Below are 113,467 nucleotides of genomic sequence, written 5' to 3'. Positions count from 1 at the left end.
CTGCTGCTGGAGAAAAACGATCATGAGGTCATTGAGTTGGCCAAAGAAGGAGAAGCAAAGGACCATCAATATCCGGGGTTAATATCGAAATGGAAAACGTTCAGATACCTAGCCTATAGGAACCTTTCATTACGTGAACAACAGTATATGCTGGCGAAGGAATTTTTGTTTCAAGGAGATTTTTCCTATTACGAAGACTTAAAAGAATTAACCTCAGAAAATAAAGAGGATTTCTATAGACACTTAAAACAAGAACTAAAGTCAGCCAAAAGCTGGCAGGCGAGAAGTATGTTTCTAAAATTGATAGATGAAGAAAATGACCTGGAAGAATTATTATTATTTGTTAAAAGCAATCCCAGATATATTGAAGAATACGCACATAAATTAATTGAGCATGATAAAGAAAAGGTCGATGAAGTTTATAAGGGTTATATACGGGATGCTGCAAGTTCTTCTTCCAATCGGAAAGCTTACCAAAAGGTGTGTCAAAAATTAATAAATTATAAGAGAATTGCAGGCAAGCCGAAACAAGTAGAGTTGATAGATGAGTTAATGGATCTATATAGAAGAAGGCCGGCTTTTCTAAGCGAATTAGGGAAGATAAAATAAACCTGTCGGCAATACTGTGTTTAGGGGCTCAGTTTTTCATATAAGTAAGACGGTTAAAATATAAAAAATAGAGGGGAACAATGAACCAGGATGCAGGAGGGTTGTTCTTTCAGCAAGGAAGGAGGATTCACCATGGCCAAAAAGAAGAATGCTGATGTCTGGGCTGAAGCTAAGAAGCATTGCAGGATAAATTCAGCTGATATTCAAATGGCGAAAGAACTCGGGATGTCACCGAAGAGTTTGATAAAGAATATCCCTTCAAAGAGTCAGAAGTGGAAAGCTCCAGTGAAGGTCTGGATCAGTGAATTATATGAAGAGAAGTTTGGCCGGATTATTGAAGGTAAGACTGCGCGGATAGACAGTAGTGAAAAGTCTGTAAACAGAAAGAAAATTGACGCCTCTATAAACGATGAGGAGCTGCCGTTTTAATGGACAATCGTATAGAAAAGCTATCCCAAAAAGATATAAAGGCCATCCTAAGGGCCGCAGATTCGATTATTGCACAGGGAGGAAGGTCTCTTCTTTCCAAAATCTTAAAAGGTTCAAAAGATAAGAAAGTGCTCCAGCTGGAATTGGATACCTGTCCAATGTACGGGTATTTCAAGTCGGAGAAACTTGATGACATCATGAAGAAAGTGGACTGGATGATCGATCATGACTTCCTTGACGTCGAATATTTCGGAAAACTCCCGATGATTGTGTATACAGAGCGGGGCTGGCAGATTGAATCTGATCAGTATGCAGATGAACTGATCGATGAATGGAGAGAGTGGGTAAAAGAGGGGGAGCCAGTACCGGACATGACCTATCTTAAAGACCGGGACCGAGGGATGATTCTTTTGATGCTTAAAAAAATCAAGGAATCGGGTGATCGGGCGTTCCTCCCTTTTTTAGAAGCATGGGAGAAAGTAGATTATAAAAAGGTTCGGGCTGAAATCAAGGAAGTGATTCATGCGATGGAGCAGCAGGAAGGAATTGACGGACAAGCTTCACAAGAAAGGGAGGTACTCCTTAAAGAAGCGTTGGAAGGTTCGGCGCCTGAGGACTTAAGATTGAAATGCTGGGAGTGCGGCGAGCGGTTCATGTTTACTGTCGGAGAGCGGAAGTTTTATAAGCAGAAGGGATTCTCACTGCCAAAGAGGTGTGAAGATTGCAGAAGGTCGGATGGTCGGGCTGGATGGTACTTATAAAAAGAATACATGACAAAAGAAAAGGATACTCTTCAATTATTTGAGGAGTATCCTTTTATGTGTTTTTCATTCTCGGAAAGCCTCCCCACACAATTTGCCTCCCCCTACATATTTTCTGCAAAAATTCAGGGTAGAATCCTATAGGGTACGAGGTATTTGTTTGAAACGAGGAAAAAGCGTAAATAACACCATCAAAGGAGATGATTTTATGATGAACGGCGGAGGTATGGGTGGAGGATTTTTCGGAACAGGTTTTCTGTTTGTACTTATTGTTATTGCCATTATAGCCATTTTCATTTGGATGATGAGGTCTAATCCAAAAAATGAGTCTCACCATTCTAATCAAAATAGTAACCAGGCATTGAATGTGTTAAAAGAGAGGCTCGCAAAGGGAGATATTACGGAAGAAGAATATGATCGTCTGAAAAGAAAGCTGGATCAATAGAGGATTGATATCGGCGAATAGTAAGGAGACTCATCGATGAATAAGAAAATAATTGGAACTGTTTTAATTGCAATCCTTTTGGTCATTGGAGTAGTGGTTTATCTTAATTCCCCTTGGAACCAAAGCGGAAGCGGGTCATTACCTGAGGGAGTTAAAAATGGTGGTAAGAGTATATTGGAGGTCGGCGCCCAGGAAAAAGGGGACCGGGATGTAAAGACATTCAATTTAACCGCCCAGGAAAAAGAATGGAAAATCAGTGATGGGAAATCGGTAAACGCCTGGACCTATAATGGAACAGTGCCAGGGGAGCCGATCACGGTTACAGAAGGTGATTATGTAAAAGTGAATCTGAAGAACGAGCTTGATGTACCGGTCACGATTCACTGGCATGGTGTCCTCTTGCCGAACAAGATGGATGGAGTTCCCGGACTGACTCAAGATGCGGTGCAGCCTGGAGAAAGTTTCACCTATGAGTTTATTGCAAATGATGCCGGTACTTACTGGTATCATTCTCATCAACAAAGCTCAAAACAGGTGGATAAAGGCTTGTATGGCCCGTTGGTCATTGAAGAAAAAGAAAAAGAGTATGAAAAAGATGAATTTTTCATTCTTGATGAATGGGCAGTAGATCAGGAAAAACGTGATTTATCCAATATGGGGGGAATGATGAAGGGTGCGATGTCCGGTGACGGGGAAGCGGATACGAAACAAATGTATGACACGTTCACAGTGAATGGAAAATCAGCTGATGCCATTGAGCCCCTTAAGATGGAAAAAGGTGAAAAAGCAAGATTGCGATTCGTCAATGCGGGTTACCAGGTGCACAAGTTAGTGTTCCCCGAAGGTTCCATGCGTGTAATTGCCAGTGACGGAGAAAAAGTTGTGTCAGAAGGGAATACCTCCAATGTACTGGAAATTGCACCGGGTGAACGATTTGATGTAGAGTTTACCAAACTGAACGAAGAAACGATGTTCATCGGCCAGGAACAGAATGTAAAAAATGCAGAAGACATGGTGATTCCAATTGTATCAGGGAATAATGCCTCCAAAGACAAAGCAGTGCTGGCTTCCGGAAAAGGTGTCTCCAAAGGGATATCGTATGGAAGTGAAAACACCATATTCAAAGAAACACCTACCCCTGATGTAAATTACACGATGGACTTAAGCATGGGGATGGATATGGGAGAAGGCATGTCATTTCAAATCAATGATAAAACCTTTCCCGATACGCCGCCGATAGAAGTAAATGAAGGAGACATAGTGAAGGTTACATTGAAAAATACAGGCAGGATGAATCATCCTATGCATTTGCATGGTCACCGGTTTCAAGTCAACTCAAAAAACGGGGAAGAATTCGACCAGCCAATCGTGAAGGACCTCATCCATGTGAAACCGGGAGAAGAATACGTTATCTATTTCAAGGCGGAGAACCCGGGAGAGTGGCTGTTCCACTGCCACGATAACAATCATGCCGACAGGGGAATGGTGACGATCGTTGATTATGATGGGGTATATTCACCGTTTGAATTAGATGGGGAAAACGGTAATCAACCTAATTAAAAGCATACGCATCGTTTTGTCTGCGTGTAAACAATGGTTTGGTCCTTGAAGATGACGCATACGCGCATTGGAATAAGTAAGCCAAATGGCGGCTTTATTTTGGTTTTCTTATCATTCCTGATCAAATGCCTGGCTGCAGAGACTGGTTTCTTCTTATGATAAAGATTATTCGACATGAAGGGCATAATTTACAGCGGGAAGGGCGCAATTATTTTTACGAAGGGCATAATAAAAAAATATGGGGTGTAATTAATCAATTGAAAGGCACTATTCCCTTGATGAAGGGTGCAATTAGCCCCGACTGCCTTCTCCATAGCCTTTCTACAGTCTGTGATGGCCGGCTGCAAGGACCGTTTGCCGGTTTTCATGGATATTCAGTGAAGTTCTAACCTGATTTGTTATAAGTTTTATAGCAAAAAGGAGATGTCCTAATGGATATCTCCTTTAAATTTGATGAATTTTTTTACCTGGATAACGTAATGTGATTGATATACTCTTCTGCACTCTCCCTCACCTGATCTTCACCCAGCATCCGCACCCCTTGAAGCACGAAAGAAGGGAGGAAGCGCATCCCTGTCAAATTGGCCGTTGCCTGGAAAGGCTTTGTGAGTTCGCTCATACTGTAGTGGTTGTACCCTCCTGCCTGATAGGCTGCTTCGGGCCCGCCTGTTGAAATGGCCAGCATGAAATCCTTCCCGTGCAGTTTTGTCCCCTCGGAACCGTATGCCCAGCCATATGTGAGTACGGCGTCCTGCCATTCTTTTAATAGTGAAGGGCTGCTGTACCAGTAGAAAGGGAATTGGAAGACGATTCTGTCATGAGCGAGGAGAAGCGCCTGTTCCCTTTCGACATCGATATGCTTATGGGGATATTCTTCGTATAAATCGTGAACAGTGATGTCCGGTTCCTCTGATAATCTTTGTTTCCAGGTTTTGTTTATCCTGGATTCGTTGATATTCGGATGTGCGACGATGACGAGTGTTTTCATTGTGATTTTTCCTCCTGTCCATACACCACTTCTGCGTTAGTGCGGTCTATATGCATGTCATAAATGGCTTCGGCGATATTTTCTGCTGAAAAATAGGTGTCTTCCTGTACAAATCCGTTGATGGTCAAGGTTCCTGCGTATACTCCCTTTGGGCTGAGTTCCTGATTCAGGCTGTATGCGAGATTCCGCAGGGCCGCTTTCCCAACAGAAAGGGAAGCATATTCTGCATATGGATTCAGTGCAAGGCCGCCCCCTGTAAGGAGGATGGAGCCTGCGCGCGCTTCTAAGTCAGGCAGGACTTCCTGCACGGCAGTAAGCGCTCCTGCCGTGTTGACTTTGAAATCATATACGAAGTCTTCCGGACTGATCGTTGTCGGGTTTCCGGGTTTGATCGAAGCCGCATTGTAGAGAAGGACATCGATTGTTTCTCCAAATGCTGCTCTTACTGAACGCAGCGCCTTCCGCAGTGAGGCAGGAGATGAAACGTCTCCTTGAAAACCTTTCGCATTGATCTTCTGCGAAGCCAGATTCTGTTCCAGTTTTTCCAACGATTCCTGAGTGCGTGAAATCAGGGCGACGTTAAATCCTTTCGCTCCGAATGTTTTTGCAGCCTGAAAGCTGATTCCTTTACCTGCTCCGATGATGACGATGGTTTTCTTCATATTTGTTTCCTCCTGATTAGAATGATATTTGTATATGCAAATGATAGAGTAAAAAAATAAGCGGATATGGTCAGTCGTTTTATTTGTATGTGCAAATGATAGAATGAAAAAGACGGTGAGAAGAGGTTGTTTGTATATGCAAATGAATAGGTAAAAAAGAGCTCTTCATGCAATCACTCTTCTTTTTCCAGCTTGTTGCTTGCCTCGTGCAGCATTCTGCTTAAGTTAAGGCTGAAATCTCTTCCCAATGTTTCGGAATAATCATCGAATAGTTCCTTGATTGAAACGCGGAACTGTCTGTACATTTCTTCTCCTTCTTGTGTCAGGGAGATAAACGTCTGTTTTCCAGACATCTTTCTTGAGACGAGTTGTTTCTTTTCGAGCTTATCGATGAAGCGGGTGCTGGTCGAAGGAGCAATCGACAGTTTCCGGCACAGCTCTTTCTGAGTGATTTCCGGATGGAAGTGAACGACCATGATCATATAAAAATAGGAAGGGGCCAGCTCACCGGCATCAAGGAACTTTTCAGCCAGTTTAGTAATATTGCGCGCAAAGCGGCTGGCGGTAAAATATAGACAATGGATAAGGACTTCTTCCTCTTCGTTTTTCAAGACCTTCACCTCTTTCATTTGCATATACAAATTAACATGGATCAAAATACATTGTCAACATGGAAGGTTGATTCCTTCCTCAAGTCTCTACACAAAAACGAGTTTTGAAACTATATAGGGGGAATCAGCCTCCTCCCTGTGGTATGTAGTAGAGAGGTGATTTCCATGTTTAAGAGATATTTACGCTTTAATATAAAATTATTTCCTCTATATCTGGGATTGGCATTCATGTTGATGATAGCCATCTTTTTCGGCGAGGATGGCGGTAAGTTTCTGGAAGAGGCGGCAATCGCCATCGTACAGCTCAGCTTCATTGTCCTTATTCCTAATATTGTTTATATGTTTCGGCATAGGAGGGAATCAGGAAGTTTGATAGGACTGTTGGGGATGATTCCCGTCATTCCGGTTCCGTTTGTCCTGATCGCTATTCTGTTAAAAGTCTTGTATGTATAGATGAAGTGCGGGGACAGTTCTCTTCCTTTGTACTTCATAAGGAAATCTGATAATCTGCTTTCATATAAGAATCAGGAAATTGTATAAAAGGAGGTTGGCAAATGAAAGATCCCATCATTATTGTCGGAGCAGGACTGAGCGGACTCAGGGCGGCTTCCCTGCTTATAGCAAAAGGAATCCCATGCCGGGTTTTGGAAGCACGCGGCCGCATCGGGGGCAGGGTATTGAGTGAACCCGCAGGTAACGGTCCTGACGCGGGCATGTATGACCTGGGCCCGACTTGGTTCTGGCCGGAGCATGAGACTTATATTAAGAATTTGATTAGTGAACTGGGCATACCGGTGTTTGAACAGCATACGGAAGGAGCCCTGCTGTTCGAACAAACGGAAAGTCAACCTGCAGAGCGGCATGTGCTGCCCGCTGGTGCTGTTGAAAAATCAATGCGGATCGAAGGGGGAGTGCGGACGCTCATAGAAGCCGTGGCAGAGACCCTTCCTGAGGGAACTGTCGAATTGCATTCATCAGTGAAGGCCGTTCAAATGAGTGAGGAAGGGACTGTTGAGCTTGAAGTGGAGCAGCCTGTTGGAGAGAAGAAGATCCGTGCAGCCGCCGTCATCCTGGCCCTGCCCCCGCGGATAGCAGCCGGGAAGATTGAGTTCTCACCCCCGCTCCCCCGGGATCTTTCAGCCAGCCTGCTGGAAAAACCGACGTGGATGGGCGGTCATGCAAAGGTTGTGGCTGTGTATGACCGGCCATTCTGGCGCAAAGAAGGTTTATCAGGACAGGCCATGAGCTGGGCAGGCCCCCTTCAGGAAATCCATGATGCCTCGCTTCCTTCAGGGAATGGTGCACTCTTCGGTTTCTTTGGGATTCCAGCGGAGACACGCAGGGAACTAGGGAAGGACAGGACGCTCCAGCTTGTTCTTAACCAGCTGAAACGGCTATTCGGTCCGGCTGCGGAAAAACCGATCGCATTGTTATATAAAGATTGGTCCGCTGAGCCGCTGACCGCTGTTGAGGAAGATGCCGAACGGATGGCGGCCTTTCCGGCATACGGTCCCCCGGTGAATGCGGGGATCTGGGAGAAGAAACTATTATTTGCCGGGACAGAAACCTCCCTGGAACACGGCGGGCATCTTGAAGGGGCACTTCGTTCAGCAGAGCGTGCTGTAAAGGAAATAAGGTAGTTGGAATAAATACAAGGGCCTGAACGCAGGAGCATCATCCACGTTCAGGCCCTGCTTTTATGGCGCGGCTCAGAAATGACGAGTGGAACCGGCAAGCTGTTCCAGCCGGTGCACCTTCCGGCTTAATCTATAGACCGTACGATCAAGCTCATGAATCTGTTTTTCCAGCATTTCCAACCGGTAGGAGCAGACATTTGCGGAGTATTGCCTCGGCATGAGAGGGACGGCTGGTAAGTATCTTGAATACATTATTCTAATCACCTCGCTTGGTTAAAAGGGGCTTTCTTAAAGGGTATTCACAGTATGGGAGAAGAGTATGGGCACAAAGGGAAAATCACGTTCACAAAATCTTCAACTTAAATCGTTGACATTCTATAAAATACCAAATAAAATACCTGTAGGGGTATAAGGAGAACAGAAAAAATTCCCCGCTTAATGAAGGCTAATGAAACTAATCAAAATAAAAGGAGAGATCCATGATGAATCAAAACGTAACGGTTTACTCGACAAATACTTGTCCTTACTGCACCATGATGAAAAACTTCCTGAGCGGTCAGGGGATTCCATTTAAAGAAGTGAATGTTCAGGAAGACCCTGTGGCAGTAAGGAAACTAGTCGAAACGACTGGGCAGATGGGTGTGCCGCAGACTGAAGTGAACGGACAGTGGGTACTGGGCTTCGATCCTAATAAAGTAATGGAACTGTTGAATAAGTAAATTTTTTTATAAATAAATATACCGTAGGGGGTAAAGTGATGGCTGTGAAAAAATGGACGGCTGCAGATGTGACTGAAAAGATTTTGAATAAAGAAAACCTCTTTATACTGGATGTCCGCAATGTCAGTGACTTCGAGGATTGGAAAATTGAAGGAGAAAACTTCGATTATTTGAATGTACCTTATTTCGAGCTGCTTGATGGTGTGGAAGAAATCAAGGCGAAGCTCCCATCCGGCCGTGAGATCCTGATTGTGTGTGCGAAAGAAGGGTCTTCGATGCTGGTGGCTGATATGCTTGATGAAGAGGGAATCGATACAGCCTACCTCAGCGGCGGGATGAAATCCTGGAGCGAGCATCTGCACCAGACGAAGGTCTATGAAGATGAAAAGATCAAGGTCTATCAATTTGTCCGGGTCGGAAAAGGCTGCTTATCGTATATGGTCGTTTCCGATGACGAAGCACTGATTATAGATCCGGCGAGATTTGTAGATCAGTATATGGAAGCTGCAAAGGCTGAGGGTGCGAATATCACCCATATCGTGGACTCACACCTGCACGCCGACCATATTTCAGGCGGGAAGGAACTTGCCGATGCAACAGGCGGATCCTATTACTTGATGAAGAGTGAAGGAGCGGTCTTCGATTTCAACCCATTCGAAGATCATGAGAAAATCGTGTTCAAGGACATCGAACTTGAAGTACTCGCCGTGAAGACACCGGGCCATACGCCAGGGAGTGTATCGTTCTTCGTGAATAAGAAACTATTATTCTCCGGCGATACAATCTTTGTCAGCGGGCTCGGCCGACCCGATCTCGGAAACAAGGTCAGGGAATGGGCGAATGACCTGTACAACACGGTCTACACAAAAGTGTCCGAGATTGCGGATGATGTCATCGTCCTTCCATCCCACTATGCAGACTTCGATACGGAACTGAATGAAGACGGATATATCGGCGACACATTAGGGAATATCAGGACGCGAAATGAGAAGATGTTCACCGCTTCCCGGGAAGCATTCCTTGATGACGTGGAGAAATCCGCAAGTTCAGTCAAACCGCCAAACTTCGAAGAAATCATCATGATCAACCGCGGAGTGCAGGATGCTGATCGTGCGCGGAAGCAGGAGCTTGAAATCGGTCCGAACCGCTGTGCGGTTCACCATACGGATTGATTTGGTTGAAAGGAAGAAGGGTGTCCGTGGGATGCCCTTCTTTTTTTTGGGTAAAGATTATTCGACACGAAGGGCGCAATTATTGGCGGGAAGGGCGCAATTTTTTTTATGAAAGGCACAATAAAAAAATAAGGGGTGCAATTAATCAAATGAGAGGTAGAATTCCATCGACGAAAGGCACAATTATCTGCAAGTGCCTTCTCCATCGCCTTATGACCGACGTGTGAGGGCCGGTTTTAAAGGCCGGCTGCCGGTTTTTCATGATTCACCGCTCTTACCGCACCCCCGACAACCCCCGATTAATAAAATGATGCAGTATCCCCGCCATCTCCCCGGGTGTTTTATCCATTCCGTTTTCCAGCCAATTTTTTATCACATGAATACTTCCGCTCACCATGAACATATTGATGTATTCATAGGTTTCCTGGTCGATCCGGCTGTCGGTGACCCAGTTTTTGAAGATGAATTCGTGGGTGATGCCCATTCCTTTTTTCAAGAAATACATATCGGTGTTCTCGCTGAGGAGGATCTTGCAGATTCCGTTTTTGTCTGCGAGGAATTCGAATAGTTTTTCGGTCATCTGAAGGGCTTCCTCTTCTTTTGAAAAATTATACCTGCCAAGCGTTGCGACGAGGTCTTCGATGAATTCTTCTTCGATTGATTCGAGCAGCTCGTATTGGTTCGAGTAGTGGGCGTAGTAGGTGGAACGGTTGATGTCTGCCGTTTCGCAGATTTCTTTGATGGTGAGATTCGAGATTGATTTTTCCTGAAGCAGCTTCAGGAGGCTTTCTTTTAAAACCATGCGGGTGTATTGTTTGCGCCTGTCCATTTTTGAAGTCATATCCATGTTCCTTTCTTTCCAATTTCAGCCACATTGTCAGTTATCCGACATATGGCAGAAGAGTGTTGGCTATAGAACATTCACTACCCAACTGTCCGTTGAATATCCAACACGGTGTTTATTATAATGATAAGGTGAAAATGTTGGAGAAACAAGTGAGGTTGAAAAATGACAAATATTGCATCGTGGATTATAAAGCATAAGAAGGCTGTGCTGATCGTGTTTGTGCTGTTGACGGTCCTGTCGACGGCAGCGCAGTTTTTCGTGAAGGTCAATTATAATATGGTCGATTATCTGCCCGATGATGCCGAGGCGACGCGGGCGATGGAGACCATGGAGGAAGAATTTACGGGAGCGGTGCCGGATACCCGGGTCATGGTCACCGATGTATCGATCCAGGAGGCAATGGCCTATAAGGAAAAACTGGAGTCGATTGACGGAGTGACTGACGTCATGTGGCTTGATGATATGGTCGACCTCAACACGCCGCTTGAGGTGGCGGACCGGGATACGGTCGAGAATTACTATAAAGACCGGAATGCGCTGTTTTCGATCAGTGTGCGGACCGGTGATGAAGTCCGGATCACGGACGAAATTTATGAGCTGATCGGGGAAGAAGGGGCGATTGCCGGGGAAGCAGCCAATACGGCGAACTCTCAGAAGATGGCCGGCAATGAGTCAATGTATGCGGGGATGCTTCTCGTTCCGCTGATCATTCTGATTCTCGTCCTCTCGACGACATCTTGGGTCGAGCCGCTGTTCTTCTTGACGGCGATCGGGGTGTCGGTTCTGATCAACCTCGGGACGAACATCTTCCTGGGGGAAGTGTCATTCGTGACGCAGTCGGTTGCGCCGATCCTGCAGCTGGCGGTGTCGCTTGATTACGCGGTGTTCCTGCTGTACAGCTTCCAGGATTACCGGAAGGAGACGGATAATCCTGAAGAAGCGATGAAGCTTGCGATGAAGAAGTCGTTCCCGGCAATCACGGCGAGTGCGGCGACGACGTTCTTCGGCTTCATCGCGCTGACGTTCATGGAATTTCAGATCGGGTCGGACCTTGGCGTGAACCTCGTGAAGGGGATCGTCCTGAGTTTCATCAGCGTGATGGTCTTCCTGCCTGCTCTGACGCTTGTTTTTTATAAATGGATGGATAAAACGAAGCATAAGAGCTTCGTTCCGGACTTCAAGGGTATCGGGAACAAAGTGGTCAAATTGAAGATACCGAGTTTGATCCTTGTGTTCGCGATCATTGTGCCGGCTTTTCTGGGGCAGACGAACACTAAGTTCATCTACGGTTCGGGTGAAGCGCCTGAAGACACCCGGGTAGGCAGTGATTTCAAAAAGGTGGAAGAGGCATTCGGTGAGACCACGCCGATCGTCATGCTTGTCCCTAAAGGGGATATGGCGAAAGAGAAAGAGCTTGTCGAGGATATCGAGAACCTCGACTATGTCACGGGCGTCATGGCGTATGTGAATCAGGTCGGGACCGAGATCCCGCCTGACTATCTCGACAAGTCGATCACCGATGAATTCTACTCGGAAAATTACAGCCGGATCGTCATTAACACGAATCAGAGTACAGAAGGCGAGGTCCCTTTTTCAATCGTCGAAAAGGTGAAAAAAGCGGCCTCCGATTATTACGGGGATGATGCCCTTGCGCTTGGCGAAAGCGTGACGCTGTATGATATCAAAAATACGGTCACGAAGGATAATGTGGTCGTCAACGTGCTGACGGTTGTGACGATTGCGCTCGTACTCCTGTTCAGCTTCCGGTCGATCACCATTCCGATCATCCTGCTTATCACCATCGAATCGGCGGTCTGGATCAATCTGTCGATCCCGTACTTTACGAATACGCCGCTCGTGTTCGTCGGCTATTTGATCATCAGTACGGTGCAGCTGGCCGCGACGGTCGACTATGGAATCCTGTTCACGGAAGCGTACACCCATTACCGGAAGGAGATGCCTGCGAAAGCGGCCATCGTGAGGACGCTTGATGAAAAAACGTTCTCGATCTCGATTTCAGCGGCGATCCTGTCGAGTGTCGGATTCATCCTTTGGATTACGTCCTCCAATCCGATCGTCGGTTCCATCGGGCTCTTGATGGGAAGAGGGGCGCTCCTCGCGTTCATCATGGTATTGTTCGTGCTGCCGGCGATGCTTCTGGTATTTGATAAATTCAATAAGAAAACGACATATAAATCAAACTATTATGAGGAGAAATGATGATGAGAAAAAAACGACTGACCTATAGTGCACTCGCATTGATGCTGTTCTTGCCTTCATTTCTGAGTGTGCCTGTCCAGGCTGCAACGGAAGGGAAGGTGTCGTCGAAGGATGAGGTGGTGTATGCGACCTTGACCGCGGACGGCGGCCTCGATCATATCTATGTCGTGAATACGTTTGATGTCGCTCGCGCAGGTAAGATCCTCGATTACGGCCGCTACAGCAGCGTAAAGAACCTGACCGACCTGAAAGAACTGAACCAGGAAGGGAAGAAAATCGAAATGGAAGCCCCCGAAGGGAAATTTACGTATCAAGGGAATATGAGTGAAGAGACGGAGCTTCCGTGGGATGTGAAGGTTTCCTATGTACTCGATGGACAGAAGGTGGATCCCTCTGAGCTTGCCGGAAAGAGCGGGCATCTTGAAATCAACATCGATACCGCTGAAAATACGAGCGGCGACTCTGTTTTTTACGAAAACTATTTACTGCAGGTATCACTGAGCCTCCCGAATACGTATGAAAATATCGAAGCGGGGGACGGGATGGTGGCGAATGCCGGCAAGAATAAGCAGGTCACCTTCACCGTCATGCCTGGAAAAGAGAAGAAGCTGACAGTGGAAGCGGATGTGAAGGACTTTGAATTCAAAGGAGTCGAAATCGCTGCGGTCCCGTCCACGCTTCCGATCGATACGACAGGGACCGAGGGCATGACCGATGATATGTCCGAACTGTCTGATGCAATCGGCCAGTTGAATGACGGCGTGGCTGAGCTAGAGGACGGGGTGTCACAGCTCAATAACGGTGCAGCAAGCCTCCAGGATGGATCTGCACAGGTGAAAAATGGACTTGGGGAACTGAACGGATCGTCGTCTCAGTTAGTCGGTGCGTCAAGTTCGATCCGCGATGCGCTTGCAACCATTAATAAGTCCCTATCCGGGCAATCGGCTGAAGTGGATTTGTCCAGTTTGAATGAACTGCCTGCGGGGCTGAATCAGCTTGCTGGCGGATTAAATGAGACGGCAGCCGGGATGACGAAGCTGAAGGATAATTATTCGCAGGCTTATGCCGCACTGGATGGAGCCATCAAGGAGATTCCGGCCAGTCAGGTTTCTGAAGAAGATATCGCTGCTTTGCGTGAGAGTGCGGCGAATCCGGAAGTCGTCGATAAGCTGGCAGCGTCCCATGCAGCTGCGCAAAAGGTGAAAGGGACGTATGACAGCGTGAATCAAGCGTTTGCAGCAGTCGAGCCGTCGCTGAATCAAATGAACGGTGCGGTGAAGGAAATCAGTGGACAGCTGACGTCGATCTCGAACAATCTGTCCTCTTCCCTGAAGGAAACGGACATGAGCGGTCTGGCGGAACTTCAAAAAGGACTGAGCCAGCTGTCAGGCCAATATGGAAAGTTCCACTCAGGACTTGTAAGTTATACAAACGGTGTGGGTGAGCTTTCCGCGAATTACGGAAAGCTCCATTCCGGAATCGCTGAGCTTGCCGGCGGAACAAGTGAACTGTCAGGCGGGGTGAACGAGCTCCATGACGGTACATCTGAATTGCATCAGGAAACAAAAGACCTTCCTGAAAAGATGCAGGCTGAAATCGATAAGATGCTGGCAGAATACGATAAGTCCGATTTCAAACCGGTCTCCTTCGTTTCTTCTGAGAATAAGAAAGTCTCCTCGGTCCAGTTCGTAATCAAGACGGAGAGCATTGAGAAGGAAGAGAAAAAAGTCAAGAAGGCGGAACCTGAGAAAGAGAAAGGGTTCTGGGAGTTGTTTTTGAATTTGTTCAGGTAAGATAAGTGAGTTTTTTGGGGGCAGGCGGTGTCAGGCACGGATTGGCGGTTTTGTGCCAGGAACAAATGGTGTGTTTTGTGCCAGGAACAATCAGGGTTAATTGTGCCTGGCACAATCTGGGCGATTTGTGCCAGGCACAGACACCGCAGATTGAGCCTGGCTCATTTACCCGTATTTGAGCCAGTTCCCTCCATCATCCGCAAAAAAAAAACACTAATAAACAGGGACTGCATTTCCACCGGAATCTGCAGCCCTGTTTTTTTACACATCAATATAAGAATCCGGACATCAACCCACTCTTTTTTCATACACTATTTCTGAGGTGAAAATTATGCCAAGAGTGAAATATACAGATGCGGACGTTGCGTTGATGGCCAGGATGATGAGGGCCGAAGCTGAGGGTGAAGGGAAGCAGGGCATGCTGTATGTGGGCAATGTCATCGTAAACCGTGCTGTGGCGGATTGTCTGGATTTCAGAGATGTCAGGACCATCCGGCAGGTCATCTTTCAGGTGCAGGGCAGTAATTATTCGTTTGAAGCGGTTCAGAAGGGGAATCTTTTTTATAACAGAGCGAGATCGGTTGAGAAAAGGCTCGCGAAACAGAACCTGGATTACTGGAGGCAGCACCCGGGTAAATATGCCCTATGGTATTTCAATCCGTATGCACCGTGCCCGCCGACATGGTACGGGCAGCCGTTTGCAGGGCAGTTCAAAAATCACTGTTATTATGAACCGGCAGCCGGGACTTGTGCAAGTGTGTATGGAGGCTGAAGAAAAGGAACTTTCGTTTCTCAACGGAAGTTCCTTTTTTAGGTTGGATTGTTACGTCTGTGTAAAGATATGTGGAAAGAGTTGAATCGGAGTTTAAGATGGTATAAAATCAAAATCGAAAATCGATATCGAAGTTTGATAATGCATGCAGGGAGGGATTTTTTATGGAAAATAAAGTACTGCGGAAACTGTTCCTGGGATTCATCCACATTCATATCCTTCACCATGCGAAAGAGGAGCCGGTCTACGGGGCCTGGATGGTGGAGGAGCTCCATGAGCACGGGTATGATATCAGCGCCGGGACGCTCTATCCGATTCTTCACGGCATGGAAAAGGACGGGCTCCTCTCCAGGGAAGATGTCAATGTGGACGGGAAGATCCGGAAATATTACCGCACGACCGATAAAGGGGATACCGTCCTGCAGGAAGCCAGGGCGAAGGCTTATGAGCTCTTTAAAGAAATCAAGTAGAAGGAAGGTGTTTGAAATTGAATCAACAGCTTAAAGATAGAAGCAGATGGTCGGTACTGCTTGAAATATTATTCACGTCCACCAAGCTTGGACTGACTTCGTTTGGCGGACCTGTGGCGCATCTTGCTTATTTTAAGGATGAGTATGTGGACAGAAGGAAGTGGCTGACGGATAAGACGTATGCAGATCTGATCGCATTATGCCAGTTCCTTCCTGGGCCGGCGAGCAGCCAGGTGGGGATTTCGATCGGCATGCTGCGCGGGGGGATCCTGGGAGGGATCATTTCATTCCTTGGATTTACATTGCCTTCGGTGATTGTACTAGTGATTTTTGCACTGCTTTACCAAACTTTTACGCTTGGAGATGCAGGGTTTATCCACAGTTTGAAGGTAGTCGCGGCTGCCGTTGTACTCCATGCATTGATCGGCTTGGGGAAAAAACTGACACCGGATAAAAGCATGATCGCGATTGCGCTTGGGGCAGCGGTGATCATGCTGGTGGCTCCATCAGCGTGGATCCAGATCTTGATTATTGTGGCTGCCGGCCTGCTGGGGTGGAAACTGTTTAAGGATAAGGCTGAATCAAAGATCGAGCCGTTCCACGTCAGTATTTCGAAAAAAACCGGATTGGCCTCGTTATCTGTATTAATCGGATTATTAATCTTTCTTCCAATTTTGAATAACACCTTCAACAGCAGCCTGCTCAATATCTTTGATGTCTTCTTCAGGGTAGGGTCACTTGTGTTCGGCGGCGGACATGTGGTCCTTCCGATGATTGAAAGGGAACTCGTTCCGCAAGGTCTGCTGTCGGCTGATGAATTCCTGGCAGGTTACGGAATGGCGCAGGCTGTACCGGGTCCGTTGTTCACGTTTTCGAGTTATCTTGGAACGATGATGGAAGGTATTGCAGGGGCTGCGGTAGCGACAGCGGCGATCTTTCTGCCTTCATTCCTGCTCATTGTGGCTGCACTTCCTTTCCTGAGCGAGCTGCGAAAGCGCGCCGCATTCCAGGGAATCCTTATGGGGGTGAATGCCAGCGTGGTCGGAATCCTGCTCGCTGCATTTTATGATCCAGTGATCAAAAGCTCGATTCTTGATGGTTCGGATTTTGCTCTGGGTGCGGTTTTATTCGCACTGCTTAATGTTTGGAAAGTCCCTGCCTGGATGATTGTGATCATTGGGGTTGCGGGCGGATATATTTTGCAGGCACTTGGATTTTAATACCGGTGGACCCCTTGAAGTGGGGAGGGGTCTTTATTTTATAAGGCTCTTTTCGTATATTTTGTTGCTATACAAACAAGAAAAAACCCGGAACTTCGGCATTTTCGGGTTGTACGTCCGTCTCTTGTTGAAGATTTTCAAGCTGCATTCAGGTTATAAGCCTATATACGAATAGCAACAATCATTTAGAAAACAGCTTTTTATAAAAATAGTAAAACGCCTATTGACACGTGAGAGGGAATGATATAAAATTATCTCATATTCAAGATATTTAATTTCAAGATAGTTTGTCAGGAAGCGGACACGGCATACAGAGGGGCTGAATCTGTTCAAACACGTTTACATGCAGTTATAAATTTTTTTGGGTAAATATCTCGAATTCAAGATAAATTATTAGGAGGAATGTAAAATGGTAAGTTTAGGATTATTGATTATTCGTCTGGTCATTGGTGTGTTATTCATCGGTCACGGAGCGCAGAAGTTGTTTGGATGGTTCGGGGGTCATGGCTTGAAGGGAACAGGCGGCTGGTTTGAATCAATCGGGATGAAGCCTGGTGTTACGCTGGCTCTGCTTGCAGGCCTTTCAGAGTTCGTTGGAGGATTGTTGTTCGTACTTGGTCTATTGACTCCGCTTGCAGGAATCTTGATTGCAGCAACCATGCTGATGGCGATCATCAAGGTGCACGGACAAAATGGAATTTGGGTGACGTCCAACGGCTATGAGTATAACCTGACGCTGATTGCAGTGGCAATCGGGGTTGCATTGATCGGACCGGGCCAATATGCCTTGGATGCATTTTTATTTTAAACAGTGAAGGGTAGATATTAGCAGCAAATCAAGGAGAAAAATTAATGCTGCCCATCGCGAACAGCTTGATCGAACGTTGATTACGATTGAGGTCGGGGACATGGAGTGATTTCGATTGTAGAAAGGGGATCGGATGGGTATCCGGTCCTTTTTTGATTGATAGGATTATTTTTGGTGAAAATGAGCAAAAAAGAAGGGAAATCCCGAATGATTTTAGGAAATGGTCCGATTTCTTGGGAGGTTGACCCGCGTATAGCTTGACCAATTTCTTTTGGACGGGAATTTTTGTTGATTTTCGATCGTGCGCTAATTTTATTATCGATATTGAAAGATTTATTATCGGAAAAAGCCGTTCTTTTATCGAAAATGAAAAGTTTATTATCGAAATGGCAAACTCGGTAAGATATATTCTCAAAAAGACAGGGTTGAAATCGAGTACAGGTCTTTATCATCGAAATGTCTTTTTTATTATCAATTAACTTCACGGGTAATGCAGAAGAGTTTCGCCCGCACATCGGATAAGCAGATAGTTGGTCAAAAATATGCACATCTACTATGATAGCTCTTGAACAACTTGAAGGAGGCAAAATCATGAACGGAAAATATAAAGAACTGTTATCTCCATATACATTTAAAAACGGAGTCGAGTTGAAAAACCGCATCATCATGGCGCCGATGACTAATTTTTCATCGGACGAAGACGGGAATGTGACGGACGCAGAGGTCGAATACTATGCGCGCCGTTCGAAGGATGTCAGCATGGTTATCACCGCGTGTACGAATGTGACGGCGAACGGGAAGGGGTTCCCGGGTGAGTTCGGCGCTGATTCCGATGAGATGATCCCAAGCCTTGAAAGACTGGCAAAAGCAATCAAGGATCAAGGGGCGAAAGCAGTCCTGCAGATTTTCCACGGAGGCGTGCAGTGTCCGCCGGATCTTGTGGACGGGGATGTTGTAAGTGCGAGTGAAGTGAAGGATGAAAACGGTGAGAAAAAAGCACGCTCATTGTCCGAAGCGGAAGTGGAAGAAATCATCGAAGCGTTCGGCGAGACGACACGCCGTGCGATCGAAGCGGGCTATGACGGTGTCGAAATCCACGGTGCGAACGGCTACCTCATCCATCAATTTTTCTCTCCAATGACGAATCAGCGTGAAGACCGTTTCGGTGGGAGCCTTGAAAAACGCATGGCTTTCCCGCTTGCGATCGTTGAGAAAGTGAAAAGTGTTGTCGCAGAGCATGCGGATCCATCTTTCCTTGTCGGATACCGATTTTCACCTGAAGAGCCTGAAGAGGAAGGTTTCTCGATGGGGGATACGCTGGCATTGGTTGATACACTTGCCGATAAAGAACTGGATTATCTCCATGTGTCCCTTTTCGAGTTCTTCTCAACACCAAGAAGAGGTGTGGAGGATACCGAAAAGCCGCGGATGGACTATCTGATGGAAACAATCGGCGACCGTACGCCTTTAATCGGGGTAGGTTCAATATACTCAGCTGAAGACGCATTGAAGGCATTCGGGACCGGTGTGCCGCTTCTGGCGCTCGGCCGTGAACTTATCATCGATCCGGACTGGGTGAAGAAGATTGAAGAAGGAAAAGAAGATGAGATCGTGACGGAAATCGATCAGGAGAAACAGAAGGAACTGGTTGTACCGGATCCTCTGTGGAATGCAATCATCAATACACCGGGATGGTTCCCCGGGGTGTAAGATGTAACAAGAAAATGGCCTGTCCTCTTTGAGAGGGCAGGCCATTTTTTTATTTCATCAGTTCTTTATCTTTCAGGTTCTTGTTGCTTGGTGCGAACCAGCCGAATAGGGCGATGCCCACGAGGACGCCGTAGAAAATCAGGGTCCAGAGTGTGCTGTGCGGGAAGTCATGGGCCAATACATGGATGTCTTCATGTGCAAGCGTGATGACGGCAAGCTTCACACCGACCCAGGCAACGATCGCATAAGCGGTTGTCTCGAGTGCCGGGCGTGTTTCAAGAAGTTTCACGAACCATGTTGCTGCATACTTGATGAGGATCAGGCCGGCGATTCCGCCAAGGACAACGATCAGGAATTTACCTCCGTCCATGCCTCCGAAATCAGGAAGCGGTGAATCTGGGAGTCCGAGGGCAAGTGCGACTGCAGCAAGGATCGAATCAATCGCAAACGCAAGGTCGGCGAGGGCGATCTTGCTGACTGTCGGCCAGAAGCCCTTTCCTTTTGCTTCTTCTTCCGTGTCTTCCCGTATATTTTCATTTTTCTTACCGAACTTAGCCTTGATTACGTGCTTTAATCCGAGGTAAAGCAGGTAAGCGGCACCGATCGCCTGGATCTGCCAGACATTGGCGATGAACGAAATCGCAAACAGCGCACCAAAACGGAAGGCGAATGCCAAAAAGATTCCGTAGCTGATGGCTTTTTTCTTCTGATCATCAGGAAGGTGCTTCGCAATGACAGCAAGGACAAGCGCGTTATCCGCTGATAACAGGCCTTCAAGGCCGATAAGAATCAATAATGTCCAACCGTATTCTAACCAAATCGAATCCAATAATAACTCTCCTTTTCACATGAATATACCGTGCGGGTCCACCCTGTAAAATGGGGTTGTCCACTCTGACTGGGTATACATTCCGCACATTGATCGTAAACTTTCTGAAAATAATTCTCCAGAGTATATCTTACCACTTATCTTGTGCTTAAATCTTCTCTGAATTGCAAATTATTGAAGAAAAGTTTTTAGCGGGTGAGAAGGCAGGCATATGCTTTATTAACTTTTTCCTTTTGCCACATTCATGGATTCCGTGGTATAGTATAATTACTAATAAATGACAGGAGTGATGGGTGGACGATGAAGAACTAATCTTATTTTCGCGATGAATTGAAATAGATTGATTTCAACTCGGGACCAAAATAGGATTAGTCTGCCCATTTTTAAAGATGCTGCAGGAGCTATCACAGGGATAGCTTTGTTTGTGCACGTTACAGGTACGGCTAATCCTTCCAGATCAACTGGGAGGATTTTTTTAGTGTCCTCCTTTTTCGGAAAGGGGAAGATTTTATGAAAGAACTGCTGAAATTAGTGAATGTGGGATATGAGATAGTGGATGAGAAGTTATTTGAAGGTTTGAACGGAAGTGTGCAGGAAGGGGACGTGATCGGGATCATCGGCCGGAATGGTGCAGGGAAGTCGACGCTCCTGAATTTGATTCATGGCGATATTAGGCCGGCGGAGGGTCGGATAATCCTGCTGGAGGACGGCTTGAACATGGAAATGGTCGTTCAGGAATCGGAGGACTATTTTTCAGATGAGGGTTCGGCAGAGGAAGTGAAACTCCTGGAAAAATGGCAGGTGCCCCCGCATGAATACACGCATTTGAGCGGCGGGGAGAAGCTGAAGGCAAGGCTTGCGAAAGGATTTGCCGGAAGTGCGGATCTCTTGCTGCTTGATGAGCCGACGAATCATCTGGACGGAGAAAGTTTATCCTTATTGAAAAAACAAGTCAGGGAATACAGGGGCACCATCATCCTGGTGTCGCATGACCGCCACTTTCTCGACGAAGCGGTGACGAAGATCTGGTCGCTTGAACATGGTGGCCTGATCGAGCATAAGGGGAATTATTCAAGTTATATGGAAGCCCGCGAGCAGAAGCGGCTGACGCAGCAGCGTGAATATGAAAAGCAGCAGAAGATGGTGAAGCGGATCGAGGGCCAGATGCGGGAGCTCACTTCCTGGTCTGATAAGGCCCATGCCCAGTCGACGAAGCAAGAAGGATATAAGGAGTTCTACCGGGTAAAGGCGAAGCGGATGGACAGCCAGGTGAAATCGAAGCAGAAGCGGCTGGAGAGGGAGCTTGAGAAAGCGAAGGTCGAACAGGTGGAAGAGGATCATGTGGTGAGGTTTTCGATCAACTCACAGCATAAAAAGGGCAAGCGGTTCCTGGAAGTGAAGGACCTCTCGAAGTCATTTGGCGGGAAGCCTCTGTTCAGCGGAGCTAATTTCACGATCCAGCACGGCGAGAAGGTGTCGATCACCGGACCGAACGGGAGCGGGAAGACGACTTTGCTGAAGATCATCATGGGGCTGGAGGAATTTCTTGGCGATGTGTGGGTATCACCTTCTGCCGGGATCGGCTATCTGACCCAGGAGGTGTTCGATCTTCCGCTTGATGAGACGCCTGCGCAGCTTTTCTACAAGGAAACATTCGAGGGAAGGGGCCGGGTGCAGACACTCATGAAGCACCTTGGGTTTACAGCGGCTCAGTGGCAGGAACCAATCCGGGATATGAGCATGGGCGAGCGGGTGAAGTGCAAGCTCATGAAGTATATTTTGGAAGAGAAGGATGTATTGATCCTGGATGAGCCGACGAACCACCTTGATTTGCCTTCGCGGGAACAGCTGGAGGAGACGCTGGCTCAGTATGACGGCACGCTGATCGTCGTATCGCATGACCGCTATTTTGTGGAAAAGACGACGGATGTGAAGATCGTGATCGTGATCGAGGATGGCAGGGTGCTTAAACAATTGAGTGAGCCGGCTGCCGTGCGAAATGATGCGGAGGAATTAAGGTTGAAGCTTGAGACGGAGAGGCAGGAAGTTCTTGGGCGGCTCAGTTTCATGGTGCCGGGGGACGCGGAGTATGCGGAACTGGATGCGCGGTTTTTGGAGTTGACGAAGAGGATTAATGGGTTGAAGCGTTAGCTTGGATTGGATAGGTAGCGGTTTGGTGTGTCATGTTAGATGGAGAAACTTCGACATGAAGGGTAGAATGATTCAGATGAAGGGCACAATTAACTGATTGAAGGACGCAATGAGAATGGGGAGAGGCCTAATAATTGAATAAAGGGTGCAATTATCCGATTATGGGGCACAATCCGCATCAATTAGCCATTTTCAAAAGACATTTAACGTATTAATATAAAAAAACACCTCCGATTCAGGTATTCGGAGGTGTTTTTTTACTTGGAAGGTCAGCAGATGCACGTCTTCCGCTTCAGTCCGACACGATCTTTGTCCACAATTTTCTTAATATATGTTGTAGCAAGAGGCACCTTGCATGCGGTATTTCCCACGTCTACATGAACCTTCCCGATCGACTCTGCAACACCCAGTGCTTCCTCGTGAAGGGCCGGGACATAGCTTCCGACTGAAATGACAAAGCCGTTCATCACATAGCGTACGCGGTTCCGCTCATTATGGACAGAGTTCTTCGCCCGGTTCAGGAGCACCCTGATTTCGTTCAAATCAAGCTCCTCATCCGGTGTGATCGACAGATAATTTGAGTAGGTGCTCCAGCCGCAAACGGCCATCATCTCTTCATCCGAATCCATCCATTTCTTCGCAAGCTCCCTCGCATAATCACTTTCTGCGGCAACGCCGGCAACCGTGTATTCCGCAAGCATATACCAGTTGGCTTTTTCCGCCCAGTCTTCAAGCGTTTCTTTTGAGATAAGCTTCGGGTTGACGGAGAGACCGGCCAGATACATGGCATCGTGATTGCCGGAATCATAAAGTTTGAGGGCAAGTTCATGATCCTTTTTTACGTATTTGACCAGCTTTTTCAAATCCCCGACCTTTACACCGAAAAACGGTTCTTTCGCGCCGTGATTCAGGAAGATCCGTTTTGTCTGATCCGAGCCGAGTTCTTCGAGTTTTTGCATGATTTCCTGGTAGGTCATCGTTTTCGCTCCTTAAAAGGGAATATAGTAATAATACGATGGAAACTCTTGGAATCCTTTCACCCGCTGCCAAACGGCTGATAAAGGAAATTCGACAATCGGCAAGATTATCGTGATTTTGGCACATATATCAGGATACCGGCACGATTATTTAAAAAGAGGCACAATAAATCAGATTCCGGCACAATTATTCTGTATGGGACTATTATTGACGCTGCCTCCAGCCTATTCAGCAGCGTCCAACCCCGTGGTTAATCCTTCGATAGAGAAAAAAGGCCTCTATTTTATAAAAATTCCACTAATCCTCCCGATAAAAAGCCGCCGTCCTCTCAGCCATCTCCAAAATCCTGCTGCCCAATCCTTCGGGCTCGACAACTTTCAGCTGATCCCCGAAACCGAGCAAATAGCCCAAGGCTTCATTTTCCGTATCGAACGAAAGTGTAACGGGTACCCGCCCCTCTCCGTTTTCTGCACCAACTTCAAGGACCCGTGCGAACCGGCCGCTGAAGGTGAGCCTTGAAACGACGGCTGCGGCTGCCTCCACCTTCACTTCATAGCTGGGCAGGTTCTTGATGAAGGCTTTGGTGGAAGAATTCCAGTATTCGACGAGGTCGAAGTCAACCGGCCGGATGAATGTTTCTTCGAGGAGTTCGGCGTGTTGGATGCGCGACGCCCGGTAGTTCCGGATGTCGCCGTTATCCTTGGCGGCGATCAGATACCAGAGGTCGCCTTTGGCCACGAGGCCGAGCGGGGAGACGATGCGGTCGGCGGTCTTTCCGTCTGCCTGCTGATAGGTGATCCTTAATTTGCTTTCTTCCCATATTGCTTGTTTAAGAACTTCGAACGAAGCTGTTTTTTCCTGCTGTCTGCGCCAGGAACGGGTGTCGATATGGATCCGATTCCAGACGTCCTTGGCGTTTTCGCGATAAGTCGATGGAAGGGAGGCAATCAATTTGTTCCTTGCTTCCGAGGAGATGCGGGTCAGGCCGAGATCCTCGAGCAGATGTGCGGATGGTGAAACGAAGAGTGCCTGAATTTCAGCTTCCTTCAATCCGGTCAAATCAGTCCTGTAATTTTCAAGCAGCGACCAGCCGCCGTTTTTCCCCCGGTCCGCAACGACGGGGATGCCAGTCCCGCTTAATGCATCCATGTCCCTGTAGATGGTCCTTTCTGATACTTCGAGCTCTTTTGCCAATTCTCCCGCGGTCATCCGGCCGTGAGACTGCAATAATATAAGGATGGAAATCAGTCTGTCGCCTCTCATTTCGTTCACCTTTTTCTTGAAATTTATTAATTTTATTTAATTAAATATGACACTTGATGTCAAGAATACAATCGTATAATGAGAGTATCTTGAAGATGGAAGGAATGATGGACATGAAATCATTATCTGGAAAAGTAGCACTCGTGACCGGAGCGAGCCGGGGAGCGGGCCGTGGAATAGCGATCGAGCTTGGAAAAGCGGGAGCGGCCGTTTATGTGACGGGCCGGAGTACGAAGGGAGACGCAACCAATGATTGGCCGGGGACGATTGATGATACCGTTTCTGAAATTGAAGCGGCAGGCGGGAAGGCTGTTGCGGTCCGGTGTGACCATACGATCGATGCGGAAACAGAAGCCGTCATCAATCAGATACGAGAAGAACAGGGGAAGCTGGACATTCTCGTTAATAATGTATGGGGAGCGCATGATATCGGCGTGGAACCGGGGGCTTTCTGGGAGCTGCCTCTTGCTCTTTGGGATAAGATGTTCACGGCGGGTGTGCGGGCTCAATTGGCGACGAATCATTATGCGATCCCGCTGCTCCGCGAAAATCGGGGAGGGGTCATCTTTCATACCACCTTCTGGGATGAGGGCAGGTACACCGGACAGTTTTATTATGACCTGGCAAAAAATGCGCTTGTCCGGATGGCGTATGGTGTGTCAGAAGAATTGAAGGAGGATGGGATTGCGGTCCTTGCCGTTTCCCCCGGATTCATGAGGACGGAACTGGTCCTGAAGCATTTCGGGGCGGATGAAGAGAATTGGAAGGACTTCGAGGATTTGAAGCAGACCGAGTCGCCGCGCTATATCGGACGGGCCATCACTGCACTCGCGGGTGACCCGGACGTGATGGAGAAAAGCGGGCAGGTATTTAAGGCTGGTGACCTTGCGAAGGAGTACGGCTTCACTGATATTGACGGGCGGTATGTCGCGCCGTTTACTGTATAGATTGTGGCACAGGTGCCCGGTTTGAGAGGTCCGTCCTTTATCACTTTGATGTGATGAAGGACGGGCCTTTTTTTATAGTGGAAATTCGACAAGTGGCGCAATTATCCGGGAAGTGGCGCAATAAACAGGAATCCGGCGCAATTCTCGCCAAAGTGGCGCAATAAAATGGAAACTGGCGCAATTATTCATCAGCGGGCACAATCATTAAAAGAGGATGCTTCTGTGAAGTCCAAATCCTTCTCTAAATGCAGCAACCTTTCACGAAATCCTCATGACCAGCCCATATTCCATAAAAAAACGACCTATAACGGCCTCTTAACCATATGCTTTCGACCCAACCAGCGCGTTCTTTTTTTGTCACATTTCTCCAACAACTCTCCAACTGGTATATAATGAAACTATCACACTTCAGGAGGTACATATGAAGCAGCAAAACTATGAAAATCACAGTAAGGTCGATCCGGTGTATCACTACGGGATATCCCTGTTGTCGCTTGCGACATTCATTTTGTCCATCATCTTTTTTGTAAAAAACGTTGCCGAAGAAACACTGCTCAGTTTCATTGTGCTGTTTGCGGCGGTTACGTTTCTATTGATTATGGCAAAACTGAGATTGTATGCCCTGCAGCTGCAGGACCGGATCATCAGGACCGAAGAAGATTTTCGTCACTACCGGTTGACGGGGAGTGACCTGGACCCGCGTCTCACAGTGAAGCAGGTGATTGCGCTTCGTTTCGCACCGGATGAAGAGTTTCCGGGGCTGGCGGCACGGACGCTGGATGAGGATTTATCACCAAAAGACATTAAGAAGGCTGTGCAGAATTGGCGTGCAGATCATCATCGTGTATAGACAATCTTAGGCCGCTCAATCAATACGGGGCGGTATGTTTTTTTAGAAAAGGAGGTTCATTATGCCTGAAGAAGTAATGGTTGATGTAAAGAATCTAGTCAAGCGGTACGGGACATTCACGGCTGTGAACGGGGTCGTGTTCCAAGTCGAAAAGGGAGAGATCTTCGGCCTGCTTGGTCCGAACGGGGCCGGGAAGACGACGACGATCGAGATGCTGGTCGGCCTCCGGAAGCCGGATGAAGGGACGGCAAGCCTGTCCGGTCATGATGTCCGGAAAGAAGTGAATAAGGTGAAGGAAGTGATCGGGGTCCAGCTCCAATCGACGTCATTGTTCGAGCTGCTGAAGGTGGAGGAGATCCTTCATTTGTATGCAAGCTTTTATCCGAGTCATGTGGATATTGACGGTCTGATTGAAGACATGCTGCTGACCGAGAAGCGGAGGGACCGGATCAAGGGGCTTTCGGGCGGCCAGAAACAGCGGCTGGCGATTGCGCTGGCACTGATCCATGATCCGGCGATTGTGTTCCTTGATGAGCCGACGACGGGACTTGATCCACAGGCGAGGCGGACGCTATGGGATATCGTGCTGCGGTTGAAGGAGCGAGGGAAGACGGTGCTCCTGTCGACGCATTATATGGATGAAGCCCATGTGCTCTGCGACCGGATCGGCATCATGGATCAGGGGGAGCTGATTGCGCTCGATACGCCGGAGAATCTGGTGAAGACACTGCAGTCGGCGAGTACGGTCGAGTTTTATCTGGATGATCCTCCAGAGCAGGAGTGGTTCGGGAAAATGGACGGCGTGAAAGAAGCGGCGGTCAAGGATACGTTCGTCCAGCTGTATACAGATGACCTGCAGATTGCCCTGACATCGCTCATTGAAGCGTCTTCGGTGCATGGCTTTGAAATCAGGGATCTGCAGACGCGGCAGGCGACTCTAGAGGATGTCTTCATCCATATGACAGGAAGGAGGCTGCGTGAATCATGAGAGCATATTGGCAGCTGACCCTGGCACAATTGCGGATTTTTGCGCGGAACAAACAGGTACTTTTCTTTACCTTGCTTTTTCCGGTCATCCTGATGGTGGCGCTCGGTTCATTCGTCGGCGGAGGGAACACGATGTCGCTGACGGCAGGGCTCGTCGATAAGGATGATAGCGGACCATCCAAGGACCTGAAAGCTCTTTTTGATAAAAATGAGGGGATAGAAACCTCTGATTACGGTTCGGTCAAAGAGGGGAAGCAAGCTGTCGAAAACGGTGATATCCAGCTTCTGATCGAAATCCCGAAAGGATATGGGGACAGCATCGATGCCCGTAATGGAGCCTTTTCCGTGCCTGTTTATTACAATGAAAAGAACCTGACGACCGCTGAACTCGGACTGACGGTGGTGAACGGCGTCATCGATCAATACAGCAAGGAGCTTGCCGGCTACGAGCCGCTCGTAATGGTCGAGAAGGTCGGGATCGAGGCGCTGAACATCCGCTATATCGATTTCCTTGTCCCTGGGATTGTGGCGATGATGATCATGAGTAACAATATGAACGGTGTAGCCGGACAGATTTCGGCCTGGCGCGAGCGCGGGATCCTGCGCCGGATGCAGGGGACGAGATTGAAAGCATCGACGTTCATCGCCGCACAGATCACGGCACGCCTACTGCTGAACGGGACGCAGGCACTGCTGGTCGTCCTCATTGCGAATCTTATTTTTGACATCAATGTTGCAGGCTCCTGGCTTGCACTGATTTTCTTCATCGTGCTGGGGACGCTTGCGTTCATGGCACTCGGCTTCATCATCGCAGGAATGGCGAAGAATCCGGAAAGTGCGGGGCCGATCGCAGGCTTTGTATCATTCCCGCTTCTGTTCCTGGGAGGCGTCTTCTTCCCGATCAGCAATATGCCGGATTTCATTCAGCCTATCGTGAAGATCCTGCCGATTGCCCATCTCGCTTCAGCACTCCGTGAGACGATGAACCTCGGGACATCGATCATGGCGCTCGGTACCGAGACGCTCATCCTGGGTGCATGGCTCGTCGGCGGATTCATGATTGCAAGCTGGGTGTTTAAGTGGGAATAGAGGAGTATGCTGCCCGTGTCCCCGCTTAGGCGGCCAGAGGGAGCCGCGGGGACAGGTCCCTTGACCCAATGGGCCCTGTGGTGAATTTTTGAAAAAAGGAGCCTTGTTATGAACTCAACCAAACCGGTTACTGAAAAATTGAATTTTGGCAAATATCCTGATAAGCTCATCCTCAACCTTCCGGAGGATATCGATGACTTCAGCGGGGTGGACTTTGACACATCGATTGAAAAAGACCAATATGATCTTGTGTTTATCTTTGTGTTTGATTTAAAAGAGTTTGCGTCTCGTCTGAAGGAAGTGGTGGAAAAGGGATTGGTGAAGGATAACGGCTATCTGTACTTTGCTTATCCTAAAAAGAACAACCCGAAATACGATGCGTACATAGAGCGGGACAGCATCTATAATGAAAATCATTATGATGAAGAAGGATATGTTCACGGAAGCAGCCTCAAATTCTCGAGGATGATCAGCCTGGATGATGTATTCACTGTGGTGGGCATGAAGGCGGCGCCTAAGAAGGTGAAGAAGGCTGAGAGTGCGAAAAAGAGCCAGTCGGTGGATGATTATATCGATCATATTGAAGATATTGAAACATATTTGGGCGGTAATGAAGAGATAGCTTCTCTATATGCAGGGTTGACGCCCGGGTACCGAAAGGATTGGGCGCGCTATGTTTACAGTGCGAAACGGAAGGAAACGCAGGAGAAACGCCTGAAGGAAATGGAGACGGTCCTAGCTGAAGGGTTTAAGACGATGGATTTGTATAGAAGGCGGAATAAATAGGTACTTGAAAAATGGGTCGGGTAACCTGTCCCCGCGACCCGGTTTCACCACCCGTCCCAGCCGGAAAACCACGGCCCGGACCCAAAAAAGCCGCATCCTGCAATCAATCAGGATGCGGCTTTTGCTATCAATTACGGATAAGGTAGTCGAACGCGCCCAGTGCTGCGGTCGCTCCTGATCCCATTGAGATGATGATCTGGTTGTAGGCACTGTCTGTGCAGTCTCCGGCAGCGAATACGCCAGGAAGACTTGTAGAGCCGTGCTTGTCGACGACGATTTCACCGAAGCGTGTACGTTCGATGGTTTCGTCGAGCCAGTCGGTGTTTGGTACAAGACCGATCTGGACGAAGACACCTTGCAGTTCGATGTGGTGTTCCTCATGTGTATCACGATCGGTGTAGGTGATTCCGTTCACCTTGTCGGCTCCGGTGATCTCCTGAGTCTGTGCGTTCGTGATGACTGTCACATTCGGAAGGCTGTGAAGGCGTTTTTGCAGGACGTCGTCCGCTTTCAGTTCCGAGTTGAACTCGAGAACCGTTACGTGGTTGACGATTCCGGCAAGGTCGATTGCTGCTTCGACACCGGAGTTACCGCCGCCGATGACCGCTACGTCTTTGCCTTCGAATAATGGACCGTCACAGTGAGGGCAGTAGGCCACACCTTTGTTCTTGAATTCCTGTTCGCCAGGGACGCCGATGTTTCTCCAGCGGGCACCTGTCGAGATGATCAGGCTTTTACTCTTAAGGACTGCGCCGTTTTCAAGTTCAAGCTCGATCATGTCTTTCTTTTCAAGGCGCTTGGCACGCTGAAGGTTCATGACATCGATGCCGTAGTCCTTCACGTGTTCTTCAAGGCTTGCGACAAGCTTCGGTCCTTCCGTCTGCTTGACGCTGATGAAGTTCTCGATGCTCATCGTATCAAGCACCTGGCCGCCGAATCGTTCAGCTACGATCCCTGTGCGGATTCCTTTACGTGCTGCATAGATTGCTGCACTGGATCCGGCAGGTCCGCCGCCGACAACAAGGACGTCGTATGGGTCCTTGTCAGATAGCTCGCTGGCATCAGGGCCTTCAACGATTTTCGCGAGGATTTCTTCAATGGTCGTGCGTCCGCCGCTGAAGAATTCAGCGTTCAGGTAGACGGATGGAACGGCCATGATGTTCTTGTATTCTACCTCTTCTTTATATGCAGCACCGTCAATCATCGTATGAGTGATGTTCGGATTGAGCACACTCATGATGTTGAGGGCCTGTACAACGTCAGGACAGTTATGGCAGCTCAAGCTGACATACGTTTCGAAGTGATGTTCGCCTTTGATGCTCTTGATCTGATCGATGACACTCTGGTCAACTTTCGGCGGTCTGCCGCTGACTTGAAGAAGGGCAAGCACCAGTGAAGTGAACTCATGTCCGAGCGGGATACCGGCGAAATGGACCCCGGTATCCTCCTCTCCGGCACGATTCACGCTGAAGCTTGGTGTTCTTGGAAGATCAGCTTTTTCGACAGTGATCTTTGGGGACATGGAAGCAATCTCTTCAACGAGAGCCACCGTGTCCTTAGATGTGTCGTCATCACCTGCAGATACCTTCAGGACGATGTCGCCCTCAAGCATCTGGAGGTACTGTTCCAATTGTGCTTTAATATCTGCTTCGAGCATGATTTACTGCACTCCTTATAATTTACCAACTAGGTCAAGGCTTGGCTTAAGTGTTTCAGAACCTTCCTGCCATTTAGCCGGGCAAACTTCGCCTGGGTTGTTGCGCACGTATTGTGCCGCCTTGATTTTGCTGATTAGGATATCTGCATCACGGCCGATGCCGCCAGCATTGATTTCAACTGTTTGGATGACACCATCAGGATCGATGATGAATGTTCCGCGGTCAGCAAGACCGTCTTCTTCGTTCAATACTTCGAAGTTGCGGGATACTGTTTGAGATGGATCCCCGATCATCGCGTATTTGATTTTACCGATTTTTTCAGAGCTGTCATGCCAGCCTTTGTGTGTGAAATGTGTATCTGTAGAAACGGAATATACTTCTACGCCAAGGGCTTTAAGAGCCTCGTAGTTATTTTGAAGGTCTTCAAGTTCTGTAGGGCATACAAATGTGAAGTCTGCAGGGTAGAAGCAGAAAATGCTCCATTGACCTTTCAGGCTTTCGTCAGTGACAGTGATGAATTCACCATCTTTGAATGCTTCTGCTTTGAATGGTTTTACTTCTGTTCCGATTAAAGACATAGTGTAAATTCCTCCTAAATGATTGTAGTGATGTGATTGAGAATTATTAATACTTTATAATAATTCTAATTCGATATTTATTATTATATATGCAGGTGAAAAAGTCAAGGAAGAAGATCGTTTATTTTGCAAAAAATGCAGTTTGGTGTCGTGAATGGATGTTATGGGTTCTTCTCCCTTGTAGCGGATGCTTTTATAAAATAAGCAACGAGGATAGTTTACCCCATTCTGGATGATTGAATCATGGGAAAGCTTTCGTTTGTATAGGAAATTTGACATGAAGGGCGCAATTATTTTTTTATAAGGTGCAATGATGAAATGAGGGGTAGAATTATGTTTTTGAAAGGTACAAATAATATTTGAAGGGTAGAATAAGTTATTTGAGAGGCACAATTTCGGTAAGAGGCAGGAAATGGTTAGGGAAAAGAAGCGGTTATAATGATGGAAGCGGTTATAATGATGAAGGGCATAATAAATATGAGAAAAGACATTGTTTTTAATAGAAAGGACTGCGTTCTTCTCAATCATAAAAGAAAATACGCCTCTGCTTCGCGAATAGAGGAAATTCGACATGAAGGGCACAATTATTTTTTTATAAGGTACAATAATCCGATGAAGGGTAGAATTATGTAATTGAAAGGTACAAAAATCCCTCTGAAGGGCAGAATAATCTATCTGAGAGGCACAATTCCAGGGTAGAGCAGAGTATAGCCCGGTAAAAGGATAAGGTTAGGATAATAAATGGAACACTTTATATGTAAGAAGGCAATATTTTTATAAAAAAGGACAACTTTCTTCTCGATCCCCAAAAGAAAACGGCCGCGGCCCGAATAGATGAAATTGATTGACAATTTTTCCGCGGCGGTGGTATAGTTGCTGTACAAACTAATAACTTACTCTCTGATAATAGAGGCGCGAGAATGAGGAGTAGCTTTCCTGAGGATGATGGATCCCGGGACGGAAAGTGAAAGGCAGATCGCCGAAACGGGAAACAGCCAATCGGTTTCCTGTTGGGCTGGCATTGAACAAGTGTCAGACTGTCACAATGGTCACGTTGTGGAGAACTATTGAAGAGATGTTAATACAGAATTCTTCAGAACGTTCTTCGTTTTGATCAGGAAACCGTATGAGCATCGCTTCATACGGTTTTTTTGTGTAGTTTTTTTCGGAGGGGTTTCAGGAGGAGATTCAAGATGACAGCAATGACAACGAATGTACAGGGACAATTGGAGATCGGCGGAGTGAGCACAGGCGAACTGACGGCAGCTTACGGTACGCCGCTGATGGTCTATGATGAGGACATGATCCGCCGCAATGCACGCGCGTTCCGCGAGTCGTTCATCGAGAGCGGGCTTGAGTTCCAGGTGGCGTATGCGAGCAAGGCGTTTATGTGCAAGGAAATGGTGCGCCTTGCGGAAGAGGAGAATCTGTCGCTGGATGTCGTGTCCGGCGGGGAACTGTATACGGCTCTCGAAGCAGGATTCCCGGCTGGACGGATTCATTTTCACGGAAACAATAAATCTGAGGAAGAACTCGTGATGGCGCTTGAAGCAGGGATCGGCTGCTTTGTGGTCGATAGCTTCCTTGAGCTTGAGCTTCTGCATGAGCTGGCGAAAGAGCGGGAGCAGCAGGTGAATATCCTGCTCCGCGTGACGCCGGGAGTTGAGGCCCATACGCATGACTACATCATGACGGGGCAGGACGATTCGAAGTTCGGGTTTGGCATTTCGACCGGACAGGCCGACCGCGCAATGCAGATCGCCCTTTGCAAGCCGCATTACAATGTGCTAGGGATCCACTCGCATATCGGGTCGCAGATATTTGAACTTGACGGATTCCAGCAGGCGATCACCGTGCTGTCCGATTTCCTTCAAAGTGTGAGGCTGGAATGCGAAGTCACGCTGCCGGTTTTGAATATCGGGGGAGGCTTCGGGGTGCGTTATACGGAAGAAGATAAGCCGCTTCCGATTTCCGAATATGTAAAAGCGATCACGGACTGCGTGAAGGAAAGCTTCGGAGAGAACGGGTATCCGCTGCCGGAAGTATGGGTGGAACCCGGACGCAGCATCGTCGCCGAGGCAGGCACGACACTCTATAAAGTCGGATCCAAGAAAATCATCCCGGATGTGCGCACGTATGTGTCGGTAGACGGAGGGATGACCGATAATCTTCGTCCGGCTCTTTACGGGGCGAAATATCATGCGGTGCTGGCAAACCGTCCGAATGAGGAATGCACGGAGCTTGTCAGCATTGCCGGGAAGTGCTGTGAGTCAGGGGACATGCTCATCTGGGATCTGAAGCTGCCGCCGGTCAACTTCGGAGACACCCTTGCTGTGTTCAGTACCGGTGCCTACGGATATTCGATGGCTAACAACTATAACCGGATCCCGCGTCCGGCCGTAGTGTTTGTGAAAGACGGGGAGTCGCGCGTGGTGATCGAACGGGAAACGTATGCAGATCTCGTGAGACTTGACCGTTAAACAGAAAGAACCTTTGCCGGGTTGGAAGGCAAAGGTTCTTTTTTTAGATAGAAGTCAGAGGACTTCCTTCTCCATCACCACGTTGGTGGTCTTGTAGCCGATCTTTTCATATAAGCCCCGGGCAATCTTGTTATGTCCGAAGACGTGCAGGCCTATTTTGTTCATTCCGAGTTGTTTCGCTTTTTCTTCTATTGCTTTCATGGTTTCTTTGCCATAGCCTTTTCCCTGGTACTCATCTTTGATCCGGATATCATAGATAAAGCCTTTCTCAGGGGATTGTCTGGCAAGCCATATGATTCCTGCCCCTTCATTTTTTTCGTTCAATATCGTGAATAAGTAGTTGTTTTCGGAATTCTCGCCATCCGGGAGAAGATTACTGAATTCATCTTTCGCTTTTTGCAGGGATTCTTCTTCCTCCCAGTTTCCCGCCGAGACTTTTTCCTTCGCATAGTCAGCGGCTGCAGTATCCAGATATCTCTGGAATTCATCTGTGTTCATCTTTTGTAAAGTCACCATATTCAGTTTTCCTCCTTGATAGTACATAATTTCTTGAAAATCCCGATTCAGCGGCTGTACACCTAAAGCAGGAGTAAAGATACCCCGCCAAGGAGCAGAAGTACAGTAACAGTCAATAGCGCGATTTTTGTGAAGCGGTTAGATTTATGAAAGATCCTGAAAAACATGGTCAACACCTCACTCTGTATATTTTACAGCTACTATAGATACGTTTGATGGGAGTGAAAAGATTCAGGATTATGAAAGTTGGTCTCTATCTACAGGTAGACAACAAGGTTGTCAGGAGGGATTCCATTCTAGGAAAAGCTTCCAATCTACCATTGTACAGCATGTACAAAATCGTTTACTATAAAGAGGTAAACTGGATTTATCAGAATTATGAAATTATTGATTGACGGAGGGGAAACTATGGGACGGATGGTGCATTTTGAAATTCATGTAGAAGATGTGGAAAAAGGGAAGGAATTTTACGGAGAGGTCTTCGGCTGGAAGTTCGAGGACTGGAGTGAATATGCGGGGATGCCTTATTTCGGGGCGGTGACGGGTGATGAGAGTGTGCCCGGAATCAATGGAGCAATCATGAAACGTCAGGGACCGCGCCCTGAGGCAAATCAGCCTCTGAACGGGTATTCCTGTACGATGGGTGTAGAGGATTATGATGCAGCAGAGAAGAAGATCCTTGAGCTCGGCGGTAAGGTGGCCCTTCCTAAACATGCGCTTCCCGGCATGGCCTGGCAGGGTTATTACACCGATCCGGAAGGGAATATTTTCGGGGTCCATCAGCCGGATGAGAATGCGAAATAAGTAAATGATGAGAAGCACCTTTCCCTTCGTGCGTGACATGTACCTAGGGAGGTGCTTTTTTATTTGAATTTTTTAAAAATTTATTATCACCAACGTTCCGGCCGTGTTAAAATAAATGTACTTTTTTATCAGGGGGTATGGGATGTCATGAATGATTTTCTTACGTTTCTCTTGCTTTCATTGTTTGTCGTGATGAGTCCGGGGATCGATACGGCCCTGCTGACGAAACGGACGATTTCCGACGGAAAGGGCGATGGCTTCAAGATGGCCCTCGGTATCGCGTCCGGCTGCCTGGTTCATACGGTTGCGGCTGCGTTCGGCTTATCCGCCATCCTGATGAAGTCGGCGGCTGCCTTTGAAGTCGTCAAGTATGTCGGGGCCGTCTATCTGATCTATCTTGGTGTGAGTTCTTTTGTGAAGAAGAAAGAGACAGCTGCTGAAATGGAAGACACGATGCCTGCGGTGAAACGGTCTGCGTTCAAGCAAGGGCTGTTTACCAATGTATTCAATCCGAAAGTGGCCGTCTTCTTCCTGACATTCCTGCCCCAGTTTGTAACCGGACAATCCCAGGCAGCCGGGCAGCTTGTGCTGATGGGAGTGGTCTACAGCCTGCTTTCGATCGGCTGGTTCTTTGTCTACGTCTTCTTCATCAACTACCTGCGCAGCTGGCTCATGACGCCGAGCGTACAGAGCTGGATGGAAAGAGCGACAGGCGTCGTCCTGATCGGCTTTGGATTGAAACTGGCTTTTGAAAAAAGATAAAGATATGAGGTTGACAAGAATGACTCAGTCTAAGGGAAACCCAAACTTATTTGCATTTTAAGGTCAAATAGGTTTGGGATTTTTTGGTTTTGTTTTACTGTGAGCTCAGTATCCAGCTTGTTCCAGCGGTTGATTGGAGTGCAAGACGAAGACTCCTGCGGGAAAAGCGTGTTAGGTGAGACCCCGCAGGCGAAGCCGAGGAGGCTCACCAACCGCCCGCGGAAAGCGAAGTCTTGCACGGAAATCATGAGCGGCATAAATGGACTACACATAAATTGGGGATCTGAAGCTTGTAGTTTTATTGTTTTTTCAAAGCCTTATTTCTTGTTATTCAAAATCGTAAAAATCAAAAACGATATCAATAGTAAGAAGACGACCCCCACCTCAAGGAGCAGATCAATGATCATGTCCATTTTATCAACCTCCATTTCAGGAAGCGCTATTTTCCATCATTCATTTCTTCTTCTTTCATTTCATGCATCTTCGAGAAAAACAGCGTCAAAAAGGCGGCCAGTACTACAATACCTATGCAGACTGCCAGCGGAAAATCCCACTTGATATAGGCAGCGGACGAGGCTCCCAAGATCGTGATCCATTCCAGCGCTAAAAATGGTTTGATGAACTTTTTCATTTGGATTCCCCCATATGTCTGTTGTTCGGGATAAAGGTTTATTTTCCTCCATACGATTAGACGGACCGGACCCGGGGGAAGTTTTCTTTTAAAAGGAAATGGCCGGACTTTGTCGAAGGATAAATAGAAAGAGAGATACGTGGAGGAGATGGACCATGAAGAATGAATCGCTGTCTTTGATTATGCCGCTGAAGAAGAGGGAGGAAGTCGGGAACCGCTGGCTGTTCCACCGCTTGAATACACTCTTGCCGGCTTTGATGAAGAAGCATGAGCTTGATATGTGGATTGTGACCGGACGGGAGTATCATGAAGATCCGGTCCTGAAGACGCTGTATCCTGCTGCGATCGACAGCTCGAGGAGACTGACGATATTGGTCTTCTGGCTGGATGAGGCCGGCCAGTTGAAGCGAGGCGCGATCCACCCGAATCCCAGCTTTGAGCCTTTTTATGAAAGGATCTGGAACAGGGCGGAAGGGGATCAGTGGGAATGCCTGAAGAACACGGTGGAGATGTGCGAACCGGAAAGAATCGGGTTGAATGTGTCGCACTCCTTTGCTGCCGGGGACGGACTGAGTCATACCCACTATGAACATCTGCAGATGGTCTTGAGTGAATACAGAGACCGGTTTGTGAGTGCGCAGCCTCTTATCGTCGACTGGCTGTCGGTGAGGAGCGGTAAGGAAATGATGGCGTATCCTGCGATTGCTGAACTGGCGAGGGGGATTGCGGAGGAGGCATTGTCTGCAAGGGTCATCCATCCTGGGATCACGACGACGGAGGATGTGGTGGACTGGATCCGCCAGCGGGTGCTGGATCTCGGGCTCCAGACTTCTTTTTACCCGACTGTCGACTTGCAGCGGAAGGGATCCGAGATGGACCGGATCGAGGGGGAGATCATCCGCCATGGCGATATCGTCCATTTGGATTTCGGGATCCTTTACCTGGGACTGGCCACCGATACGCAGCAGCTTGCCTATGTGCTGAAACCGGGGGAAACGGAGGCACCGGAAGGGCTACAGTCTGCGTTCTTCACGGCCCTTCGGATGGAAGACATCCTGAGCTTCCACATGAAGGAAGGGAAAACGGGGAATGAAGTATTCCGTACGGCGATGGCGGCCGCGAAAAAGGAACAGATCGACGCGATGATCTATTGCCATCCGGTCGGTCCGCACTGCCACGAGGCGGGTGCGCTGATCGGCCTCTATGATCAGCAGGGGGATGTGCCGGTAAAGGGTGACCTGCCGCTGACCGCGAATACATGCTATGCGATGGAATTCAATATCCGTCAGTTCGTGCCTGAATGGGGGCAGGAGGTGCCGATCTATCTGGAGGAGCCGGTGGCGCTTCTGGACGGGAAGGTAGAATATATGGCGAAAAGGCAGATGGGATTCTATTTGATATAGGGTTAGGATACAAGCTTGAAGGCCCGTCCCTCGCTGCAGTGATGCGTTACTGCAGCGAGGGACGGGCCTTTTTCTGTATTGTTTGACAATGGGTTGGTATGATTTTATAATGTGTATATATGATTACATGTTCATATATATTATATATGAAAACTGATAATATCCGTTTAATACACGGGAAGAATATGAGGGACAGGAGGAAATGGAATGGGACACGATCATGGACATGACCATACGCATGGAGCGAATAAAAAGGCATTATGGATCAGTTTTATCATCATTACCGGCTATATGATTGTTGAAGCCGCCGGCGGGTTTCTGACAAACAGTCTGGCGCTGTTGTCCGATGCGGGGCATATGCTGAGCGATTCGGTGTCGCTCGGGATCGGGCTGCTTGCCTTTACACTCGGCGAGAAAGTAGCGGATTACAGCAAGACATACGGGTACAAACGGTTTGAAATCCTGGCCGCCGTTTTTAACGGGGTGACGCTTGTTCTTATCTCGATTTATATTTTTTATGAGGCATATCACCGCTTCATGGAACCGCCGGAAGTGGCGTCGACCGGGATGCTGATCATCGCTGTCATCGGCTTGATCGTCAACATCGTCGTTGCCTGGATGCTCATGCGCGGCGATACAGAAGAGAATCTGAATTTAAGGGCGGCATTCCTTCACGTACTGGGTGATCTGCTCGGGTCTGTCGGGGCGATCATTGCAGCACTGCTGATCATGTTCTTTGACTGGGGATGGGCCGATCCGCTTGCGAGCGTGATTGTGGCCGTACTCGTGTTGATCAGCGGCTGGAGGGTCACGAAGGATGCGGTCCACGTATTGATGGAAGGAACACCTAAGAATGTGGATCTTGATGAGGTCATCAAGACGGTAGAAAGCGTGGAAGGGATCGAACGCATCCATGATCTTCACGTCTGGAGCATTACGAGCGGCCAGAACGCCCTTTCATGTCATGCGGTTGTCGACGGCAGGTTGACGATCGGGGAATGCCAGCGGCTTCTGCGTACGATTGAGCATGAACTGAGAAGTAACGGGATCGGTCATGTGACCATCCAGATGGAAAATGAGGATCACCCTCATGAGGATTCGCTGATGTGTGGGGCAACCCACGATCATCAACATTAATGGCAGTTCACCCGTTCCCGGTCGGAGGTAAATTGATGCCCCTCCAAATGCTATAAAATTTGTCTAATCACGGCAAAGCTTCTACAATAGGAAGCAGCAGATGTGTTTTCATATTGGAGGTGGAAGGGAAATGAACGATACGGAGAAACACTTTTCAGAAGAGAAGTTTTGGGGAAAGTTGAAAAAGTTTGGATTGAAAGCAGGTCACTCGGTCGTTTATACCGCGCTTCTTCTTTATTTTGTGCTGCAGAAACCGGATGTGCCGAAGAAGGCGAAGATGGTGATCATCGGTGCCCTCGGCTATTTTATCCTGCCGACGGATTTGATCCCGGACATGGCGGTCGGTATCGGGTTTACGGATGACCTCGGTGCGCTCGGCGTTGCTTTGCTGCAGGTCGCGATGTATATCGATGACGACGTGAAAGCAAAAGCGAAGGCCAAATTGACGGACTGGTTCGGTGAGAATGTGGATACATCAGAAGTGGATAAAAAAATATAAACGCTTGAAGGCCCGTCCCTCGCTGCGGTGATGCTTTACCGCAGCGAGGGACGGGCCTTTTACTATGAAGCAGGAATGGGTATGCTTAGGACATATGTCCTTTTGTGAAATGTGATTCTCCTATTTAATATAGTTCAGAATAGGAGGATGTAAGATGAGAGGTGCACTTTTTGCGCTGCTTGGGGGTCTGTGCATCACCATGCAGGGCATTTTCAATGCAAGGATGAGCGACGCGATCGGCGGGTGGCATACGACGTCCATCGTCCATCTCGCTGCCTTTACGATCGCCATGCTGATTTATATAAACGTAAGAGATGGAAAAGGGAAAAGTTTCAGGCAGGTGCCGTTCCTTTATCTGATCGGCGGTTCGTTCGGCGTCGTCGTTGTGTTTTCCGAACTGACGGCGATCCATATGATCGGTCCGGCACCCGCCATAGCCATCCTTCTTGCGGCACAGATCGGGACCGCCTTCGTCATCGAATCGCGGGGCTGGTTCGGGGAACGGAAAGTACCCGTGACGCGGAGGCAGGGAATCGGACTCATCATGATGCTTTTCGGGGTGGTCCTTTTCCAATTGTAAAAGAAGGAGTAAAGGATTGTGAAAGAAGTTCAGAACGTACAAATCGATGATTATATAAAAGGAACGGAACTCGGGGAATTGTTTCCTGCAGGGTTCAGGAAGCATCTGCACGTCTACTCTTTTGAAAAAGGGGACGTCCTGTTTTCGACAGGGGATCAGCTTGACGAGCTTTATTTCCTGATGAAAGGGAAAATCAAGATCTTCACCCACACACCGGAAGGGAAGCTGCTCATCAACCGGTTCAAACGTCCCCCGGCATTGATCGGGGATGTGGAATATTCACGGGGAAGCGCGGTCATCAACTCAGTCGAAGCCGTGACGGACGGGGAGTTCCTCGCCCTCCCCTTCAAGGATTTGGCTCGGCTCGAAGGGGAGCATCCTGCTGTCATCCGGTTCCTCTTCGACACGATGGCGCATAAGTTTTACACGGAAATGCACGCAACGAGCATGCATATGCTGTATCCGGTCGAAGTGAGGCTGGCGAGCTATCTCTTGTCGATTTCCGAAGTCGGGGAGGGAACCGTATTTCACGGAGAGATGAAGACAGCCAATCTGACGGAGCTGGCCGAATGGATCGGGACCAGCTACCGTCATCTGAACCGGGTGTTAAAGAAAATGTCTGCGGACGATATCATCGGGCGTGAGAATGGCTCGATTAAAATAAAAGACTTGAAAAAACTCAGTATGCTGGCAAAAGGAAACATCTATGAGTAAGGAGGTGCTGAAATGTTTGGTGCAGGTTTAGCGGTGATCGCAGGCATCTTGATCAGCCTGCAGAATGTATTCAATGCACGGGTCAGTGAAAAAACGGGACCGTGGGCAACGACGACACTCGTGCTCGGACTCGGCCTTGTCTGTTCTCTGCCCGTTTTTTACGGAGTGGAGCAGCGGAACCTGTTTGAGTTCGGGGATGTGAATCCCATTTATTTATTCAGCGGGGTGTTCGGTGTCGGGATCGTCTTCTTCCTGATGAGGGGCGTCACCCTGATCGGCCCTGCGTATGCGATTTCGATCGCACTCATCTCGCAGATTGTGATTGCATTCGTCATCAATACAGGCGGTTGGTTCGGTTTTGAGGCAAGTTCCCTTTCCTGGCAGAAGCTCACAGGAATCGCACTTTTGATCGGCGGCGTGCTTCTGTATAAATTGGAGAAACCGAAGAAAGATAAGTCTGAAGAAGCGGTTGAAGAAGAAAGATTGAGGGCTTGATAAGTGATGTCAGCCACCTGCTTCAATACAGCGGTAATCATGGATAAATGGATGGTATATTAAGTTTTTATAAAAGAAGCATATTTGACCTTGTAAGTACCTTCTTTTACCATTATAATTGGAACAAGATTTGGAAAGGAGGTTTTCAAATGAATTTGAAAAATTTGAGCGAAGAAGAAAAGAATTTGATCTACAGCGCGGACCCTTTCCAAATGACGCAAACCATTTTAAACAGTAATCTTCGGGGTCTTGAAAAGATCTCGATCGAATCGATAAAAAGCATGAACCTGCTTCCGGTGGAAGTGGTGAATGTCCTTCTTGTTTATTTTTACAGTGAATATTCAGGACAGGTGTATAACAGGAATGATTTAAAGAGGCTGTATCATCTCTGGGCTTCTGCCGGAATCAGGACGTATGAGGACGCCTTGAAGATGACGGAGAGGGATATTCAATCTGAATTGGGCTACAAATAATCCACTTATACATAGACTAGAGAAACGTGCAGGCTGCCTGCACGTTTTTTTCATGATGCTGATCCTTTCTTCCTTGTCCTCCAGAAGACAACCAGTCCCAACAGGAGTGGAAGGGCAAACTGAATCGGGATATGAAGATAATAAGGGACGAGCTTCAGGCCCACATATAAGTGTTCGGCGATATCTTCACTTCGGTAAAGAGAAAGCAGGTAGACGGACGCAATTAAAACCATGACATGCCAGCTTTTTTGTTTCAATTTGAACAGCTGTGTCAAGACGGCCTGTGCGGCATAGATAAAAACGGACACCTTCATGAAACCGCCCCCCAGTAATAACAAGTAGGTGAAAATCTCCAAATGTTCCACAATGCCTAAATACGTCACCAGTTCCATTGCTTTGGCAAAAGGGAAGTAATAAGTATTGGCAAACGGGGCATGCAGAATGCCAATGATCAACTCCATCGTGATCATGATGATCAAGCCGGCGGTGACCACAGGTATCCATACGACCTTTGTGAGCTTTTCTTTCTTATTCAGTGAAGGAAGTATCACAAGGAATACGACGAGTTCCCCGTAAGGAAAGGTAAGGCCGGTCGGAAAAATCATTTTCTTCAGGGGCTCCCATCCTTGAGCGAAAAGGGGAAACAGGTATTCAGCTTGAAATTCCTCAGAAAAGAAACCGAGCAGCCATAAAGCGGCAATGATCACCAGTAAAAATGCGGTCATGATGAGGCCGCTCCTTGCAATGGCTTCGATCCCGAGCATGATGCAGTACCCGACCACGATCAGGAAGGGAATGGCAGCGATCCACTTCGGGGAGTCTGGATAAATCAGCTGGGTTGTGAAGAAAGCAAAGTCATTCATCACCCGGCTCGCGATATACAGGAAATAGAAACTGAACACAATTGCGAAGAGCTTTGCGGGCAGAGAACCAAATCCCAACTCCAGAAGAGGGACAAACTCCTTCCAAGAGCTTCTTTTTACCAAATAGAGATAAAAATAGGACAGCGCGATGCCGAATCCTATTTCCATGGCGATCGCCAGGATGCTGTCTTCCCTCGCTGAAAAGTTCAAACCCACCACAATCGTGCTTCCCGTCAGGAAAAGAAGCATCATCGAGCACAGTTCAAGCGGGGTGATGGTGACTTTATTCATGTCAGCCTTCCTCCTTACAAAGACTACTAATGCTTGGTATGGCCGAATCGGATGAAGGTTACGTCGACGCTTGTCCTGATGTCGGCCGAGGAAAAGAAATCCTCATCATTCTGCTTTTCTTTCCAGGCTTCCGGCTGCTCCCGAAATAGAGTATCACGCAGACCGATGATATCCGTTCCGTCTTCCCGGACCTTCTTAATCAATGCCTCTATGTCTGCCTTGATTTTGGCTTCCATTGTTCTTTCCAAATCTGCTTTAGTTGATTGGGAAAGCAAATCACGGCTGCAGGTGCTTTCCTCCAGATTGCCTTCAATCGATACCTTCAACTGGTAAGAAAGTGGGTCCTTCAAGGTTGAAAGGGATGAAGAAGTCTGTATCGTATCGATGGTGAAATGATCGTCCCCATCCGGGCATGGGGTGGAAATCGAGACGGTTTGGTCGATTCCTTTGATCATGGCCAATGTATTGCTTTCTTCGAAAGTTAAAAAGGAATGAAGCTTTTCCCCTTTGAATGATGCCAATCCCTCGAGAGAGATGATGGTGGCAGGGGTGAAATCCTCGATATTCCTTTTAGACATCCCTTCTTGTATGTCCCCATGAACCTCTACGTAGGGGATGACGACATCGGACGTCTTGTCCTCCAAAAGGCTTTTGATCCGCTCAGAAGACGTATTCACCAGATTTCCCCACGAAGACTTGGAGTTTTCCACCATCGTTTTTGTATAGAGCGAGGAGAGCTTCTGCTGGGGGGTGAATAATTTGAAAAATACTTCCGGACTCTGATTTCTTATCAGAACGGTATTGATGTGCGCAGGTATTCTTGGGTCCCTTACAAGAAAGTCAAGTGCTTCATTCAGCCCCTCTTCCTTTGCAACCTTCTCGCTCACAATCACGACTTGGATGGTATCCAATATCGCTTCTTTCAGTGTATTTCTCTTGATTTTCATGAGTGCTTCAGGGATGGTCCGGCCGGTCTGGATATACGTGAATCCCCCGGTCGGGTCGACTGCATTCTTCTGGTTTGCAGCAGGATTGAAAACCTGCAGGGTAATGGAATACTGATCATCCACTTTATCGATCCCAAGGCCCGATACCAGTTCAACTTCATTTAACCGGCTTGATTTGGTATAGCCGACAATGACTGCCCCCATCAGGATTAAAAGGATGATGATGATTCGGAAGTTGGTCAGATTCAAGAGTCATTCTCCTTTTCCTCGTTTGTTTCCAACGGCTCCTCCTTATGGAAGGATGGGACGGTTTTGTTGATGTCCGGGATTGGATTCCGTAAAAATACATCCTTGGCCACATCGCGCCATGTGAAAGGGGAGACGGGTGCAAGGTACGGGACAGTAAATGACCGCAGATAACAAAGGTGCACGAGAAGCATCAGAGTGAATAAGGCAATTCCATATAACCCGAGCAGGGCACCGAGCAGAATGAGCATGAGCTTCAGAATCCTGACGGCATAGCTCATGATGGCAATCGGGATGATGCTCGACAGGATGAATGAAGCACTGATGATGACCAGGGTAACAGGCTGAACGAGCTGGGCCTCTACGGAAGCCTCTCCGAATACGATTGCACCGAACAGGGAGATGGTGATGACAACGCTTTGCGGCAGCCGGCTCGATCCTTCATAAATGGCTTCTGTCAAAATAAAGACAAGGAGTACTTCAAAGACGGTCGGAAAAGGGACAGATTCCCTCTGGGCAAGGAATCCGACCAACAGATTCACCGGCAGAAGCCCCTTATGGAACGTAGTGAAAGCCACATAAAGAGCGGGTATGTACACGGAAAGCCAAAAAAGGATGAAGCGGAACGGCCGCACGAATTTCACTGCTTCGCTGTTGATATAATAATCATCCGACGACTGGAAAAACTGGATGAATACGGCCGGGGCGATCAGGCAGAAGGGCGATCCGTCAACCACGATACACACCCGCCCCTCCAGCACTTCTGCCGACGCGACATCAGGACGGTCCGTATTCAAGGTCAATGGGAAAATCGTCTTCGATTCCTTTGTCAGATACTCGGCAATATAATTGGATCCTATAATCGAATCAAGCGAGATCTGATTCAGTTTGCGTTTGATTTCATTCAGGATTTCGAGGTCTACCATATTTTCTAAATACACAAGGGACACGGAAGTATTGGTTTCTTTCCCATACGATTCCGTTTCGATATGCATGAAGGGATTTTTTACGTATTTTCTGATCAATGCAACATTGCCGCTCCTGCTTTCGGTGAAACCGACATCGGGTCCCTCAATGGTCCTTTGACCCTTAGGGCTTGACAGGGTCCTTTCCTGCCATTTGGCTGTATCGGCTGAAAGGATTTCTTCCCGCTCTTCTAACAAAATGATGGTTTGCCCATCAAGCAGTTCAGAAATGACATTTTGCATACCCTTGATCGTCTTGATTTCCGGAATTTCCAGAACAGATTGAGTCAAGGATGGAATGAGTAGATCATCATCACTGATTGCCGGCTTTTTAAGCAGCGGCTCTATGATATGATGCTGTATCGAAGCGGAATCCACGATCCCCTCAATATATAATAGATAGGCGCTGCGGTCGCTTCCTTGAAGATGGAGATGTCTTTTTTTTACGTCCGAGCTTTCACCCAATGCTTCAAGGATCGCCGAAACCCTTTTTTCCAGTGAATCAGATGCCTTCTTTTTCATTTTACTCACCCTTTAGATAAGGCATTTTCAGCATGTTTTGCTGCTCTGGTACCACGTGCGTACAACCAAATAGTTGTAGAGTATGTCAGTATGGTAGTATGCGCTGTGTTTGCATGTTTATTCCATCACCTAGTTTTTAATGAAGTGCTCATAAATTATTTTATTCAATAATTATTTATTGTAAATCAATAAATAATGTGGTAAATTCAATATGAGATTAAGGAGTGAGGTGTTTTTATGAAAAGGGAGACGCTCTTTTTGAAAGTCGTTTTATTTTTCATGGGGCTTCCGGTTCTGGCTTTATGCCTGTTCGTCCTGCCGGAGATCGCCGGATTTTTCGCAGAACTGAATCCTTCGCTGGATTATTTACAATATCCCTTTTTGATCGGGCTGTATATCACCGCGATTGTGTTTTTCGCGGCGTTGTACCAGACGTTCAAGCTTCTCGGATATATCGACAGGGATGAAGCATTTTCGGATTTATCGGTAGGGTCGTTGAAGGTGATCAGAAACTGCGCGGTCACGATCGGCGCCTTTTATTCGCTGTTTATGCCGCTCATCTATTTGATGGCGGAGAAGGATGACGCCCCCGGCATAATCCTGATCGGTCTGGTCATCGTCTTCGGATGCATGGTCATTGCTGTATTTGCGGCCGTCCTGAAGAAGCTTCTGAAGAATGCCATCGAAATAAAATCAGAAAATGATTTAACGGTCTGAGGTGAATGACATGGCGATTATTATCAATATAGACGTAATGCTTGCGAAACGGAAAATGAGCGTGACCGAACTCTCGGAACGGGTCGGGATCACGATGGCGAATCTGTCAATCTTAAAGAACGGCAAGGCAAAAGCGGTCCGGTTATCAACCCTGGAAGCGATCTGCAAGGCACTGGACTGCCAGCCGGGGGATCTCTTGGAATACAGGGAAGATGAGGGAACGGAGGAGTAAGCTTACGGCTGCTCCTCCTTTTAAAAAAACAAGGAGGCAAAAATTATGAGAGCATTCAAACAACTCTTCCGGTTTGGCTGGGAGCAGGCGCTGTCCTGTTTGTTTCCTGTCGTCATTTTTGCGTCGCTTGCACTGACGCAGGTGATTCCGCTGCCTTTTCTGCCGCGGTATGACTGGCTTCTGATCATCTGCCTCGTGATGCAGTGGGGGATGCTGCGGTCGGGGCTTGAGACACGTGATGAACTGAAGGTCATCACGCTGTTTCACTTGATCGGCCTTGCACTTGAGCTGTTCAAGGTACATATGGGGTCGTGGGCCTATCCTGAGGACGGGTATTCGAAGGTTTTCGGGGTGCCATTGTACAGCGGATTCATGTATGCAAGCGTGGCGAGCTATCTCTGCCAGGCGTGGAGGCGGCTGAAGGTGGAGCTTGTGAAGTGGCCGCCGTTCTGGACGGTTGTGGCCCTTGCCGCTGCGATTTACTTGAACTTTTTCACCCACCACTTCTGGCTGGATATGCGATGGTGGCTGTCTGCCCTGGTCATCATCGTGTTTTGGAAGTCATGGGTCCTGTATCAGGTCGGCGGCAGGCGGTACAGGATGCCGATTGCGCTGTCGTTTGTACTCATCGGATTTTTCATCTGGGTCGCCGAAAACATCGCCACATTCTTCGGGGCATGGGAATACCCGAACCAGGCTGATGCCTGGAGTCTTGTCCATCTTGGGAAGGTGAGCTCGTGGCTGCTTTTGGTGATTGTGAGTTTTCTGATTGTGGCTTCGTTGAAACGGGTCAAGGGGGGAGAGCGCGTTACTGGGGATATCGTCAGGCTTGTTGGGAATGGAGATGGGGGTTCTGCGGTAAAGTAGGTGCTTTGTTTATATACTGATAGAGGTATTTTTAAAGTGCAATGGATGATTTGATAATAAAAGGTCCGTTTTTGATAATATATTTCTGTTTTTGATAATATTATTGGATTTTTGATAATAAACTGTCCAGTTTTGATAATATGTATGTCGTAAAGCGTGGATTCAAGCCCTATGAGGAGGCGAATTACATCAAAGATGCCGGATTTACGGTGGATGAGTCCTTTTTACTGAATATTCATCACTTTTCAGTTGAAAAGGACAAATACAGAAGGCGTGTGGCGTTCGGGGGTGAGAAGCCCTTCATGAAATCAGCCGGTATCCTGAAAAAAGCTCTCCTGATTTTGATTAAACCGTTCAGTTTTGAGGTGCATAAGGTTAAATTGACATATGAAATGGCATACAAATTGACGTATGCCGTTTTCTTATTAATGCAAAGGTTTTATGACTTTTAATAGAGAAATGACACCAACAATGACATAATAATTTCAAAGGACAAAGATTGATGTGCACTTAAAATCATTTGCCGATTTAAGTGTCAAACGATGCGTCAATTTCTTATTTTAAGGGGATGTAATGTATGGGAATCTTATTAATGTTAATAGGATTGCTAATTATAATATCGGTCATAGTTTATATATTTTGGGAAAATAAAGGCACCACTTGGAAAGAAAAAATATTTAATTTTATAGACTTTATTACAGATTTTGCTTGGTTGGAGCTGAATTTCACTACTATCTTTTTAATTGTTGGATTGGCATTGTTTTTAGGTGGATTAGTTAAATTCATAGAATAACATATTTCAAAGATATTAAACACTACAGATACAAATAAAGGCGTGTCAAAACTGATGTCAGTTTGCACGCCATTTTTGTTGTCGTTTATAAGAAGTGCACCTCAAAACGGAACGGTTTAGATTTTGATGGGAGAGCTTTTTCTTGAGGGAGGCAATTATTTGATTATACGCAAGGACTTTTCCTTCATTTCAGCCGTTTCGTAGGCAGCGGCGATCCCTTTTTCATGGATGGCTGTTTTTAAGACGTTCTTAAATTGCAATGTGACCGAAAAATCGGTTTTGAAGGGGAATGTGCCGACACGGATTTCTTTGTCGTTGAGCCACTCCCCGTAGAGGCGCCCGCCTCCCTCATTGAACAATTCCGTATTCTTGAATCCTTCTTTGAACCATGGGTGCTCTTCTTTTTTGGTGACGCCGGGTTCATTCAGACACATATACAATGACAGGTCATCTGAGAATTGAAGCAGCAGAAAATGCTGGTGAAGCAGATCTTCATCGAGCCTTGGGAAGAGCTTCTTCAGCCTCCCCTGACGTTTGCTTTCCTCGTTCATGAAGGCGATGCAGTCAGGCTTTTTTGATTTTGTGAAAAAAGAGTGGAAATGCATGCTGCAAAGGAGGGCGGCATAGGGGCTCACCTTCTCGATTTCGTCAAGGCCGATTCTGTAGAAGGCCATTTTTGGCAGTAACGGATAGTCTGAAAAAGTATAAGGGATATTGTCCCCGTCGTTCCAGATCGGTGTGTCATCGAGTCCGATCCAGCTGCGGTCGTGCTGATACGCGGCATACGTCATTTCTTCAAAATGCTGGTCTGATTTCAGGAGACTTGTGTTGAAATTCTTTACGATTTCACCGGACAGGAAGGCATGGTCATGTTGTTTGATCATGATGAAGGAGTCATGGGTTTGGCGGATGATCATAGGTTGGCAGTGCTCCTTTCTGCGGGAGTTTTGATACTATGATTATATCAAATGGGGGTTGGTTTGAAAGATTGGATTCATCGATTCATAAATGATGAAAGCGAATAGGAAAATTATGCTAAACTAATGGCAGGCGTTAAATTATCCGTACGAAAGGATTAATAAAATGAGAGCTCTCATGGAAAAATTCATTTACTTTATTTTTGCGATATTCATTTTTATTGTTCTGTGGAAGATGACGGCTTCGGTTTGGGATGCTTTCATACCCTGGAATTATAAAACGGACCTGATTGGCCTGTTTGTGGTGATTCCTCTGCTGGCGGCCGCTGCCTTTATTTTAGCGGGGGTCATGATTAAAGTAATCAAGAGTTCAAGAGAGATAGAGAAATAGAGAGGAGAGGGGAAGATGGTGAAAAATAAGTTTGCTCTGATCGGTTCTTTCGTGCTGCTGGCGATCCCGATGATTTTATTTTTTCCGTTTCCGGATAACGATGAGTATATGACGCGGTCGGAGTTCATGGGGCTGCCGATCGAGACGTGGGATGGTTATGTGCCGCTTGGTGTCGCGGGGTCTGTTTTGTTTATCGCTGCGATGATTTTATTGGTCATCGGACTGGAGAAATATCGGGTCCGGGGAGTGTTGATTGGCTCTTTCGGGTTTGTACTCCTGCCCTATATCCTTTTTTGGCTGTATCAGGAAACATTTGCACAGGGCATTTATGCCGTTTCGTATGACGGCGAAGGATCCTGTGTGTTCGAACGGGCGGCTGAAGAGGAAATGCTGAACGGGGAATGCAAGCTGAATTTACATAATCACAGTGGTGAAGAGACGACGGTAGAGGTGGAGTTCATCGATACCTACATTCCGGGAGAGGAATCCAGGATGGAGTCCTTGATGAATGTGAATGGCCCTTATGTCATTACGCTTGGTGCGAATGAGAAAAGGAGCCTAAAGCTTGAAGAGCTCCTTGATGTATCACCTTTATCTAAAACGATTGACGGCGGGTCTTTTTCGAATGTGCAGGTTAGGTTGAAGGATGGGGAGGAGAGCAGGATTTTATAGAGAAAAACTGCTTGCAGAGTAAGCGGCTGTGTTTTCGGCAATGGGCTCACTTATTGCGGGAAGAGGCACGTTGATCACGAAGGGTTATTGCGGCACAAGTTAACTGAAACGGCAACCTGGATTCCGGCACGATTAAAAGGATGGAGAGTGCAGCTGAGCGTTAGGGGCCCATGAATATGATATCCTTTTGGTAGAGTAAGAGATTTTTAATTAAAATAGACAAATTAACGGTGTGGTTGAATGGTGTCCCTCATTCGAAGTATTTGCAGTAAGGTCAGGACGGTTCCCGGCCATCGGGAAAAGTAATCCAGTAAAGGAGGACTCAACATGAAAACAGCAATCGGATTCAGCGGCGGGAAGGATTCAACGCTTGCGCTTTATAAAATACAGCAGGATCCTGCATACGAAGTGGATTCACTGTTCGTCACCCTGACGGAAGGATTCGACCGGGTGTCGATCCACGGCGTCCGGCACGAACTGCTGAAACAGCAGGCGGATTCGCTCGGGATTCCGCTCAGGGAAGTGTGGATCCCGGAAGGATGCACGAATGAGGTGTATCAGGAACGGATGCAGCAGGCGGTCTCCAATATGCAGGCCGACGGGATTACCCATATCGTATTCGGCGATATTCATCTGGCGGATGTACGCGAGTACCGGGAAAAGATGATGGAAGGGACGGGCATCACGCCGGTCTTCCCGCTATGGGGACGACCTGTCGGGGAGATTTCCCTCGATTTCATCGACCTCGGCTTTCAAACCGTCATCACATGCATCGACATGGATCAGATCGACCGCTCCTTCGCCGGAAGGGTCTATGATGAGTCCTTCATAAAAGATTATCCGGTCGCGAGCAGAGATGTCTGCGGCGAAAACGGTGAATTCCACTCCTTTGTATTTAACGGACCAAACTTCAAGTCTCCAATAAAGTACGAACTGGGTGAAGAGAGGATCACCCCGGACCCAGGAACAGAACGGGACCGCTTCCTATTCGTGGATATCATTCCGAAGTAGGCGGGCCGGGGGGACAGGTACCGCGGCCCGGCTGCCATTCAAGCAGTAAGCATAAATAAAGCGCGTCACCCGGGAAAATCAGGCGGTCCCATTTTCATACCGCCTGATTTTTTTGTTATAGTAAGGAAAGAGTGAATGCGTCAATTTTCTAAAAAGCGCACAAGGAGTGTTTACACAATGACAAAAATGATTGGATACGTTGGTACATATACGAAACAGGAAAGTAAAGGCGTGTATTGGTTCACGCTGGATACGGATAAAAAAGAAATCACGGATGTGCAGCTTGCTGCTGAAGTGGACAACCCCACTTATGTGACGGTGAGCGGAGACAGGAAGAATCTTTATGCTGTGTCCAAAGAGGGTGAAAACGGCGGTGTCACTGCGTTTGCGATTGAACCTGAAACGGGGTCGTTAGAGAAATTGAACAGCGACAGCACACCTGGCGCGAATCCATGCCACGTCAGCGTCGATCATGAGAGCCGTACCGTTGTGGCTGCGAACTATCATACGAAGATGATTGAATCATGGCTGACGAATGAAGATGGCTCCCTGAAAGAGCTTGTTTCAAGCATCGAACATGAGGGATCCGGCCCGCATGAAAGACAGGAGAAGCCCCATATGCATTATGCAGGTTTCACTCCTGACGGGAAGTACGTCATCGGAATCGACCTCGGGAGCGACCGCATTTACACTTATGCCGTCAATCAAGGTGAGCTAAGGGAGGCTGCCGTATTCGAAACGAAGCCGGGAAGCGGCCCGAGGCATATTGCGTTCCATCCGAACGGGAAATTTGCTTATGTGATGACCGAGCTGAGCTCTGAGGTGCTTGTGCTGCACTATGATGAACGTGACGGCAGCTTTTCTGAGCAGCAGTATATCCCGACGATTCCTGAAGATTTCAATGAAACGAATGACGGAAGTGCGATCCATGTATCCCCTGACGGACACTATGTGTACGCCGGCAACCGCGGACATAACACAGTGGCGGTCTTCAAGGCAGACCAGGATTCCGGCCAACTAACATTTGTGGACTGGACTTCGACGGAAGGAAACTGGCCCCGTGATTTTGTGATGGACCCGACAGGCGGATTCCTCGTCGCGACCAATCAGAAATCGAACACGATGGCGCTGTTTGCGAGAAACGAAGAAACCGGCAAGCTGGAGCTTCTTCAATCAGGTGTCCAAGTACCAGAGCCTGTTTGCGTGAAATTCCTAGATGCATAAGAATGAATTCTGCCCGGCCCGGTCCATGTACCGCGGCCGGGCTTTTTTTGAAAAAAAGCACATAATCACACGGAAGAATGTGGATAGATAAAGAGACAGGCAGGCACTTCTTCAGAACGAAAATGAAGGGGGCTATCTCTTTGAAGCCATTGGATAATGATTTTTCCCAATCACATCTTCCTTTTTTCAGCGTGAAAAGCGGTGAGGGAAGGGAAGTATGCAGGGATATCTATTATTGGACGAATCAGATTGTGAATGTGTGTTTTTACGGTGAATCGGGGTCCCGTGACTGGGTGCTGATTGACTGCGGGATGCCTCATTCGAAGGAAAAGATCATGGAGGCGGCAGAAGCTCATTTCGGACACGACGGGAAGCCGAAAGCGATCCTGTTGACGCATGGGCATTTTGACCACGTCGGAGCGCTCCAGCCTCTATTGGAGGAATGGGATGTGCCGGTGTATGCGCATGAGCTCGAAATCCCCTATCTGAATGGGGAGAAGGATTATCCTAAGGGAGATCCGACGGCCGACGGCGGGCTGGTCAGTGAGTTGTCCCCGTTTTATCCTCATCACGGAATCGATGTATCGGAATCGGTCTGGATGCTTCCCGACAACGGGGATGTCCCGTTTATGCCGGGATGGAAATGGATCCATACGCCTGGCCACACACCGGGTCATGTTTCTTTTTACCGGGAAGCGGACGGCGTGCTGATTGCCGGCGATGCATTTGTGACGGTGAAGCAGGAATCGCTGTCCCGTGTGATGGTCCAGAAGAAGGAAATCAGCGGTCCGCCGCGTTATTTTACGAGTGATTGGGAGGCTGCGGAAGTGTCTGCAGGGAAATTGGCAGCCCTGCATCCGAAGACGGCCGTGACAGGACACGGCGAGATGATGGAAGGCGGGGAACTGGAGCGTTCGCTGAAGATGCTCGTTGACCGGTTTGATGACTTGGCGCTGCCGCCGAACCGGAGATCTCATTGAGAATAATCGCTTCCCCTCTGGGGACAATATGAAAAAATCAGGCCCTCTTCAAAGTCGAAGGGGGTTTATTTTTCGAAAAGCGGGCTGTTTGGGAGGCGTCTGGGTGATGGTGGATGAGACCGGACCCTCCCTCATAACACCGTGGAATGGAGGAAGATCATGAAAGCAGTCACGTATCAAGGAAAGAATTCGATTGCCGTCAAGAAGGTGGACGACCCGCGCATTCAAGATTCAGAAGATGTCATTGTCAAAATCACATCAACGGCGATCTGCGGGTCGGATCTGCACCTGTACAAAGGGAATTTTCCGCTGCCGATCGGGTATGTGATCGGACATGAACCGATGGGGATCGTGGAGGAAGTCGGGAATGATGTAACGAAAGTGAAGAAGGGGGACCGCGTCATCATCCCCTTCACGGTGGCCTGCGGACATTGCCCGTACTGTGAACAGCATCAGGAAAGCCAGTGCGATCACTCCAACCCCCATTATGATTCAGGGGGACTGTTCGGGTACTCCGAAAAATTCGGCAACTATCCAGGCGGACAGGCTGAATACCTGCGGGTTCCTTACGGTAATTACACGCCGTTTCTGGTACCGGAGAATTGCGAGCTGGAGGATGAAAAAATCCTCTTACTGTCCGATGTCCTGCCGACCGCTTACTGGAGCGTGGAAAATGCAGGCGTGAAAAAAGGGGATACGGTCATCGTCCTCGGCTGCGGTCCGGTCGGGTTGATGGCGCAGCAGTTCGCCTGGAAAAAAGGGGCGGAACGCGTCATCGCGGTCGATTATTTCGATTACCGCCTGCAGCATTCAAGGAAAATGAACAAGACTGAAACCTTTGACTTCACCCAGTACGATGATATGGGAGAGACGCTGAAGGAGTTGACGAAAGGCGGGGCGGACGTGGTCATCGACTGCGTAGGTATGGACGGGAAGAAGTCTCCGCTTGAGTTTGTCGAGCAGAAACTGAAGCTTCAGGGCGGTACAATCGGCCCGATCCAGATCGCCACGAAGGCGGTGCGCAAATGCGGAACCGTGCAGCTGACCGGGGTGTACGGCGGACTCTACAATATGTTTCCGCTCGGCCCGTTTTTCTCCAGAAACGTCACGTTGAAAATGGGGCAGGCACCGGCAAGGGCCTATATGGAGCCTCTGTATGAAGGGATCGTCAAAGGGGAAATCGATTCAACGTCAATCATCACTCATTCATTGAAGCTGGAGGAAGCGGCGAAGGGGTATGAGTTGTTCAATAAGAAGGAAGATGATTGTATCAAGGTGATTTTGAAGCCATAAAAAAGGATTCTCAGGCTGCCGGCAATGTTCCGGATCCTGAGAATCTTTTTTGTTAATGGTTATTCGCAATGTTCATTTTTGTTTTTGTGAAGCGGAGGAGGGATCAACCATCCTTTTTCTTTATTTAGCTTCAGGACTTTTGCTCCCAGTTGTGCTTTTGCCATATGGAATTGGCCAAACATCGCAGCCACATCTTCACGGATGCTTTGTCCGATGATCGCACTGCAAGCGACGAGACCAGCAGAGATGCTGGCTGATAATGCCGCCGTGATTGCCGGATCCGGCATGCGGGCACCTGTCGGGATGTCATCCAGACACGCTTTCGGAGGCTCCGGTGAAGCAGGCGGTAACCCGATTCCATTTTCCTTCAACAGTTTCTGTACCTGCTTGATTTCTTCCTGCCCGGCCTCGATGCTGTCATTCAACAATTTCTTCAGATCATCATCTCCGGCATGGTTGAGCTGCATCTGATAACTTGCAACAGAAGCGTTAGCCGTCATCAAATAGCTCCATATCCCAAAGACTTCCCCATAGTGAAGAGGTTCTTCCTGTGGATTGCCGCTTAATATACCCATAATCATCCTCCTGATCGTCAAAATTGTGCCACCCTTCAATACATTTTCAGAGCACAAGATTTATCTTTTCCCATAGAAGACTTATCAATGTATTTGCGAGGTATCTTTTCGATCCGGAGCAAGTGGTAATTTTTAAAGGCAGCCTGGATGAAACATGTGCTCATATGTTTCATCCGGGCACTCCCAATATGGTTGGGGCATCAGTGGGAAGAGGGCTGTTCCGATTAACCTCGATCAGTAAGCCCCTTCAGAATACGTCAGCTCATAACTGTGGGTGTAAATCTCAAAAATATTACCGAATGGATCTTCGACGTAGACCATTTTATACGGCTTGTCGTCAGGATAGTATTCGCGGATCGGCATTCGCTGCTTGCCGCCGTTTTGGACGATTTTCTCGACGAGTCCTTCGATGTCAGGGTCCTGAACGCAGAAGTGAAAGATTCCCGTTTTCCAGTATTCAAAGTTATTTTCCGGCTGTTCGTTGTGCGGGAATTCGAATAGTTCGACTCCGATTTTATCGCCTGTTGAAAGATGGGCAATGCGGAAGGTTTCCCACTCGTCACCGAATACGTCGCGGCACATCTGGCCTATGGCTGAATCGTCGTTATGGACATCAGACGGCTCCATGATCGTGTACCAGCCTAATACGTCGGTATAGAATTTCACGGCTTTGTCGAGGTCCGGAACGGACAGGCCGATATGTGAAAAGTTTCTTGGGTATGGCATCATTTTAAATATTCCTCCTTCATTTGTTTGACAATCATAAGTATAGAGGGTTATTCTTCTTCTCAAAAGTATGCACTTTTTGGAGAGATACTACCCAAAAGGTAAGTAAGGAGTGGAGACGGGATGAGCGATTCGATCACTGTGGATGAAAACGGGAAGCTGAAATGCTCGATTGAATATACACTGGGGAAGATCGGGGGCAAATGGAAGCCCGTGATCCTCTGGCATCTTGCCTATGACGGCACGCAGCGGTACAACGAAATGAGAAGGCTCCTGCCCGGCATCACCCATAAAATGCTGAGCCAGCAGCTGAAGGAGCTCGAAGTGGATGGGCTGATTGACCGGAAGCAGTTCAATGAGGTCCCGCCGAGAGTGGAGTATTCGATATCGAAGAAGGGTTTGACGCTCAAGCCGTTGTTGGAGGAGATGCATCGGTGGGGGACGGAGCAGTGGGGTGCCGGTCACGGTGAGTGATAAAATCAGCTGGCATTGGGTAATGAGGGGGCACATTCGTTTTTAATGACGTTTATTCGCTGATAAAGCTTAGGATTTGATAATAGTTCAAAGCGGTTCCGGCAATTTCGATAATAGGATTGCGATTTTCGATAATAAATTTAAAGATATCGATAATAAATTTCGGGAAATCGATAATAAATTCTTTTTTGCAGATAGAAATGTGTTCAATTTGCAACTATTTAATGTTAGAATCACCTTTTTGACTGGAATGCCCTGAGAGAATGTCTTGAACGGTGGTGGAGGCCCCGTTTTTTAAAATTATCAATCACTTTTCTTGAATCGGCTCCTCTTTTACCAACTTAAAATAAAAGTCCGGCCCCCGGCAGCAGAAACATTCTGCATCGGGGGCCGGATTTTCTTATTTTATTTACACTTCACATCAAACCGATCTGCATCCATCACCTTCACCCAGGCTGAAACGAAGTCACGGACGAATTTCTCTTTGTTGTCGTCCTGTGCGTAGACTTCGGCGAGGGCACGGAGTTCGGAGTTGGATCCGAAGACGAGGTCGAAGCGGGTAGCCGTGCGGACGGCTTCACCTGTTTTGCGGTCGCGGCCTTCGTACTGGTTGAAGCCGGCCGGTTTCCATTCGATGCCCATGTCAAGGAGGTTCACGAAGAAGTCGTTGGTCAAAGTGCCGACTCTGTCTGTGAAGACACCGTGTGCTGTACCTCCATGGTTGGCACCGAGTGCGCGCATGCCGCCTACTAATACGGTCATTTCGGGCGCGGACAGGCCAAGGAGCTGGGCTTTGTCGACGAGCATTTCTTCAGGACTGACCGAATACTCCTTCTTCTGGTAGTTGCGGAATCCGTCCGAAACCGGCTCCAATACCTTGAAGCTGTCGACATCGGTCTGTTCGTGTGAGGCGTCGCCGCGGCCCGGTGTGAATGGAACCGTTACGTCGAAGCCTGCATCTTTGGCCGCTTTTTCTACGGCTGCACATCCTCCGAGGACGATCAGGTCGGCCAGGCTGACGTTCTTGTCCAGGCCGCTTTGAAGCTCTTCGAAGACACCGAGTACTTTTTCAAGCTGCTGGGGTTCGTTTGCTTCCCAGTCTTTCTGCGGGGCGAGGCGGATCCGGGCACCGTTCGCGCCGCCGCGCATGTCGGAGCCGCGGTATGTGCTGGCGGAGGCCCAGGCTGTTTTCACGAGCTCGCTCACGGATAATCCGGAATCCAGGATGGTTGCTTTTAATTGAGCAATTTCTGCATCGGACAGGTCATAATCGACCGCCGGCACCGGGTCCTGCCAGATCAGCTCTTCATCCGGAACCTCAGGCCCGATGTAGCGCGCTTTCGGTCCCATGTCGCGGTGGAGCAGCTTGAACCATGCACGGGAGAAGGCATCGGCGAATTCATCGGGATTCTGATGGAACCGGCGGGCAATCTTTTCATAATCGGGATCCATGCGAAGGGCCATGTCTGCAGTCGTCATCATCGTCTTCACGCGGATGGACGGATCTTCGGCGTCCGGCGCCATATGTTCTTCCGTCATATCGACCGGTGCCCATTGGGATGCACCTGCAGGACTCTTCGTCAGTTCCCATTCATATCCGAACAGAAGGTCGAAGTACCCGTTATCCCATTTTGTAGGGTTCGTCGTCCAGGCACCGTCGACACCGCTTGAAATCGTATCGCGGCCTTTTCCGCTCTTATAGCTGCTGTGCCAGCCGAGCCCCTGTTTATCCATCGTCGCGGCTTCCGGGTCATCGCCGACAAGGGAAGCGTCGCCTGCGCCGTGGGCTTTTCCGAATGTATGGCCGCCAGCGATGAGGGCAACCGTTTCTTCATCATTCATCGCCATCCGGCCGAATGTATCACGGATGTCGCGGGCGCTGCCGAGTGGATCCGGTTCACCGTTCGGGCCTTCCGGATTGACGTAGATGAGCCCCATCTGGACGGCTGCAAGCGGGTCTTCAAGATCGCGGTCGCCGGAGTAGCGGTTATCCGCCAGCCATTCCTTCTCGGTTCCCCAATACACATCCTCTTCCGCATGCCAGATATCCTCGCGTCCGGCACCGAAGCCGAATGTCTTCAAGCCCATGGACTCAAGGGCGACATTACCGGTTAGTACGAGCAGGTCGGCCCAGGAAATCTTGTTTCCGTACTTCTGTTTGATCGGCCACAGGAGGCGCCGTGCCTTATCCAGGTTGACATTGTCAGGCCAGCTGTTCAGCGGAGCGAAACGCTGTGAACCCGATGAGCTGCCTCCGCGACCGTCTCCTTCGCGGTATGTACCTGCTGCATGCCACGACATCCGGATGAAGAATGGACCGTAATGACCGTAGTCGGCCGGCCACCAATCCTGGCTGTCCGTCATCAGGGAGTGGAGGTCTTTTTTCAGTGCATCGTAATCGAGCTTCGAAAATTCTTCCCGGTAGTTGAAATCTTCCCCCATGGGGTTTGCTTTCCGGTCATGCTGGCGCAGGATGCCAAGGTTCAGCATGTTCGGCCACCAATCTTTATTCGTGGTCCCCCGCGGATCCGTCGTTGTCGTGATCGCCGTGTCCTTGTGGTGGGTAACAGGGCATTGCCCCGAAGCTGCCGAGTGTTCTCTCTGATCTGGCCTGTGATTGTTTTCCATTCCCATTCCCCTTTCTTTTTTGAAAAAATGACAATTCGTACAAGAAGTAGAATAATTATGAAAATTCTTACTTTCTATTATATTGGACAGCTCTCCGTATGAAAAGCGTGAAGCTTTCGGACGTGCACTTTATTATATACAGGCCTGTTTTAATGAATTCGTATTTTTTTAGTAGGAAAGTCTTTGGTCGTTATCGAAATGATTAAGGAGGCAATTTTTGCGTAATCAAATCGGAAAGTGAGCTGAAGTAAGTGAACAACACGACGAAAATGAACATCCGGAAACCGGCACAAGAAATCTTCGAGGCTTTTGTTGATCCTGAAAAAATCGGACACTTCTGGTTTTCTTCTAGTTCAGAAAGATGGTCAGAAGGGAAGATGATTACCCTCAGGTATGAAGAATACAATGCCGAGGGCGAGATAGAGATCAAAGAGATCCTTGAGAATGAAAAAATTGTGTTCGAATGGGCAGGAGGCCGTATGGTCACCATCAACTTCCTTCCTTCAGAGCAAGACAGCACCATCGTGGAAGTCAGTGAAGAGGGTTTCGATGAGAAAGATGAAAACTTCATCGCGCAGCTGGTGGATAATAAAGAAGGATGGGTGTATATGTTGAGCTGTTTGAAGGGATATATGGAGTTTGGGGTTAATTTGAGGGCTGGTTTGGTTAAGTGACCCTGGGACATGACTGAAATACAATCGTTGGTTTTAAGAGGGGGGAAGCTTATGAACTTCGAACTGAATGAGGCAATCGAGATTCTGGAGAGGACGCCGAAGACGTTGGAGGGATTGCTTTCAGGTTTGTCGGCAGGGTGGCTTGAATGTGATGAAGGAGAAGGCACCTGGAATGCGGACGGGGTCATCAGGCATTTAATCGAAGGTGAGAAAAATAATTGGGTTCCAAGGCTTAAGATGATTCTGCATGAGGGGGAGAGCAGGGTGTTTCCGGTATTTGACCGGTTTTCACATTTGGAAGCGGGCACCCCGAGGAGTCTAGAAGAGAAGCTGGCGGAATTTGCTTCGCTCAGATCAGCAAGTGTGGCTGAGTTGAAACGGCTGATCGCTGAACAGGGTCACTCCCTTGATTCCACAGGGCTTCATCCTGCTTTCGGGAAAGTGAGCGCGAGCGAACTGATTTCGACCTGGGTTGTGCATGATTTGACTCATATCTCCCAGATCGTCAGGGTGTTATCGAACCGGTACAGGGATGAGGTTGGACCATGGGTGGAGTATTTGGGGGTATTAAAGAAGTGCTGAGTTGTAAAACTGCGATGGGAAAGTTGGAGGGATGGATATGGGGACAGTCAGACTGATAGAGTACAGCGGAAAATATAAGGAACAGTTGTCGGCTTTCCATCTGCCGGAGAAGCAGCTGGAATTCACGAGTATGCCGCTGGAGAAGATACATAATCCGCATATTTCTGATAACACAGCACATGTGCTGATAGTGGAAGATGAAGAGCCGGTCGGTTATTTTGCATTGGAAGACGGGGAGAAACTGCATAAGTATAGTGAAAATGAGCAGGCAAGGCTTCTGACGTCGTTCTCGATCGATTCAGGCCACCAGGGCAAGGGCCTAGCTAAAAAAGGACTGAGATTGCTTCAGGCATTCGTCAGGGATCATCTTCCGGGGGTCGATGAAGTGGTGCTTGGGGTGAATAAACGGAATACAGCCGCGATCAGTTTGTATTTGAAGACAGGATTTGTGGATGAAGGGGAAGAATATGTGGGGCCAAAGGGGCCGCAGCATGTGCTGCATTTGAAGGTTTGAGTTGGGTTGGGGCCGCAGGGGCCTCTTTTTTTATGAAAATAATAATTGGATTATTATGGAATAACCTGTAAGATGGATGGGAGGAATGACGCAAAGGGGGAGATTACTTGAGTGCGAAAAAAGCGGCTCAAAGTGTTAACTGGACGGTGTTGGGACTATTGATTTTATGTGGGCTGGTATTTGCCGGAAGTACATTCGGCAGCTTGATGAATGCAACCCCTGACGAACTTGACGGTATGCAGTCGCGGATCGAAAATCGCTGGAATCAGGATCTGTGGGTACTTGCTGGAATAGTGGGTGCCTGTACACTTATGCTCATTGTTTTATGGAAGAAGTTATTTCCCTATAATGTACCGCTTGCCATCATCCTGGGAGGATTCGGATTCGAGCTTCTTTTTCAGGCGACGGTCACGGGATGGGCCGGGCTCGCCGGACTGATCGGGCTCGCTGTCGCGCTTGTTGTCGGCGTGCTGATGATCCTGGTGTATGCGGTGGGGGAGAAATGGTGGAGAGTGCGGGGGAAATGAACGGGTCGGGGGGACAGGTACCTTGACCCGTTTTTTTGTGGCTGAGGCTGACGGTTTATATTTTTTTATAAAAGGTTTGAGCTAAATCGATAAACCTACTGTCTAATGTACATAAAAGCTAAATGAAAAGAGGGTGACCCGCCATCGACAAGTTAGTACGAAAAGCTCAAAAGGGTGATGACAAAGCTTTCATCAAACTTTTTCAACTGTATGAGGAAGACATGTACCGGATGGCCTTCGTGTATGTGAAAAATGAAGTTGACGCGCTGGATGTTGTGCAGGAGACGGCCTATCGGGCTTTCAAAAATATAGAAACTATCAAGAAGCCCAAATATGTGAAGACGTGGCTAATTAGAATCGCCATCACGTGTTCGTTGGATCTGCTCAAAAAGAATAAAAACGTGGTGCCGTTGATACCCGATTATGAGCAGTTCATGGGAGCTGAAGCAGATCCGCTTGCAGCGATCACTCTTAAGGAAATGATTGAAAAGCTGAACGAAGAAGAGAAGAGTACGGTTCTATTGCGCTTCTATGAAGGCTATTCGTTCAAGGAAATTGCAGAGACGCTTTCCATCCCTCTGGGGACGGCCAAATCCATCCTGTACAGGGCAATGGGGAAAATGCGGAAAGAATATGAGGGGGGTGAGAAAGATGAATCCTATCAAGCAGGAGATCAATAAGATTGCGATTCCGTCACGGTTGCACGAACATTCCGTCAGGGGAGTGGAAAGAGCGAAGCGGGAAAGGAAGGGAAGCGGCAGGGGGTGGCTCAAAAAACAGATGCTTGCAGCGGTCCTCGCAGCCGCTTTAATCGTCCCAACAACCGCATTTGCCTACCAGACTCTGCTTGCTGATGAACTGTACGGCTCGTTTCAGGAAGTAAAAAAACATTTTCTCGGTGCTACGATGGAAGGATATCTTTTATTCGATGCAAAACTATTACAGGCTCAAGGAGAACTGAGGAAGGAAGATTATAAGGAGTTCAAGGAATTACTGAGTGTGGTGATTAGTGCCAAGGTTGAATACGGAGACAATTACGGGAACATTGATTATTCACAGATACCTCAGCAGCGACTGAAAGAATTGAGATCCGTATATTTTGACATACAGCCCTATTTTGACCAATTGAACGGACAGCGTTCAAGTAAGGAAGTACTCTCCCCTGAGCAGTATGAAGAATATATAGATGCCTTGATGATGTATGAACAAATCATGGTGCAATCAGGAATTAAGAATGCCGCCCAAGTGGAGCAGGTTCCTGCTCGTCTCCAGAATGAGTTCATAAAAGCGAGAAACCTTTTATGGGAAGTAAATGAAAAACTAATGAAATAATCATGAAGGCCGTCCCTCACTCCGAATGGTGAGGGACGGCTTTGTCAGGTAATCAGGGAATAAATCTTCCCATACACAAAAGGCAGAACTGACGACACAATCAGTCCGGTCATTGCGGCGGCAGTGACATAAGTGATGAACTTTCTATATGTCAGTTCCTTCCGCTTATAAGCGATCATCAGTACTTTTATCATCGAGAAGACTGTAATGGCGATGATCAGGGCTGAAAACGCACTGGCGAGGATGACTTCCATGGGATCATCCCTTTCTATGATTTATTGTCTAAATTTTACCATATGAGCAGAAAAGTTTCTCTTATATATGAAAAGGGTTTGGGACTAATTTGCAGAATATTCTAATAGTGTGTATGGTAAATGTAAACAACACGAAGCACTGGCAGGTGTAGATCGTTCAAACTTATCCCAGGGAGGAATGTAAATGAGTACGACGATTGGCAGGATTTTTGACCTGACGGTAATGAAGTCCCCGAACAAGGAAGCCCTCTATGATGTGCGGAAAGATCTTCGCTTTACATACAGGGAATGGAGTGACGAGGTGAACCGGCTGGCGAATGCGCTGATGGCGGAGGGTGTGAAGAAGGGGGACAGGGTGTCGACGTTCATGTTCAATACGGAGGAACTCGGGACCGCATTCTTCGCATGCGCAAAAATCGGGGCTGTGTTCAATCCAATCAATTTCCGGCTGCAGGCAGAAGAGGTGGCGTTCATCCTGAGTGATGCCGCCCCGAAAGTCGTCCTGTTTGAGGAGGCGGTCGAGCCTGTCATCGCTTCGATTGAAAATCGATTCCCGCAAATGGCATTCTGGTTCATTGACGCGGAAGCGCCTGAATATGCCGCGAGCTATCATGAAAAAGTGAAAGCTGAGGAACCGAAGGCCGTGGAGGCGGAAGTCGATGAGAACGACCTTTACGCGATTATGTACACAAGCGGGACGACCGGCCGTCCGAAGGGTGTCATGCATAAGCATAGGAGCATGGCGGAGCAGAGCCTTTCCGTCATTGGTGCGACGAAACTGGAGGCAGGCGATGTAGGGCTCGTGACAGCGCCGATGTTCCATTGTGCCGAGCTTCACTGCGCCTTCCTTCCGAGGATTCATGCCGGCGGCAGCAATGTCATCCTCCACCAGTTCCATCCGAAGAAAGTGCTTGAGTTGATTGATTCAGAAAAAATCACCAAGTTCTTCGCCGCGCCGACGATGTGGAATATGATTCTGCAGGAAAATCTGGCAGACTACAATATTGAAAGTCTGAAACTCGGACTCTACGGGGCAGCCCCGATGGCACCGTCACTTGTCCATGCATGCCACGAACGGCTTGGTATCAAGCTTGTACAGGCATATGGGATGACAGAGATGGGGCCGGCAATCACATTTTTATCTGAAGATGACCAGCTCCGGAAAGCAGGGGCAGCCGGGCAGGCATGTCTCAACCATGAAATCAGGGTCGTGAAGCCGAACGAAAACGGACCGAGTGATCCGGATGAACTCGCTGCGCCGGGAGAAAGCGGTGAGATCATCGTTCAGGGGCCGTGTATGATGATGGGTTATTTTAACCGCGAGGAAGCGTCGGAAAAAGCGATGCATAAAGGATGGTACCATTCAGGTGATATCGGGTATCTCGATGAAGACGGCTACCTGTGGATTAAGGACCGCGTAGATGACATGATCATTTCCGGCGGGGAGAACATTTATCCGCGCGAGGTGGAGGATGTGCTGCATGCTCATGAAGGAGTGCTCGATGTCGCGATCGTCGGAATGCCGGATGACCGTTGGGGAGAGAGTGTCACGGCATTTGTGGTGAAGAAAGATCCCGGTGTGACGGAAGAAGAGCTGGATGAATGGTGCAGGAAGAGTGATAGTCTTGCAAACTATAAGCGTCCGCGAAAGTACGAGTTTGTGGAAGAACTGCCGAGGAATGCGAGCGGGAAGATCCAGAAGTTTGTGCTGCGGAAGCGGATGGAGGATGTGTTGACGGAGGGGCAGGTTAAGTAAGGGAGAAAACCGAGAGAGAAATTCTCTTGGTTTTTTTGTTTTAGGGGGGTCTTCCTGTCTGCGTGTAAATATAGAAAGATTGGTAGTCTGGTTTGATAATATCGGAGTCATTTCGCTAATACCAAGCAGGCTTTAATAAGAACGCCAGGTAATTGATAAAAAAGAGCAGTGGCTTACAGCCTTTCGATAATAAAATTACCATTTTCGATAAAATATTTTTCAATCTCGATAATAAATTTGAAAAAATCGATAATAAAAGCAGAGCATGTGTTAGAGGGACGACGTAATTTGTTTGATTTAGAAGAGAATGAGGTCAATATTGTCCTTGATCACTTAGAGAGTAGGCGATGGTGAGAGGAATAGTTGGTTTTTGGAAAGTTTTTTGCTTGTTTTGTGGACTTTTTTTGAATAAAAGTCCATTTAGTGAAGAAGGGTTATGTGCTTGAAAAAGGGGGCCTCGGCTTTTGGAACCGGGTTTTTTTATTGCATTTATTTGAAAGGTTAGGGTATGTAAAACGTTCACAAAATGTTCACTTATGAAGGCAGTCCCGCTATCGCTATAATGACAAGGTGCTAAAGAGAAGGGATGTTGAACATGACAAATACTATGTACACAGAGACAAGGCTGCCGAGGAACGGAAAAGAAGGGATCCTCTTTTTGTTGATCATATCCATTATTTCAGTGAACACGATTGCCCCGATTATCGTCGGATTGGAACGCGGGTTCAGCATGGACGTATACACGGATACCTTGAAGATCATTCCGATCATGTGGGTGGTCGTAATTTTTTGTGTCACCCTGATAGCAGGACCGGTTGTCGGGAAGCTGATGCCTAAATTTGTGGAGAAGGCGGATGGATTCAATGCCAGGGTTTTATTTGAAACGCTATTTACTGTTACGGTTTTATCCATCCTGTTGTCCATCATCGGGAATTGGATCGGGACGAAACAAATCAGCATGGCCCCGATTGAGAATTTCATTCATATCTGGCCGCGAAATTTTGGGATTGCTTTGTGGATTGAACTGCTGGTGGCTCAGCCGGTTGCCAGGTTTGCGATGAAGCAGCTGCATAGGAGTCAGGAGCGTAAGGCGGAGAGTTTGAATGTATAAAGTTTAATAGGGGAATAAAAACGAAATTCTTCTTGTCTTCCAAAATTATCAAGTTTATAATAGGAGTAACTTTAATCGGAAGGGGTGAGGTGTATGTCTGTTAATTCAATAAGTTCGTCCGCCTTGCCCGTTGTGAATAGAATGTGATGATCATAATGGATGGGGCGGACGCAGGGCTTCCATCATAATTGAAAATCATCTGTAACATGGAGAGGAGAGCCGAGATCTTTTATTTGGCTCTCCTTTTTTATGCAGAAAAAGCCCCGTGCTTATTGAGTGTTTTTACAATAATCATAAGAGGGGAAGTTGGTAACATGATGAAATTAAGTACGATGAAAAAAGTGATGAACAGATTGTACAGTGAAGAGGGTGATTCATTCATTGAGCAAATTCTTGACCCGTGGGGGTTTGACGAAGACTCTGTGGCGATTGTGAGGGCGAGTGCGAATGTTGTTTTAACATTCACTTTAGACGGAAAGCAGTATTTTCTAAGATTCAATGATTCTTCAGAAAGGGACTATCTGTCGATTGAAGCAGAACTTGCCATCGTTAGGTATCTCGGGGAGAAGTCGCTGAATGTGGCTAAACCGGTACCATCAATAAAGGGAAATGATATCGAAGTGGCGGAAACTGATATAGGGACGTTTTATGCTGTCGTATTCGAAGCGATGGAAGGTGACCATCTTGATTTGGAAGAGATGACAGAACGGCAGGTATATCTGTGGGGGAAGGCCCTCGGAAATCTTCATGAACATCTTAAACAGCTGCCTGAAGGATTCAGGGTGAATCGCCCAAGCTGGAAAGAACGTTTGATAGCAGCAAAAGATATCCTTCCGAAGCAAGAACTGGCCGCGCATAGAGAGTGTGACAGGCTGCTTGAATGGGCAGACGGGTTGAGCTTATCAAAAGAACATTACGGGCTCATCCATTATGATTTTGAGATGGACAATGTGATGTTTGATCATGAAACAATCGGAATGCTTGATTTTGATGACTCATCGGTACATTGGTATGCCGCGGATATTGTGTATGCATTAAGGGATGCAGGGGATTTTGATGGGGAAAATCCGGTGACCAAAATATTTATAGAAGGTTATGAGAGTGAAACGGATCTCGATCTGGATATACTTAAGTCGGCATCTGGTTTCGAGAGGATGCACAATTTGATTTCCCTTGCCAGGTTGATCAGGGCTGTTGATATTGAGGAAGGCGGCGGTCATCCTGGATGGCTGGAGGATTTACGGGTGAAGCTCGTTGGGGTGATGGAAAAATACAGCTCAAATATTGAGAAGTTAGATTGATAGGACAAGAATCGTAATAGAAGCTGGGTATGATCACCGAACATTCGGTATCATTGCCCAGCTTTTTTTTACCCCCGCATCACATGCAAACAAAACTCCAAATCCGCCTGGATATGCTCTTTCATCAACCTCTCAGCTTCATCTCCATTATGAGCAACAATTGCATCATAAATCTCCTGATGTTCATCAATCAGGAATGGCCGGTTGTGGTAAACGACCGTTTTCCTGAATAAGTAGATGATCGACTGCATGCGTTCGATGGTGTCGACCATGACGGGATTGTTGGTGGCGTTGACGATGATGTCGTGGAATTGTTTGTTGGCTTCCATGATTTCTTCGTTTGTGCCGTTCCTGCCGATGTCGATGCATTCTTTCAGCTGGTTAAGGTCTGCTTCGTTCATATAGGTAGCGGCCGACCGGGCTGCGAATCCTTCGAGGAGGATGCGGACCTGGAAGTAGTGGCGGAGGTCCATGTCGGTCGGATTGACGACTCGCTTTTGTTTCACAAGCCCTTCCTGTTCGAGTTTCCGGATGGATTCGCGGATCGGTGTCCGGCTCACTCCGAGTTGTTCCGCGAGTTTTTCCTCGATCAGCTTTGTGCCCCGTTCGAGTTCTCCATTCAAGATTTGGTCACGTATATATTCATAAGATTGCAGATAAGCGTGCTGCTGTGTTTTCTTCTTCAACTAAATCGACTCCAATGAAAGACTTTCTGTTTGTCTTTTTTACGTATTTGGCTGTTAAAAATAATGCCCTTCCTAAAAGTATAGAACGAGTTGGTACTATTTGAAAGTTCTAACGGAAAATAATTTTGTATACATTTTAAATATTTTTGTATACAAAATATAAATTATTGTGTACAATTGGTGACAACAAATGAAAACGCTTTATTTCATCAGGAGGGAATAAATATGAGACTTGGATTTATTGGTCTTGGCATCATGGGAAAACCGATGTCACTGAATCTGGTTAAGAGTGGCTACGATGTAACCGTGTTTGATATTAATGAGTCAGCAGTGGAAGAGTTAGTGGGCTCAGGAGCACGGGGAGCCGGTTCTGCAAAAGAAGTAGGGGAGATGAGTGACATCATTTTCATGATGCTTCCTAAGGGTGAGCATGTGGAAAGTGTTGTCCTTGGTGAAAGCGGTGTCATATACGGTGCGAATGATGGAGCAATCGTCGTCGATATGAGCTCGATCTCTCCCGTTCAATCGAAAGGGATTGCCGAAGCACTTGAAGCCAGGGGGATGGAAATGCTCGATGCCCCGGTGAGCGGCGGGGAGCCGAAGGCGATCGACGGGACGCTTGCCATCATGGTCGGAGGAAAAGAAGAAGTCTATGACAAGGTGAAACCATACTTTGATGCGATGGGTCAGGATATCACGCTTGTGGGAGACAATGGGTGCGGTACCACAGCGAAGCTTGCCAATCAGATTCTGGTGAATGTCCACATCGCAGCGATGTCAGAAGCATTGACGCTGGCGTCGAAAGCAGGGATTGACATCAAAAAGATGTACGAAGCCATCCGTGGAGGACTGGCCGGAAGTGCGGTGCTTGATGCGAAGGTTCCGTTGATTCTTGAAAGAAACTTCGTTGCCGGCGGACGCATTGACATCAACGCGAAGGATTTGACCAATGTTATGGATACAGCCCACTCAATCGGAGTGCCGCTTCCGCTTTCCAGTCAGGTGCTCGAGATGTATCACTCTTTGATGGCTGACGGAAAAGCAGCCGATGATCACGGCGGACTCATCCAACACTACGAGAAGCTTGCGAATTTCGAAGTAAAGGGTGTCAGCCAGTGATGAAAACAAGGAATGTCGATGAAATCCTATCATCCTATCAGTCTATTGATGAAGGAAAAGTAAATGAGCTTTGGGAAAAAGTCAGACCTGGATTCAAGCATAAAATCATCGTCCTAGATGATGATCCGACTGGTGTCCAGACTGTCCACGACGTTTCGGTATACACCGATTGGGAGGAAGACACCATTGAACTTGGTTTCTTGGAAGAGGGGCAGATGTTCTTCATCCTGACAAATTCGAGGGCCTTCACGGCAAAAGAAACCGAGCAGGTTCACCGGGATATTGCAGAAAGAACCGAGCTTATATCAAAAAAATTGGGTATTCCTTATCTGATTATCAGCCGCGGCGATTCGACGCTGAGAGGTCATTATCCGCTGGAAACGGATGTTTTAAGATGTACGATGGAAGCTGAAAGCGGCGGGCGTGTGGACGGAGAAGTGATCCTTCCATTTTTCAAAGAAGGCGGCCGTCTGACGGTCGAGAACACTCACTTCGTTCAACAGGAAACCGAACTTGTACCTGCCGGGGAAACCGAATTCGCAAAGGACCGGACATTCGGCTACAAGTCGAGTCACTTAGGGGAATGGGTCGAAGAAAAGACAAAAGGCGTTTTTCCAAAAGAAGGCGTCACGTACATTTCTCTGGAATCGATCCGAAGCCTGGACATTGATGGGATTAAAGCACAATTACTCGGGGTGAATGACTTCGGCAAGGTCGTTGTCAATGCTGTTGAAGAATCGGATGTCAGGGTATTTGCGACGGCACTGATCCTCGCCATCGAAGAAGGAAAACGTTTCATCTTCCGGACGGCTGCTGCTTTTACCAAGGTGATCGGGGATATTTCTTCTCGGCCGTTGTTAACGAGGGCAGAGCTGATCAATGAGGAGAGGGAGAACGGCGGTCTGGTCATTGTCGGTTCCCATGTCAAAAAGACGACCAATCAATTGAACGCGCTGAAGGAATTGTCCTCTCTGCACTTCATTGAGTTCGACGCTCATCTCGTCCTGGATAAAAAAGCGTTCAGGAAGGAAATCGAGCGGGTGCGGAATGAAGCGGAAACAAAGGTAGCCGGTGGAATCAGTACGGTCATCTATACGAAGAGGAAGCGGCTAGATCTCGGCGACGGGATGGAAGAGCAGGAGCTGCAGCTGTCCGTCGAGATTTCAAATGCTGTGACGAGCATCGTCCGTGACTTCTCTGTAAGACCGAACTACCTGATTGCTAAAGGAGGAATTACCTCCAGCGATGTCGGAACAAACGGGTTGTGTGTGAAACGAGCGACCGTCGCGGGTCAAATCGCACCGGGGATCCCGGTCTGGCAGACAGGTGAAGAAAGCACGTTCCCATTCATCCCGTACGTCATTTTTCCGGGGAATGTCGGAGCAGTCACCACGTTAAGAGATGTTGTCTCGACACTTGAAAGCAAGTAACTGCTTTAGGGTTCAAAGCAGGGCCGTCTTTTTCTGAGGGGAATCCAGGCGGCCAGGCTTATCATAAATGGAGCTTCATAAAAACAAAGGGGGTAATCAGAATATGGTTACAGGAAATATGTTGATTGTGATTTTCTTACTGTCGTTAGCTGCACTTTTTTTCTTGATTTTAAAATTGAAGGTTGAACCATTTTTATCACTGATCGGTGTTGCTTTTGCAACGGCCGTCGTGATCGGCATGCCGCTGAATGAAGTGGCAACCACCGTGACCCAGGGGTTCGGGAATACATTGACCGGCGTCGGGATCCTTATCGGACTCGGTGTCATCTTTGGACAGTTCCTCGGCGCGTCCGGTGCGATTGAAAAAATCGCTGCGGCAGTATTAAAAGCATTTGGTGTGAAAAAATCACCGGCCGGTCTTGCCTTGACGGGTACGGCTGTTTCAATCCCGGTATTCTTCGATGCCGCATTCGTCATCTTAAGCGGATTGATCAAAAGTTTATCAAAGAAAACAGGAATCTCAGTGATCTCTTTTGTAACGGCACTAGGTGTAGGATTGATTGTCTCCCACAACATGATCGCGCCGACTCCAGGACCGCTTGTTGTGGCGGAAAATACAGGATCAGATCTTGGGTTATTCATCCTTTATGGAATTCTAGTAGCCATCCCGGCAACACTTGCCGGCGGATATTTCTACGGATTATTCATCGGGAAGCGCATGAACCATTCGGGCGCCGTAGAGGAAGTTGCTGTGAGTCTTGAAGATGCACCGAAAAAAGAAATCAGCACTGGCCTAAGCTTCTTCATGCTGGCATTGCCAATTGCACTCATCCTGCTCAACACTATATCGCAGCTGTTATTCCCGGACACAGGACTTTCAAGTGTATTAGGCTTCATCGGTGATAAGAACATTGCCCTGTTCATAAGTGTCATCGCCGCGATCATCATGCTCAGACCATATATCTCTGTTCCAAACAGCAGATTGTATTCTGAAGCGATCAACTCAGCGGGGATCATCATCCTTGTAACTGGTGCCGGCGGAGCGTTCGGTGCCGTCATCAATAAAAGTGGAATTGGTGATCACCTCATCGCGACGATGCAAAGCTGGAGCATCCCGGTTCTATTGCTTGCCTTCATTTTCTCGCAAATCCTGCGTGCGTCACTCGGTTCGGCAACCGTTGCCCTTGTGACGACATCCAGCATCATGGGGCCGATGGCAGTGGATCTTGGTGTCTCACCAATCTTACTCGGGCTTGCCATCTGTGCCGGCGGAATCGGTCTTTCCCTTCCGAATGACTCAGGCTTCTGGGTAGTAAACAGGTTCGGTAAACTGACTGTCCCGCAGACACTCAAAGCATGGACACTCGGCGGATTCATTGCCGGATTGACGGCGATTACGACGGTTTTGATTTTGAGTTTGTTCTCGGGGATTCTTCCGGGGTTGTAAGATATTGATGAAGAACCCTTTCTCAGGCATGGTGCCCGGGGAGGGTTTTTTTGATTGGGGGAAATACCTTTTAATTAAGGAATAAAAGCAAATTCTTTTAATGTTGATATAATCTAGTTTAGATAGTATTGACTTTAAAATGATTTAGGAGAGAAAAATATGAATGAAGCATCGAGAATATATTGGGATGAATTTTGGAAGTCACAAAATCAAGAAAAACCAATAAGAGTTAGTGCATGGCAATTCGGGGCGGATCCGGATCATTTAGCTCAATTGGTCATAGATGGTGTGAAATCAGCCACTTGTTCGGGACTGGTTTTTTATGAAATGGAAAATGAGCCGCTGCCAACCGATGAAGATTACAGCATTATTTTAAACAGTGAAGATGAACCTTTAGCGATCATCAAAACAGTGGATGTGAAGATCATGCCGATGAACGAGGTTCCGGAGGATTTTGCGATTGCGGAAGGTGAAGGAGACAGAACCTATCAATATTGGAAAGAAGCCCATGAAAGATTCTTTACTAGAGAGCTAAATGATGCTGGGATGGAATTTTCGGAAGATATGATGTTGGTCTGTGAGCGTTTCGAGTTAGTGAATGTGAGAAAGAAAGAATAGATATTTATCGAAATTCTTACTTTTTAAAGTGGACTGCTAATGGCTTAGAAGGATATCTTCTAAGCTTTTTTCGCTGCGTGTTTATCCTCTCCGACTGATTTTAAAAAGGGTTTTCGACATTCATGTCGAATAGATATAGAGTAAACCAAATTTTCCAAGGGGGATGACAAATGGCTGCAACGACAGGTATTTTGGAATGGACGCTGCTATCTGAATGTCCGGTACCGGATGATGTGACGGCTCTTCTTGTCAATGGGGAAGAAGCGGTTGCTGCGTATAAGACGTTCAGGGACAGTGCCATTTTTACAAATAAGAGATTGATTGTCAGGGATTCTCAGGGACTTACCGGAAAGAAGGTGGAGGTGTATTCCCTGCCGTATTCTTCTATTCTGATGTGGTCGACGGAGAATGCCGGGAGCTTCCTTGATGTGAATGCGGAGGTCGAGCTTTGGACGAAGGCAGGGCATATCAAGGTGAAGCTCAAGAAGGGGATCGATGTCAGGAAGTTTGATAAGTTGATAGCAGAGGCGCTCTTGTAGGGGACATCTTTTTTTTATGAAAAAGAAAAGATGACAGGAGTGTTCTTATGTTAAAACGTTTTTTTCTCGGCATAAAAATCATATTGATAGCCGCTGGTTTTTTTCTTGCTGCGACCGAGCATCTTAGTGAGTCGTGGCTGATCATCGGACTTTTCTGGTTGATCACCGGTGTTGAAACGGCAATCCGTTCTTATCGGGAAAAAGGTAAGATCCCGGTGGGTTTCGGCGTCGTGTTCGCAGTTGCCACAGTTGTCTTGTTGACACTGGGGGTCATTCGTTTTTGGTCGTGACTTCAGGAAGTTTTGAAAGCCCGTCCCTTTTTACGGTAGTGTTTTACCGTGGTGAGGGACGGGCTTTTAACGTGCGTTACCATTTAATGGAAGGGGTGCTCTGATGGACCCGAATAAGATTGTGATTGTTCCTTATCAGCCCGAGTATGCGGAGAAGACAGTCAGGATGTGGCGTGACAGTAAGTGCGAGGCGATCGGTCAGCCTGAGATTCATAGTTTTGAAAACCATGTATACTTTTTAAATCAACTTTTACCAGAGAACTTTCAGGTGAAAATTGCCATTGAGGATGAGGAAGTGGCCGGTATGATTGCGTATAACGGAACGGAAATCAACCAGCTTTATATCCATGGAGATTATCAGGGCAAGGGCCTGGGAAGAAGGCTGCTGGATATTGCAAAAGAGCAATCATCCGGGAGATTGACTTTATACACCTTTGAGGTGAACAAAAAAGCACAGCAGTTTTATGAGAAGAATGGTTTTAGAATCATTGGCAGGGGACATGAAAATGAAGAGAATCTGCCGGATATGCTTTATGAGTGGAAGGCTGAATAAGGTTTGGTTTTGGCTCGTCCCCGGCTGCTTAAAGCGTCTTGGCAACGGGAGATGGGCGTCTACATCGCACTTTTAAATAACAACTGGGTATGTTTTCCTATTGAGTTTGGCGGGTATCTTGGAAAATAATGATAGGTGGACTATCAGTGGAAGAACTACATAACTAACTTAACCTTGGAAGGAGAACCTGATGAAAAGATCATTTAGTATTCTATTATTCATACTATCTTTAATAGTATTGGCATCTTGCAGTTCTAACGACAGTACGAGCTCAGAAGCCAACAATAAAGAAGAAAACAAGGAAGATAAATCCTTACAGCAACCGGGTGATAGTAAGGAAAAACAAGAATGGTCCCAAGACCACATGCCCTTACCGACCTCTTTCGCGGAATCCGCTGAATATCCATTAGCGGGTGAATTTGCCGGCGAAAAATATGAGAAAGATTTTGAGGGTCAGGAAGAAATCAGGGAGAAACTTGATCAGTTACCAAAGTTGACGGAGGAATCTTCCCCTGAGGAAATTGAGAAGATGGAGCGGTATGTTTTTTCTCTATTCAAGGAAGATTTGGAAAAGGTTGATGTGCCGATTGACCAATGGAAATCAATGCAGTTTACTGATCCGGATGGTCAGACGGATGAGCTTAGATTGAAGGAGAATTATAACGTTGCTATTTTGCTGGATTCGAGTGGGAGTATGGAGAATCTAGAGGACGGCAAAACGAGGATGGTGTTGGCAAAGTCTGCGATTCAGGATTTTGTGAAGGAACTTCCTGAAAATGCGAATATTTCTCTGCGGGTATATGGACATGTCGGCACAGGCAGTGATGAGGACAAGAAAGCTTCCTGTTCGAAAATTGAAGAGGTGTTTCCTGTCGGCAGATATGATCAGGAGAAATTTTCGAATGCCCTAAATCAATTTAAGCCTTCAGGATGGACGCCGATGGCAAAAGCGATCGAGCAGGTGAACCAGGATTTTAAACAATATGATGGAGAGCAGAATACCAACATTATTTATGTTGTCAGTGACGGGGTCGAGACATGTAATGGAGATCCAGTCAAGGCTGCCAGGTCACTGGGTGAATCTAATATCAAGCCGGTTCTTAATATCATTGGATATCAGGTAGATAATGAAGGGCTGGCTCAGTTAAAAGAAATGGCTGAGGTTTCTGGAGGGAATTACATAAATGCACAAAGTCACCAGGATCTTGTGACAGAGTTCAACCAAACAGTAGATATGGCTAAGGTTTGGTCTCAGTGGAATGAAGATTCGACTAAGGCGTTGAATGACCTCCACAATACAATCAAGACTCAATTAGATGATTGGTATAACCGTCAAAAGGAACAGATTGAAAGAGAACACAGTAATCTTGAAGCTGCTGTTAACTATTTAGACAGTCAGGAAAAACTTGATGATACTGTATTTCTTGACACCATAGATCAGTACCGGGATTATTTCTTGAAAATAGACGATGAAGCAAGAAAACAATTTCTAGATCTTTATGATATCAACACAGATAACTTTTTGGAAAAACATGATGAAGTGACCGACCGATTTTTAGAAGCGGTGAATTAAGAGAAGATTCACTTTGATTTTAACCAGAACTGAAGTCTTCTTTTATTTTGATAAAGGCGTAAAGTCCCCAGTCGCAACATGAAATGCCCAACCCTCATGATAGTGGAAATTCATTGTGTTGAAGGAAGGGCTATTTTTAATGTCAGTAGGATCTGTCACCCATTGAGACACTAATCGATAGATGGGGCACAAACTGTCTTCGCTGGCCGCCGTGCTTGCATATGAGCCGCGGTACCTGTCCCCTCGGCTCAAGGTACCTGTCCCCCTGACCCGCTCATGACTTCGATGAAGTCTTCGAGGAAGGCTTCGTAGTCGAGTTCGAGGAAGATGTTGATGTTTTTTTCGGCGTTTTTGGAGCTGACTCTGAAGTCGGCGCTGGAGGTGCCCATTCCGCTGACTCCGGTGAAGACTTCGACTTCCCTGCGGATGGTTTTGCCCATTGAAGGGTTGACCATGAGGGAGAGGGTGACGGCGTCGTGAAGGGGAGCGCCTCCGATACCCGGGATAAGTTTTTTGTACGCTTCAATATAGTATTCCATGACATCGTCGAGGATCTGGACGAGCGGGTGCTCGGTCATGTCGAGTATCGTATTTACGTGTTCCATCGTGATGATTGCTTTGTTTGTGATGTTAAGGGGTGCAATGTAGAGGTTGTCGAAGTTCTGCATGACCAGGTTTGAAGCGGTCGGATCACCGTAGAAATTGGCCTCAGCCAAAGGAGTCACATTCCCAGGTACTAAAAAAGCGCCTCCCATGATATAAAATTCGCTGACATCTTTGATCAGATTTTCACCTAAAAGGAAGAGGGCAGCAAGTGACGTATTCCTGCCGACATCAACAATTGTCAAGCCAGGGTTATTTTTGATGATCGTGTACAGTTCTGAGAAATTGGTCAGTTCTGCTTGAAGGTCTTCGGGCGGACGGATGGGGCCGAGTCCTTCTTTGCCGTGGATTTCCGGATAGTATGTCGGCGGTTTTCCTGTTGACGGGGCGTTGGTGCCGCCGATGATGGGGACATCTTCCCTTCCGGCGAGCTTCAATAAGTAGGCGATATTGTCCGTAGCCTGCTCCTTGGTGACATTGCCGTAGCTTGAAACGATGGCTAGCACTTTGATTTCAGGATTGAGCAGGGCATACATGATGGCAACTGAATCATCGATGCCGGGATCGGCAAACAAAATGATCTTTTTCATGATAGATTCTCCTCGCGTTGGAATTTAGAGCGGATTACTCTAAGGTATCGGCCGCGCGAGGTTATTATGACTTTATCGGGGCTTCTGAATCATAAAAAAGCCAGTCCCTTTAAGAGGGTCGGAAGGACAGGTACTGTGTCCTGCTGCCCCGCGAGCTTGAGAAAGCCCGTCCCTCACTGCGGTGATGCTTTACCGGGGTGCGGGACGGGCCTTTGTTAGTTGGATTTTAGATACTCTTCATTCTTCCAATCCGTCACGAACATATGCCCAGGGGCGTGCGTGATCATATAGGGGATTCCCGCCTGCAGTGCGGCCGCCTGCGGGGTGACGCCGCATGCCCAGAACATCGGGGTCTCGCCTTCCTTGATTCCGACAAAGTCACCGAAGTCGGGCTTGGTCACATCACCGATGCCAATCTCACGGGGATCGCCGATATGAAGCGGGGAGCCGTGCATTTCAGGGAACAGGGACGTGATGTCCGCTGCTTTTTGAACAAGAGAATCGGGAACCGGCCTCATTGAGACAACGGTCGGGCCTTCGAACACCCCCGCTTTTTCGGTTGGGATTGACGTCTTATACATGGCCACATTTTTATTTTCTTCAATATGCCGAAGGGGGATGCCGCCTTTGATCAGCTGGCTTTCGAACGTGAAGCTGCAGCCGATCAGGAAACTGACGAAATCTTTTTTCCAGCAGTCGTCGATCCGCTGCTTCTTATCTGTTAATCTGCCATTCTCATAGACATGATAGAGGGGGATGTCGGTTCGGATATCCGATTCCTTGGCATAGTTGGATTCGAATCGGCCGTCCTCGAGCACTTCGATGATCGGACAGGATTTGGGGTTCCTTATGGTGAAGAGAAGGAAATCGAAGGCGTATTCTTTTGGAAGGACGACCAGGTTTGCCTGGACATAATCCTGCGAGACGCCTGATGTGTGGGTAGTATGGGTGCCGTTTCTGATTCTGGCTCTTAATTCTGACGGGTGCATGGGTGATGGCTCCTTCCATTTTGTATGAATTCTCTGATTATTGTCATTGTAACATGTTTGGCGGCAGGGCATTTATTTTAAAAGTGGGGATGGAATAATATGTTAGTATGGAGAGAGTCATAGATTTGAGGGGTGGGGAGATTCATGGAGAAGGGGAAACTCATCACGAAGAATCAGCTGAAGAAGGATCTGGAGGCATTGGGTGTAAAAAAAGGAATGACGGTCATGGTGCATTCTTCATTGAAGTCGGTCGGGAGAGTGATCGGGGGTCCGGTTTCTGTCATCATGGCCCTCGAGGAAGCCGTCGGTGCGGAAGGGAACATCGTGATGCCCACCCAGACCGAGCAGCTGTGCGACCCTTCTGAATATGAGGGGGATTTAAGCGAGGAAGAGATGCGGGTCATCCGGAACCATCTGCCGGTGTATCATCCCGACTTGACGCCGACCTGCTATATGGGCTTCATCCCGGAAACGTTCAGAAAGCAGGACGGTGTATTCAGGAGCGCTCACCCCCATACTTCGTTTGCGGCATGGGGGAAGGATGCAGCATACATAACGGAAAACCATGGGATGGACTTTGCGCTGGGTGAGAAGTCACCGCTTGGGAAAGTGTATGAACTTGACGGCAGGATCTTGCTGCTCGGTGCGCCGGCGGATTCGAATTCGTCTCTGCATCTTGCCGAATACAGGCAGGAGAACAGTTTTGTGAAGGAAAAGATATGGGATGTAAAAGTGAAGCAGGGTGAGGAAGAAGTGTGGACAACCTATCGGGACATCAACAATGACTCGGATGATTTCGATCGGATTTTTGAGGATTACAGGCGGGATACGAGTGGAGTGATGGAAGGGAAGGTCGGGGAGGCAAAAAGTTATTTGATGCCGATGAGAGAAATGGTGGAGTATGCGGTTGGGTGGATGAACGGGAATAGGGAGTGAACAGGTGGAAAGGGCTGTCATTGCAGGCGGTTCTTTTTTTATAGAGGAAAAAAAGAACGGGAAGAGAATACTACTACTAAATGGATAATGAATGAGGAGGAAGTCGATATGACTAATGAAGCAGCACCGAAAAGTGAGTTGCCGAAGTTGAGCAAGCCTGCAGAACGGGGACTTCACAATGCCGGGTTTTACCGGGTGGAGCAGTTTACCGGAGTGACAGAGGAGGAAATCCTGAAGCTTCACGGGGTAGGGCCAAAAGCGGTGAGGATGTTGAAGGAAGTTCTTGGCGAGAAGGGACTTTCTTTTGCGGGAGACAAGAAAGTTGATACAGGCGGGAAAGCCGGAGAAGGAGTCGAGAATCTGGATGCCGGTACCGTGATGAGGGAGCTTGAAGCGCTCGGTAAGGAACGGATGAAGAAGATGTACATATCAAACGGTGCGAAGGAGCCGGTGTTCGGCGTGGCGACGGGAGCGATGAAGCCGCTGGCGAAGAAAATCAAGGTGAATCAGGAGCTGGCGGAGCAGTTGTATGCAACGGGGAACTATGATGCGATGTACTTTGCGGGCATCATCGCCGATCCGAAGGCGATGACCGAGGCGGATTTTGACCGCTGGATCGACGGGGCTTATTTTTACATGCTGTCTGATAATGTGGTGTCGGTGACGCTTGCAGAGGCGGATATCGCACAAGAAGTCGCCGATAAATGGATTGCTAGCGGGGAAGAACTGAGGATGTCGGCAGGCTGGAGCTGCTACTGCTGGCTGCTCGGGAACCGGAAAGACGAAGAGTTTTCAACGGAAAAGCTTGAAGGAATGCTTGAAACGGTGAAAGAGACCATCCATGATGCGCCGGAACGGGCGAAATCAGCGATGAATAATTTCGTGTATACGGTCGCCGTTTCCTATGTGGCGCTTCATGAGAAGGCGGTTGAGATTGCAGGGGAAATGGGGCCGGTTGAGATGAAGCGGGATGGGAAGAAGCCGAGTATCCTGAATGCTTTTGAGGAGATTCAGAAGCAGGTTGACCGGGGGAGGATCGGGTTTAAGCGGAAGTATGTGAGGTGTTGATGAAATGATATTCTGGAAAATATTCACGATTACCTTTATAGCGTGCGCTGCCCTCCTCACCCTGATCGGCTTCCTGTTTGATATCGTTTGGTTGAAGACGATGCTTATCTTGGATGGAGAGAATGGGTTCACCGGGATCCAGGGGTCGATTACGACGGTGATGGTGTCCCTGGCCGCGGGGGTTGTGTTTGCACGGATGGCGGTTTTGAAGGAAGGAAATTGATTGAACCGGGGGAGAGCCCCTGGTTCTTTTTTTGACTGGAAATCGATTATTTTCCCCGGCTTTATAGTTGAAATAGACAAATTAATCTTTTGAGAACGTGGAGGGCAGTTTTTATTATGCGAGGAGGACGATTGAGACGCGAAGGGGTATAAATGCAGGCAACTATTCAGGTTTATGGGACACTGTTTTAAAAATACGAGCCAGATTCCAGATTTACGGGCCACATTTCAAAAATACAGGCCGCATTCCAAGTTTATGAGCAGCTTAGAAAAATTCTAATTAAAACCCGTCTGGATTCCCCGGTCCGCCAAACCCGGCCCCGTCTCAAACCGGGTCACGGTACCTGTCCCCCCGACCCATTCCCGTGGTAAGATATGGGTAACTTTTATTTGAGGCTGGGGTGTGTTTGGTGTGAGGATTTTGCTTGTGGAGGATGATCGGACGATTGCGGCGGGGCTTGAGTATTCGCTGCGGCAGGAGGGTTTTGAGACAGTTCTTTGTTATGATGCGGGGTCCGCGAAGGCGGAGATTCGGGACCGCCTTGACGGGATTGATCTGTGTTTATTTGATTTGACACTTCCGGATGGGAGCGGGTATGAGTTGTGTGAGCTGGTGAAGAAGCAGGGGGATAAGCCGGTGATCTTTTTGACGGCGCTGGATGATGAAGTGAATGTGGTGATGGGGCTTGATATGGGGGCGGACGATTATATTACGAAGCCGTTCCGTATCCGTGAGCTCCTGTCGAGGATCCGTTCGGTGCTCAGGCGTTATCAGAAGCAGCCGGCCCAGACGAATGTGTGGTTGGAAATCGGGGACATCCGCATACATACGCTTGAGGGGAAGGTCTATAAGCATGGAGAGGAAGTCGTGCTTACCGCCCTTGAATACAGGCTGCTGCTGATCTTTGCCAACCATGTCGGACAGGTGCTGACGAGGGCGCAGCTGCTCGACCGGATATGGGATGTCGCCGGTGATTTTGTGAATGACAACACGCTGACCGTGTATATCAAGCGGCTGCGTGAGAAGCTTGAAGACGATCCTCAGCGGCCGGAGATCATCAAGACGATTCGCGGCATGGGCTATAAGGCGGGTGATTGAGATGTGGAGGAACCGGGAGATCAAGCTGTTTTTCATCGCCATCGGGATTGTCACCATGGCCGGAACCGCGGCTGCAGGATTTCTGCTGTCCATCCAGTCGGCAGGCATGGTGTTCATGACGTCCCTGCTGCTCGCTCTCTGCAGTGTGTTTTTCACAAGGTGGCGTTACCGGGAGATTGAGAAGCTGTCGGGATACCTCAGAAAGATCAGCAGCGGGGATGTCAGTCTCGATCTTCGCGACAATCATGAAGGCGAGCTGAGCATTTTGAAAAATGACATCTACAAGGTGACGCTGATGTTATCCGAGAGCCGTTCTCAGCTGGAGCGTGACAAGCTGACATTGACGGATGCCCTGTCGGATATCTCGCACCAGCTGAAGACACCGCTGACGTCGATGACGGTGATGGCGGACCTCCTGAGCGACAGTTCGCTTGAGGAATCGAAGCGTGCGGAGTTCACCGGGAATATCCGCGTGCAGCTTGAACGGATCGAGTGGCTCGTCTCGTCGCTCCTGAAATTATCGAAGATCGATGCGGGGACCATTGCGTTTAAAAAAGACCGGGTCCCTCTGCGTGACTTGATCGACAGGGCCGTACAGCCGGTGCTGATCCCGATGGATATCAAGGAGCAGACCCTCATTGTGAACGGAACGGAAGATGCAGCATTTACCGGTGACCTGCGCTGGACGGCAGAAGCACTGATCAATATCCTGAAAAATTGTGTGGAACATACAGGGGACGGCGGGACGATTTCCATTTCATATGAGGAAAACCCCCTTTTCACGGAAATATCGATTGCCGACGACGGGCCGGGGATATCGAAAGAAGACCTGCCTTACATATTCAGAAGGTTTTATAAAGGAAAGAATGCAGGGGATGACAGCGTCGGGATCGGCCTGGCGATGGCGCACAGCATCATCACCGGTCAGCACGGGGATCTCGAGGTCAGGAGTGAAAAAGGGGATGGCACAGCGTTCTTCATCAAATTTTATAATAGGAACGGGCAAAGTGAATAGATTGTCACTTTCCGAGTCACTTTACAGTCATATTAGGCAGATATACTGAGGGCATCACCTGAAATGTTGGAGGAGAATTATGAGTATCGTACAAATTGAAAATCTGTCTAAAATCTACGGAAAAGGGGAAACGGCGGTCAAGGCACTGGATGACGTGTCGTTTTCCGTGAATAAGGGCGAGTTCGTGGCCATCATCGGTCCATCGGGGTCTGGGAAATCGACGCTTCTTCATTTACTCGGTGGCGTCGACCGGCCGACGAGCGGGAAGGTCATGATCGACAACACGGATATCTATCAGCTGGATGAAACGCAGCTGGCGATATTCAGGAGGAGGCAGATCGGTCTGATCTATCAGTTCTATAACCTGATCCCGATCTTGACGGTAGAGGAAAACATCACGCTGCCGATGCTGCTGGATCAGCATAAGGTAGACAGCGGTCAGCTAGAATCGATCGTGTCGACACTGGGGCTTGATCAACGTCTAGATCACCTGCCGAACCAACTGTCGGGCGGACAGCAGCAGCGCGTCTCGATCGGCCGGGCGCTGATCAGCAATCCTGCGATCATACTGGCGGATGAGCCGACAGGGAACCTCGACAGCAAGAACAGCAAGGAGATCATCGAACTGTTGAAGATGTTCAACAAGACATACAACCAGACGCTGATCGTCATCACGCACGATGAGCGAATCGCCCTGCAGGCGGACCGGGTGATCGAAATCGCAGATGGAAGGGTTGCAAAGGATGAGGTGATCCGTCCATGAACATCATCAATAAACTGACCCTGCGATCCCTTAAGGAAAATAAAAAAAGGACGCTCGTGACCATCATCGGTGTCATCATTTCCGTCTCGATGATCATGGCCGTTTCGACGCTCGGGGTTTCATTCCTCGACATCATGAAACGGCAGTCGATCGCGGATAACGGCGAATGGCATGTTCAGTACAGCAACGTCAATGCCGGCCAGATCGATGCGATTACAGGTGACGGGGCAACAGAGAAGCTGATACTGTCAAGCAATGGCGGTTATGCAAAGCTTGAAGGGGCCAAGGTTGATGAAAGGCCCTATCTTTTTTTGAAAAAATATAATGAAGAGGGCTTGAAGGAGTTCCCGATTGAATTGGTGGAAGGAAAGCTTCCTTCTTCGAAAAACGAAGTGGCCATCTCCGAGCAGGTCGCGAAAGATGCGGGTGTACAGTTTGAGATTGGAGATGAAATCACCCTGGATATCGGGAAACGTGAAATCGAGGGGGAAGAAATCGAACTCGGCCAGAATGATCCTCTGCAGCGCGGTGAGAACGGCGTCACGGAAGAGCTCAAGGTGGACTCGACTGAAACATTCACCGTGACTGGTGTCATCAAGCGCCCATCCTGGGAACCGTCATGGTCTCCCGGCTACACGATGATCGGTTATATCGATAAGGGTTCCATGAAGGATTCCGAACAGGTGAATGCAGTAGTCATCCTTGATAAAGTGAAGGCTTCGTTATTCGATCATGCCAAGCAATTGGCGGAGGAGAACGACATCGAGAAGGTGGGTTTCAATAACGAATTGCTCCGCTACTACGGTGTGACGGATGATGACAATCTGCGTTTTACGCTGTTTTCCATGCTCGGCATCATCATGGGCGTCATCATTGTCGGTTCGGTTTCCCTCATTTATAACGCATTTGCCATCAGTGTCTCAGAGCGAGCCAGACATCTCGGCATGCTGTCGAGTGTCGGGGCGACGAAGAAACAGAAGAGGGACTCTGTCTTTTTCGAGGGTGCTGTCATCGGCGCCGTCAGCATCCCGGCCGGTCTTCTGGCCGGAATCGGGGGCATCTCGGCAACCTTTTGGTTCATCAATTCGTATGTTGACGGGGCACTGGGGATATCAGAGAAACTTCAGACCGTCGTCACGCCATCTTCTGTTCTGCTTTCCTGTCTGATTTCGGTCGTGACCATCTTCATCTCGACCTATATGCCTGCCCGGAAGGCATCGAAGATCTCAGCCATCGATGCGATCAGGCAGACCCAGGACGTCAAGTTGTCCGGGAAGACGGTCAAAACGTCCAAACTCGTCCGCAAGGTGTTCGGACTGGAAGCTGAGATCGGCCTGAAAAATCTGAAACGAAATAAAAAGAGATATTATGCGACGGTCATTTCCCTTGTCGTCAGCATCGTCCTTTTCTTATCGGTGTCTTTTTTTACGGATAACCTGAAGAAATCAGTGATGATGTCGCAGGATGGGGTCGATTACGACATCCAGGTTTACGGGAAAGGCGGGGATTCCGCTGAGCTTGAGGACCTTGCCCGTGTGGAGGGTGTGACGGATCAAAGTCTGCATAAAACCATGCAGCTTTCATCATTGATCGATAAAAAACAATTCCCTGAAGAATTGGAGAATATGATCGAACAGGAAAACATACCGCTGGAAAACGGCCGATATCAATATTATGTGAATTTCTACGGGCTGGATGAACAGAGCTTCAAGGAGTATGCGGAGAAGGCGGGAGCCGATCTTGAGGCGTTCTCTGATCCAGAACAACGGGCGGCGATTGTCATCGATGAGATTTCCTACCGTGATCCGGCAACTGGTAAATTCGTCGAAACCTCATCCATCAAGGCGGTCCGGGGGGATGAACTCGAGTTGACCTTCACGGATTTTGATACAAATAAAAGCGAGCCGTTCGGGAAGGTGACCATAGGGGCACTGACCGATCAGGTGCCGATGGGAATCGGGACGGCGATGGCCGGAGGATTGGATATCATCGTGCCTATGGATACACTGGAGGCGATGGCGGGGAGCCTGATAGAAAGCGGGGTTCAGAGCCAGCTTTTCCTGGAAAGCTCCGATCCGATGAAGACCCAAAAAGCCCTTGAAGAAGCGGCACCGTCAAATCTGTACATTTACAACGTCTATGAAAGGCGCCAGCAGGAAGAGCAGATGATCCTGTTCCTATCCGTCTTCACATACGGGTTCATTACCTTGATTTCACTCGTTTCGATCGCAAACATCTTCAACACGATCTCAACCGGCATTTCACTCCGGAAACGTGAATTCGCGATGCTGAAATCAATGGGGATGACTCCTAAAGGATTCAACAAAATGATCAACTACGAAAGCATCTTTTACGGCGTCAACGCCCTCTTGTTCGGGCTCCCGATCAGCATCGGGGTCATGTACCTCATCCACAGAGCGGTCGGAGGGACCTTCGAATACGGATTCGAACTGCCTTGGTTCGACCTCCTTTTCGTCATCATCGCCATCTTCATCATCGTCAGCTCGGCCATGCTGTATTCGATCGGGAAGATCAAGAATGAGAACATCATTGAAGGGTTGAAGCAGGAGAATATGTAGGGAATACGATAATCAGGACCGGTTCCGTGACTAGCGGGGGCCGGTTTTTTCGTGGGTTGGTGATGTTTTGGGCCATTGGGGGAGCTGGGTTCCGGTACGTTATGAAAACAGTGGAGCCAAGACCCAGTAAGCTTCTTTAAGGGTGCTTCTATTCCTCTGTATAAAAAGTATACCGTTTCGTGGGGGTGCCTTTGCTTCCGCTTATGCCCCTCCAAACCCGGGAGGCAGGCCGGAAATCAGATAAGCGTACGTCCAGATCTAAGTTGTTTTACCACAGTAGAATTCATATATTTTTGAAAGGTTCCCCTCGATTCCGCCAACGCCCATCCAATTTTTATAGGGAAGAGGTGCTTCGAAGCGGGTAATAAGTGATTCCAGAGGGACGTGCTTGTTGATAGCATCAGTCAAAGTATCTTTTAAAAATGTGACATATCCTTCTAGTTCATTCAACAGTTCTTTATTTCCGACATTCCCATGGCCAGGGACATAGGTGGTGATGTTCAACTCTCTTACTCTTTCAAATATGTGAAGAAATTCTTCGGGGTTAATGATCGGTACATGCAGATTTTCCGTGAGGAGATCCCCCATGAAGGCAATCTTGTCTTCCGGTAAATACATGAAGGTGTCGCTGGGTGTGTGTCCCCCTCCCAGGCAGTGCAATTCCACTTTTCTTTTCGACCCTTTTAGGAGCAGTTTCTTTTCAAAAAGGACGGATGGAAGGACGATTTCTAGACGGGGTATGTCGTTCAGGACCTTATTCATTTCGTCGTACTGGTTCTCAAGGCTGGCTTTGAGGATCGGATCCCGGGTGAGGTCAATTTGTTGTTTTAAACTTCGCAGGTACTCTTTTGTATGTTCTATTTCTTTTTTAACGTCTCCAAGCTTGTTTTTTTCCTTGGACAGCTCTTTTGTTTCAACGGTGGAGATGATGGAAGCATCGCGGAATGCTTGATTGCCGAAGACGTGGTCGCCGTGGTAGTGGCTGTTGATCAGGTACTTTACCTTTTTACCCGTAAGGAGCTCTGCCTGGTTTCTTAACTCTTGGCCTGCAGATGGGGTGGTAAATGAATCGAAGACGAGTACTTCATCCCCGAGATCCACGATCCCAGCATTGCTCCAGGCGCCTTTTCCGGGTATGGCGATGGCGGCATAGACCCCGTCAGTTAATGAATACAGTTTGAAGAAGTCAGTCTTTTTAATGAAGGTTGGCATGATGGATCCCTCTTTTTCGTCGGATTGGTATTTATTAGTATTTAACATGAGGATGGTGAATTCCTGCTTGGGGTTGCAGGGGGGACAGGTACCGCGGATCATCTTCGTCTGATTTTTGATGGAGGAAGGATTCGGCCAGCCAGTTTAGAATGATTCTCATAAGATCATATATTTCGATTTAGGATCGTATATTTAAAAATAGGATCATAAAATTGGAATGAGGATCATATATTTCTAGTTAGGATCATAAATCTCTGAAATGGATCATATATCTTGTCTGGAAGGTTTCATTGGATGAAATTAAAGGGGAGATTGTGGCTTTTGAAGGGTTTTTGCACAAAATTTGAAAAAACCTTCTGAAACGAAGCTGAAATAAGTGGATTTTCTAATAAAAACGAGCAGGACCAAGCTTCGTCAGCATGGTCCTGCTCTTTAGTTTGCTTGTTTTTTCGTCTTGCCGGTTTGCCTGTTCCCCATGAGATACCAGATCGTTGCCGGAATGAGGATCAGGGAGATGATTCCGCCCCCGATGGAAAGGGCCGGGTAGCTGGAGAACGCGACGATGATGCCTGAGAGCACACCGCCGGAAGCTCCGGCGAGGGCGATGAAGACATCGACGCTTCCCTGGGTTTTGGCACGGGTGGCGGTATCCGTCGAGTCGACAAGGATGGCCGTGCCGCTGATCAGACCGAAGTTCCAGCCGAGTCCAAGCAGCGCGAGGGCAATGGCGAGAATCACAATCGAGTCGGTCGGCGCTGCTGCAGCTAGGATCCCGGCTGCAAGAAGAGTAAGCGCGGCCGCTGCAACCATCGGCATCCGGCCGATTTTATCGACAAGCACACCGGTGATGAGCGACGGCAGGTACATCGCACCGATATGGATTCCGATGATCAGGCCGATGGCCGTCAACCCGTGGCCGTGGTGCCCCATGTGGACGGGGGTCATGGTCATGATGGCGACCATGACGATCTGTGTCAGGATCATCACAGAAGCCCCAAGGAAAATCCCCCGGCTGTTTTTTGTAGAAGACGTGACTGATTCCCTGACCTTGGCTGTTTCCTCAGACTTTGAAAGCGCCATCGCCAATACATAGGGGTCCGGCCGCATAAAAATGAAGATGACGATGCCGGCAAGGGTGTAGGCGGCAAAAGCCAGGATAAATGGTCCTCCCAGAGGGGGGATCCCGATGGAGACAGCGAATCGGCCCATCACATCAACGAGGTTGGGTCCGGCGACCGCACCGAATGTTGTTGCCACCATGGCAAAGCTGACCGCCGTAGCCCGCTGTGCCGGTTTTGCCAGGTCGGTCCCTGCATAGCGCGTCTGCAGGTTTGTGGCAGTCCCGGCTCCATAAATCAATAGCGAAATGAAAAGCAGGATGACGGAATGGGTGACAGCCGCAGCGACGGCCCCGGCAGCACCGATCCCGCCGATCAGGAAGCCGATGGAAAGACCCGTCCGTCTTCCGTAACGCTGGGAGAGCCTTCCGACAAACATGGCCGCGCCTGCTGAACCCAGCGTGAAGAGGGCGACGGGGACGCCGGAAAAGCTGTCCGTCCCGAGCATATCCTGGGCGAGAAGCGCGCCCACCGTAATGCCGGCAGCGAGCCCCGCCCCTCCGAAGACCTGGGCGATCATGATGATGATTAATGTTTTTTTATAAATAGCCTGCTGGTGTTCAGGGGAATCCAGGCAGTCTTTTATCGCAAGTTCATTATGTGCATTCATGGTATCCTTCCAATCTGTACGTGGGAATATATGTTCACTTTATCATTCTATTAGTCTCTTGATTATCTTATAAACGTTTAGTTGATTATATACCTTAATGGGTATGTATGAAAAGCGTTCAGAATGAAAAGTCTCCCTTATTATTTTTGAGGCAATGAGGAAAGGGCTTTTTCTATAGTGGGAATGAATGGTAAAATAGAGGCTTATATTGGATGTATCGGAGTTAAATAGAAAAAGAGAGGAAAAGGGATTATGTTTAATTTGGACTTTACAGGGGATGCCGTATCAGTAGCGCTGGATGTACTGGCATGGCTGGTGATCGGATTGCTGGCTGTCAGGCTGTACCGGAAACAGCAGGCGAAACCGCGGGTGTGGAAGGTTGTCGTTGCCATATTGGCAGGAGTATTCGCGTTCTCGATTGACTGGGAGATGGAAGGGACGATGATGAGGTTCCCTGTGCTGCCGCTAGGCGTGTGGATACTGTATGCGGTTTTGAACCGGGTGGAGGACCGGTGGGACAATTACAGGCGATTTGCCTGGCTGGGGTTTGCCGGGAATTTTATTTTCCTGGCAGCATCGTTGCTTTCAATCCTGCTGTATTCGGCGGTGTATCCGGAGGGTGATCTCTCGACGCATATCGCGGATACGGATGAGGCTTCGATCATCGCCACTCATCCTTCTGGGGCCGGGGATGCGGCCCTGGATCGCGGGAAGTTCGCGGATCAACTGGCTTCTGCTGAACAAGAAAGAGTGGATAGCGATGGCTGGTACGAGGAAATGTTCCAGGAATCAGACGGCGAGAGGAACCGGAATGAGCGTTTTCCTTATCAGATGACCGGTGTTTCTTCGAAGTGGGGAAGCGGGAAGAAGCCGATCATCTATGTGGAGGAAGACGGGAAGGGGATCCTGGTCTCCACCTCTCGGAATCAATATTATTATAGATTGGATGATTCGGTATTGAAGGGAGGAGCAGCCAGATGACGATGAAAATGAAAGCCATTCTATCAGGGGCTGTACTCTTTCTGGTGGCCGGATCTCTGGCAGTTTACTGGTTTTATTTTTCAGAGCCAGATGCACTGCCTGGTGAAAAACAGATGGTAAAAGCAATCAACGGCCTGCTCCCTGAAGCGAATGCCGGGGAAATCCAGGAAGTGATCAAGGTTGACGGTAAACACGTGGCGGCCCCCTTCATCTCAAATGAAGGGGTATATGGAGTAAGTACCTGGGTGTGACACCGTCATAAATGGAAGCTTGGGACCGTGCGCACGAAAGGGGAACCGAAGATTTGGAAGGTCGATCCTGAAGATCCGTCAACGTACCGGATCGTGTGGAATATCAATCCTTCAGAAAAGAACGTCGATACGCTGAATTTTTATTATAAAAGGGACCGGAACTATTCCGTTTCCGGCACACGTCATGAATACACCCCGAGCATCCGGATGAAAAAGGAAGTTTCGTTTGGCGAGAACCCATACGGAGTCCTAAAGCTGCCGGATGATTGGATCGCAGTGATGGAAGAGATGGCCGATGGGGCATCTCACAACGGCGTTTTCCCCTTGGAAGGAATCATGCGCCAGGTGGCTTCCGGCATCGGATGGATCCCGCTTGATGAAAACGGTAAGGAAACCTTCCCCGAAAGCGCAGTGAATGGCTCGAGCTACCATACTGGGCTAGTGGAGGAAGAACATATCATGATTGTGAATCTGGTTGAAGTTGTCGAATGAATAGATTGTGGGTCGCGGGGACAGGTACCGCGGCTCTTTTTTGATCCGCTTCGGTATTCTGCCGGGGCGGTTTTTTTTGAGTAGTTCGGCGAATAAACTTAATAAAAATATATACTTGATTCCGATATATAATTATGTTAAATTTTTCCTATGAATAGAACCAGTTTGATTAAAGGTCATTTGGAAATGTGTGTGTTGTCGATATTGTCGACAAAAAAGAGCTATGGGTATGAAATCATGAAGGAGCTGGAGAATCACCGCCTGCAGTTGAAGGGTGTGGGGAGCATTTATCCGATCCTTACGAAATTGAAGGAGTCAGAGCTTGTTGAAGACAGCCGGGAGCTGACGGAAAGCGGGAAAATGAGAGTTTATTATGAAATCACTGACAGGGGGAGGAAGGTGCTTCGGCAGAAAATAGACGAATGGCTGGAGCTGCAGAAGGATATTCGTTCATTGCTGGAGAGCGGTTCAGAAGGAGAGGGGGCGGAGTGAAGATGGATTGGATGACGGCGGAGGAAAAACAATTCGTTAATGAAGTATTGGCTGCGTTGAAGGAGTATGGAGTCCGTTTGAAGGAGCGGGAAAAGGTGAAATTTCAGATTGTGGAACATATACAAGAATCACATGAGCATGGAACCGACGCCTTGGAAGAGCTCGGGGGTCCTGAAGCTTTTGTAAAAGATTATGTGGAGATCAACGAAATTGATGTTCACTCCCGCATTAAGAAGACTCATCTCACAAAAAAAGAATCGGGCCGTTCCATTTTGCCAGCCCTTCTCGCATCAGCGGTTGTTTATTTTATGTCGCAAATTCTTTTCTCTTTATTTTTAACGGAAGCATTCAATCCACTAAGGTCGAACGATTTCGAGTACAATCTCCTCTACCGGATTTCAGGGAATTCGTGGTGGAACAGTCTTCTTGTACTGGTGAGTATTGGGATTGCCGTGCTTGCGGGGGTGCTTATTCAAACGATGAATAAGCGAAAGATGGGTGCGTGATATGAAAATAAAGAAGCGCATGCTTATGGTTATGGGGTGCTCTCTGATCTGGAGTTTGCTGGTGACAGGCTGGCCGGTGTCCGCTCAAGAAGATGTGGAGACTGAACTGGATCATTATATTGATGGGTATGTGGATGAGTACCGGGTTCCGGGGGCATCGGTCATCCTCTTGAAGGAAGGGGATGTGTTTTATTCCAAGTCGTGGGGTGTCACGGGGGAAAAGGAAGAGGTGGTGACCGCTGACACGCCGTTTACGATTGGTTCGATCAGTAAATCATTGACGGGCCTTGGTGTGATGAAGCTGGTCGATGAGGGTCTGATTGAATTGGATGATCCGGTCCGGAAACACCTCCCGTGGTTTACGCTGAGTGATGAAGAGGCGGCGGGGCGGATAACGGTCAAGCAGCTGCTAACCCAGACGAGCGGGCTGGGTACGTACACCGGGCTTATTATGTCAGATCAGGAAGCAAACGATCTAAGTGCAATCCGCGAGAATGTAAAGAACCTTGCAGATGTTGAATTGAGTGCACCTGTCGGGCAAAAACATCTCTACAGCAATTCGAATTTTATGATTCTGGGTGCCCTCATCGAAGAGGTGACGGGTGTTGGTTTTTCCGAGTATATGGATCAAAGCGTGCTGAAGCCGCTAGGGATGGAGCATGCTGCTGGTAACCGTGAGGCTGCTTATGAGAATGGATACGCTCGAGGCTATCAGTCATGGTTCGGGATGCCGGTGAAAAGTAGCGTTGCTTATGACAATGGCGGTGCTCCTTATGGATACATGACGGCAAGCGCGAATGATATGGTGAAGTTTCTTTCGTTTTTGAACGGGGAGGATAGGGATGGGCTTTTAAGTGAAGAAAGCAAGTCGCTTTATCTTACGCCTCATGTCCAAACGGGGGAAGACCGTTATTATGGGCTGGGAATCCGCGTGTCAAATCCGGGCTCGCCTGAAGAAATGATCTGGCACTCCGGCTCGACCCCCGATTCGCATTCGGAGTTTTTTACGATGCCTGAAACCGGGTGGGGCGGTGTGCTTCTCACCAATAAAAATAATGTCTTGGAAGAAGAAGGCCTCTATTATTTAAAGATGGGAATCATTGATATTCTTAACGGGGATGAACCTGGTGAGATTCCGGGGAATACACCTGTGATTCAGTTGATCCTTCTTCTGGTGACGGTTTTGCTTGCGGGGTTACTGGTGTTTTTTATAAGGAAGCCGGTTTTGAAAAGGGTAGGAGGTTTTGTAACGGGTAGTGTGTTGATTGCTTTATCGTTTGGCCTCATTCCGGCGCTGAGTTATGTTTCGCAGTCGCCGTGGCATGCAGTGTGGATGTTTTCTCCTGATTTGGCTTTTTTGGTGATGGTGATTGCCGGGTTGTTGGGGTTGAATGGGATTTGGGTATTTGCCGGGGCTTTAATGAGAAGATAGGAGAGTGGTACCTGGGAACATGGTCCGCTTTTTTAATGTTACTCGATAAGAAAATAATTCTTGAGATTTTGCAACTATTAAAAACTAAATTGAAACTAAAAAACCCGAATTAACTTGAACCTTACAATAAGTTAATTCGGGTTTTACTGAGACTAAAGCCAGTTTCTTAAAATGATAGTCTTTAAATCAAATTTCGGTGATCAGTAGTATGAGCTTCGATAAAATTGCTCTTATTTTAAACACATTGAAGACATTAGTTCACCATAGATTTTTTTTCACCATTGCTTTTCATATTTTCATCTTTCTTTTGTGTCAGGGCAGAACCAATAATCAATCCTGCAAGCGAGAATAATAACCCGTAAATGACGTAAGGAATAGTAGTATCAAAATAATGGGCAACACCGGTTCCCAATACTCCAAGCAGCATGCTGGCCATACCGCCTTGAACGGTAAGGAATGTTGATTTTCTTAAAGCGTAGCCCACAAAAATGGGAACCAGCAACGCTCCTGCAGAATAAGCATACGTGGCTACAAGCCAATTGAGGGCCCCGGAAAATTGGGTGGCCATCAGGTAAGCGACTGCTACAACTGCAACGGACAGCCATCTCGATAAGCTAAGCATCTTCTTTTCACTTACAGAAGGGTTGATATACGTCTTGTAGATGTCCCGTGTCAGATTGACCACGACGGATTGTACACCACTGTTGACTGTGGACATGATTGTCGCAATGATGAAGCTTGCATATAGTGCCAAGAACCATGTCGGCACTTGAGTTAGGAACCACCCTGCTGCATCCTCGGGATTGGATAGTGATGGATTCATCGCATGAATCGACATTCCCATCGTTGCAGCCCACACTTCCACAAGCAAGATGATGATGGCAGTGGATAATAAAGAAATCCTTACTCCTTTTGTATCTTTGGAAGCATAAATTCTTTGATAATACATTTGATTGGTCAAGGTACCCGGGAGGATGGACAGCGTCCAAAGAAGAATGGAAAGCCCGCCAACCGCCCCAAGTCCTTCTGGGAACTTCCATGACGTCTCAGGTACGCTTTGTGTAATCTCACTGATTCCCCCGGCCATATTCAGTACATAGAAAACGGAAAGCACTGACATGCATAACATTAAGATTCCAAAGACAAAATCGGTCCAGGCAATCGAGGTTAAACCTGACGGGAGGACATAAATTAAGCTGACTAGTGCCAGGAAAAACATAAGTATGGCAGGTTCAATTCCCGTAATCGCTTCAAGGAGCCTGCCGAATGCTACAAGCTGAGTCGCCACCCACCCAAACGGAACGATGATCGTCATGAAGGCTGTGATGGAAGTAAGAACAGGGTGTTCGCCGTAAATCTTTTTGATGACATCCGGAAGTGTAGTAAAGCCTTGCTCCCTGAGCCACCTTGAAAGAAGCACAAGTATGAGAAGTCCCGAACCCAGGATCAGGCCATAGGTTATGGTCGACCACCCGCTGGAGTAGCCGATCCCGACGTGGGCTACGAGCATTCCTCCTCCCATTGCTGTAGCAAACTGTGTGCCTACAACAACGTACACAGGAAGAGATCTCCCCCCGATGGCCCATTCCTCGTCACCTTTTTTCTTCCTGCCAATATAGAGGGAAAATAAACCGGATAAAACAATTACGATAGAACTGCTGATTAAAATGGGTATGAGATTATTCATTATGATCCTCCTTTATTGGTTATTGATGATTTTTTGAGCTTCTCCGTGTTCAACGTATTGGAGTATTTCATGTAAGGTCATTTGACTTAGTCCTAATCTGTCTAATGTTCTGGCCGAACTTTTAAAGTCATCTTTAAAGATAGAGGAAGATAGTTGAATAATAGCGTCAATAGTCGGTGTGGGGACATTTGCTGCCCTGGCCAGTTCTTGCATTGGAATGAGCCCCATCGGTATATCTTCAGTAAAATACCTGCTTGAAAAAGAATTTGCTCCTGTGATGGTCTTATAAGCCTGGTTGTTTTGTACAAGCTCTTCCATTGTATCTCCTTCAACTCCGTAAAAGCTACGCAATAAATCTTTGGTGGAAGGCAGGGAAAGCTGATAGGCTTTTCCAATCTCCAACCGTTCTTCGTCCATTTTATCAAGTAAAATGCTGATACCCCCGGTGATCCCTTCCCAATAGTGAAGGAAAGGTATTTGTTTTTCTACTTGAGGCAAATTGAATAATGATGGTGCCGGGTGAAGAATCGCATTAACATTGCCGAGGCTGATTTCCAGTACATTTTCACCTTTTCTAAACTCCGGGAATACAGGTGACAACAATTCGTAAACGCTTTCAATTTTATTGGAAGGAAACGTAGCGAACGGAAGATACCTTTTCACCCCAAAGATTGAAACATGGCCGGCCTTCTTCAATCGGCATGCAAATAAGAGGGACTGTGTTTCAGCCAAAATGATTTCAGCAGAACAACCACTTTTCTTAAGTTCTTGATGGAACTCCAGTGCTCCACCGGTGGAACCAGGATTTAAAATAACGATCTGGTCATCTTTCAAATAGGGAGCACAGTTCCTGGCGATAATCCGGTGGGCATTAGCAGGAGCAACAACCATAAGAACATCGGAAGAATCAATTAGCTCCTTCATATCCGTGGTGGCATTTCTAACGGGTGCGAATCCATTTAACTGACCATCCACATATACTCCGCCTTGGTCATTAATTACTTCAACAACCTTCGGGTCAATATCAAACCAATTCACCTCTACCTCTTTCATTCCCAGATAAGCGGCAAATGCATGGCCGCCATTACCGGCACCGATAATACCAAAATGCAAACTCATAAATTCATTCCTCCTAAGTGCATAATGTTTAAATATCCTATTGTCCTACATTTTAACAGGTGCGTTTTTAAAAAGAAAGAGTTTTCTGAAAAAATTTCTGAGCCCTTTAAAACTCGCTATCTATCGTAAAGATATGTATACTAAATGTAGGACAATTGTACATTGAGGTGATCGGTTTGTTTAAACCTGTAATTAAAAATGCGTTGTATAAAGACGTAGTGGAACAGCTTTTAGAAGGAATAAAGAAAGAAACGTGGGCTCCTGGAGAGAGATTTCCCGGTGAAATGGAGTTATCCAATCAATTTCAAGTCAGCAGGAATTCAATTAGAGAAGCGTTAAAAAGCCTGCAATTAATGGGAGTGATTGAATCGTTCCCGGGTAAAGGAACTTTTGTAACAGAAGAAGCCATCCGTAAAATAAAAAACACGGAGCTCATCAGTCTGATGAGTGATCGGGAGAATTCTTATAAAGATTTACTGGATGTCAGGATGGCCATCGAGACCCAGGCTGCCTTCCTAGCTGCTCAAAGAATAGATGCGGAGGGAATTGAAGAACTTGAAAATGCCCTTCAGAAGCTTAAGACGAAAATGGAAAGTCGGCAGGACTATGGGATTGAGGGGTATAATTTCCACATGACCATCGCCGAACTATCTAAAAACCGCTTCATCATTTTATTTTTCCAAACGATATCGGAAGAATTGATCGCCCAGCGCAACCCTCACTACCAGGAAAAAATTGATAATGATAAATCCTTACAGGATCATATTGATGTTTTTAACGCGATTAAAGCGGGGGATCCAGATTCAGCGAGAGATGCTATGCATAAGCATTTTATTCATGCCATTGCAGATTTAGGGGACGATTATTAGGGGATGGCGAGTCAAGTCACGCGTTTTATCCAGTTGACTGAAAAATAAAATGCAAAAAGGCAAACACGTCAATGTGTTTGCCTTTATTAATAATCTCTTTCAAGGTAAGACAGCTAATAGCTGTGTGTATGGGGTTTAGGAGACGACAGGTTATAAGGACCAAGTAACTGGACAATAACTTTAAGAAAGGGAAACAAACGGCACACTTTTTGTATTTAGTCTAATTTTCTCAACCATTCTGCCAATTCCGCAACCATCTCATCCGTAAAAACATGATTGACCCCAGCATAAACCCTGAACTCCACATTGGTTCGTTCCCCTGTCTCCGTGAGATATCTGTAATAGTCTTTCTGTCCTTCAATCGAAACAAATTCGTCGGAGTCGCCATGGATGAGGAGGACGGGGGATGGACTGATTATTCTTTTGACGGGATCATATTCGGTTAATTCCTTTTCGATCGCACCCGGAATCTCGCCCCGTCCATCTGCTTCTCTGAACAGCTTTTCGGATAGTAGGAAGGAGCCCGATCCGTTGATGTTAGCGAGACCGGAAAGCTTGTGTTCACGGGCGAAGATGCCAGTGGCGATGAAGCCGCCCATGGAACTGCCGGCGACCACGATATCTTCTTTCGGGATTCCAAGTGCAGTGACAAACTGATCAAATTCTTCAATTGTCTCGACGATTGTTTTCCAAAAATAGTGCTGTGTTGTCCTTTGGTCGAAATGATTGGAGAGCGATTCCCTTGTATCGTGGTAGATGATTTCAGGGACGATGACACGGTATCTTGTTTTCGCCATTTCGTTTGCTGCATCATGGTAACCTGCAGCGGATCCTCCCCAGCCGTGGTAGAGGATGAGAGTTTTCTGGGGGATCCCCGGGCTGGCCGGGGTGGTGGAGTGGTATTTAAATTTGCCGGTTTGATGCTTTTGCATGATAGACCTCCTTTTGGGTGCATGCCCAGGATTCTTTTCCCTATGATTGCGGCTTCAGCATTTTTCTGATCATTCGGATCTGGCCTCTATGATTAATTTCATCTTCAAATACATGAAACCAGATGAAGTAGTTATTAGAAGGGTGATTGTCCCATAATTTATTTTCATATAACCAATCATCGTTAAGGTTAGCCAGTTCTATCAAGGTTCTGCTTCTCACTTCTTCCAGTTTGTCTGTATAAAACTCTAGAGGATGTCCTTTGATATGCGCTCGCCCTTTATCTCCAAGACTGTATGGAGGACCCCATTCTTCCATTTCTCGTTCATTCGGTCTCCTGCCATCAAAAATCTCTATTTGAAATCCTTTTTCCACAGCTGCCATATGCAGTAAAAGGGCACCGATACTGTTACCGTCCTTGCTCGGTAAATAATCCAAATCGGAAGCGGATAAACCATCTACAGCTTCTATCGTTGTTTTCCTTGCATAATTCATTTGTGAGACAAGATGACCAATTTGGGGGCTGAATCCCTTTATATTTTCGATTTTAAATTCCATCTAACTTGCACCTCGTTTATTCATTTAAAAGTTTGTCTGCGCTGCTTAATAAGTTCCTATAATGATAGCCTCAATAGTTAATAATTAATAAAACTGTCCCCCAACATAAATAAAATCGGAATCAATGCCAGCAAGAGAACCCCCATCACGACCGTGGAGAGGAAGATTTCTTTTCTGGATATCCGTTTTTCCCTGTGCAATCTGTAGAGGATGACCGCATTGACCGGGATGTTCAGCAGGAGGGCTGTGCCGACTCCAGGGGCGTATGTTTTCGTTAGGATGGATGCCAGCAGATGTGGGAAAACGGCATTGACGATCATGGAACCGAGGAATCCGGTGAAGGCCCATTTTATCCATTTTGATTCTGGGAAGCTTATATATAAAAAAGATGCCAGATAGGCAAGTGCGGTGATGATAATGACCGCAAAATGAAACTCATTAGGGGTCACGGGCTTCTGGATGGCCATTCCCATTTGCGACCACTGTGGGAGCCAGAGGGCTTCTTCGAGATTATGGAGGCTGATGGCGAGGCAGAAGAAAAGGGCGTAATGGGTGTTTATGGTGATGACCTCCTTTGGGCTGGGTCTACGTTCAAATGGAGTTGGATGTAGTATATTTTACCATATAGAAGATTTAGAGGGTTATAGGGATTATCCAAAATATAGTAAACTATAGGAAAACATGAAGGGTGGAACCTTTTTTGATAGCAAAAAAGCGGTTGATACCAGGCTTCTTTGCGGTTATGTGCCTCTTGGGTATTTCAGTTTATTGGATTTACCGTGCTCCGATTGTCGAGGGGGATTTTGATGAGTTGAGGATTTCGACGCAGGGACAGGAAGTTAAAGTCATAGACGATAAGGAACAGATCCGTGAGATAATGGAACAAATCAATACGAGCAGCCGCAGCTGGCATCCGCAGAACGGGTTCCGCTATGATTATCTGCCTCATGGGATGCTGACTTTCAAGAAGGGGTCTGAGAAGGTAGAGCTGGGAATGGTGCTGCCGAAAGGGAATGTGGTGACGAAGTATTGGGAGGTTGAGACGGGGTTTGGATTTGGCGGGGGATCCCGGTGACTGGGTATTGTCCCGGGTCCCAACAATCACGGCTCCCTCATGAACCATTGGGATACGTTTAAAAAAAGGGAAACAACAAATAATAAGTTCTGTATTTTACATAATCAAATAAATCTGATTCGACAAAGGATGATAGCGATGAAAGCGGTGCGAGTAACTGGATATGGGGATGTCGATAAGCTGGAATTGGTGGATATCCCGGTCCCGGAACCTAAAGCAAATGAAGTACTTGTGAAAGTGAAGGCCTGCGCGATCAATAATACAGAAATCTGGATGAGGGAAGGGGCTTACGGGAGCGGCACAAAATCGGGATGGCGGCCGGAAGGTGTACAATTCCCGCGGATTCCCGGCTCGGATATTACGGGGCAGGTTGTGAAGGTTGGAAGTGCTGTCCCCCAATCGATGGCGGGCAGGGATGTGGTGCTTTTTCCTTTTACATCGAGCGGGGAAAGTGGATTGGAACATATTTCGGAGGATATGTCGTTCATCGGATCTGAGTATGACGGCGGGTATGCTGAATATGTCGTGTGGCCGGCTGAACTCTGCTTTGATATGCCTCTTCCAGGCTATCAGGAAAGCGCCGTTTTTTCGGTGAGCGGGCTGACAGCGTGGCATATGGTGAACCAGATTCAAGTTCAAGCCGGAGAAACGGTGGTGGTCACCGGGGCGAACGGCGGGGTGGGCTCGTTGAATGTGCAGATTGCGTCAAAGGTGTGTGGAGCCAAGGTCTTTGCGGTCATTGGTGACTTGGCCGGGGAAGAAAAGCTGAAGGAATTAGGCGCAACCCATGTCGTATCCTATCACTCCGAACACCTGGCAGAAGACATTCTTAATGTGAACGGGGGTCCGGTCGACTCCGTGCTGGATGTCGTGGGGGATGCTTTATTCGACACGTCTCTTCAAGTTTTGAAAAAAGGCGGGAAGTTTTGTATATCAGGCTCTGCCGGGGGCCAGCAGACGAATCTGGATTTTCGGACACTGTATTTAAAACACATCACCATGTACGGTTCGGTGCTGGGGACTAGGGCAGAGTTCAAAGAGATGCTGGGAGCCATTTCTGAAGGAAAACTAGTGCCTGTCATCGATAAAACCTTTCCATTGGAACAAGCGAAAGAAGCACAGGTGTATTTTAAGGAAAAAGGGAAGCTGGGGAAGATTGTATTGCTGCCTTGAGCGGGTCAGGGGGACAGGTACCGCGGCTCATTTTTGTGTGATCTTTGGAATGGAGAGGAGAATATTCAGGATTCTAGTTTAGAATGATTCTTGTAAGATCATATAATTTGAATTAGGATCATATAATCTGAATTAGGCTCATAAAATCGGGATTAGGATCATATATTTCCAATTGGGCTCATAAAATCAGATTTAGGATCATATTTGATGCCTGATCCTTCTCTCTACTGAAATAGCGGGCCGGAATCCGGTTGAAAACTGGATTTCTACAAAACACTGCAGAGAATTTTTTAAAAATAAGTCATTTTGACTCACTTTTCTTTGAAAACAAGGGGGCATGGCCATGATTCGCAATTATGGCCATGCCCCTATTGAAATATTTTTTAAATCATTTCGATTAATTTCCGGCCAGATCATTGGGATCTATTTGGAACTTCATATTTATTAGGTCTCTGACTTCATTGGCATCAATGAAGTATACAAGTTTTACTTTCGAGGACATATTTCATCCCCCTTATTAAATGAAATTTCACTCTTATTTTGTCTGCTCTGCCTTCACTTCAGACTTCTCTTCATCCACTCCGCAATCTCCCTCTCATCGTCCCTGGGAATCTGTTCGAGCTGCCGGATCACCCGTTCACGACGCTCGGCTGGATGGTTTTGGCTTAGTTTTGCTTTGCCTTCGATTTTCGTGATATGCAGCTTGAATGCCTGGATGCCTTTGCTCAGTCCGGCGAGATATCCGGCATCTACGTTTTCCAGGCTGTAAGGGCTGTCGGGAGCTTCGTATGCTGCGACCAGCTCTTCTAAAGATTTCATGCTCTCATCGGTATCATGGACGAGCTCCATTTTTCCGTACACATGGACAGTGACGTAGTTCCAGGTGGGCACGGTTTGATCCGTCTCATACCAGGACGGGGAGATGTAGCAGTGCGGACCGTGGAAAATGGCGAGCACAGTTTGGGATTCGATGTCCTTCCACTGCGGGTTCGGTCTGGCGAAATGGCCGTGTAAACAGGTTTTATCCTCATTAAGCTGCAGCGGCAGATGGGTGGCGATGGGCATGCCGTCGCCCTGGGAGATCAGGGTGGCAAAGCCGTTTTCGCTGATAATGCTATGGGCGGTCGTTTCGTCTGTGATTTTAAAATATGGCGGGATATACATAGCGGCACTCCTTTTTAAGTCTATGAAGGATAGATTCTGTAAAAAGAGACGAATCCCTCTTTATTTTGCCATGCGGCTGCTTAATCCGGAACAAGGGATTTCCCGCAGGACGTCGAACTTTACATGTAATGGTTCAGAAAAGGAGACGGTGAAATGAAATTTCTATGCGTGGGCTATTTTAATCGGGAAAAGATGGATGCAAGGCCGGAGGAAGAGATCAATGCCGTCATGGGAGAGTGCGAGCCGCATCTTCAGGAGTTGTACGAAACTGGGCAGGTCCTGATGGATGCAGGTACGGGTCTTGAAGCGAAACATATAAGACGGGGTGGCGGGAAAGTGATCGTGAGTGATGGGGAAGAAACCGGGGAGATGATCGGAAGCGTGTTCCTCATTGAAGCAGAGGATCTGGATGCCGCAGTCGGTGCGGCGAGGCTGCATCCGGCTGTGCAGGTGGAGGGCGGGGAAGAGTTTGGCTGGCGTATTGAAGTCAGGCCCGTCCACTATTTCAAAGAGTAAAAAAAGACCGGCCGGCGCCGGTCTTTTTCCTTCTTATTTCGAAGCGTTCATCGCTTCCCATTCTTCTTTGCTCGGGCCGTACACGCCGGGAACTTTCAGGTCTGCCTGGCGCATGAGGACGGTCAGCTGCCCGCGGTGGTGGGCCTGGTGCTGGATCAGCAGGCGCAGGACGGCCTGGACGGGCATGTCCATACCGAATAGGTTGACCATTTCGTTCATTTTTTCATCAGAAACCTGTTCGGAGACGGCTTCAGCCAGACGGTCGCTTACGAGTTTGTAAGTTTCGCTGATTTCGGATGCAGAAGCAGGGGCTTCTTTTTGAAGATCCGGGGCCTCGAAGCGGATGCTGACTTGAGACGGAAAGTAGAATGCGGCTCCGGTTATGTGCCACGCGACACTCCCGATGCTGTACAGGCCGGGTGCGACCTCTTGTTTCAATGACTCATCCGTGAGGGCGTCGAGCACTTTCTGGGTGACTGCCGCTTCCTGTTTCCATTCCTGTAGAAAATCGTTTACCGTTGTGAACATTGTGAATCCCTCCCATTTCCTTTAGAAGACTTTCGGTCTCATTTTATCATGGCCAGTGACCATTTTGCTTCTTTGAAGTCTCAATTTACATAAACTTGAGAATAATTTCACACGTCGTTCGTTGTACCATATGAAAAAGCTTTTTCAAAAACAAAAGGAGCGGAAATGATGAAAAGTACGCCGGCAAATTTTATCCCGAGGCTGAAAAAAAGGAAAGAAGATGCGCTTGTGTATGTGATTGATACGTATATGCCGCTTGTCAAAACGATTGCGGCGAAGATTCTGAACAGTATGCACGACCAGGATATCGATGAATGCGTCAACGATGTGTTCCTGACTGTCTGGGAGAATGCCCGTCAGTTTCAGGGAGAAGCAGCTGATTTTAAAAAGTGGATTGGCATGATCGCGAAGTATAAGGCCATCGACCGGTACCGTCATGCAAAAAAGCGCAGGGAGCGTGAGAAGTCCGATGTCCTGTTAAAAGAGAAAGCGGGTGCCGCAGCAACGGAAGAATCGGTCATGATGCGTGAAGGTAGAAATGAATTATTGGCTGCTATCAATCGATTGAAGGACGATGACCGGGACATTTTCATGATGAAATATTACTTGGAGCTCTCCAATCGTGAAATTGCGGATCACCTGGGACTCTCGAAAGCAGCGGTCGATAACCGTTTGTACCGGGGGAAGAAGATCCTGGCGACTAATTTGAAATTGAAGGAGCTATTGATATGAGCATGAAGGAATGGATGGAACTCGATGTGGAGCAGCTGGAGTTATCGGACGTGACGGATGCGGAGAAAGAACGGGTGAAACAGCATGTTTTGAAAAAAAGGAAAAAGGCACCGGTATGGCGGCCGGCTGCAGCTGCAGCGGTCATCTTGATCGGGGCGTCTGCTGCGGCGGGCTTTGCGGTGCCGTCAATTGCTTCGCAGATCCCGTTTATGGATGATGTCATCGCGTATTTTCAAAACGAAGACCATGGCGCCTTTGATGAATTCTCCACCGATATCGGTCTTGCCGAGACGGACAATGGAACGACGGTCATGATCGATGATGCGGTCTATGACGGTACGAATATCACGGTGTCGTTCGCGATTGAAACGGATCGGGATCTGGGTGAATCGGTGCAGATGAGCGGGGCGGACTGGTTCGAGGTCGCAGGCTCTAACGGCAGTGCCGGCACCGGCGAAATCACGAAGATCAGTGACACACGCTACGTCGGCCTATCCACGTTCACCCCTCACTTCAAAGACGGCGAAACTCCGGATAAGGTGGACATTTCATGGTCTCCTCAAGGGTTCAGCGGAGTTGAAAAGGATGCTGTGATCAAGGGGGATTGGTCGTTCGATTTTTCATTGGAGCGACTGGAAGGGAAAGAGCAGCTCGTGAATGAAACGGTGAAGAATGAAGAGGTTACGTTCACCCTGAAATCGGTTGAGTTCACGGATGTGTCGACGATCATTTCCTACAGGCAGCTCGTGAAAGGGGATTTCCTTGAAAAATGGCCGAGCGTGACGCCGGTGTTCAGGGTGACGGATGATCTCGGGCATGTCTATGCAGACGGTACGAGCGGACCGGGAGTCTCAACGGATGAGGGGAAAACGTTTGAAGGGACGACGGACTTCGGTGCGATCCGGGACGGGGCCGGGCAGCTCATCATCCAGCCGGTGATCATCGCGAGCCTGACGTCCGGGAAAGGACATGAGAAAATCGAGCTTGATCCGATTGTAATTGAGCTGGGGGAATAGATTTTTTAATGGAAGTGAAAACCGTATCCGGTCGGGGATTCCGGTTTTTTCAGCTTGGCGCACGCCACCGCCGCTTGTTCCGGAAAGTCCAATCCGTTCCCCTGTGGAATGCAATGAGGTATAATTAAATAAGAAGAAATGCGGAGGGAGGTTATCGAGTGAGGAATGTGTCGATCTGGATTTTACTTGTTTGTCTTGCCGGTCTGCAGCAGATCCATGTACTGAAATACGAGGATGCTGCCATGAATGAAGCCGATTTAAAAGTTGATACTTCGCACCTGTCAAATATCGAGATGATTTTTTCTCCAACCTCTTCGTCCCCTCACCACGATGACAGTGCGGCTCCTCTTCCCTTCCATTCAGCCCGGAAAATAAAGTCATATGCACCCGCTGATCAGACATGTTATTCCGTGGACATCTCTCCAGACACACATGGGTTCATAGAAGTCATGATGTATCAGTCCAACTATCTCTCCTGATCTATACATATATTCGACCGTAAACAGATACTTTAATATGAGTACATAGAAACAGGGGGAAGCGACATTGAGTGATGAATCAATCGAACAACAGATAAAAGCTGAATTGCAGCATCCTAAATTAACGAAATTGAAAGTTTTGAAACGGGGAGTCTTCATCCTGCTGGGAGCCATCATGATGGCGCTTGGAATCGAAGTGTTCCTCGTACCGAATTTGATCATGGACGGCGGGATCGTTGGAATCTCGATCATTCTTTATAACCTGACCGGTATCGGCATCGGATTATTTATCTTCTTACTGAACATCCCGTTTTTCTTCATTGGTTACAAGCAAATCGGAAAAACGTTCGCGATATCCACATTATTCGGAATTACGATTTTATCGCTTGCGACGAGTTATCTGCATCATGTCGCGGCGTTTACGCAGGATGTGCTGCTGGCGACGGTCTTTGGCGGAATCGTGCTCGGCGCCGGGGTGGGATTGGTCATCCGGTACGGAGGTGCCCTTGACGGCAGTGAGATCCTGGCCATTCTTTTAAATAAAAAATTCCCTTTCTCAGTCGGGGAATTCATCATGCTTTTCAACGTGTTCATCTTTGCATGGGGCGGTTTCGTCCTCGGATGGGACCGGGCGATGTACTCGGTCCTCGCGTACGTCATCGCCTTCAAGACGATCGATATCGTCATCGACGGCTTCGACGAATCGAAATCCGCCTGGATCATCAGTGACAAACACGAGGACATCGGGGACGCGATCATGGCCCGGCTCGGGCGCGGGGTCACCTACCTGAAAGGGGAAGGCGCCTACTCAGGTGATGACAAAAAAGTGATCTTCACCATCGTGACCAGGCTGGAAGAAGCCAAGCTGAAGTCGATCGTCGAGGAACTGGATCCGTCGGCGTTCCTTGCTGTAGCGGATATCAACGAAGTCCGCGGCGGGCGGTTTAAGAAGAGGGATATACATTAATAGCGGCTTTAATTTATCGGGCCGATCTGGTGGAGGGTCCCCCTGCTTGTGGAAGCAGGGGGGCCTTTTTTGGTGTGCCCGGCATGTGCACCCGCTTTAGGGTTCAATTCCCGAACGGTTAAGGTCGTTGTAGCCGCCGTTAGCTGAAGGCAAGGGTGTCCGGTTGGATGGGGTTAAGCCGGGGGGACAGGTACGGTGGCCCATATCATGGGTGGAGTGAGCCGGAGGACAGGTCCCGTGACCATATTATGGGCAGATTTTTCGATTTGATAATAAAATCTTATTTTTGATAATAAATGGGCCGTTTCGGTTTGATAATATATTTGGATTTTTGATAATAAAACCATCGTTTTTGATAATATATCTATTTCCAGCAGGTTTGCAGCATCAAACGGTACCGGTTTTTTAATGGAAAAGGTGGGTGAGATCCACTACATTACATAGATTGGCTTGAAAACAATGGGTTTGGGCATAATTTAAGCAGTTTTTGAGAGTTTTTTATAAAAAAAGCTTTTGACAAATCATGGTTTTGCCGGGGAGAAGGCTAGTATGTTGAAACGGGCGGGAAACAGACAGGGAGCCGCTTTCGGCTTGACCGCGGGGACAGGAACCGCGGCACGGCGGGTGAAGGTACCTGTCCCCCCGATCCGCTTCCGGCCAAGCCCGGCCCCTGAACCGCCCGACCCGCTAAACAGCATCCGACCGCCGCCGGACCGAACCTCGGCCACGCGTCCACCACCCCCGATGTGAAAGCGTTTGATAGCATGTTGACATATCAATTGAAAATGATTATCATTAACGTTGATATTATACGATGATAGGAGTTATATATAAATATGAAAAAATTAGTTGGTTTTGCGAGTATGGTAGTTTTATCGGGAAGTCTTCTGGCTGGCTGCGGGGATGAGGCATCCAGTACGAAGAAGGAAGATACAAAGGCTTCAGAGCAGACGCAGCAGGCGGCTACGCTAGACAGTGAAGTGGCTGCATATAAGGACTTCGCGACGGAGCAGCTCGATCAGTTCGTCATCGAGACAGAGGCGTTCGTTGAAGCGGTGAAAGCCGGGGATGTTGAGAAGGCCAAGGAATTGTATGCTCCGGCGCGTATGTATTTCGAGCGTTCCGAACCGATCGCCGAGAGCTTCGGGGATTTGGATCCGCGCATCGATGCGCGTCTTGCCGATATCCAGGATGAAGGGAAAGGCGAAGAGGAGTGGTCCGGATACCACAAGCTTGAGTATGCGCTTTGGGAAGAAGGCACGACTGAAGGGTATGAAGAAACGGCAGACCAGCTGTTGAAAGATGTGAAGGAACTTCGTGCGAAAGTGGAGACGGTGGAAGTGACGCCTGACCTGATGATCACGGGAGCGGTCGACCTTCTGAACGAGGTATCGACCTCGAAGATTTCAGGGGAAGAGGAAATCTACTCTCATACGGACTTATATGATTTCAAAGCAAACGTAGAGGGTGCAGAAAAGATTTTTGCTATTTTCAAAGATGAACTAGAGAAGAGAGACAAGGATCTTGTCAGCACATTGGAAAAGAATTTCGCCACGCTTGATGAGCTTCTTGCAAAATATGAAGATGGTAACGGCGGATATGTATCGTATGAAAAATTGACTTCAGAAGATACGAAGGCCTTATCCCGTGCGGTTGATAATTTAGGGGAGCCTCTAAGTCAAATTGCCATTGTAGTGGAGTGATCTGAATGAGCAGCGAAGAGAAATCAATGTTACAGACTCAAATTTCAAGGCGAGATATTTTAAAAATAGCAGGCGTCGGCGGAGCCGGGGTGCTCCTTGGAGCATCGGGGCTCACCGGTGTCCTCACGGCATTCGGTGCCAATCCGTTTGTTGATGATGACGAAACCGTTGACAACAAGGTCAATTTTTACGGAAAGCATCAGTCGGGGATCCTGACGAAGAATCCGAAGCATGTGTACTTCGCTTCGCTGAATTGCACGGCGGGATCAAAAGCCGAATTGAAGGAACTGTTCAGATTATGGACGACCTACAGCGTCAGCCTGATGAACGGGCAGCTGGTCGGACCGAATTCGGCCAATGCGCTGCTGCCGCCTCCTGATACAGGGGAAGCGGCCGGGCTCGACCCGGCACATTTGACGCTGACGTTCGGGGTGGGACCGAGCCTTTTTGAAAAAAAAGAACTTGGCCTCGCCCACAAGAAACCGGCTGAACTCAAGGATCTGCCGCACTTCCCGAAGGATCAGCTGGATCCTCGCTATGTCGGAGGGGACATCTGTGTCCAGGCGTGTGCGGATGATCCGCAGGTCGCGTTCCACGCGGTCCGCAACCTGATCAGGGCTGCCCGCGGGAAAGTGACGCTGAAATGGTCGCAGACCGGATTCAATTCCTACAAGCAAAAAGGGAAGAAGGTGGAAACGCCGCGGAACCTTTTTGCCTTTAAGGACGGGACAGGCAATCCGGACACGGATGATGCGAAAGAAATGGATAAGGTGGTATGGGTGCAGCCCGGCCAGTCGAAAAGCTGGCTGACGGGCGGGACGTATCTTGCCGTCAGAAGGATCCAGATGCATGTGGAAACGTGGGACCGTACGTCACTCAGCGGACAGGAAGCAACGTTCGGAAGGCATCGTGACACTGGTGCCCCGCTTGGGAAGAAAGGCGAGTTCGATGAAGTGGATCTTGAACTCAAGGAGAACGGCAAACCGGTCGTCCCGGAAAATTCCCACGTGGCACTCGCGCGTAAGGTGAAGGACAGGATCCTGCGCCGCTCCTTCTCGTATTCGGATGGAATCAACCCGGATACAGGGGCGTTTGATACCGGGCTCTTGTTCATGTCATTCCAGCAGAACCCGAGTCAGTTCATCAACATCCAGAAAAGCATGGGACGTGCAGATAAATTGAATGAATACATCACCCACCGAGGCAGTGCCCTTTTCGCTTGTTTCCCGGGCGTGAAAAAAGGAAGCTTCCTTGGTGCTGAGTTGTTTAACTAGGAGATGGGCGCATTGAAGAAAGTGACAATACTGATCAGCCTGATCGTGCTGATGATGCTTTCGCCTTTGCAGTTTGCATCGGCGGAGGAAAACTACAGTGATTTATATATTTCTGTCGGCGACGCCATCATGAAGGTCAAGGCAGATGACTGGGACAGCGCTGAAAAGCTTGTCGCACAGTTGAGCAGTGACTGGGAAAAGGCGGATGTTCCCGAAAACGAGACATCGAAGAAGGTCGGAGACTCTATTTCCACCCTCGATGACCTTGTGAAGGAACGTGAAAAAGAACCTGTACTGGACGCGTTATCAGACGTTTCCCACAGTCTGGTCGCCCTCGAGAAGGAACAGAACCCTGTCGATCAGGAGGAACAGCGCGGCCAGGTCAAGGCAGCCCTGACTCCGGTCCTTGACGAGATGGGACAGTCAATCGAGGCGAAAGACGCTGACCGTGCGTATGAGAGCTACCAATCATTCCTGTCTGCCTGGACGAAGAATGAAAAGATCGTCCGCTCTCAGAGCATCCCTTTCTACGGGAAAATCGAAACGCAGATGGGATTTCTGCGGATCGCCCTGACACAGGATGAAAAGGATTTTTCAAAAATCGAAGGAATCTATGGCGAGCTGAACTCGGCAGTCGAGGATTTTGCAGCAGGAAAGAACCTTAAGTCCGATAACCAGAACTATTCCCTGGATACGCTTGTGAGCCTGCTCGAGAAAGCGAATCAATCGATCGATGATGGGAATCCGGAGGGGGCAGTGCCTCACCTCGAGAAATTCCTGAGTGTCTGGCCTTCTGTAGAAGGGGATGTCAGGACGAAAAATGGCAGCCTCTATACGGAGCTTGAAAACAATATCCCGGTCCTTGCCGGAAAGCTTTCTTCTGAAAACGCAGATGTAGACGCGATTCAGAGTGATCTGACAAACTATCAAAAATCGATTGTCCTCCTGCAGGACAAAACGAATTACAGCGTCTGGGATGCAGCGCTGATCATGCTTCGCGAGGGACTGGAAGCACTGCTTGTCGTGACCGCCCTCCTTGCCTTTTTACGAAAAGCGAATGCCGCTTCACAGCAGAAGTGGATCTGGGCCGGCGTCATTGCCGGTGTCGGGATGAGCGTTGTGGCAGCCTTCATTTTGAGCACGGTCTTTTCGACCGCCACTGCAGGCGCCAACCGCGAAATCTTTGAAGGCATCACCGGAATCGCGGCCGTATTGATGATGGTCGGAGTCGGTATGTGGCTTCACCAGAAATCAACGATGAAAGCATGGAACCAGTACATCCAGAAACAGATGGGAACGGCCCTTTCGACGGGCAGCGTCCTGTCGCTTGCGTTAGTCAGCTTCCTGTCGATCTTCAGGGAAGGTGCCGAAACAATCATCTTCTACATGGGGATCGCACCATCCATCAGCACTGGGAAAATGCTTGCCGGCATCTTGATCGCCGTCGGAATCTTGGCAGTCTGTGCATTCGTACTCATCCGATACAGCACGAAGATCCCGGTGCGCCCGTTCTTCAAGATCGCCACATTCCTGATCTATTTCGTGGCATTCAAAATACTCGGCGTCAGCATCCACGCGCTGCAATTGACCGACAAGATCCAGTCGACTCAATTGAACAGCCTGCCAATCGTGGACTGGGCGGGATTCTATCCTACACTTGAAACGATGATCCCGCAGATCGTCCTTCTATTGGTCTTTGCCGTTACAGCAGTGAAGATCGAGAAGGGGGACCGGAAGCAGGAGAACCGGGCGGCTTAATTCGGCTGCACGGTTCGGCTGCACGGTTCGGCTTGCTCGTTTCAGGTCCGATTCAGTCTCATCGGCTCTGTGGTTTAAATCGGACCAGCCAGCGGGCCTGCCTGCCGGTTCGGCTGGTCGATGGCGGGTCGGAAGTGGGTCGGGGGGACAGGTACCCTGACCCATTTTGACGGAATGAATGATATGGGGCCCGGTCCCTGGTACGCTTTTTTGGAGTGTGCCGGGGGCCGGGTTTTTTGTTTTGTCTTTTTGGGATTTGAAGGCTGGGGTTTGTGGCCGGGGCTGGTGTGCCAGCGTTGTCTGACGCGGCCGGTGCAGACGCCGCTAGATTAGAATGATTCTCAAAGGATCATATATTTCGAATCAGGATCATATTTTTCTGAAATGGATTATAAATTTCGATTGAGGCGCGTATTTTTTGTCGAATGGATCATAAATCCTGAAAATGGATCATAAATGCTGACGGCACCCAAATTTCCATTATACAGACAGTCATTTATACAGAAGAATTGGTTCAACTTAACCGGATCCAGTCAAAATAACAAACTTTTCAACTCTATTTGGGCAAAACGGTGCTATAACCAGTGCCCCGCGCTCCAATTTCCCCTTGCTGTAAATTCCCAACCATCTTATAATAAAAGATAAAAGAGAATCTTAAACAAAAAAGGAGGGAAACTCATGCAATCGTTCACTGTAGACATCAGGGCCAGGAAGAAATACCTTGTTTTCATGATGTCGATTTTTGGATTTTCAGCTGCCAACGGGACAGGTCTGTCTATTTTTAGCTGAATATCCATGAACGATGTATGATTTCCTGAAAATAGCGAAAAGCCGCAGGGGATGATGCCCTGCGGCTTTTTTTATGATTTGAGAAATGCGCTGCACCAGTGACCCTATCATCATGACGATTCGGTCAGTCCAGGCTTCAGAAGCCGGACGCCTTTGTGGGGGCTGAAAGGGCGCCGCCGCATTTCTCAAGATTTTTGTTTAAGAGAGGACGACAACCAATGAAAACGAAAAACAACATATATTTGCTCTATTTTTATTTATTCTTTGCACAGTTATTTTTTGACCGGGCGCTTTGGGTCATTTATCTCGGCGACAAGGGCATGACCTTCGGTGAAATCGGGTTGCTGGAGGCACTGCTCCACCTGGCGATCGTATTATTCGAGGTGCCGACGGGGATGATTGCCGATTTATATGGGAGGAAGATCAGCCTGATCATCGGGAATCTGTTCAGCCTCCTATATGCGCTCTTGATGCTGGTGAGCGGCACGTTTACGGTGTTCACGCTCGCATTCCTGTCGATGGGGCTGATGGTCACTTTCCATTCGGGGGCCGAGCAGTCTTTTGCCTATGACACATTGAAGAATGCAAAGCGGGAAGGAGAGTATACGCGGATCATCGGGAGCATGACGGCAATCTCACTGCTTTCACTGAGTTTGGCAAAATTCCTCGGCGGCTTCATGGCCGAGATCAGCTGGGAATGGGTGTACGGCTCCACAATCGTCACCCACGTGCTGGCCGTGATTCCGCTTCTTTTCATGAAGGAACCTGAACGTGAGAAGACGGAGGATATCGGCGGGCGCTGGTATAACCAGTGGGTGCATCAGTTCAAGCTCGGGGTGAGGGTCTGGAAAAACAACCGGGTCATCCACCGGCCGGTCGTGCTGTTCATCCTGGCGAGTGCGGTGATGGTCATCATCGTGTTTTACGGACAGGAATATTTCATTCAGCTCGGATTTTCGTCCGTCGTCGTCGGGGCCATCTTCACGATCGAAGGACTGCTCGGCGTCGTGATGGCGAAGATCGCGTACAAGGTGGAAGCGAGGTTCAAGTTTTTCAACATCCTTCATTATGGATTGGTGCTGTTCCTCTTGTTCTTCATCCTGTTCATCTTTGCGAACGACTGGGCGATCCTGCTGTCATTCCTGTTCCTCGCTCAGCTGTTGAGTCTGTTCGAACCGATCTTCAGCTCATTCGTGCAGGGATTCCTGGAAAGCAACGTCCGCTCGACGTTCCTGTCGCTGATCGGGCTGATGGAAAGCTTCGTGATCATGATCAGCTTCCCATTGTTCGGCTATGCGATCGAGCGCAGCGGGTTTACCGATGGCTTTGCAGGCTTGCTGCTGATCTTTTTTGTTCTGGCCGTCGGGTATTTGGTCGCTGGCCGGCTGCGGGTGAAAAGGAAGGGATGATTTGTTAACCCCTTTTTTGGTGAAAAGCTGCCTTCGTGCTTTGGTGCGGGGGCGGCTTTTCTTTTTGGAGTTCTATTGGGGAAGGGGGGAGGCAAACGCGGCAAAGATGAAAATGAGTTAATTGAAGGGTGAAAATTCACGGAATGGGTCGGTTTTTTTAAAAAAACTAACTAAACTACTAGAGTATGTCTGTTTACATGGGATTTGAGGGCGAAACAAGCGTTGGGATGGGTCTGCGGATTGATATATTATCAAAAACGGGCAGGATATTATCAAAAATCCAATTATATTATCAAAAACAACTCTTTTATTATCAAACCGAAAATCCCAATATATTATCAAAACCGGTTTTTAGCCGTTATGGGGGCCACCGGCAGCGAGCATGATCAATGATTGATAAAATGGTAGAAGGGAAAAGTGGGTCAAGGTACCTGTCCCCCCCCGACCCGCCCCCGCAACTCGGCCGCACAACCCATCCCGATCCCGCAACCCGGACACAACCCGCTGCAACAATCACGCCCCAATCCCCCCAAAACAATCCAAACAAAATTTTTTGAAAATTCTATTGCGCATCGATTTTTTCTGGGCTATAATAACATCAACGAAAGCGCTTTCGATGAAGAGGGGACAACGATGGTTACGATTTATGATTTGGCGAAGAAAACTGGGGTTTCCAGTACGACGGTATCCAAGGCTCTTAATAATTACGCGGATGTGAGTCCGAAGACGAAGCAGAAGATCCTCGATGCGGCGGCGGAGATGGGTTATCTCCCGAATGCGCATGCACAGTCGCTGTCTACGAAGAAGTCGTGGACGATCGGTGTGATGTTCGCCGAGGATAATGAGGTGGGGATGAAGCATCCTTTCTTCAATGCGATCATTGAGAGTTTCCGCAAGTACGTGGAGCGTGAAGGCTATGATCTGATCTTTGCCTCACGGAATCTGCGCAAGCGGGATACGAGTTATCTGGAACACTTCTTATACCGCGCCGTTGACGGGATTGTGGTCATTTGTTCAGACCCGAACGACCCTCAGGTGCAGGAGATGATCAACAGTCATGTACCGATCGTGGTGATCGAC

The 113,467-nt window shown here is 48.0% G+C and carries 120 protein-coding genes and 1 riboswitch (2 of these 121 only partly in view); of the genes, 87 read left to right on the top strand and 33 right to left on the bottom strand.

The genetic code is table 11. From position 1 onward, the window contains the following. The 5 genes from AS034_RS13640 to AS034_RS13620 form a co-directional block, all read left to right on the top strand. On the top strand, positions 1-609 hold the 3' end of the coding sequence (locus AS034_RS13640; protein ID WP_058298914.1) for an SWIM zinc finger family protein. Its footprint begins 1,053 nt before the window's first position; only the last 609 of its 1,662 coding nucleotides appear in the window; its start codon lies beyond the left edge, outside the window; it ends in the stop codon at positions 607-609. 132 nt (positions 610-741) lie between these two features. Next, positions 742-1,038, top strand: coding sequence for a hypothetical protein (locus AS034_RS13635; RefSeq protein ID WP_058298913.1), 297 nt, complete (start codon positions 742-744; stop codon positions 1,036-1,038). Continuing rightward, on the top strand, positions 1,038-1,799 hold the full coding sequence (locus tag AS034_RS13630) for an RQC-minor-1 family DNA-binding protein (RefSeq protein WP_058298912.1): 762 nt from the start codon (positions 1,038-1,040) through the stop codon (positions 1,797-1,799). Before AS034_RS13635 ends, AS034_RS13630 begins: the two co-directional genes overlap by 1 nt. 160 nt (positions 1,800-1,959) lie before the next feature. After that, a complete protein-coding gene (locus AS034_RS13625; protein WP_141687719.1) occupies positions 1,960-2,244 on the top strand; it encodes an SHOCT domain-containing protein in 285 nt (94 codons plus the stop codon). A 36-nt stretch (positions 2,245-2,280) separates the two neighbouring features. Then, positions 2,281-3,804, top strand: coding sequence for a multicopper oxidase family protein (locus tag AS034_RS13620; protein ID WP_058298911.1), 1,524 nt, complete (start codon positions 2,281-2,283; stop codon positions 3,802-3,804). A gap of 463 nt (positions 3,805-4,267) precedes the next feature. On the opposite strand, the gene AS034_RS13615 is transcribed toward AS034_RS13620, so the two are convergent. The 3 genes from AS034_RS13615 to AS034_RS13605 form a co-directional block, all read right to left on the bottom strand. Then, the gene (locus tag AS034_RS13615; protein ID WP_058298910.1) at positions 4,268-4,792 is read right to left on the bottom strand and encodes an NAD(P)H-dependent oxidoreductase; all 525 of its coding nucleotides are present in this window, start codon (positions 4,790-4,792) and stop codon (positions 4,268-4,270) included. Beyond that, entirely contained in the window at positions 4,789-5,454 is a 666-nt protein-coding gene (locus AS034_RS13610) for an SDR family NAD(P)-dependent oxidoreductase (RefSeq protein WP_058298909.1), read from the bottom strand. The genes AS034_RS13615 and AS034_RS13610 overlap by 4 nt, the downstream gene beginning before the upstream one ends. 173 nt (positions 5,455-5,627) lie before the next feature. Further along, positions 5,628-6,065: a MarR family winged helix-turn-helix transcriptional regulator gene (locus AS034_RS13605; protein WP_058298908.1), complete on the bottom strand. Its 438-nt coding sequence runs from the start codon at positions 6,063-6,065 to the stop codon at positions 5,628-5,630. A gap of 165 nt (positions 6,066-6,230) precedes the next feature. Between AS034_RS13605 and AS034_RS13600 the strand changes: the two genes are divergently transcribed. Together AS034_RS13600 and AS034_RS13595 are read left to right on the top strand one after the other, a co-directional pair. Then, positions 6,231-6,518: a hypothetical protein gene (locus tag AS034_RS13600; protein ID WP_058298907.1), complete on the top strand. Its 288-nt coding sequence runs from the start codon at positions 6,231-6,233 to the stop codon at positions 6,516-6,518. A gap of 101 nt (positions 6,519-6,619) precedes the next feature. Beyond that, the gene (locus tag AS034_RS13595; protein WP_058298906.1) at positions 6,620-7,705 is read left to right on the top strand and encodes a flavin monoamine oxidase family protein; all 1,086 of its coding nucleotides are present in this window, start codon (positions 6,620-6,622) and stop codon (positions 7,703-7,705) included. Between the two features lie 69 nt (positions 7,706-7,774). On the opposite strand, the gene AS034_RS13590 is transcribed toward AS034_RS13595, so the two are convergent. After that, complete coding sequence (locus AS034_RS13590) at positions 7,775-7,954, bottom strand: hypothetical protein (protein ID WP_058298905.1); 180 nt, start codon at positions 7,952-7,954, stop codon at positions 7,775-7,777. Positions 7,955-8,184: 230 nt separating this feature from the next. Here AS034_RS13590 and AS034_RS13585 point away from each other — a divergent pair, with 230 nt between their 5' ends. Together AS034_RS13585 and AS034_RS13580 are read left to right on the top strand one after the other, a co-directional pair. Beyond that, positions 8,185-8,421, top strand: a complete 237-nt coding sequence (locus tag AS034_RS13585) for a glutaredoxin family protein (RefSeq protein ID WP_058298904.1) — start codon at positions 8,185-8,187, stop codon at positions 8,419-8,421. 38 nt (positions 8,422-8,459) lie between these two features. Further along, positions 8,460-9,593: an MBL fold metallo-hydrolase gene (locus AS034_RS13580; protein ID WP_058298903.1), complete on the top strand. Its 1,134-nt coding sequence runs from the start codon at positions 8,460-8,462 to the stop codon at positions 9,591-9,593. 274 nt (positions 9,594-9,867) lie between these two features. Here the strand turns inward: AS034_RS13580 and AS034_RS13575 are convergent, their stop codons facing one another. Further along, entirely contained in the window at positions 9,868-10,434 is a 567-nt protein-coding gene (locus AS034_RS13575) for a TetR/AcrR family transcriptional regulator (RefSeq protein ID WP_058299144.1), read from the bottom strand. Positions 10,435-10,602: 168 nt separating this feature from the next. Here AS034_RS13575 and AS034_RS13570 point away from each other — a divergent pair, with 168 nt between their 5' ends. The 7 genes from AS034_RS13570 (at position 10,603) to AS034_RS13540 (ending at position 19,433) form a co-directional block, all read left to right on the top strand. Further along, positions 10,603-12,660, top strand: a complete 2,058-nt coding sequence (locus AS034_RS13570) for an efflux RND transporter permease subunit (RefSeq protein WP_058298902.1) — start codon at positions 10,603-10,605, stop codon at positions 12,658-12,660. A 2-nt stretch (positions 12,661-12,662) separates the two neighbouring features. Continuing rightward, entirely contained in the window at positions 12,663-14,453 is a 1,791-nt protein-coding gene (locus AS034_RS13565) for a hypothetical protein (protein ID WP_074440025.1), read from the top strand. 331 nt (positions 14,454-14,784) lie between these two features. Next, complete coding sequence (locus AS034_RS13560; RefSeq protein ID WP_032085696.1) at positions 14,785-15,225, top strand: cell wall hydrolase; 441 nt, start codon at positions 14,785-14,787, stop codon at positions 15,223-15,225. Between the two features lie 164 nt (positions 15,226-15,389). Beyond that, entirely contained in the window at positions 15,390-15,695 is a 306-nt protein-coding gene (locus tag AS034_RS13555) for a PadR family transcriptional regulator (RefSeq protein ID WP_058298900.1), read from the top strand. 11 nt (positions 15,696-15,706) lie between these two features. Then, on the top strand, positions 15,707-16,915 hold the full coding sequence (chrA, locus tag AS034_RS13550) for a chromate efflux transporter (RefSeq protein ID WP_419184987.1): 1,209 nt from the start codon (positions 15,707-15,709) through the stop codon (positions 16,913-16,915). A 409-nt stretch (positions 16,916-17,324) separates the two neighbouring features. Beyond that, complete coding sequence (locus AS034_RS13545; RefSeq protein ID WP_058298899.1) at positions 17,325-17,723, top strand: DoxX family protein; 399 nt, start codon at positions 17,325-17,327, stop codon at positions 17,721-17,723. Between the two features lie 591 nt (positions 17,724-18,314). Next, on the top strand, positions 18,315-19,433 hold the full coding sequence (locus AS034_RS13540; RefSeq protein ID WP_058298898.1) for an NADH-dependent flavin oxidoreductase: 1,119 nt from the start codon (positions 18,315-18,317) through the stop codon (positions 19,431-19,433). 49 nt (positions 19,434-19,482) lie between these two features. Here AS034_RS13540 and AS034_RS13535 read toward each other — a convergent pair whose 3' ends face one another. After that, positions 19,483-20,262, bottom strand: a complete 780-nt coding sequence (locus AS034_RS13535) for a TerC family protein (protein ID WP_032085701.1) — start codon at positions 20,260-20,262, stop codon at positions 19,483-19,485. A 510-nt stretch (positions 20,263-20,772) separates the two neighbouring features. Here AS034_RS13535 and abc-f point away from each other — a divergent pair. Beyond that, a complete protein-coding gene (gene abc-f, locus AS034_RS13530) occupies positions 20,773-22,413 on the top strand; it encodes a ribosomal protection-like ABC-F family protein (RefSeq protein WP_058298897.1) in 1,641 nt (546 codons plus the stop codon). Positions 22,414-22,682: 269 nt separating this feature from the next. Here abc-f and AS034_RS13525 read toward each other — a convergent pair whose 3' ends face one another. Both AS034_RS13525 and AS034_RS13520 read right to left on the bottom strand, forming a co-directional pair. After that, positions 22,683-23,390 (bottom strand): DNA alkylation repair protein, encoded by a 708-nt coding sequence (locus tag AS034_RS13525; RefSeq protein ID WP_058298896.1) that lies wholly within the window; start codon positions 23,388-23,390, stop codon positions 22,683-22,685. Positions 23,391-23,688: 298 nt separating this feature from the next. Further along, positions 23,689-24,654: a helix-turn-helix transcriptional regulator gene (locus tag AS034_RS13520; protein WP_058298895.1), complete on the bottom strand. Its 966-nt coding sequence runs from the start codon at positions 24,652-24,654 to the stop codon at positions 23,689-23,691. A gap of 113 nt (positions 24,655-24,767) precedes the next feature. On the opposite strand from AS034_RS13520, the gene AS034_RS13515 reads away from it, so the two are divergent. From AS034_RS13515 to AS034_RS13495, 5 genes are all read left to right on the top strand, one after another. Continuing rightward, complete coding sequence (locus AS034_RS13515) at positions 24,768-25,601, top strand: SDR family NAD(P)-dependent oxidoreductase (protein WP_058299142.1); 834 nt, start codon at positions 24,768-24,770, stop codon at positions 25,599-25,601. Between the two features lie 421 nt (positions 25,602-26,022). Then, positions 26,023-26,451 carry a DUF6526 family protein gene (locus AS034_RS13510; protein WP_058298894.1) on the top strand — a complete coding sequence of 143 codons (429 nt, stop codon included), beginning with the start codon at positions 26,023-26,025 and terminating at the stop codon, positions 26,449-26,451. A gap of 61 nt (positions 26,452-26,512) precedes the next feature. Then, positions 26,513-27,439: an ABC transporter ATP-binding protein gene (locus AS034_RS13505; RefSeq protein ID WP_058298893.1), complete on the top strand. Its 927-nt coding sequence runs from the start codon at positions 26,513-26,515 to the stop codon at positions 27,437-27,439. Then, the gene (locus AS034_RS13500; protein ID WP_058298892.1) at positions 27,436-28,527 is read left to right on the top strand and encodes an ABC transporter permease; all 1,092 of its coding nucleotides are present in this window, start codon (positions 27,436-27,438) and stop codon (positions 28,525-28,527) included. Before AS034_RS13505 ends, AS034_RS13500 begins: the two co-directional genes overlap by 4 nt. Before the next feature lie 108 nt (positions 28,528-28,635). Beyond that, the gene (locus tag AS034_RS13495; RefSeq protein ID WP_058298891.1) at positions 28,636-29,313 is read left to right on the top strand and encodes a YdeI/OmpD-associated family protein; all 678 of its coding nucleotides are present in this window, start codon (positions 28,636-28,638) and stop codon (positions 29,311-29,313) included. A 127-nt stretch (positions 29,314-29,440) separates the two neighbouring features. On the opposite strand, the gene ahpF is transcribed toward AS034_RS13495, so the two are convergent. Beyond that, positions 29,441-30,973 (bottom strand): alkyl hydroperoxide reductase subunit F, encoded by a 1,533-nt coding sequence (ahpF, locus tag AS034_RS13490; protein WP_058298890.1) that lies wholly within the window; start codon positions 30,971-30,973, stop codon positions 29,441-29,443. A gap of 12 nt (positions 30,974-30,985) precedes the next feature. Then, positions 30,986-31,549: an alkyl hydroperoxide reductase subunit C gene (gene ahpC / locus AS034_RS13485; protein ID WP_032085709.1), complete on the bottom strand. Its 564-nt coding sequence runs from the start codon at positions 31,547-31,549 to the stop codon at positions 30,986-30,988. 899 nt (positions 31,550-32,448) lie between these two features. After that, positions 32,449-32,624: riboswitch (Lysine riboswitch) on the top strand. 118 nt (positions 32,625-32,742) lie between these two features. On the opposite strand from ahpC, the gene lysA reads away from it, so the two are divergent. Continuing rightward, positions 32,743-34,029, top strand: coding sequence for a diaminopimelate decarboxylase (gene lysA / locus AS034_RS13475; protein WP_058298888.1), 1,287 nt, complete (start codon positions 32,743-32,745; stop codon positions 34,027-34,029). Positions 34,030-34,083: 54 nt separating this feature from the next. Here the strand turns inward: lysA and AS034_RS13470 are convergent, their stop codons facing one another. Further along, complete coding sequence (locus AS034_RS13470) at positions 34,084-34,545, bottom strand: GNAT family N-acetyltransferase (RefSeq protein WP_058298887.1); 462 nt, start codon at positions 34,543-34,545, stop codon at positions 34,084-34,086. A 408-nt stretch (positions 34,546-34,953) separates the two neighbouring features. On the opposite strand from AS034_RS13470, the gene AS034_RS13465 reads away from it, so the two are divergent. Both AS034_RS13465 and AS034_RS13460 read left to right on the top strand, forming a co-directional pair. After that, the gene (locus AS034_RS13465; protein WP_032085712.1) at positions 34,954-35,349 is read left to right on the top strand and encodes a VOC family protein; all 396 of its coding nucleotides are present in this window, start codon (positions 34,954-34,956) and stop codon (positions 35,347-35,349) included. A 147-nt stretch (positions 35,350-35,496) separates the two neighbouring features. Next, a complete protein-coding gene (locus AS034_RS13460; RefSeq protein ID WP_058299141.1) occupies positions 35,497-36,111 on the top strand; it encodes a LysE family translocator in 615 nt (204 codons plus the stop codon). A gap of 439 nt (positions 36,112-36,550) precedes the next feature. Here the strand turns inward: AS034_RS13460 and AS034_RS13455 are convergent, their stop codons facing one another. Then, positions 36,551-36,742 (bottom strand): hypothetical protein, encoded by a 192-nt coding sequence (locus AS034_RS13455; RefSeq protein ID WP_058298886.1) that lies wholly within the window; start codon positions 36,740-36,742, stop codon positions 36,551-36,553. A 155-nt stretch (positions 36,743-36,897) separates the two neighbouring features. Here AS034_RS13455 and AS034_RS13450 point away from each other — a divergent pair, with 155 nt between their 5' ends. The 7 genes from AS034_RS13450 to AS034_RS13420 all read left to right on the top strand — a co-directional run bounded on the left by AS034_RS13450 (position 36,898) and on the right by AS034_RS13420 (position 42,043). Next, positions 36,898-38,145 (top strand): M24 family metallopeptidase, encoded by a 1,248-nt coding sequence (locus tag AS034_RS13450; RefSeq protein WP_058298885.1) that lies wholly within the window; start codon positions 36,898-36,900, stop codon positions 38,143-38,145. Between the two features lie 207 nt (positions 38,146-38,352). Beyond that, positions 38,353-39,282: a cation diffusion facilitator family transporter gene (locus AS034_RS13445; protein ID WP_058298884.1), complete on the top strand. Its 930-nt coding sequence runs from the start codon at positions 38,353-38,355 to the stop codon at positions 39,280-39,282. A gap of 130 nt (positions 39,283-39,412) precedes the next feature. Further along, the gene (locus AS034_RS13440; RefSeq protein ID WP_058298883.1) at positions 39,413-39,781 is read left to right on the top strand and encodes a YkvA family protein; all 369 of its coding nucleotides are present in this window, start codon (positions 39,413-39,415) and stop codon (positions 39,779-39,781) included. A 154-nt stretch (positions 39,782-39,935) separates the two neighbouring features. Beyond that, complete coding sequence (locus AS034_RS13435; protein WP_058298882.1) at positions 39,936-40,361, top strand: DMT family transporter; 426 nt, start codon at positions 39,936-39,938, stop codon at positions 40,359-40,361. An 18-nt stretch (positions 40,362-40,379) separates the two neighbouring features. Then, the gene (locus AS034_RS13430; RefSeq protein WP_058298881.1) at positions 40,380-41,075 is read left to right on the top strand and encodes a Crp/Fnr family transcriptional regulator; all 696 of its coding nucleotides are present in this window, start codon (positions 40,380-40,382) and stop codon (positions 41,073-41,075) included. Positions 41,076-41,087: 12 nt separating this feature from the next. Continuing rightward, positions 41,088-41,570, top strand: coding sequence for a DMT family transporter (locus AS034_RS13425; RefSeq protein ID WP_058298880.1), 483 nt, complete (start codon positions 41,088-41,090; stop codon positions 41,568-41,570). A 149-nt stretch (positions 41,571-41,719) separates the two neighbouring features. Then, positions 41,720-42,043 (top strand): DnaD domain protein, encoded by a 324-nt coding sequence (locus tag AS034_RS13420; protein ID WP_058298879.1) that lies wholly within the window; start codon positions 41,720-41,722, stop codon positions 42,041-42,043. A 50-nt stretch (positions 42,044-42,093) separates the two neighbouring features. On the opposite strand, the gene AS034_RS13415 is transcribed toward AS034_RS13420, so the two are convergent. Genes AS034_RS13415 through AS034_RS13405 form a run of 3 tightly spaced genes read right to left on the bottom strand, consistent with a single transcriptional unit; the run spans position 42,094 to position 45,877 of the window. Next, the gene (locus tag AS034_RS13415) at positions 42,094-43,197 is read right to left on the bottom strand and encodes a GerAB/ArcD/ProY family transporter (protein WP_058298878.1); all 1,104 of its coding nucleotides are present in this window, start codon (positions 43,195-43,197) and stop codon (positions 42,094-42,096) included. A gap of 26 nt (positions 43,198-43,223) precedes the next feature. Further along, positions 43,224-44,393: a Ger(x)C family spore germination protein gene (locus AS034_RS13410; RefSeq protein WP_058298877.1), complete on the bottom strand. Its 1,170-nt coding sequence runs from the start codon at positions 44,391-44,393 to the stop codon at positions 43,224-43,226. Next, a complete protein-coding gene (locus AS034_RS13405; RefSeq protein WP_058298876.1) occupies positions 44,390-45,877 on the bottom strand; it encodes a spore germination protein in 1,488 nt (495 codons plus the stop codon). Before AS034_RS13405 ends, AS034_RS13410 begins: the two co-directional genes overlap by 4 nt. A gap of 237 nt (positions 45,878-46,114) precedes the next feature. Here AS034_RS13405 and AS034_RS13400 point away from each other — a divergent pair, with 237 nt between their 5' ends. The 5 genes from AS034_RS13400 to AS034_RS13380 all read left to right on the top strand — a co-directional run bounded on the left by AS034_RS13400 (position 46,115) and on the right by AS034_RS13380 (position 48,486). Beyond that, positions 46,115-46,594 (top strand): DUF2975 domain-containing protein, encoded by a 480-nt coding sequence (locus AS034_RS13400; RefSeq protein ID WP_058298875.1) that lies wholly within the window; start codon positions 46,115-46,117, stop codon positions 46,592-46,594. Between the two features lie 10 nt (positions 46,595-46,604). Further along, entirely contained in the window at positions 46,605-46,826 is a 222-nt protein-coding gene (locus AS034_RS13395) for a helix-turn-helix domain-containing protein (protein ID WP_058298874.1), read from the top strand. Between the two features lie 45 nt (positions 46,827-46,871). Next, positions 46,872-47,693 carry a DUF817 domain-containing protein gene (locus AS034_RS13390; protein WP_058298873.1) on the top strand — a complete coding sequence of 274 codons (822 nt, stop codon included), beginning with the start codon at positions 46,872-46,874 and terminating at the stop codon, positions 47,691-47,693. Positions 47,694-47,833: 140 nt separating this feature from the next. Beyond that, complete coding sequence (locus tag AS034_RS13385; protein WP_058298872.1) at positions 47,834-48,145, top strand: hypothetical protein; 312 nt, start codon at positions 47,834-47,836, stop codon at positions 48,143-48,145. Between the two features lie 125 nt (positions 48,146-48,270). After that, positions 48,271-48,486, top strand: coding sequence for a hypothetical protein (locus AS034_RS13380; RefSeq protein WP_058298871.1), 216 nt, complete (start codon positions 48,271-48,273; stop codon positions 48,484-48,486). A gap of 155 nt (positions 48,487-48,641) precedes the next feature. Here the strand turns inward: AS034_RS13380 and AS034_RS13375 are convergent, their stop codons facing one another. Further along, positions 48,642-49,403 carry a DUF3891 family protein gene (locus tag AS034_RS13375; RefSeq protein WP_058298870.1) on the bottom strand — a complete coding sequence of 254 codons (762 nt, stop codon included), beginning with the start codon at positions 49,401-49,403 and terminating at the stop codon, positions 48,642-48,644. Between the two features lie 178 nt (positions 49,404-49,581). Between AS034_RS13375 and AS034_RS13370 the strand changes: the two genes are divergently transcribed. From AS034_RS13370 to AS034_RS13345, 6 genes are all read left to right on the top strand, one after another. After that, positions 49,582-49,794, top strand: coding sequence for a hypothetical protein (locus AS034_RS13370; RefSeq protein WP_244888159.1), 213 nt, complete (start codon positions 49,582-49,584; stop codon positions 49,792-49,794). 15 nt (positions 49,795-49,809) lie between these two features. Continuing rightward, positions 49,810-50,466: an MFS transporter gene (locus AS034_RS13365; protein WP_058298868.1), complete on the top strand. Its 657-nt coding sequence runs from the start codon at positions 49,810-49,812 to the stop codon at positions 50,464-50,466. Positions 50,467-50,793: 327 nt separating this feature from the next. Next, positions 50,794-51,477 (top strand): Dph6-related ATP pyrophosphatase, encoded by a 684-nt coding sequence (locus AS034_RS13360; protein ID WP_058298867.1) that lies wholly within the window; start codon positions 50,794-50,796, stop codon positions 51,475-51,477. A 177-nt stretch (positions 51,478-51,654) separates the two neighbouring features. Continuing rightward, on the top strand, positions 51,655-52,701 hold the full coding sequence (locus tag AS034_RS13355; RefSeq protein WP_058298866.1) for a lactonase family protein: 1,047 nt from the start codon (positions 51,655-51,657) through the stop codon (positions 52,699-52,701). Positions 52,702-52,841: 140 nt separating this feature from the next. Beyond that, the gene (locus AS034_RS13350; protein WP_244888158.1) at positions 52,842-53,681 is read left to right on the top strand and encodes an MBL fold metallo-hydrolase; all 840 of its coding nucleotides are present in this window, start codon (positions 52,842-52,844) and stop codon (positions 53,679-53,681) included. A 159-nt stretch (positions 53,682-53,840) separates the two neighbouring features. Next, positions 53,841-54,974, top strand: a complete 1,134-nt coding sequence (locus AS034_RS13345) for a zinc-dependent alcohol dehydrogenase (RefSeq protein WP_058298865.1) — start codon at positions 53,841-53,843, stop codon at positions 54,972-54,974. A gap of 59 nt (positions 54,975-55,033) precedes the next feature. Here the strand turns inward: AS034_RS13345 and AS034_RS13340 are convergent, their stop codons facing one another. Both AS034_RS13340 and AS034_RS13335 read right to left on the bottom strand, forming a co-directional pair. Continuing rightward, positions 55,034-55,549, bottom strand: a complete 516-nt coding sequence (locus AS034_RS13340; RefSeq protein ID WP_058298864.1) for a DUF3231 family protein — start codon at positions 55,547-55,549, stop codon at positions 55,034-55,036. A gap of 234 nt (positions 55,550-55,783) precedes the next feature. Then, on the bottom strand, positions 55,784-56,275 hold the full coding sequence (locus tag AS034_RS13335) for a lactoylglutathione lyase family protein (RefSeq protein ID WP_032085867.1): 492 nt from the start codon (positions 56,273-56,275) through the stop codon (positions 55,784-55,786). 123 nt (positions 56,276-56,398) lie between these two features. On the opposite strand from AS034_RS13335, the gene AS034_RS13330 reads away from it, so the two are divergent. Continuing rightward, positions 56,399-56,749, top strand: coding sequence for a winged helix-turn-helix transcriptional regulator (locus AS034_RS13330; RefSeq protein WP_058298863.1), 351 nt, complete (start codon positions 56,399-56,401; stop codon positions 56,747-56,749). Between the two features lie 405 nt (positions 56,750-57,154). Here the strand turns inward: AS034_RS13330 and katG are convergent, their stop codons facing one another. Next, positions 57,155-59,377 carry a catalase/peroxidase HPI gene (gene katG / locus AS034_RS13325; protein ID WP_058298862.1) on the bottom strand — a complete coding sequence of 741 codons (2,223 nt, stop codon included), beginning with the start codon at positions 59,375-59,377 and terminating at the stop codon, positions 57,155-57,157. A gap of 251 nt (positions 59,378-59,628) precedes the next feature. Here katG and AS034_RS13320 point away from each other — a divergent pair, with 251 nt between their 5' ends. The 6 genes from AS034_RS13320 to AS034_RS13295 all read left to right on the top strand — a co-directional run bounded on the left by AS034_RS13320 (position 59,629) and on the right by AS034_RS13295 (position 63,006). After that, complete coding sequence (locus tag AS034_RS13320; RefSeq protein WP_058298861.1) at positions 59,629-60,051, top strand: SRPBCC family protein; 423 nt, start codon at positions 59,629-59,631, stop codon at positions 60,049-60,051. Between the two features lie 51 nt (positions 60,052-60,102). After that, complete coding sequence (locus AS034_RS13315) at positions 60,103-60,633, top strand: DinB family protein (RefSeq protein WP_058298860.1); 531 nt, start codon at positions 60,103-60,105, stop codon at positions 60,631-60,633. A 37-nt stretch (positions 60,634-60,670) separates the two neighbouring features. Then, on the top strand, positions 60,671-61,147 hold the full coding sequence (locus AS034_RS13310) for a GNAT family N-acetyltransferase (protein ID WP_058298859.1): 477 nt from the start codon (positions 60,671-60,673) through the stop codon (positions 61,145-61,147). 107 nt (positions 61,148-61,254) lie between these two features. After that, positions 61,255-61,674 (top strand): hypothetical protein, encoded by a 420-nt coding sequence (locus tag AS034_RS13305; RefSeq protein ID WP_058298858.1) that lies wholly within the window; start codon positions 61,255-61,257, stop codon positions 61,672-61,674. 143 nt (positions 61,675-61,817) lie between these two features. Continuing rightward, positions 61,818-62,354 carry an RNA polymerase sigma factor gene (locus AS034_RS13300; protein ID WP_058298857.1) on the top strand — a complete coding sequence of 179 codons (537 nt, stop codon included), beginning with the start codon at positions 61,818-61,820 and terminating at the stop codon, positions 62,352-62,354. Further along, on the top strand, positions 62,326-63,006 hold the full coding sequence (locus AS034_RS13295) for a DUF3600 domain-containing protein (RefSeq protein ID WP_058298856.1): 681 nt from the start codon (positions 62,326-62,328) through the stop codon (positions 63,004-63,006). The genes AS034_RS13300 and AS034_RS13295 overlap by 29 nt, the downstream gene beginning before the upstream one ends. 44 nt (positions 63,007-63,050) lie before the next feature. On the opposite strand, the gene AS034_RS13290 is transcribed toward AS034_RS13295, so the two are convergent. After that, positions 63,051-63,260 carry a hypothetical protein gene (locus AS034_RS13290; protein ID WP_058298855.1) on the bottom strand — a complete coding sequence of 70 codons (210 nt, stop codon included), beginning with the start codon at positions 63,258-63,260 and terminating at the stop codon, positions 63,051-63,053. Between the two features lie 184 nt (positions 63,261-63,444). On the opposite strand from AS034_RS13290, the gene AS034_RS13285 reads away from it, so the two are divergent. The 3 genes from AS034_RS13285 to AS034_RS13275 all read left to right on the top strand — a co-directional run bounded on the left by AS034_RS13285 (position 63,445) and on the right by AS034_RS13275 (position 67,428). Further along, complete coding sequence (locus tag AS034_RS13285) at positions 63,445-65,016, top strand: fatty acid--CoA ligase (protein ID WP_058298854.1); 1,572 nt, start codon at positions 63,445-63,447, stop codon at positions 65,014-65,016. 607 nt (positions 65,017-65,623) lie between these two features. Further along, positions 65,624-66,127: a DUF2798 domain-containing protein gene (locus tag AS034_RS13280; RefSeq protein WP_058299139.1), complete on the top strand. Its 504-nt coding sequence runs from the start codon at positions 65,624-65,626 to the stop codon at positions 66,125-66,127. 314 nt (positions 66,128-66,441) lie between these two features. Continuing rightward, positions 66,442-67,428 carry a phosphotransferase enzyme family protein gene (locus tag AS034_RS13275; protein ID WP_058298853.1) on the top strand — a complete coding sequence of 329 codons (987 nt, stop codon included), beginning with the start codon at positions 66,442-66,444 and terminating at the stop codon, positions 67,426-67,428. A 68-nt stretch (positions 67,429-67,496) separates the two neighbouring features. Here AS034_RS13275 and AS034_RS13270 read toward each other — a convergent pair whose 3' ends face one another. Continuing rightward, positions 67,497-68,114 carry a GntR family transcriptional regulator gene (locus tag AS034_RS13270; RefSeq protein WP_058298852.1) on the bottom strand — a complete coding sequence of 206 codons (618 nt, stop codon included), beginning with the start codon at positions 68,112-68,114 and terminating at the stop codon, positions 67,497-67,499. A gap of 180 nt (positions 68,115-68,294) precedes the next feature. Here AS034_RS13270 and garR point away from each other — a divergent pair, with 180 nt between their 5' ends. From garR to AS034_RS13230, 8 genes are all read left to right on the top strand, one after another. Next, on the top strand, positions 68,295-69,233 hold the full coding sequence (gene garR / locus AS034_RS13265; RefSeq protein WP_336433370.1) for a 2-hydroxy-3-oxopropionate reductase: 939 nt from the start codon (positions 68,295-68,297) through the stop codon (positions 69,231-69,233). Next, positions 69,233-70,663, top strand: a complete 1,431-nt coding sequence (locus AS034_RS13260; RefSeq protein WP_058298850.1) for a four-carbon acid sugar kinase family protein — start codon at positions 69,233-69,235, stop codon at positions 70,661-70,663. The genes garR and AS034_RS13260 overlap by 1 nt, the downstream gene beginning before the upstream one ends. A 103-nt stretch (positions 70,664-70,766) precedes the next feature. Beyond that, a complete protein-coding gene (locus AS034_RS13255) occupies positions 70,767-72,110 on the top strand; it encodes a GntP family permease (RefSeq protein ID WP_058298849.1) in 1,344 nt (447 codons plus the stop codon). A 159-nt stretch (positions 72,111-72,269) separates the two neighbouring features. Next, positions 72,270-72,728, top strand: a complete 459-nt coding sequence (locus AS034_RS13250) for an ASCH domain-containing protein (protein WP_058298848.1) — start codon at positions 72,270-72,272, stop codon at positions 72,726-72,728. 170 nt (positions 72,729-72,898) lie between these two features. Beyond that, complete coding sequence (locus tag AS034_RS13245) at positions 72,899-73,267, top strand: PH domain-containing protein (RefSeq protein ID WP_032085743.1); 369 nt, start codon at positions 72,899-72,901, stop codon at positions 73,265-73,267. Positions 73,268-73,314: 47 nt separating this feature from the next. Next, positions 73,315-73,557 (top strand): hypothetical protein, encoded by a 243-nt coding sequence (locus AS034_RS13240; protein ID WP_058298847.1) that lies wholly within the window; start codon positions 73,315-73,317, stop codon positions 73,555-73,557. 103 nt (positions 73,558-73,660) lie between these two features. Beyond that, positions 73,661-74,110, top strand: a complete 450-nt coding sequence (locus tag AS034_RS13235; RefSeq protein ID WP_058298846.1) for a GNAT family N-acetyltransferase — start codon at positions 73,661-73,663, stop codon at positions 74,108-74,110. A gap of 190 nt (positions 74,111-74,300) precedes the next feature. Next, positions 74,301-75,683, top strand: a complete 1,383-nt coding sequence (locus tag AS034_RS13230; RefSeq protein ID WP_058298845.1) for a vWA domain-containing protein — start codon at positions 74,301-74,303, stop codon at positions 75,681-75,683. Between the two features lie 248 nt (positions 75,684-75,931). Here the strand turns inward: AS034_RS13230 and AS034_RS13225 are convergent, their stop codons facing one another. Then, positions 75,932-76,876 (bottom strand): nucleoside hydrolase, encoded by a 945-nt coding sequence (locus tag AS034_RS13225; protein ID WP_058298844.1) that lies wholly within the window; start codon positions 76,874-76,876, stop codon positions 75,932-75,934. 215 nt (positions 76,877-77,091) lie between these two features. Then, the gene (locus AS034_RS13220) at positions 77,092-77,865 is read right to left on the bottom strand and encodes a putative hydro-lyase (RefSeq protein WP_058298843.1); all 774 of its coding nucleotides are present in this window, start codon (positions 77,863-77,865) and stop codon (positions 77,092-77,094) included. A 144-nt stretch (positions 77,866-78,009) separates the two neighbouring features. Here AS034_RS13220 and AS034_RS13215 point away from each other — a divergent pair, with 144 nt between their 5' ends. The 7 genes from AS034_RS13215 to AS034_RS13185 all read left to right on the top strand — a co-directional run bounded on the left by AS034_RS13215 (position 78,010) and on the right by AS034_RS13185 (position 85,547). Further along, complete coding sequence (locus tag AS034_RS13215) at positions 78,010-78,801, top strand: AAC(3) family N-acetyltransferase (protein ID WP_058298842.1); 792 nt, start codon at positions 78,010-78,012, stop codon at positions 78,799-78,801. Positions 78,802-79,161: 360 nt separating this feature from the next. Continuing rightward, entirely contained in the window at positions 79,162-79,869 is a 708-nt protein-coding gene (locus AS034_RS13210; protein ID WP_058299138.1) for a DNA alkylation repair protein, read from the top strand. Between the two features lie 4 nt (positions 79,870-79,873). Then, positions 79,874-80,092: a hypothetical protein gene (locus tag AS034_RS13205; protein WP_058298841.1), complete on the top strand. Its 219-nt coding sequence runs from the start codon at positions 79,874-79,876 to the stop codon at positions 80,090-80,092. A gap of 411 nt (positions 80,093-80,503) precedes the next feature. Continuing rightward, complete coding sequence (locus AS034_RS13200) at positions 80,504-81,190, top strand: response regulator transcription factor (protein ID WP_058299137.1); 687 nt, start codon at positions 80,504-80,506, stop codon at positions 81,188-81,190. 1 nt (position 81,191) lies between these two features. Next, positions 81,192-82,205 carry a sensor histidine kinase gene (locus AS034_RS13195; RefSeq protein WP_058298840.1) on the top strand — a complete coding sequence of 338 codons (1,014 nt, stop codon included), beginning with the start codon at positions 81,192-81,194 and terminating at the stop codon, positions 82,203-82,205. A 79-nt stretch (positions 82,206-82,284) separates the two neighbouring features. Continuing rightward, complete coding sequence (locus AS034_RS13190) at positions 82,285-82,968, top strand: ABC transporter ATP-binding protein (protein ID WP_032085751.1); 684 nt, start codon at positions 82,285-82,287, stop codon at positions 82,966-82,968. Then, on the top strand, positions 82,965-85,547 hold the full coding sequence (locus AS034_RS13185; RefSeq protein WP_058298839.1) for an FtsX-like permease family protein: 2,583 nt from the start codon (positions 82,965-82,967) through the stop codon (positions 85,545-85,547). Before AS034_RS13190 ends, AS034_RS13185 begins: the two co-directional genes overlap by 4 nt. A 258-nt stretch (positions 85,548-85,805) precedes the next feature. Here the strand turns inward: AS034_RS13185 and AS034_RS13180 are convergent, their stop codons facing one another. Together AS034_RS13180 and AS034_RS13175 are read right to left on the bottom strand one after the other, a co-directional pair. Next, the gene (locus AS034_RS13180) at positions 85,806-86,759 is read right to left on the bottom strand and encodes an MBL fold metallo-hydrolase (RefSeq protein WP_058298838.1); all 954 of its coding nucleotides are present in this window, start codon (positions 86,757-86,759) and stop codon (positions 85,806-85,808) included. Between the two features lie 432 nt (positions 86,760-87,191). Then, positions 87,192-88,487, bottom strand: coding sequence for an MFS transporter (locus AS034_RS13175; RefSeq protein WP_058298837.1), 1,296 nt, complete (start codon positions 88,485-88,487; stop codon positions 87,192-87,194). Positions 88,488-88,739: 252 nt separating this feature from the next. Between AS034_RS13175 and AS034_RS13170 the strand changes: the two genes are divergently transcribed. From AS034_RS13170 to AS034_RS13145, 6 genes are all read left to right on the top strand, one after another. Continuing rightward, positions 88,740-89,468: a hypothetical protein gene (locus tag AS034_RS13170; RefSeq protein WP_058298836.1), complete on the top strand. Its 729-nt coding sequence runs from the start codon at positions 88,740-88,742 to the stop codon at positions 89,466-89,468. Continuing rightward, entirely contained in the window at positions 89,465-89,719 is a 255-nt protein-coding gene (locus AS034_RS13165) for a hypothetical protein (protein WP_058298835.1), read from the top strand. The genes AS034_RS13170 and AS034_RS13165 overlap by 4 nt, the downstream gene beginning before the upstream one ends. Before the next feature lie 27 nt (positions 89,720-89,746). Continuing rightward, entirely contained in the window at positions 89,747-90,211 is a 465-nt protein-coding gene (locus AS034_RS13160) for a hypothetical protein (RefSeq protein ID WP_058298834.1), read from the top strand. Positions 90,212-90,361: 150 nt separating this feature from the next. After that, the gene (locus AS034_RS13155; protein ID WP_058298833.1) at positions 90,362-90,703 is read left to right on the top strand and encodes a PadR family transcriptional regulator; all 342 of its coding nucleotides are present in this window, start codon (positions 90,362-90,364) and stop codon (positions 90,701-90,703) included. Between the two features lie 2 nt (positions 90,704-90,705). Next, on the top strand, positions 90,706-91,209 hold the full coding sequence (locus AS034_RS13150) for a chloride channel protein (protein ID WP_244888157.1): 504 nt from the start codon (positions 90,706-90,708) through the stop codon (positions 91,207-91,209). 1 nt (position 91,210) lies between these two features. Next, the gene (locus AS034_RS13145) at positions 91,211-92,641 is read left to right on the top strand and encodes a serine hydrolase domain-containing protein (RefSeq protein WP_058298832.1); all 1,431 of its coding nucleotides are present in this window, start codon (positions 91,211-91,213) and stop codon (positions 92,639-92,641) included. Between the two features lie 253 nt (positions 92,642-92,894). Here AS034_RS13145 and AS034_RS13140 read toward each other — a convergent pair whose 3' ends face one another. Then, positions 92,895-94,328 (bottom strand): sodium:solute symporter family protein, encoded by a 1,434-nt coding sequence (locus AS034_RS13140; protein ID WP_058298831.1) that lies wholly within the window; start codon positions 94,326-94,328, stop codon positions 92,895-92,897. Positions 94,329-94,340: 12 nt separating this feature from the next. Continuing rightward, positions 94,341-95,447, bottom strand: a complete 1,107-nt coding sequence (locus AS034_RS13135) for an NAD/NADP-dependent octopine/nopaline dehydrogenase family protein (RefSeq protein WP_058298830.1) — start codon at positions 95,445-95,447, stop codon at positions 94,341-94,343. A gap of 176 nt (positions 95,448-95,623) precedes the next feature. Here AS034_RS13135 and AS034_RS13130 point away from each other — a divergent pair, with 176 nt between their 5' ends. Continuing rightward, complete coding sequence (locus AS034_RS13130) at positions 95,624-96,316, top strand: FadR/GntR family transcriptional regulator (RefSeq protein WP_058298829.1); 693 nt, start codon at positions 95,624-95,626, stop codon at positions 96,314-96,316. 215 nt (positions 96,317-96,531) lie between these two features. Here AS034_RS13130 and AS034_RS13125 read toward each other — a convergent pair whose 3' ends face one another. The 3 genes from AS034_RS13125 to AS034_RS13115 all read right to left on the bottom strand — a co-directional run bounded on the left by AS034_RS13125 (position 96,532) and on the right by AS034_RS13115 (position 98,364). Continuing rightward, on the bottom strand, positions 96,532-97,248 hold the full coding sequence (locus AS034_RS13125) for an alpha/beta fold hydrolase (protein WP_058298828.1): 717 nt from the start codon (positions 97,246-97,248) through the stop codon (positions 96,532-96,534). A 40-nt stretch (positions 97,249-97,288) separates the two neighbouring features. Beyond that, on the bottom strand, positions 97,289-97,804 hold the full coding sequence (locus tag AS034_RS13120) for a DinB family protein (protein ID WP_058298827.1): 516 nt from the start codon (positions 97,802-97,804) through the stop codon (positions 97,289-97,291). A 77-nt stretch (positions 97,805-97,881) separates the two neighbouring features. Next, on the bottom strand, positions 97,882-98,364 hold the full coding sequence (locus AS034_RS13115; RefSeq protein WP_058298826.1) for an HXXEE domain-containing protein: 483 nt from the start codon (positions 98,362-98,364) through the stop codon (positions 97,882-97,884). Between the two features lie 140 nt (positions 98,365-98,504). On the opposite strand from AS034_RS13115, the gene AS034_RS13110 reads away from it, so the two are divergent. Next, positions 98,505-98,879: a hypothetical protein gene (locus AS034_RS13110; RefSeq protein ID WP_141687718.1), complete on the top strand. Its 375-nt coding sequence runs from the start codon at positions 98,505-98,507 to the stop codon at positions 98,877-98,879. Between the two features lie 138 nt (positions 98,880-99,017). Further along, positions 99,018-100,052 (top strand): zinc-binding dehydrogenase, encoded by a 1,035-nt coding sequence (locus AS034_RS13105; protein ID WP_058298824.1) that lies wholly within the window; start codon positions 99,018-99,020, stop codon positions 100,050-100,052. A gap of 555 nt (positions 100,053-100,607) precedes the next feature. Here AS034_RS13105 and AS034_RS13100 read toward each other — a convergent pair. Further along, on the bottom strand, positions 100,608-101,216 hold the full coding sequence (locus tag AS034_RS13100) for an FMN-binding negative transcriptional regulator (protein WP_058298823.1): 609 nt from the start codon (positions 101,214-101,216) through the stop codon (positions 100,608-100,610). A 153-nt stretch (positions 101,217-101,369) separates the two neighbouring features. Here AS034_RS13100 and AS034_RS13095 point away from each other — a divergent pair, with 153 nt between their 5' ends. Next, positions 101,370-101,732, top strand: coding sequence for a YciI family protein (locus tag AS034_RS13095; RefSeq protein ID WP_058298822.1), 363 nt, complete (start codon positions 101,370-101,372; stop codon positions 101,730-101,732). A 33-nt stretch (positions 101,733-101,765) separates the two neighbouring features. On the opposite strand, the gene AS034_RS13090 is transcribed toward AS034_RS13095, so the two are convergent. Next, positions 101,766-102,260: a DinB family protein gene (locus AS034_RS13090; RefSeq protein ID WP_058298821.1), complete on the bottom strand. Its 495-nt coding sequence runs from the start codon at positions 102,258-102,260 to the stop codon at positions 101,766-101,768. A 168-nt stretch (positions 102,261-102,428) separates the two neighbouring features. Between AS034_RS13090 and AS034_RS13085 the strand changes: the two genes are divergently transcribed. The 4 genes from AS034_RS13085 to AS034_RS13070 all read left to right on the top strand — a co-directional run bounded on the left by AS034_RS13085 (position 102,429) and on the right by AS034_RS13070 (position 105,454). Further along, positions 102,429-102,992 (top strand): sigma-70 family RNA polymerase sigma factor, encoded by a 564-nt coding sequence (locus AS034_RS13085; RefSeq protein WP_058298820.1) that lies wholly within the window; start codon positions 102,429-102,431, stop codon positions 102,990-102,992. Further along, positions 102,989-104,008, top strand: coding sequence for a DUF4179 domain-containing protein (locus tag AS034_RS13080; RefSeq protein ID WP_058298819.1), 1,020 nt, complete (start codon positions 102,989-102,991; stop codon positions 104,006-104,008). Before AS034_RS13085 ends, AS034_RS13080 begins: the two co-directional genes overlap by 4 nt. 158 nt (positions 104,009-104,166) lie before the next feature. Further along, entirely contained in the window at positions 104,167-104,487 is a 321-nt protein-coding gene (locus tag AS034_RS13075) for a hypothetical protein (protein ID WP_058298818.1), read from the top strand. 67 nt (positions 104,488-104,554) lie between these two features. Then, positions 104,555-105,454 carry a YitT family protein gene (locus AS034_RS13070; RefSeq protein WP_411158752.1) on the top strand — a complete coding sequence of 300 codons (900 nt, stop codon included), beginning with the start codon at positions 104,555-104,557 and terminating at the stop codon, positions 105,452-105,454. Between the two features lie 521 nt (positions 105,455-105,975). Here AS034_RS13070 and AS034_RS13065 read toward each other — a convergent pair. After that, on the bottom strand, positions 105,976-106,152 hold the full coding sequence (locus tag AS034_RS13065) for a hypothetical protein (RefSeq protein WP_156416145.1): 177 nt from the start codon (positions 106,150-106,152) through the stop codon (positions 105,976-105,978). 138 nt (positions 106,153-106,290) lie between these two features. On the opposite strand from AS034_RS13065, the gene efeO reads away from it, so the two are divergent. From efeO to AS034_RS13040, 5 genes are all read left to right on the top strand, one after another. After that, the gene (gene efeO / locus AS034_RS13060) at positions 106,291-107,157 is read left to right on the top strand and encodes an iron uptake system protein EfeO (protein ID WP_058298816.1); all 867 of its coding nucleotides are present in this window, start codon (positions 106,291-106,293) and stop codon (positions 107,155-107,157) included. Between the two features lie 5 nt (positions 107,158-107,162). Further along, entirely contained in the window at positions 107,163-108,431 is a 1,269-nt protein-coding gene (gene efeB, locus AS034_RS13055) for an iron uptake transporter deferrochelatase/peroxidase subunit (protein WP_058298815.1), read from the top strand. 21 nt (positions 108,432-108,452) lie between these two features. Beyond that, positions 108,453-110,189 carry an FTR1 family protein gene (locus tag AS034_RS13050; RefSeq protein WP_244888172.1) on the top strand — a complete coding sequence of 579 codons (1,737 nt, stop codon included), beginning with the start codon at positions 108,453-108,455 and terminating at the stop codon, positions 110,187-110,189. 1,007 nt (positions 110,190-111,196) lie between these two features. Further along, positions 111,197-112,387, top strand: a complete 1,191-nt coding sequence (locus AS034_RS13045; RefSeq protein WP_058298813.1) for an MFS transporter — start codon at positions 111,197-111,199, stop codon at positions 112,385-112,387. A 633-nt stretch (positions 112,388-113,020) separates the two neighbouring features. Beyond that, on the top strand, positions 113,021-113,467 hold the start of the coding sequence (locus AS034_RS13040; RefSeq protein ID WP_058298812.1) for a LacI family DNA-binding transcriptional regulator. It continues 564 nt past the right edge of the window; only the first 447 of its 1,011 coding nucleotides appear in the window; its start codon is at positions 113,021-113,023; its stop codon lies beyond the right edge, outside the window.

This window comes from [Bacillus] enclensis (assembly GCF_001456935.1).
GTDB classification, from domain to species: domain Bacteria; phylum Bacillota; class Bacilli; order Bacillales; family Bacillaceae_B; genus Rossellomorea; species Rossellomorea enclensis.
This window is presented reverse-complemented; position numbering and strand designations above follow the sequence as displayed.

Excerpts from the sequence above, each read along its gene's own strand:
- AS034_RS13635 (WP_058298913.1), top strand. The coding sequence starts at position 742 with ATGGCCAAAAAGAAGAATGCTGATGTCTGGGCTGAAGCTAAGAAGCAT.
- AS034_RS13630 (WP_058298912.1), top strand. The coding sequence starts at position 1,038 with ATGGACAATCGTATAGAAAAGCTATCCCAAAAAGATATAAAGGCCATC.
- AS034_RS13620 (WP_058298911.1), top strand. The coding sequence starts at position 2,281 with ATGAATAAGAAAATAATTGGAACTGTTTTAATTGCAATCCTTTTGGTC.
- AS034_RS13615 (WP_058298910.1), bottom strand. The coding sequence starts at position 4,792 with ATGAAAACACTCGTCATCGTCGCACATCCGAATATCAACGAATCCAGG.
- AS034_RS13610 (WP_058298909.1), bottom strand. The coding sequence starts at position 5,454 with ATGAAGAAAACCATCGTCATCATCGGAGCAGGTAAAGGAATCAGCTTT.
- AS034_RS13600 (WP_058298907.1), top strand. The coding sequence starts at position 6,231 with ATGTTTAAGAGATATTTACGCTTTAATATAAAATTATTTCCTCTATAT.
- AS034_RS13595 (WP_058298906.1), top strand. The coding sequence starts at position 6,620 with ATGAAAGATCCCATCATTATTGTCGGAGCAGGACTGAGCGGACTCAGG.
- AS034_RS13590 (WP_058298905.1), bottom strand. The coding sequence starts at position 7,954 with ATGTATTCAAGATACTTACCAGCCGTCCCTCTCATGCCGAGGCAATAC.
- AS034_RS13585 (WP_058298904.1), top strand. The coding sequence starts at position 8,185 with ATGAATCAAAACGTAACGGTTTACTCGACAAATACTTGTCCTTACTGC.
- AS034_RS13580 (WP_058298903.1), top strand. The coding sequence starts at position 8,460 with ATGGCTGTGAAAAAATGGACGGCTGCAGATGTGACTGAAAAGATTTTG.
- AS034_RS13575 (WP_058299144.1), bottom strand. The coding sequence starts at position 10,434 with ATGACTTCAAAAATGGACAGGCGCAAACAATACACCCGCATGGTTTTA.
- AS034_RS13570 (WP_058298902.1), top strand. The coding sequence starts at position 10,603 with ATGACAAATATTGCATCGTGGATTATAAAGCATAAGAAGGCTGTGCTG.
- AS034_RS13565 (WP_074440025.1), top strand. The coding sequence starts at position 12,663 with ATGAGAAAAAAACGACTGACCTATAGTGCACTCGCATTGATGCTGTTC.
- AS034_RS13560 (WP_032085696.1), top strand. The coding sequence starts at position 14,785 with ATGCCAAGAGTGAAATATACAGATGCGGACGTTGCGTTGATGGCCAGG.
- AS034_RS13555 (WP_058298900.1), top strand. The coding sequence starts at position 15,390 with ATGGAAAATAAAGTACTGCGGAAACTGTTCCTGGGATTCATCCACATT.
- AS034_RS13545 (WP_058298899.1), top strand. The coding sequence starts at position 17,325 with ATGGTAAGTTTAGGATTATTGATTATTCGTCTGGTCATTGGTGTGTTA.
- AS034_RS13540 (WP_058298898.1), top strand. The coding sequence starts at position 18,315 with ATGAACGGAAAATATAAAGAACTGTTATCTCCATATACATTTAAAAAC.
- abc-f (WP_058298897.1), top strand. The coding sequence starts at position 20,773 with ATGAAAGAACTGCTGAAATTAGTGAATGTGGGATATGAGATAGTGGAT.
- AS034_RS13525 (WP_058298896.1), bottom strand. The coding sequence starts at position 23,390 with ATGACCTACCAGGAAATCATGCAAAAACTCGAAGAACTCGGCTCGGAT.
- AS034_RS13520 (WP_058298895.1), bottom strand. The coding sequence starts at position 24,654 with ATGAGAGGCGACAGACTGATTTCCATCCTTATATTATTGCAGTCTCAC.
- AS034_RS13515 (WP_058299142.1), top strand. The coding sequence starts at position 24,768 with ATGAAATCATTATCTGGAAAAGTAGCACTCGTGACCGGAGCGAGCCGG.
- AS034_RS13510 (WP_058298894.1), top strand. The coding sequence starts at position 26,023 with ATGAAGCAGCAAAACTATGAAAATCACAGTAAGGTCGATCCGGTGTAT.
- AS034_RS13505 (WP_058298893.1), top strand. The coding sequence starts at position 26,513 with ATGCCTGAAGAAGTAATGGTTGATGTAAAGAATCTAGTCAAGCGGTAC.
- AS034_RS13500 (WP_058298892.1), top strand. The coding sequence starts at position 27,436 with ATGAGAGCATATTGGCAGCTGACCCTGGCACAATTGCGGATTTTTGCG.
- AS034_RS13495 (WP_058298891.1), top strand. The coding sequence starts at position 28,636 with ATGAACTCAACCAAACCGGTTACTGAAAAATTGAATTTTGGCAAATAT.
- ahpC (WP_032085709.1), bottom strand. The coding sequence starts at position 31,549 with ATGTCTTTAATCGGAACAGAAGTAAAACCATTCAAAGCAGAAGCATTC.
- lysA (WP_058298888.1), top strand. The coding sequence starts at position 32,743 with ATGACAGCAATGACAACGAATGTACAGGGACAATTGGAGATCGGCGGA.
- AS034_RS13470 (WP_058298887.1), bottom strand. The coding sequence starts at position 34,545 with ATGGTGACTTTACAAAAGATGAACACAGATGAATTCCAGAGATATCTG.
- AS034_RS13465 (WP_032085712.1), top strand. The coding sequence starts at position 34,954 with ATGGGACGGATGGTGCATTTTGAAATTCATGTAGAAGATGTGGAAAAA.
- AS034_RS13460 (WP_058299141.1), top strand. The coding sequence starts at position 35,497 with ATGAATGATTTTCTTACGTTTCTCTTGCTTTCATTGTTTGTCGTGATG.
- AS034_RS13455 (WP_058298886.1), bottom strand. The coding sequence starts at position 36,742 with ATGAAAAAGTTCATCAAACCATTTTTAGCGCTGGAATGGATCACGATC.
- AS034_RS13450 (WP_058298885.1), top strand. The coding sequence starts at position 36,898 with ATGAAGAATGAATCGCTGTCTTTGATTATGCCGCTGAAGAAGAGGGAG.
- AS034_RS13445 (WP_058298884.1), top strand. The coding sequence starts at position 38,353 with ATGGGACACGATCATGGACATGACCATACGCATGGAGCGAATAAAAAG.
- AS034_RS13440 (WP_058298883.1), top strand. The coding sequence starts at position 39,413 with ATGAACGATACGGAGAAACACTTTTCAGAAGAGAAGTTTTGGGGAAAG.
- AS034_RS13435 (WP_058298882.1), top strand. The coding sequence starts at position 39,936 with ATGAGAGGTGCACTTTTTGCGCTGCTTGGGGGTCTGTGCATCACCATG.
- AS034_RS13425 (WP_058298880.1), top strand. The coding sequence starts at position 41,088 with ATGTTTGGTGCAGGTTTAGCGGTGATCGCAGGCATCTTGATCAGCCTG.
- AS034_RS13420 (WP_058298879.1), top strand. The coding sequence starts at position 41,720 with ATGAATTTGAAAAATTTGAGCGAAGAAGAAAAGAATTTGATCTACAGC.
- AS034_RS13415 (WP_058298878.1), bottom strand. The coding sequence starts at position 43,197 with ATGAATAAAGTCACCATCACCCCGCTTGAACTGTGCTCGATGATGCTT.
- AS034_RS13405 (WP_058298876.1), bottom strand. The coding sequence starts at position 45,877 with ATGAAAAAGAAGGCATCTGATTCACTGGAAAAAAGGGTTTCGGCGATC.
- AS034_RS13400 (WP_058298875.1), top strand. The coding sequence starts at position 46,115 with ATGAAAAGGGAGACGCTCTTTTTGAAAGTCGTTTTATTTTTCATGGGG.
- AS034_RS13395 (WP_058298874.1), top strand. The coding sequence starts at position 46,605 with ATGGCGATTATTATCAATATAGACGTAATGCTTGCGAAACGGAAAATG.
- AS034_RS13390 (WP_058298873.1), top strand. The coding sequence starts at position 46,872 with ATGAGAGCATTCAAACAACTCTTCCGGTTTGGCTGGGAGCAGGCGCTG.
- AS034_RS13385 (WP_058298872.1), top strand. The coding sequence starts at position 47,834 with ATGTATGTCGTAAAGCGTGGATTCAAGCCCTATGAGGAGGCGAATTAC.
- AS034_RS13380 (WP_058298871.1), top strand. The coding sequence starts at position 48,271 with ATGGGAATCTTATTAATGTTAATAGGATTGCTAATTATAATATCGGTC.
- AS034_RS13375 (WP_058298870.1), bottom strand. The coding sequence starts at position 49,403 with ATGATCATCCGCCAAACCCATGACTCCTTCATCATGATCAAACAACAT.
- AS034_RS13370 (WP_244888159.1), top strand. The coding sequence starts at position 49,582 with ATGGAAAAATTCATTTACTTTATTTTTGCGATATTCATTTTTATTGTT.
- AS034_RS13365 (WP_058298868.1), top strand. The coding sequence starts at position 49,810 with ATGGTGAAAAATAAGTTTGCTCTGATCGGTTCTTTCGTGCTGCTGGCG.
- AS034_RS13360 (WP_058298867.1), top strand. The coding sequence starts at position 50,794 with ATGAAAACAGCAATCGGATTCAGCGGCGGGAAGGATTCAACGCTTGCG.
- AS034_RS13355 (WP_058298866.1), top strand. The coding sequence starts at position 51,655 with ATGACAAAAATGATTGGATACGTTGGTACATATACGAAACAGGAAAGT.
- AS034_RS13345 (WP_058298865.1), top strand. The coding sequence starts at position 53,841 with ATGAAAGCAGTCACGTATCAAGGAAAGAATTCGATTGCCGTCAAGAAG.
- AS034_RS13340 (WP_058298864.1), bottom strand. The coding sequence starts at position 55,549 with ATGGGTATATTAAGCGGCAATCCACAGGAAGAACCTCTTCACTATGGG.
- AS034_RS13335 (WP_032085867.1), bottom strand. The coding sequence starts at position 56,275 with ATGCCATACCCAAGAAACTTTTCACATATCGGCCTGTCCGTTCCGGAC.
- AS034_RS13330 (WP_058298863.1), top strand. The coding sequence starts at position 56,399 with ATGAGCGATTCGATCACTGTGGATGAAAACGGGAAGCTGAAATGCTCG.
- katG (WP_058298862.1), bottom strand. The coding sequence starts at position 59,377 with ATGGAAAACAATCACAGGCCAGATCAGAGAGAACACTCGGCAGCTTCG.
- AS034_RS13315 (WP_058298860.1), top strand. The coding sequence starts at position 60,103 with ATGAACTTCGAACTGAATGAGGCAATCGAGATTCTGGAGAGGACGCCG.
- AS034_RS13310 (WP_058298859.1), top strand. The coding sequence starts at position 60,671 with ATGGGGACAGTCAGACTGATAGAGTACAGCGGAAAATATAAGGAACAG.
- AS034_RS13295 (WP_058298856.1), top strand. The coding sequence starts at position 62,326 with ATGAATCCTATCAAGCAGGAGATCAATAAGATTGCGATTCCGTCACGG.
- AS034_RS13290 (WP_058298855.1), bottom strand. The coding sequence starts at position 63,260 with ATGGAAGTCATCCTCGCCAGTGCGTTTTCAGCCCTGATCATCGCCATT.
- AS034_RS13285 (WP_058298854.1), top strand. The coding sequence starts at position 63,445 with ATGAGTACGACGATTGGCAGGATTTTTGACCTGACGGTAATGAAGTCC.
- AS034_RS13280 (WP_058299139.1), top strand. The coding sequence starts at position 65,624 with ATGTACACAGAGACAAGGCTGCCGAGGAACGGAAAAGAAGGGATCCTC.
- AS034_RS13275 (WP_058298853.1), top strand. The coding sequence starts at position 66,442 with ATGATGAAATTAAGTACGATGAAAAAAGTGATGAACAGATTGTACAGT.
- AS034_RS13260 (WP_058298850.1), top strand. The coding sequence starts at position 69,233 with ATGAAAACAAGGAATGTCGATGAAATCCTATCATCCTATCAGTCTATT.
- AS034_RS13255 (WP_058298849.1), top strand. The coding sequence starts at position 70,767 with ATGGTTACAGGAAATATGTTGATTGTGATTTTCTTACTGTCGTTAGCT.
- AS034_RS13250 (WP_058298848.1), top strand. The coding sequence starts at position 72,270 with ATGAATGAAGCATCGAGAATATATTGGGATGAATTTTGGAAGTCACAA.
- AS034_RS13245 (WP_032085743.1), top strand. The coding sequence starts at position 72,899 with ATGGCTGCAACGACAGGTATTTTGGAATGGACGCTGCTATCTGAATGT.
- AS034_RS13240 (WP_058298847.1), top strand. The coding sequence starts at position 73,315 with ATGTTAAAACGTTTTTTTCTCGGCATAAAAATCATATTGATAGCCGCT.
- AS034_RS13235 (WP_058298846.1), top strand. The coding sequence starts at position 73,661 with ATGGACCCGAATAAGATTGTGATTGTTCCTTATCAGCCCGAGTATGCG.
- AS034_RS13230 (WP_058298845.1), top strand. The coding sequence starts at position 74,301 with ATGAAAAGATCATTTAGTATTCTATTATTCATACTATCTTTAATAGTA.
- AS034_RS13225 (WP_058298844.1), bottom strand. The coding sequence starts at position 76,876 with ATGAAAAAGATCATTTTGTTTGCCGATCCCGGCATCGATGATTCAGTT.
- AS034_RS13220 (WP_058298843.1), bottom strand. The coding sequence starts at position 77,865 with ATGCACCCGTCAGAATTAAGAGCCAGAATCAGAAACGGCACCCATACT.
- AS034_RS13215 (WP_058298842.1), top strand. The coding sequence starts at position 78,010 with ATGGAGAAGGGGAAACTCATCACGAAGAATCAGCTGAAGAAGGATCTG.
- AS034_RS13205 (WP_058298841.1), top strand. The coding sequence starts at position 79,874 with ATGATATTCTGGAAAATATTCACGATTACCTTTATAGCGTGCGCTGCC.
- AS034_RS13195 (WP_058298840.1), top strand. The coding sequence starts at position 81,192 with ATGTGGAGGAACCGGGAGATCAAGCTGTTTTTCATCGCCATCGGGATT.
- AS034_RS13190 (WP_032085751.1), top strand. The coding sequence starts at position 82,285 with ATGAGTATCGTACAAATTGAAAATCTGTCTAAAATCTACGGAAAAGGG.
- AS034_RS13185 (WP_058298839.1), top strand. The coding sequence starts at position 82,965 with ATGAACATCATCAATAAACTGACCCTGCGATCCCTTAAGGAAAATAAA.
- AS034_RS13180 (WP_058298838.1), bottom strand. The coding sequence starts at position 86,759 with ATGCCAACCTTCATTAAAAAGACTGACTTCTTCAAACTGTATTCATTA.
- AS034_RS13175 (WP_058298837.1), bottom strand. The coding sequence starts at position 88,487 with ATGAATGCACATAATGAACTTGCGATAAAAGACTGCCTGGATTCCCCT.
- AS034_RS13170 (WP_058298836.1), top strand. The coding sequence starts at position 88,740 with ATGTTTAATTTGGACTTTACAGGGGATGCCGTATCAGTAGCGCTGGAT.
- AS034_RS13165 (WP_058298835.1), top strand. The coding sequence starts at position 89,465 with ATGACGATGAAAATGAAAGCCATTCTATCAGGGGCTGTACTCTTTCTG.
- AS034_RS13155 (WP_058298833.1), top strand. The coding sequence starts at position 90,362 with ATGAATAGAACCAGTTTGATTAAAGGTCATTTGGAAATGTGTGTGTTG.
- AS034_RS13150 (WP_244888157.1), top strand. The coding sequence starts at position 90,706 with ATGGATTGGATGACGGCGGAGGAAAAACAATTCGTTAATGAAGTATTG.
- AS034_RS13145 (WP_058298832.1), top strand. The coding sequence starts at position 91,211 with ATGAAAATAAAGAAGCGCATGCTTATGGTTATGGGGTGCTCTCTGATC.
- AS034_RS13140 (WP_058298831.1), bottom strand. The coding sequence starts at position 94,328 with ATGAATAATCTCATACCCATTTTAATCAGCAGTTCTATCGTAATTGTT.
- AS034_RS13135 (WP_058298830.1), bottom strand. The coding sequence starts at position 95,447 with ATGAGTTTGCATTTTGGTATTATCGGTGCCGGTAATGGCGGCCATGCA.
- AS034_RS13125 (WP_058298828.1), bottom strand. The coding sequence starts at position 97,248 with ATGCAAAAGCATCAAACCGGCAAATTTAAATACCACTCCACCACCCCG.
- AS034_RS13120 (WP_058298827.1), bottom strand. The coding sequence starts at position 97,804 with ATGGAATTTAAAATCGAAAATATAAAGGGATTCAGCCCCCAAATTGGT.
- AS034_RS13105 (WP_058298824.1), top strand. The coding sequence starts at position 99,018 with ATGAAAGCGGTGCGAGTAACTGGATATGGGGATGTCGATAAGCTGGAA.
- AS034_RS13100 (WP_058298823.1), bottom strand. The coding sequence starts at position 101,216 with ATGTATATCCCGCCATATTTTAAAATCACAGACGAAACGACCGCCCAT.
- AS034_RS13095 (WP_058298822.1), top strand. The coding sequence starts at position 101,370 with ATGAAATTTCTATGCGTGGGCTATTTTAATCGGGAAAAGATGGATGCA.
- AS034_RS13090 (WP_058298821.1), bottom strand. The coding sequence starts at position 102,260 with ATGTTCACAACGGTAAACGATTTTCTACAGGAATGGAAACAGGAAGCG.
- AS034_RS13085 (WP_058298820.1), top strand. The coding sequence starts at position 102,429 with ATGAAAAGTACGCCGGCAAATTTTATCCCGAGGCTGAAAAAAAGGAAA.
- AS034_RS13080 (WP_058298819.1), top strand. The coding sequence starts at position 102,989 with ATGAGCATGAAGGAATGGATGGAACTCGATGTGGAGCAGCTGGAGTTA.
- AS034_RS13065 (WP_156416145.1), bottom strand. The coding sequence starts at position 106,152 with ATGCTGTTTAGCGGGTCGGGCGGTTCAGGGGCCGGGCTTGGCCGGAAG.
- efeO (WP_058298816.1), top strand. The coding sequence starts at position 106,291 with ATGAAAAAATTAGTTGGTTTTGCGAGTATGGTAGTTTTATCGGGAAGT.
- efeB (WP_058298815.1), top strand. The coding sequence starts at position 107,163 with ATGAGCAGCGAAGAGAAATCAATGTTACAGACTCAAATTTCAAGGCGA.
- AS034_RS13045 (WP_058298813.1), top strand. The coding sequence starts at position 111,197 with ATGAAAACGAAAAACAACATATATTTGCTCTATTTTTATTTATTCTTT.